Source organism: Lysobacter sp. (genome assembly GCA_013141175.1).
Classification (GTDB): domain Bacteria; phylum Pseudomonadota; class Gammaproteobacteria; order Xanthomonadales; family Xanthomonadaceae; genus Lysobacter_I.
On the sequence record JABFRN010000001.1, the window covers coordinates 3731282 to 3846624 of the forward strand.

Below are 115343 nucleotides of genomic sequence, written 5' to 3' on the forward strand. Positions count from 1 at the left end.
TCGGCTATGCCGAAGTCGAAGTGCTGGGCGACGACAGGCTGCTGGGGGCGCTGACCGATCACCTCGGCCGCGCAGGGCTCGACGTGTGGATGAGTCACGGTGATCGGGTGACGAAAATTCCCGATGGTTTCAGCGTCACCGGCCGCACCGACAGCGTGCCGATCATCGCGATGGCCGACGAAGCGCGGCGCTGGTACGGCGTGCAGTTCCATCCCGAAGTCACCCACACCAAGCAGGGCGAGACGCTGCTGCGTCGTTTCGTGCTGGACATCTGCGGCTGTCAGGCGCTATGGACGGCGGCGAACATCATCGACGACCAGATCGCGCGCGTGCGCGCGCAGGTCGGCAGCGACGAAGTGATCCTCGGCCTGTCCGGCGGCGTCGATTCCTCAGTGGTCGCGGCGCTGCTACATCGCGCGATCGGCGAACAGCTGACCTGCGTCTTCGTCGATACCGGCCTGCTGCGCTGGAAGGAAGGCGACCAGGTGATGGCGATGTTCGCAGAGCACATGGGTGTGAAGGTCGTGCGCGTGAATGCCGCCGACCGTTATTTCAATGCGCTGGTTGGCGTGGCCGACCCGGAAGCCAAGCGCAAGATCATCGGCGGTCTGTTCATCGAGATCTTCGACGAGGAATCGAACCGACTGGCCAATGCGAAGTGGCTGGCGCAGGGCACGATCTATCCCGACGTGATCGAGTCCGCCGGCAGCAGGACCGGCAAGGCGCATGTGATCAAGAGCCATCACAATGTCGGCGGCCTGCCCGAGCACATGAAGCTCGGCCTGGTCGAACCGCTGCGTGAACTGTTCAAGGACGAAGTGCGCCGCCTCGGCGTCGAACTCGGCCTGCCGCGCGAGATGGTCTATCGCCATCCGTTCCCGGGCCCGGGTCTGGGCGTGCGCATCCTCGGCGAAGTGAAGCGCGAATACGCCGAACTGCTGGCGCAGGCCGACGCGATTTTCATCGAGGAACTGCGCAAGGCCGACTGGTACGACAGGACCTCGCAGGCGTTCGCGGTGTTCCTGCCGGTGAAGTCGGTGGGCGTGGTCGGCGATGCCCGTGCCTACGAATGGGTGATCGCGCTGCGCGCGGTCGAAACCATCGATTTCATGACCGCGCACTGGGCGCATCTGCCCTACGATTTTCTCGACACCGTCTCGCGCCGGATCGTCAACGAGCTGAAGGGCATCTCGCGGGTGGTCTACGATATTTCCGGGAAGCCGCCAGCGACGATCGAGTGGGAGTGATCGGGTGCGCATCCGGGTTCGATATCAAAGCATCGCTTCGGCAGTATTCCCTTTGTTGACGGCTGCGCGTTTCGACTGGATTTCCTTGAATTCCGTTCGAAAATGACAACGCGAGCATTCCATGAAAAAGATCATCCATGGCCTTCTACATGTCGCAGGATTGAACCGTATCCCGGTCCGGACACCGTCCCGCGCCGGATCGTCAACGAGCTGAATGTCGGGAAGCGAGTCAACAACACCCCGGGCGCAGGCGCTTCCGCCCGAATGTCGCAAGCCTCGCCTCGCCATCCGGCGGGGCGAGGCTTGCCGACAGATGGAATACACAATGATCTTCCCGATACCGGGTTTCGTTTACGCAATCTCCGGGGCCCGGCGCGCGATGCAACCGTCGATCGGCGTCAGGCGGGAGTCGAGTGAAGATGGGGAAACTCCAGCATGCGCTGACTCGCCGCAAGAACCCCTGTCGCAGCAGCTACTTGGGCGGCTCGGCAACCATCGCGTGGGCGTGATGGGCTTCCAGTCGAGCGTTCGTCCGGTTAGGATCGACGCAACGGCGAACGGGGTGGTGGAAGGATTTCGTCATGAAGAAGATGGTCGTGATCGCGTTCGTATTCCTGGGAATGATCCTGGGTCTACAGATGCTGCGGTCGAAAATGTCGAAAATCGACGAAGCTCTCGTCTACGAGTATTACCAGGACAACATCAATGCCACGCGGCGTTTCGATGCCAGGAAACTGTGCGCGATGTACGACCTGAAGTATCGTATGGTCGATGTCAGTCGTGGGCCACGCGGCGAGGAACGGATCGAGATGGGACGGCAGGAAGCCTGCAAAGCCGTCGACGAGTCGATGACGATGATGAAGAAGCTCGTGGAAAAAACCCGGGTGGAGCCGGAATTCAAGTACACGATCGAATCGGTTTCGATTTCCCCCGATCGCAGGCAGGCGACTGTCAAGCTGCGCGCCTCCATGCGGATCGGCAAAAAACTGTCGATCACCTCGAGCGGAACAGAGACGCTGGTGAGACGTTTGGGCGATATGCGCAGTCTCACCAGTGAAACCAGAAGCAAGGTTTCCATGCGCTGAAGCATGCGTTCAGCGCGTGCGTTCCGGCTTGCCGAGCCGCCGGTACAGCGTGCTGCGGTTGACGCCAAGCAATCGTGCTGCACGGGCGACGTTGCCGTCGCAGGCGGCGAGCGTTCCGCGCATCGCGGTTTCTTCCAGGGCATCGAGTTGCGCGAAGCCTCCGGCGGGTGGCGATGATGCCATCGCCTCGGATCTTGGCGTCTGCAAATAGCCGGGCAGGGCATCGATACCGATTTTCGCGCCATCGTCGTGCAGCGCAACGAGCGTGCGCAGGCACGCGACGAGCTGGCGCCAGTTGCCGGGCCAGGCGTACGCGGCAAGAGCGCGCTGAGCTTCGCTGGTCAACGAGCGGTGCTGCGCGATCCCGGACCACAGCGCATCGACGATCATCGCGCGATCCGCGGCATTGCGTAGAGGCGCAAGCCGTTCGATGTGGTGCGCGACGCGATAGTAGAGATCGGCGCGGAAGCGACGTTCGGCGATGGCGGTTTCAAGATCGCAGTGGGTCGCGCAGATCAGGGCGAAATCGAGTTTCACCGGTTTTCCGCCGCCCAGCGGCGACAGTTCGCGTTCCTGCAGCACACGCAGCAGGCGGGGTTGCAGCGCGAGCGGCATATCGCCGATTTCGTCGAGGAACAGCACGCCGCCATTGGCCTGGCGCAGCAGTCCCGGATTCCCCTGGCGGCGCGCGCCGGTGAAGGCGCCTTCCTCGTAACCGAAGAGTTCGGCTTCGATCAGGCCTTCCGGAAGCGCGGCGCAGTTCACCGCAACGAACGGCTGCCCGTGCCGCGCGCAGCGGCGGTGCAGTTCGCGGGCGAAGACCTCCTTGCCGGTGCCGGTTTCGCCAACGACCAGTACCGGCAATTCGGCATCGAGTACGCGGCAGGCGCGATCCAGCGCTGCGGTGATGGTGGCATCGAAGAGCGGTGCATCGATGGTGCGCATCGACGGCCGGGCAGTGCCGTGGGCATGAGCGCTGCGTGCCGGTGCGGGGGGTATGCCGATGCGTCGCGCCGTGTCGCTTGCGTCGATACGCCCGAACAGCGCACGCCCGAAGCGATCGCGCAGCACCCCATCGCGACGCAGCAGCGAAAGCGCATCGTCGAACAATCCGTCGTAGGTGGCATGGCCGAGATCGTCGCGCTGCAGGTCGAGCAGCGCCAGGCCGGCCTGATTCGCGGCGACGAGTTTGCCCGCGCGGAAGGCGAGCAGGCCTTCGCGCGCAGAGCCGAGCAGGGTGGGATCGCGATGCAGGCGGAGCAGTTCGCAGTCGTCGATGCCGTCGTCGAAATAGCGGTGCTCGATATTCGCGACCGCCATCCGTACCAGTCCCAGCGCGTGCAGATGCTGGGCGCGGGAGTCGCCGGTGATGTCGAGCACGCCGACGAGCTGGCCGTACGGGTCGTGGATGGGTGTCGCGTTGCAGGTGAGGATGCCGTGGGTGGCGCGGTAGTGCTCGCTGCCGCGCACTTCCACTGCGCGGCGTTCGACGATCGCGGTGCCGATGGCGTTGGTGCCGACCTGCGCCTCGTTCCAGCAGGTGCCCGGCATCAGTGCGACGCGTCCTGCCTTGTCGAGGAACTGCGGATGCCCGGCGGCGTCGAGCACCCATCCCGTGTCGTCGGTCAGCACCACGATGCTGCGGCTGGCATCGGCGTCGCTGGACAGGCTGTCGAGTTCCGCGCGGGCGAGTCGCCACAGCCGCTCGTTGCGTTCGCGCATCTCGCGCAGGCGCGCGTCGGGAATCGGTTCGATCGATGGCGAACCTTCGGCGGGCAAGCCCAAGCGACGGCAGCGCTGCCACGACTGCAGGATGGTCTTAGGCACTTCCGATGGCGCGACATTGCCGCGCTCGAAGAACGCGCGCCGCGCTTGCGAGAAATCCGTGCTGCTTTGAATCCGGGACATCGTGCCTCCATGTCGCAAAATGCGACAGCCGTTGCGACGGCCGTAGCAATAAACACCACAAACCGCGACGCGGCGCAATCGGGGAATGTTGTGCATTGCAACATCGATTGTCGCAAGTGCTCGTCAATGCTGGAATCCGTCCATGCTGCAATGCGTCAACCGTGAATTGGCACCGGACTTGCAGTTGGTAAGGACACAGTCCACACGGAGTCCGCCATGAACGCTCTCGCAAAACCGAACAGTCACGACCACACCGCGATCTTCAAACCGCAGTACGACAACTACATCGGCGGCAAGTGGGTGGCGCCGCACAGCGGCGAATACTTCGACAACATCACCCCGATCACCGGCAAGGTCTTCACCCGCATCGCACGCTCGAACAAGGACGACATCGAAGCCGCGCTCGACGCCGCGCACGCCGCCAAGGACGCCTGGGGCAAGACCACCACCACCGAACGCGCGAACATCCTCAACCGGATCGCAGACCGCATCGAACAGAATCTCGACGTGCTGGCCCACGCCGAAACCTGGGACAACGGCAAGCCGATCCGCGAGACGATGAATGCCGACGTGCCGCTGATGGCCGATCACTTCCGCTATTTCGCCGGCGCGGTCCGCGCGCAGGAAGGCAGCCTCAGCGAGATCGATCACGACACCATCGCCTATCACTTCCACGAACCGCTGGGCGTGGTCGGCCAGATCATCCCGTGGAACTTCCCGATGCTGATGGCGGCGTGGAAGCTCGCGCCGGCATTGGCTGCGGGCAACTGCGTGGTGCTCAAGCCGGCCGAACAGACGCCGGCCAGCATTCTGGTGCTGATGGAAATCATCGGCGACCTGCTGCCGCCGGGCGTGCTCAACGTCGTCAACGGTTTCGGTCTGGAAGCCGGCAAGCCGCTGGCATCGAGCCCGCGCATCGCCAAGATCGCGTTCACCGGCGAAACCACCACCGGCCGCCTGATCATGCAGTACGCCAGCCAGAACCTGATTCCGGTGACGCTGGAACTCGGCGGCAAGTCGCCGAACATCTTCTTCGCCGATGTGATGGCCGAAGACGACGATTTCCTCGACAAGGCGGTGGAAGGCTTCGTGCTGTTCGCGTTCAACCAGGGCGAAGTCTGCACCTGTCCGTCGCGCGCGCTGATCCACGAATCGATCTACGAAAAGTTCATGGAGCGGGTGATCGTGCGGATTGCCGCGATCAAGCAGGGCGATCCGCTCGACCCGAGCACCATGGTCGGCGCGCAGGCATCCAGCGAACAGTTGGAGAAGATCCTCAGCTATATCGATATCGGCAGGCAGGAAGGCGCCGAAGTGCTGATCGGCGGCGAGCGCAACGTGCTCGGCGGCGACCTTGCCGGCGGCTATTACGTGAAGCCGACGGTGTTCAAGGGCCACAACAGGATGCGCGTCTTCCAGGAGGAAATCTTCGGGCCGGTGGTGTCGGTCACCACGTTCAAGACCGAAGAGGAAGCGCTGCAGATCGCCAACGACACGCTGTACGGCCTGGGTGCGGGCATCTGGAGCCGCGATGCCAGCCGCCTGTATCGCGTCGGCCGCGCCATCCAGGCCGGCCGCGTTTGGACGAACTGCTATCACGCGTATCCGGCGCACGCCGCGTTCGGCGGATACAAGCAATCCGGTATCGGCCGCGAGAACCACAAGATGATGCTGGACCACTATCAGCAGACCAAGAACCTGCTGGTGAGCTATTCGCCGAAGGCGCTGGGCTTCTTCTGATCCGATGTCGCCGCCGGGCCTCGTGCCCGGCGGCGTTGGAGACACGACATGCCCGATCCGCCGCTGCAGGTGATGGCGACGTTGAGTGCGCTGCAATTGATCGACAAGCTGCGCGCGCGCCACGGCGCGCTGATGTTCCACCAGTCCGGGGGCTGCTGCGACGGTTCGTCGCCGATGTGCTTCCCGGAGGGCGAATTCATCGTCGGCGACAACGATGTCTGCCTGGGCGAAATCGGCGGTGCGTCGTTCTACATCAGCCGGCCGCAGTTCGAGTATTGGAAACACACGCAGCTGATCATCGATGTCGTCGAAGGGCGCGGCGGCATGTTTTCCCTGGAAAACGGCGAGGGTGTGCGCTTCCTGGTGCGCTCGAGGCTGTTCGCGGACGACGAATTCGCGGCGTTGGAGGCGGCAGGTCGGGTCTGACGGTTTTTCAACGGCCTGTCAGGCCTCCACGGTAGCGATGAGGTCCAGATCCGCTGGATCGGCGGCGCGCTGCGCCCAGAAGCCCGATTCCGGCCACCGCTGTTCCATGCGGTAGAACGCGACCAGCCGTTCGCGATAGACGCGATGGATATCGAGGAGATGATCCGCGTAGCGCGAAAGCGCATCCGCATCGCCTTTCCCGCATTCGATGATCGCCTGCGCGGCACGCAGACCGGTGTACAGCGCGTTGGAGATGCCTTTCGATGACAACGGGTCGAAGGCGAGCGCGGCATCGCCCACGGCGAGCCAGCGTTGCCCGTCTTCAGGCACGCCTACGGGCCGATCGAGATGATGGCTCGACGCGTCCGCGCCTTGCGGGGGCGACGACGGTCTGTAGCCATGCTCTTCGCACAGCGCGCGCATGCGCGGAGCGGCCTGCAGCACGCTCCACAACCCTTCGCGCGTGAGCACGGTGCGGCGGTCGGCGAGATCCGTATTGCAGAGGAAAGAAACCAGGCGCTCGCGCGAGGGCAACAGCACGCTGTACCACCAGCCGTGCTCGACGGCTTCGATCCAGGTACGGCCATCCCGATCGGTATCCATGTCGCTGCGCAGGCGCATGTGGAAGGCGAGCAGCCGGTCGTATTCGATCCGTTCGGCGCCGAGCTGGCGCGCAAGCGTGGCCGGTCGCCCGGTGGCGTCGATCAGCCATCGGCATTCGATGGCGTCCTCCGTACCCCGCGTGCGCAGCTGAAGGTGGTAGCGCCCCTCGTTCGAAGCCGATGCGATCAGCGACAGTTTCGCATCGCGCACGATCTCCGCGCCCGATGCGCGTGCGTGGTCGAGCAGTGCCGCGTCGAAGCGCAAGCGGTCCAGCTGCAGGCCATGACCGTGCAGTTGGAACATGAAGTCGTTGGCGCGCGGTGCGTCGTCGCCCCAGAACGCGAGCGTGCCATGGCTGGCGCGGTGGCCGTCGGCGAGCACGCGTTCGAGCGCGCCGAGATCGCGCAACAGATGGCGTGCCGATGGCGGCAGACCTTCGCCGACCTTGTACTTGCCGTTCTGCAGCCCCCGCGCACTGCCGGCATCGGCCAGCAGTACGCGAAGTCCGGCGCGTGCGAGCACGGTCGCTGCGGCGGCCCCGGCCGGGCCGCCGCCTGCGATCGCGACATCGTAGACACTTGCGCCCACGTGTCAGTCGTCGCGTCTGTGGTGATGACGGACCGGCAACGGTGCCTGCTGCGCATCCTCCCGACTCTCGAAGTTGGCCGCCTGCGGCAGCGGTCGCGACTTGGGATGCGCCTTGAGATTCGCTTCGCCAGTCAACGCGGCTTTCAGCATCGGCTTGGCCTGCGCGGCTGCGCTCATGCTTGATGCATCCGCCGGATCCACATCGGGGCCGTACGACGCCGCCATCATCGTTTCGGGAAAAGCGGCATCGCCTTCCACGCCCGGACGCACTTCGACCAGGCCCATCGAGCCGTAGATCCGCACCATCTGTTCCATCTGCCCGGCGGTCGTGCCGTGCAGCGGCTTGTTCCAACTGGTGCGGTTGGCGAACGCTTCGAGGCGTCGTGCCATCGGCTGCGTGGGATCGATGACGATCGCGTAATCGTCGGCGGTCAGCACATGGTTCGGCACGCGTGCCGGCCAGAACGTCGGTGCGAACGGATCGTAGGCGGTGTCGTAACCGGCACGGCAGAACGCGGTATCGGCCTGCCATGGCAGGCCCATCCAACGGTTGATATCGCCCGGGGATTGGGCATGCAATGGGCCTTTCGACGAAAGCACCGTCGCCTGGTCCAGGGTTTTGCCGTACTTCGGCGCTTTCACGCCCTCCGGCCGCACGCGAATGCGGAACGGCTTGTGGTACAGCGTCAGATGCCGCATCGGCCAGGTCATTTCGCAGCCGGGATGGAAGGCATCGGCGAGGCAGAATTCCAGTGCGGCGCGATCGAGCATCGCCGGCTGCTGCGCCAGCGGCACTTTGTCGATGCTGGCCGGCGGTGCTTTGGCCGGATCCCAATCCGACTGGAAGTCGCCGCTCATCCAGCGCTGCAGGATGTCGTACTGGGTCTGGCTGACGCTCGCGTTCTGGCGCGGGCTGTCGCCGGCCGGCACTTCCATGGCATCGCCGTAGACCCATGGCCAGGGCAGTTGATTGCCGTCGGGCGGATTCGGCGGACGGAAACTGTTGAAGACCTGACGCCGCAGCTCGGCGTTGGGATCGTATTGTCCGGTGGGCACATGCGCCGACAACTGCGCGATGAACGCCGCGTTCTCGAAATCGTAGCGGCCGTTGTGGCCGAACAGTGTGGCGAAGCCCTGATTGACCCACTGCAGCCCCGAGAGTCGCTGCAGGATCGGATAGACATCGTCGGCGAACGAGATCTCCGCAGGCGCCTGCATCCAGCCGGCCTGCACGTACAGGTCGTAGAGCAGGTCGTACATGGTCCGCTCGGATTTCACCTGCGGCGCGTAGTTCGGCGGTGCGGTGACCACCCACGCCGATTCCACCGGAATGACGCGGCCTTCGATGTTCACCGTGGCCGAGACCGGCCCGTCGCAGGTGTCGTCGTACCAGTCGTCGGCATTGATGAAACCGTTGGGATCCTTGTCGTTGAAGATCGTCGCACCCGATGGCGAAGCGGAGACGCCGTGGCCACCGAGGAACAGCAGTCGCCCGCTGGCATCGGTCTGCAGTTCGCCGATCTTCACCGGCACACCGGTGAACGCGCCCGTGCACATCACCGGCGCGGTGTTCTTGCCGGCGATGGTGCGGGGGCCGGAATCGATCACCAGGGTGTCGCGCGCAGCGACTTTCGCGTTGCGCAAGGGCACGACGGCCGCAGCGGCTTCCGAGATATCCATCGCGATCTGCCACTGGTACCAGGCGGCCTTGCGATTGGCGACGTGGACCGACCAGAGGATGTCGGCCGAATCGGCGGTGAGCTCGCGGACGATCTCGCCGCCTGCGTTGTAGCCGTAGATGCGGAACTGCGCGGCTTCGCGTTTGAGCGCGCCGCTGGCGTCGCGATAGAAACCGACCGGCTGCGGCGCGGGATCGGCGACCTGCGGGCCGACGTAGTACGCGTCGACGCTGTTGCCGACCCGCGCGATGCCGATCGCCGGATGGATCGCGGCGCGGACGATGCGGGTGTCCTTCGCGCCCGGATAATCCACGCCGGGCGCGTATTGCGACGGGCGCGGCACGACCGGTTCCGCCTGCGGCACGCCGTTGACGTTGCGGCGGTTCGCCGCGGAGGCGCGATACACGACCTTGCGTGCGTCGGCGATGCTGCCCGCAGGCTTGTGGGCGGGCAGGGCGTGCCACGGGTTGTAGGCGAGATTCTCGCCGTAGGTGGACTGGCCGCGCGTGCCGGCGTCCTGCTGCGGCAGGATCAGCGTCGCGACATGGATCGGCGGGCTGTCCGTTTCGCTCCAGCGCACGGTGGCGGCATCGAGCGGCATGTCCTCATCGTTGGTCTGGAACTGGACCAGGAATCGGAACCGCGCTTCGCCGCGCTGGATGCGCGCATGCAGATCGGCGCGCAGGTAGAACGGATCGCTGTAATCGGGCCCGCCATCCGCAGGCGGCACCGGATCGACCGGTTCGAGCTTGTATTTGACATGGCGGCCTTCGCCGAAGTGCGATGGCAGGACGCTCCAGTAATCGCTGACCAGCACCGACGGCACCTGCTTGGCCATGTCGTCGAGGATCTGCTGGGTCTTGGGGTGCTGACGCAGATAGTCGTCGCCCTTGCCGTGCAGCGACTGGCAGGTGAACTCGCACATGTCCCTGGCGGTATCGACAAAGAACACGTCGTGGTTCTGCAGGATGAAATCGTGGGTCGTGGCGTCCTGGTCAGGCTCGAGCAGTTTTTCGCCATCGACGCCGAACAGCTTGATGCCGATCCCCATCGTGCCCTTGATGTCGGGCCGGCCCGGCTGCACGTCGCTGGAGAAACGTACCCACATCGGATACTCCGGCGCCTGCGCGAACACGCCGACGCGCAGCGCTTCTGGCAGATCCGGCTCGATCACGAAACGTCCGTGCGCCACGCCGTGCAGGCGCAGGAACACCGGCCGTGTTGCGGGGTCGCGGCCCGCAGCCATGCCCACGCCCTGGAAATAATCGACGAACAGTTGTTTCAGGCCGGCGATCGGATCGCTGTCGCAGCAGCACGGGCTGGGCGGCAGGGTCGGCGGTAGTGTGATCGGTGTCGCCTTGCAATCGCTTGCAGCGTTGGACGCGGATGGATCTGTGGTGTTCGACATGGTTTAACTTCCCCTGTTGGACGCTCGTGGAGCGTGAATCCTTCGATGGATCGTGATCGGCTGCCAGCTGGCAGATGACACAGGTCAGCACAGCGATCATCATTGGCTTGTCATTACGCAGAATGCGGCGAATCCCGGCCGGGCATGTCATCGATCGACGAAAATACAGTACAGACCGAGACGCCGATCGCATGGCGCGACAGCGATACCGCGTGGATGCGGCATGCGCTCGCGCTCGCGGCGCGCGCGGAGTTCGAGGACGACGAGATCCCGGTCGGTGCAGTGCTGGTCGATGCCGATGGTCATGTCCTCGGCGAAGGCTGGAACCGCAACATCGGCGACCACGACCCGACCGCGCACGCCGAAATCGTGGCAATGCGGGCCGCAGGCCAGGCAGTGGGCAACCACCGGCTGATCGGCTGCACGCTCTACGTCACGCTGGAGCCCTGCGCGATGTGCGCGATGGCGATGATCCACGCCCGCGTCGCGCGGGTGGTCTATGCGGCGAGCGATCCGAAGACCGGCGCCGCTGGCAGCGTGTTCGACCTGTTGGGCGACCCGCGACACAATCATCGCGTCGAAATGCAGGGTGGCTTGCTCGCCGCAGACGCCAGCGCGATGCTCACCAATTACTTCCGCCGCAAACGCGGCAAGCCGCTCTTGTAGGGTGCGCCCCGGCCTGAGGTATCCCCACTTTTTTCCCAAGAAAATCAAACGGATCGATTGATCGGCAGTGACCGTTCTTTTACCCGTCGTCTCTTCTACCCGTCGTTCCCGCGAATGCGGGAACCCGGTGTCTTTGCGCTGCGCAGAAGCTTGAAAGTCACTGGATCCCCGCGTTCGCGGGGATGGCGACGCTTTTTTTGAAACCCTCGATAATAGTGGGGTTACCTCAGGCTTTTGACGTGCTGTTTTCCATCAGCGATGGCGGCATGCGCGCCCCTGCATCAGGTGCGCCAAGGCGGCACGCGGTGCAAAGCGCCTGCTGCGCTGGGCATACAGGATGAAACATGCCGATCAGGTGCGTTTCCGGGCAAGCTCCTGATCCAGCTCCTCGTCGAAGCTCTTCACCGACAGGCTCACTTCGCGCCCCATCGCCAGGCTGGCCACCAGCAGGCAGAGCATGCCGATCACCGCCAGCACCGTGGGCACCGCGCCAAGCCTGAAGCCCAGCAGGGCGTCGGCCGCCAATCCCAGACTGGTGCCGACAAAGCATCCCAGCGCGGCGTAGAGCATCCAGCAGGCGCGCAGCACCAATGCGGCACGGGCGCGATGCCGCGCGATCTGCGTATCGCGTTCGCTTCGATCGGGCGCATCCTGTTCCCAGGCCACGATCAGGCTGCGCAGACGGTCGACGACACGCGCCAACCGCGCATTCGCCGACACCAGCAGCGAACCGGTGGCGGCCATCAACAGGGCCGGCGCCAGCATTGCGCCGAGTATCGCGTGGTGATCGAGGACGGGCGTAAGCGCCATGCGCATGGGCCAACAGGGAAGGCTGCGATATCATGCGGGTTCCCGATGTGCGATGCGAGCGATATGGCTTCCAACCCGATGATCGATGCCGACGACCAGTTCCGCAGGATCGAAGCCATGCGCTTCGATGGCCGCCTGATCTGGATCGATCTCGAAATGACCGGGCTCGACACCGACCACGATTCGGTGATCGAGATCGCCACCATCGTCACCGACGCCAATCTCAACGTGTTGGCCGAAGGCCCGCAGTTCGCGATCACCCACGATCTGGCCACGCTGGAGGCCATGGACGACTGGAACCGCAACCAGCATCGCCGGTCCGGGCTCTGGCAGCGGGTGCTGGAGCAGGGCGTGACCATGCGCGAGGCGGAACTGCAGACGATCCGCTTCCTGCAGGACTGGATCGGGCCGAAATCGTCGCCGATGTGCGGCAACTCGATCTGCCAGGACCGCCGCTTCCTGCATCGCTGCATGCCCGAGCTGGAACGCTACTTCCACTACCGCAACCTCGACGTCAGCACCTTGAAGGAGCTCGCCAAGCGCTGGGCGCCGCAGGTCATGGCGGGTATCCACAAGGAATCCGCGCACACCGCGCTCAGCGATGTGCGCGATTCGATCACCGAACTGCGCTATTACCGCACGCGGTTCGGAGAATTCACGGGTTGAACCACGAGGAGACGAGGATGAAAGCGATCACGGCCACCCTGCTGCTGTCGGTGTCTTTCGTCGTCTGTGCCGCGCAGCCCGAACCCGCCACCGCGCCGAAAGTTGCGGAAACCGCCGCGCCCGCGCTGCCGCCGGGCATGAAGCAGTACTGGTTCGTGATGCTGAAGAAAGGCGCGAAGCGCGATCACCCAGCGGAAGAAGCCCGGGCCCTGCAGGCCGGGCACATGGCGAACATCCAGACCTACGCCGACAAAGGCCTGCTGCAGATCGCCGGCCCTTTCATGGATGACGGCGACTGGCGCGGCATCTTCATTCTCGACGTGCCGGATCGCACGGGTGCCGAAGCCATGTGCAACGACGATCCGGCGGTGAAAGCAGGGCGGCTCGTGTGCGAAATCCATCCCTGGTTGTCACAGAAGGGCGCGGCGCTCAAGTAGGGTGGGCCCTGGCCCACCGATGCGAACTTTCCGGCCAGGAATGCAATGATCGGCATGCTGCCTCGATCGTTGTTCGAGGCATACGATACATCGCAATGGTGGGCCAGGGCCCACACTACGTCGCTGTCCGATCATGGACGCAATGATCGGCATGTTGCTTCGATCGCTTTTCGAGACATGTCACGCATTGTGATGGCGGGCCAGCCGCCCCTATGACTCCGATGATGGCGCACCTTCGGCAATAGCCACTTCGCGCATGGTGCTCAGCCATCGCTGCGAAGTTTCGCAAAGTGGAAATGCTTCGATCTGGTCGAGGAAAACCAGCGCATGTTTCCATGTGATGGCGAACTCTCTTCCGCACAGACGATCAAGAACGGTCGGCGCGAGATAACCGCATTCCTCCGGAAGGCCAGTAGCATGTGATGTCAAGTCGATCGGAAAGAAGAGCCAATATTCGCAGCCGTCTGCTCCACGGAAATCGGCGGCCAGCGAGCCGCCATCCCGGATCATTTCGACACTCAAGACATGCGAGATGGCGGGGATCATCCGCGCTTCCGCCAAGAAGTATCAACCCGCTTTCGACTTCGCCAACCGCAACCACGTATCGACCACGGTGTCCGGGTTCAGCGACACCGATTCGATGCCTTCCTGCATCAGCCATTCGGCGAGATCGGGGTGGTCGCTGGGGCCCTGGCCGCAGATGCCGATGTACTTGCCTTTGCGCTTCGCGGCCTGGATCGCCATCGACAGCATCTTCTTGACCGCCGGGTCGCGTTCGTCGAACAGATTGGCGACGATCGCCGAATCGCGGTCCAGGCCCAGCGTCAGCTGGGTCATGTCGTTGGAGCCGATCGAGAAACCGTCGAAGATATCGAGGAATTCGTCGGCCAGCAGCGCGTTCGACGGCACTTCGCACATCATGATGATCTTCAGTCCAGCCTTGCCTTGTTCCAGGCCGTTCTCTTTCAGCACTTCGATCACCTTGCGGCCTTCGCCGAGCGTGCGCACGAACGGAATCATCACCCAGCAGTTGTCGAGGCCCATGGTCTCGCGGACCTTGCGTACCGCCCGGCATTCCAGCGCGAACGCATCGCGGAACGACGGATCGACGTAGCGACTGGCGCCGCGGAAACCGATCATCGGGTTCTCTTCGTGCGGCTCGTAGCGCGCGCCGCCGATGAGGTTGGCGTATTCGTTCGATTTGAAATCGGAGAGACGCACGATCACCGGGTTCGGCGCGACCGATGCGGTGATGGTGGCGATGCCCTCGGCGAGACGGTCGACGTAGAAATCGACCGGACTGGCGTAACCCGCCATCTTCGCGTCGATCTTGCGTTTGACCTCGGCATCCTGATTCGCGTAATCGAGCAGCGCCTTGGGATGCACGCCGATATGGCTTGCGATGATCATTTCCAGACGCGCGAGGCCGATGCCGGCATTCGGCAACATCGCGAAATCGAAGGCGCGCTCCGGGTTCGCCACGTTCATCATGATCTTCAGCGGCGCTGGCGGCATATTGTCCAGATCGGTGACGATGCGCTCGAACGGCAGCAGGCCTGCGTAAATGAAGCCGGTGTCGCCTTCTGCGCAGCTCACCGTCACTTCATGGCCATCGACGATGGTGTCCAGCGCATTGCCGGTGCCGACCACGGCGGGAACGCCGAGCTCGCGCGCGATGATCGCGGCGTGGCAGGTGCGGCCACCGCGATTGGTGACGATGGCCGAGGCGCGCTTCATCACCGGCTCCCAGTCGGGATCGGTCATGTCGGCGATCAGCACATCGCCGGGCTGCACGCGGTTCATGTCCGCGAGCGAGCGCACCACGCGGGCGACGCCGCTGCCGATCTTGTGACCGATCGCACGGCCTTCGCAGACCACGTCGCCGCGACGGCCGAGGCTGTAGCGTTCGATCTGGGTGGCGTGCGCGCGCGACTTCACGGTTTCCGGGCGCGCCTGCACGACGAAGAGCTTGCCGGTGATGCCGTCCTTCGCCCACTCGATATCCATCGGCCGGCCGTAGTGTTCCTCGATGGTCAGCGCCTGCCGCGACAGTTCCTGCACGTCTTCGTCGGTGATCGAGAACGCATTGCGCAGTTCGGTCGGCGTGTCTTCGTTGCGCACGCGCTCGCCGGGCTTGTCGGAATAGACCATGCGGATCTGTTTGGCGCCCATCGAACGGCGCAGGATCGCCGGCTTGCCCGCGCGCAGGGTCGGCTTGTAGACATAGAATTCGTCGGGATTCACCGCGCCCTGGACCACGTTCTCGCCCAGGCCGTAGCTTGCGGTGACGAACACCACGTCGCGGAAACCGGATTCGGTGTCGAGGGTGAACAGCACGCCGGACGAACCGACATCCGAGCGCACCATCAGCTGCACGCCGGCCGAGAGGAATACATCCTCGTGCTTGAAGCCGTGATGCACCCGGTAGGCGATCGCCCGGTCGTTGTAGAGGCTGGCGAACACTTCCTTGACCTTTCGCACCACATCGTCGGCGCCGGTCACGTTGAGGAAGGTTTCCTGCTGGCCGGCGAACGAGGCGTCGGGCAGGTCTTCAGCGGTGGCCGAAGAGCGCACGGCGACCGCGATTTCCGAGCCGCCGTTGTCGGTGCAGAGCTGCGCGTAGGCGCTGCGGATATCGGAGTCGAGCTGCAGCTGCAGCGGCGCATCGATCACCCATCCACGGATTTCGGCGCCGGCGGCGTTCAGTGCGTGCACGTCTTCGACATCCAACGTCGCCAGACGGTCGAAGATCCGCTGATGCAGCGTGTTGTGGGCGATGAAGTCCTTGAACGCCTCGGCGGTGGTGGCGAAGCCGCCCGGTACCGACACCCCCAGCCCGGCCAAGTGGCAGATCATCTCGCCGAGGGAAGAATTCTTGCCGCCGACGCGGGCAAGGTCGGACAGCCGCAGCGCGTGCAGCCAGAGGATGTTGTCGTTCAAGGCGTGAAGTCTCCGAAGAGGACGCGGCGTGGGGCCGGGAAAGCGGATATTTTAAGCCATCGCCGGACATTGCCGGGCCTGTGTTGTGACCGCAATCGTAGTCGCGGGGCTCGAGCTGCAACGTTCACAGTCAAAAAATGCTTTGTAAATCAATCGATTGATCGGAAAACACCGCGCATGTCATCCATTCGTCCAGTGTTCTATGTTTCAGACGGCACCGGCATCACCGCCGAGACCATCGGCCACAGCCTGCTGACCCAGTTCACGGGTACGGACTTCCGCACGGACCGGTTGCCGTTCGTGGACACCGCGGAAAAGGCGGTGGAAGCAGCGGCCCGTATCCGCGCCGCCGGAGAGGCTGTCGGTGGCCGGCCGATCGTCATCAATTCCTGCGTCGACGCCAGTCTCAGCGCGGTGTTGGCGGAGAGCGGGGCGCTGATGCTGGACGTGTTCGCGCCGTTCATCGCGCCGCTGGAGCGCGAACTGGGCCAGCAGCGCCAGTCGCGGGTGGGGCAGGCGCATGGCATGGTCGATTTCGAGACCTACCACCGCCGCATCAACGCGATGAACTTCGCGCTGACCCACGACGACGGCATCGCCACCAATTACGACGAGGCGGATGTGATCCTGGTTGCGGTCTCGCGCGCCGGCAAGACCCCGACCTGCATCTATCTGGCGATGCATCACGGCGTGAAGGCTGCGAATTACCCGCTGACCGACGAGGACCTGGAGCACGATCGCCTGCCGCCGCGACTGCGTCAGCACCGCGCCAAACTGTTCGGGCTGACCATCGATCCGGTGCGGCTGCAGCAGATCCGCCAGGAACGTCGCGCCAATTCGCGTTACGCCCAGTTGGAAACCTGCAAGCGCGAAGTCGCGGCGGCGGAGGCGATGCTGCGCGCCGAACGCATCGCCACGCTCAGCACCACGCACACCTCGATCGAAGAGATCGCGAGCAAAGTGATGTCGACCCTGGGGATCCAACGCGAGATGTATTGAATGCGGCCGGTCGGAAATGCATGCGCCACCGGCACCAGTCGCGTACGGATTCAGCAACAATTATCAGCACATGCGAGCCTGCGACGCTCGCACTACCCGATGCTGACCGCCGTGGAGCAGTCGGCCTCGCGCATATGCTGATGCCGGCGCGCCGGATCCGTGCAGTTGATCGCAGTGAAGCGCGGTCCCAGTGCCCGGAAAACGGCTCAGCGCGTCGATGGCCGTTCCCATGTCGTGGGCAGGGGTGTTGCCCTTCAGGCTCGAAAGCCGCCACCGGAAGAACCACGGGGTGGTCGGAGATCGCGCGAAATGGCGGAGGATGCGCATCGGGCGATGTGTCCCGATTGGTGTCCTGTACCCAAAGTCATGCTCTGAAAAAGGAAAACCCCTGACGGGTCAGGGGTTTGCGTGATCTGGCGGAGAGAGGGGGATTCGAACCCCCGAAGCGCGGTTTAGACGCTTACACACTTTCCAGGCGTGCTCCTTCAACCACTCGGACACCTCTCCGTTTCCACCCCGATTCCGGCGTCCAGCCGTGTTCAGGACCGCCGATTCTATCCGGCCTGCGGTCCTTGGACAAGGAAGCCCTCGGCTTGCGTCGGCCGAACCGTCGCGCGTGGCAGAATGTACCGATGTCCTATCTCGTCCTCGCCCGCAAGTGGCGCCCCAAGCGTTTCGCCGAACTGGTCGGGCAGGAGCATGTCGTCCGTGCGCTCACCAATGCGCTCGACACTGGCCGTGTGCACCATGCTTTCCTGTTCACCGGCACACGCGGGGTGGGCAAGACCACGATCGCCCGGATCTTCGCGAAATCGCTGAACTGCGAGCGCGGCACGTCGGCGGAGCCCTGCGGCGAGTGCAATTCCTGCCGCGATATCGACGCCGGGCGGTTCATCGACCTGCTCGAGATCGACGCCGCGAGCAACACCGGCGTGGACGATGTGCGCGAGGTGATCGACAACGCCCAGTACATGCCATCGCGCGGCCGGGTGAAGGTCTATCTGATCGACGAAGTGCACATGCTCTCGAAATCGGCCTTCAATGCGCTGTTGAAGACGCTGGAAGAGCCGCCGGGGCACGTCAAATTCCTGCTCGCGACCACCGACCCGCAGAAACTGCCGGTCACCGTGCTGTCGCGCTGCCTGCAATTCAATCTGAAACGGCTGGAAGAGCCCCAGATCCAAGGGCAGATCGCGAAGATTCTCGAAGCGGAAGGCATCCCGGCCGAGGCCGGCGCGATCCGCCAGTTGTCCAAGGCCGCCGACGGCAGCCTGCGCGATGGTCTGTCGCTGCTCGATCAGGCCATCGCTTACACCGGCGCAAGCAACGGCGGCTCCGCGCTCACCGATGCCGGCGTTGCGACCATGCTCGGAACGGTCGACCGCATGCGCGTCGGTGCAGTGCTGAACGCGCTTGCGGATGGCGACGGCGAGAATCTCCTGGCGGAGATCGCTGCGTTGGCCGATTTTTCGCCGGACTGGGCCGGGGTGATCGATGCCATCGCCGAGGCCTTGCACCGGGTGCAGGTGCGGCAACTGGTGCCTTCGGCTGAAATCGAGGCCGATGGCGTCGACATCGACGCACTCGCTGCCAAGTTGCGGCCGGAAGTCGTGCAGTTGTGGTACCAGATGGCGCTGCACGGTCGCCGTGACCTGGGGCTGGCGCCCAGTCCGCGTGGTGGATTCGAGATGACCGCACTGCGGATGCTGGCGTTCCGTCCCGCCGAAGCGGGTGCGGCGACAGTCGGCGCACCGGCAACGACAATTGCCCGCGGCCCCGAAGCGGCACGTGCGGCGCTGGATGCGTCCGCGCAACGTCCACAGACCACTGCCCCTGCGGCGCCGGCCCGGGCGCCGCTGCCAGCGACTTTCGATCCACCGCCGATACGATCCTCACCGGTTGCCGTTGAGCCTTCAGTTCCGGCGATGCCTGTTGCGGCGCCAATGATCGAGATCGACAACGACCGTTGGCTCGACCTGCTTGCCAACAGCGGCCTGCGCGGACCTGCGCGCGAACTCGCTGCCCATGCCGCGTTCTCCGGTTATGCGGATGGCGTGCTGCGGCTGTCGCTGTCGGCCGACGACGATCATCTGCGCAGCCCGTCTCTGGTCAAGGCGCTGACCGATACGATCAGCGCGCAACTCGGCGGCATGGTGCAGCTGAAATTCGACAACGCCAAACCGGCCAACGCCGAAACCCTGCATCAGCGCGTCGAACGTCAGCGCGACGCCAAGCAGACCGTCGCCGAAGAACAATTCATGGCCCATCCCGACGTGCAGCGGTTGATGAGCCAACAGGGTGCGAAACTCGTGCCCGATTCCATCCGTCCATTCGAAGACTGAACCCGAGAGATCGCACCCATGCGTGGAAATATCGCCCAATTGATGCAACAGGCGCAGAAGATGCAGGAAAACATGCAGCGCGCCCAGGAAGAACTCGCCAAGCTCGAAGTCACCGGCAGCGCCGGCGGCGGCATGGTCAGCGTGACGCTGACCGGCCGCATGGAATGCCGCAGCGTGAAGATCGATCCCAGCGTGTTGTCCGATGCGGAAATGACCGAAGATCTGGTGGTCGCGGCGATCAACGACGCAGTGAACAAGGTCAATGCCGAATCGCAGGCCAAAATGTCCGGCGCGACGGCGGGCATGCCGATCCCGCCGGGGATGAAGATTCCGGGGATGTTCTGATTTGATGCCCGTCATTCCCGTGAACGCGGGAACCCAGCGTCTTTTGCCTGATCTTTTGAAAATCCCGATTGAAAGTCACTGGGTTCCCGCGTTCGCGGGAATGACGACGCGAAGATGACCGTATCCCTCCTCGAACAGCTGATCGACGCCTTCCGCATCCTGCCCGGGGTCGGCCAGAAAACCGCGCAGCGGATGGCCTATCACGTGCTGGAGCGCGATCGCGACGGCGGTCAGCGGCTTTCCGAAGCATTGGCTGCGGCGGTCGACCGCATCGGCCACTGCGCCCGCTGCCGCGATTTCAGCGAAGCCGAACTCTGCGCGACCTGCGCCAACGCTTCGCGCGATGCGCATCTGCTGTGCGCGGTGGAATCGCCGGCGGACAGACTTGTCATCGAACAGGCCACCGGTTATCGCGGTCTGTATTTCGTCCTGCAGGGCCGGCTCAGTCCGCTGGACGGTATCGGCCCGCGTGAGCTCGGTCTCGAAAAGCTTGCCGCGCGCTTTGCGGAAGGCGAGGTGCAGGAACTGGTGATCGCGACCAACCCGACGGTCGAAGGCGAAGCCACCGCGCATTACCTCGCGCAGCTCGCGCGCCAGCACAACGTCAAACCGACCCGGCTCGCGCACGGCGTTCCGCTGGGCGGTGAACTCGAATACGTCGATCGCGGCACCCTGTCGCATGCCTTCGGTACCCGCAGCGAAATGCCGGTGTGATCCAGATGCGCCTTTGTGGGAGCGACGGAAGTCGCGATGGCTCGCTGCAAGTCTTGACCAGCCATGCGGCTGTTGAAAGCCCGTAGCCTATCGCGACTTCCGTTCGCGACTTCCGTCGCCCCTGCAAAAGCGGATACCGTGCATACAATTCTTCAGGATTCAGGAGGCTCGCCATGTCGGACACCATCTTCCACAAGATCATCGACCGCCGGATCCCGGCGGATATCGTCTATGAAGACGAGCATCTCATCGCTTTCCGCGACATCGCGCCGCAGGCGCCGGTGCACGTGCTGTTCGTGCCCAAGGTGACCATTCCCACGCTCAACGATGTGCAGCCCGAACAGGCCGGGATCGTCGGCCGCCTCGCCATCGCCGCTGCGAATTACGCCAAAGCGCAGGGATTCGCCGAAGACGGCTACCGCATCGTGATGAACTGCAACGACCACGGCGGACAGACGGTGTTCCAGATCCATCTGCATCTGCTGGCGGGGGCGCCGTTGGGCAGGTTCGGATAAATTTGGAGCAGGCCGGATGAGTCGTCACCTCCGCGCGAGCCTTGCCGAGCAGACGCTTCGCATCGTCGAGGATCGTGGTTATGCCAATGCGTCTGGAATCCGGGTCGACCTTGGCGAGGCGATCGCGAATTGCCTCGATGCCACGCGCCTGCATGCCGCTGAAGACATTGCACGATTCCGTGAAGAACAACGGACGCAGAGCGGTGCCGGCCCGGATGCGGTCATGGATGTCGTCAATGAGACCACGCTGGCCGGTCTTGCTGCATTGTTGAAGGAGGATGACTCCCCGGTTGCAGTGCTGAATTTTGCTTCGGCGAAGCACCCTGGTGGCGGCTTTCTGGGCGGCAGTCAGGCCCAGGAAGAATCGCTGGCGCGGAGTTCTGCCCTTTATGCCTCACTGCTACGTGCGGAAGCGTTTTATCAGCGACATCGTGCGTCTTCGTCCTTGCTGTATTCGGATGCGATGATACTTTCGCCGGATTGCCCGGTGTTCCGCGACGATGCAGGTGCGCTTCTCGATGCACCCCGCATCGCAGGATTCATCACCAGCGCGGCGCCCAATGCCGGCGCCATCGCGATCAATCGCCCCGACGAGCTGCCGCTGATCGAAGAGACATTCATCGGCCGCGCGGAAGGCGTGCTCGCGCTTGCCGCCGCGCATGGTTATCGCCGCCTGGTGCTGGGTGCGTGGGGCTGCGGCGTCTTCCGCAACGATCCCATGATGGTCGCCCAAGTGTTTGCCCGGCATCTCAAGCGAGGCGCCTGGATGGAACGCTTCGATCGGGTGCGGTTCTCGGTGCTTGATACAGGGAAAGACGTCCGGACATTCGCGGCATTCGAGAATGCGTTGTCGCTGTGAAATCCGGATTGGAAAAACGCCCACGTATTGTTCCCGGAGAGGGCAAAACCTACCACTTCAGATCGCCCTGGACCACCGTGCACACCCGCCCCCCGGACCACACATCGCCAGCGTCGTCGACGGTGAGTTCGATGATCGCATCATGGCCGACTTCGCGACCCTGGCTGATGCGATAGAAGCCGCTGTCGCCGGGCAATGCGTTCTGCGACGCCAGCCATGCGGCGAGGGTGGCGTTGGCGGCGCCGGAAGCGGCGTCCTCGAACTGCGCGGGTGCGCCGACCCAGGCGCGGACGGCGAGGTAATAGACCGGGTCGTCGCTGCGCGCGTAGGCGCACAGGCCCATGCTTTCGGTCGATTGCGCGAGCGTCGAGATCGCCTCCCACGGGGGCGTTGCCGTGCGCAGCGCGGTTTCGCTCTCCAGTTCGGCCAGCCACCAGCGTCGGCCCCCGTCCATCAGCGCGGGCGGCAATACGCCCAGCGGAAGATCGCGCAGCACATCACGCAGGCGCGGGTCGTCCGCGTTGGCGATCTCGCGCACGCTGGCGCGTGGCGTGCGTACGGCGATGGTGCGTTTCGGGCCTTCGCCGGTCACGCGCAGCGGCAGTTTGCCGGCGATGCCGTCCTGCACGAGCAGGCCGTCGCGCGGTGCCGCGAGCCCGGCTTCGAGCACCGCATGCGCGGTGCCGACGCTGGGATGACCGGCGAAGGGAACCTCACGACGCGGGCTGAACATGCGGATGCGGTAACTGCTGTCTTCGTCGATCGCCGGAAGCACGAACGTGGTTTCCGGCAGCCGCGTCCATTTGGCGATGGCCTGCATCTGCGCGTCGGTCAGCCCCTCCGCGTCCAGCACGACCGCCAGCGGATTGCCGGCGCCGGGGCGGTCGGCGAAAACATCGACTTGGGCATAGCGTCGGGCATTCATCGGCGGGGCGGTCCTGCGGGGTCGGGTGCGCAGAGTAGCAGCGGGTGTGCTGCGGAATTGCGTCGCGGTCGCATCACCAGGCGACTTCACCACGGATCACCGGCTGCACTTCGCCGCCGATCCACATTTCGTTTTCGGCATCGATGCGCACCGTCACCCGTCCATCGCGCCCGAGTTCGCGACCCTGGCTGCCGATGTAGATGCCGTCCCGGCCCGGGAGTCGGCCGGCGGCAGCGAGCCGCGCGCCGATCGAGGCCTGTGCGCTGCCGGTGACCGGGTCCTCGGGAATGTTGTCGGCCGGGCAGAACGCGCGGACCACGAGATGATGGCCGTCGCGTTCGTCAGGCGCGTGCACCGTCAGTCCGGTCGCGCCGGTGGCTTCGGTCAAGGTGGCAATCGCGGCGAGGTCGGGCTGCAGTCCGCGCACGGCGTCGGCGTCGGCCAGCTCGATCAGCCACCATCGCGGCCCGTTGTCCCATAGGGCGCGCTCAAGCGCGCCGACGCGCATGTTTCGAGTCGCTGCATCCAACAGGGCCGGTGCGAGTTCGGCACCGCCGACCCGTCGCGCGCGTGGCGCGCGGACGCTCGGAATCCATCCGTCGATCCCGTATCCGATCTCCACCGGCAGCAGGCCCGCTGCGCATTCCTGCATCAGTCGCGTCTTCCCGCGCATCACCAGGCCGGTGTCGATCGCAGCCCATGCGGCGCCGACGCTGGGATGGCCGGCGAACGGCAGTTCCTGGCGCGGCGTAAAGATGCGTACGCGGTAATCCGCAGCGGCGACGGTCGGCGACAGCAGGAAGATGGTTTCGGAAAGGTGGGTCCAGGCTGCGAAGGCCTGCATCTGCGAAGGATCGAAGCGATCGCCCTCGATCACCACACCCAATGGGTTGCCTGTGCCCGGGCGGGTGGCGAAGACATCCAATTGCAGATAGCGCAGCGGCATCATGCAGGTGGTTCCGGTGGCATAGAATGCGAAGTTCCGGCGCATGCCGGTACCCCCAGTCTACCGAACCCCTCACTGCCGATGCCCGAGACGCACTCCGCCGATCCCCGCCGCGCCGGCCCCTGGATCGTGCTCAAATTCGGCGGCACCTCGGTGTCGCGCCGCCACCGCTGGGACACCATCGGCCGATTGGCGCAACAGCGGGCCGATGAGAATGATGCGCACGCGGTTGCGTCCCGTGTCCTGGTGGTGGTGTCGGCGCTGTCGGGCGTCACCAACGAACTTCAAGCCATCGCCGATGGTCGCGGGATCCACGAGCGGATCGATGCGCTGGTCGAACGTCATCGTGCGTTCTGCGGCGAACTCGATCTTGATGCCGACCTTGCGCTCGGCGAGCGGCTGTCGGTCCTGCGGGCGCTCGGCAGCGATGCGCGCGCAGCATCGCGCAGCCTGGACTGGCAGGCGGACGTCCTGGCGCAGGGCGAGTTGCTGTCGTCGACGCTCGGTGCGGCGTATCTGCGCGCGCAGGGCCTCGATTTCGGCTGGTGCGACGCACGCGACTGGCTGTCGGCGGTGTCGTTGCCGAATGCCAGTGCGTGGGCGCAGCGGCTGTCGGTCAATTGCAGATATCGCGACGATGCCGGCACAGGCGACGACTTCGCGCAGCGCTTCGCGTCGCAGTCGACGCGGATGCTGATTTCGCAGGGTTTCATCGCTCGACATGCCGATGGCGGCACCGCGATTCTCGGCCGTGGCGGCTCCGACACGTCGGCTGCGTATTTCGGTGCCCTGCTCAAAGCGCAGCGGGTCGAGATCTGGACCGATGTGCCCGGCATGTTCAGCGCGAACCCGCGCGAAGTGCCCGACGCGCGGCTGCTGACCCGCCTCGATTATGCGGAAGCGCAGGAAATCGCGACCACCGGCGCGAAAGTGCTGCATCCGCGCTCCATCGCGCCGTGCCGCGACACCGGCGTCGCGATGGCGATCCTCGACACCGAACGCCCGGGACTGCCGGGCACGCGCATCGACGGCAATGCAGCCACGGTGCCGGGCGTGAAGGCGATCAGCCGCCGCAACGGCATCGTGCTGGTGTCGATGGAAAGCATGGGCATGTGGCAGCAGGTCGGTTTCCTCGCCGACGTGTTCGAGCGCTTCAAGCGTCATGGGCTGTCGATCGATCTGATCGGCTCGTCCGAAACCAATGTCACCGTGTCGCTCGACCCCAGCGAAAACCTGGTCAGCAGCGATGTGCTGGCCAAGCTGTCCGCGGATCTTGCCGAAGTCTGCCGGGTGAAGGTCATCGCGCCGTGCGCCGCGATCACCCTGGTCGGCCGCGGCATGCGCTCGCTGCTGCACAAGCTGTCGGATGTGTGGGCGACCTTCGGCCGCGAGCGCGTGCATCTGATTTCGCAGTCGTCGAACGATCTGAATCTGACCTTCGTCATCGACGAAGCCGATGCCGACGGCCTGTTGAACGAACTGCACGGCGAATTGATCCGCGGCGGCGCGATGCCGGTGCAGGATGCCTCGGTGTTCGGCCCGAGCTGGACCGAGATCGCGCATGGCAAAGCGCAGCGCGATGCGCCGTGGTGGCAGCACCGCGCCGCCGATCTGATCGTGCGCGCGCAGGCTGGAACGCCGCGCTATGTCCATCACCTTCCGACCGTACGCGAACGCGCGCGGATGCTGCGGGAGACGACTGCGATCGATCGGCGTTTCTATGCGCTGAAAGCCAATGCGCACCCGGAGATCCTTCGCGCGCTCGAGCAGGAAGGATCAGGTTTCGAATGCGTGTCGCTTGGCGAGGTCGAACATGTCTTCGCGATCTTGCCGGGCATCGACCCGCACCGCGTACTGTTCACGCCGAGTTTCGCGCCGCGCGCCGAATACGATGCCGCGTTCGCGCGCGGGGTCAACGTCACTGTCGACAGCGTCGAAGCGCTGCAGCATTGGCCCGGGACCTTCCGTGGCCGCGCGCTGTGGCTGCGGTTGGATCTGGGGCGTGGCGACGGTCATCACGCGAAAGTCCGCACCGGCGGCGCCGAGGCCAAATTCGGCCTGCCGCTGGGCAAGGTCGATGCCTTCGTGGCCGAAGCGCGCAAGCTCGATGCGACGATCGTGGCGCTGCACGCGCATCTCGGCAGCGGCATCGACAATCCGGGCCACTGGCGCGATGTCTACGCCGATCTCGCCGGCCTCGCCGAGCAGATCGGTACGGTCGATACGCTCGACATCGGCGGCGGGCTGCCGGTGCCGTACACGCCGGATGCGCGGCCGTTCGATGTTGCCGCGTGGCGCGCGGGGTTGGATGAGATCAAGTCTGCGTTCCCGGGCTTTCGTCTCGCGGTCGAGCCGGGGCGCTATCTCGTCGCCGAAGCCGGCGTGCTGCTGCTGCATGCAACGCAGGTGATCGAAAAGGACGGCGTACGTCGTATCGGTCTGGACGGTGGCATGAATGCTTTGATCCGCCCGGCGATGTACGACGCCTACCACGGCATCCATAATCTTTCGCGTCTCGACGATGTCGAAGCCGTTGCGTTCGATGTGGTCGGGCCGATCTGCGAAAGCAGCGATGTCTTCGGCCGCGCGCGCACATTGCCCAAAGCCACGGCGGAGGGCGATGTCGTGCTGATCGCCGACGCGGGTGCCTATGGCATGGCGATGGCCAACACCTACAACCTGCGGGCGCTGCCTGCAGAGGAAATCCTGGATGTTTGATGTTCCGGCTTGCGCATGGCAATTCCAGCGCGACGCGATCCGCGTCTTCCATTTCGTCCGCTGTGCCATGGATACGCAGACCGGTGTCGCGCAGTTGGTCTACGCCTTCGATGATGGCCCGGAGCTGATCGAAACCATCACTGTGCCCGGCGCGCCGTTCCATCTCGACGGCCTGCGCGCCGCCGCAGCGGAACAAGCGCTGCGCCTGCTGCACCTGATCGCCGGCATCAGCTATTACAAAGCGGCAGTACCACCGACGATCGCCGTCGACAGCTACAGCATCGATGCCGATACCGCCACGCTGCTGGAAACGATCTATCTCAATGGCCTCGGCGAATTCGCGTATCGCAATGGCCTGGATCTGCACGGGAAGATCCGGTTTCCTGTGGGGGGGGCTTCAGGCCCGACGGGCACCGACCCGCCGGTATCGGTGTTCGGGGCTGAAGCCCTTCCCACAAGTGCGGATTCGCTCGGCTTGCGCGAACACGCGTTGGTCGCGATCGGCGGCGGCAAGGATTCGCTGGTGAGCATCGAGGCCCTGCGCGGCATCGGCGTGGAACAGACCGTGACCTGGATCGGTGGTTCGCAGTTGATCAAGGCCTGCGCAGAGCGCACCGGGCTGCCGACCTTGAATCTCGGTCGTCAGCTTGCGCCGGAGTTGTTCGAGTACAACCGCCAAGGCGCGTGGAACGGGCATATCCCGGTGACTGCCGTGAATTCGGCGATCCTGGTGTTCGCGGCGGTGTTGCTGGATGCCGACCAGGTGGTGTTCTCGAACGAGCGCTCGGCCAGTTACGGCAGCATGATCGAAGGAACAGGCGAGGTGAATCACCAGTGGTCGAAAGGCTGGGCGTTCGAGCAGGCGTTCGGCGACCACGTGCAGCGCCATGTCGCAGCCGACCTGAAGTATTACTCGCTGTTGCGCCCGCTCAGCGAACTGGCGGTGGCGCGGCAGTTCGCGAAGACCGATCGTTACGACGCGCATTTCTCCAGTTGCAATCGCAACTTCCATATCCTCGGCGAGCGTCCTGTCAACCGCTGGTGCGGCGTCTGCCCGAAATGCCATTTCGTGTTCCTGGCGCTGGCGCCGTTCATGTCGAAACCGCGCCTGGTCGGTATTTTCGGCCGCAATCTGCTCGACGATGTCTCGCAGATCGGCGGTTACGATGCGTTGCTGGAATACCAGGACCACAAGCCGTTCGAGTGCGTGGGCGAGGGCAGGGAATCGCGCGCGGCCATGGCGACGCTCAGCGAGCGTCCGGAATGGCGCGAGGACGAGATCGTCGAGCGTTTCGCCCGTGAAATCCGCCCGCAGCTTTCGCCGGTCGAACAGCAGGTCGCACCGATGCTGGTCATCGACGACGAGCATCGCGTGCCGTCCGTCATCTGGGAACGCCTGCGTGCGCAATTCGCCGCTTAGCATTTCGCGACTCGACGGTTTGCGGGTCGCGCTCTGGGGCTGGGGCCGCGAGGGCCGTGCCGCATATCGCGCGCTGCGGCGCCGTTCGCCGGCGCTGCCGCTGACATTGTTCTGCGGTGCCGATGAAATCGAAGAAGCGCACGCACTCGAAGACGAGTTGCTGACGATCGACACCGATGCCGGCATCGAGCATCTGTCCCGGTTCGATGTGGTGGTGAAATCTCCCGGCATCAGTCCGTACAGGCCCGAAGCGCTCGGCGCCGCGCAGCGCGGCACGCGCTTCATCGGCGGCACCGCGTTGTGGTTCGCCGAAAATCCCGGGGCACGCACGATCTGCGTCACCGGCACCAAGGGCAAGAGCACCACCACCGCGCTGCTCGCGCATCTGTTGCGTGCCGGCGGGCATCGCACTGCGCTGTGCGGCAATATCGGGATGCCGCTGCTGGAGCTGCTCGATGTCGAGCCATCGGCGGAATTCTGGGCGATCGAACTGTCGAGCTACCAGACCCGCGATGTCGCGGCGTCCGGCGTGTCGCCGGAGATCGCGGTGGCGACCAATGTGTTCCCGGAGCATCTCGATTGGCACGGCAGCGAAGCGCGTTACGTCGAGGACAAGCTGGCGCTGTTCATCGAGGCGAAGCCGCGCATCGCGATCCTCAACGCGGGCGATCGCGCGCTGGCTGCGCTGGACTTGCCCGACAGCGAAGTGCGCTTTTTCGGTGGCGCCGGCGGCTGGCATCTGCGTGGCGACGTGGTCTGTCGCGGCGAAGAGGCGGTCTTCGACACCAGTGGCCTGCCGCTGCCCGGACGCCACAATCGCGGCAATCTGTGCGCGGTATTCGCGGCCATCGAAGCGTTGGGGCTCGACGCCGCCGCGCTGGCGCCGCATGCCGCCAGTTTCCAGCCACTGCCGCACCGGCTGCAGGCGCTGGGCATGCGGAACGGCATCCTCTACGTCAACGATTCGATCAGCACCACGCCGCATGCCAGTCTTGCCGCGCTGGACTGTTTCCGCGCGCAGCGGGTCGCCTTGATCGTGGGCGGGCATGATCGCGGAATCGATTGGGCCGATTTCGCCGAAGCCATGCATGCGCAAGCGCCTGCGGCCATCGTGACTGTCGGTCAGAACGGTCCGAAGATCCATGGGTTGTTGGCGCCGGTCGCGGCGGCGGCGGGCTTCGCGCTCGCTGAAGCCGGCGATCTGGGCGAGGCCACCGCCCGGGCGCGCGACCTGCTCGGCGGCGAAGGCGTGATCCTGCTTTCGCCCGGTGCGCCCAGCTTCGGCGCCTACCGCGACTACACCGAGCGCGGGCGGCATTTCGCGACCCTTGCGGGGTTCGATCCGGAGACGATCGCTGCCATCCCGGGGCTCGGGATCGATTGAGCCTTCGGACCGGGCGGCGCCATCCGGCCGACGCCCGTGGCGGCAATCGTCGTGGTTTCCGGGTAGTCTGGACCGCTACCCCCAGAACACCCAAGGAGTACGGTCATGCGTTCGATGCGATGGGCAGGTTTGTTCGCCCTGTTGTCTTTTTCCCTGATGGCCTCCCCGGCGTTTGCTGCGATGCAGGCCAAACCAGTCGAGTGGAAGCAGGGCAAGCAGCGTTTCAGCGGTTTTCTCGTCTACAACGATGCCACCACGACCAAACGCCCGGGTCTGATGATGGTGCCCGATTGGAAAGGCGTGACCCCGGCGGCGGTCGAGAACGCCAAACAGATCGCCAATGCCGGCTACGTCGTGCTGGTCGCGGATGTCTACGGCAAAGGCATACGCCCGAAGGACGACAAGGCTGCGCGTGCGCAGGTGACGAAACTCTACGAGAACCTTCCGGGCCTGCGCGCGCGCGCCGCCGCAGCGCTCGAAGCACTGCGCGGACAGGCCAAGAACGCACCGATCGACATCGCCCGCATCGGCGCGATCGGATTCTGCTTCGGCGGCAAGACCGTGCTCGAGCTCGCGCGCGGCGGTGCCGATGTGGCGGGGGTCGTGAGCTTCCACGGCGGCCTCGACACGACGATGCCCGCGCCATCCGGCGGACTCAAGGCCAGCGTGCTGGTGCTCAACGGCGCGGACGACACCAATGTGCCGGCCGAGCAGATCCAGGGTTTCCAGGGCGAAATGAAGAATGCGGGCGCGGACTGGCAGTTCGTGAACTTCAGCGGCGCGGTGCATTGCTTCGCGCTGGAAAGCGCCAACAGCCCGCCGAACTGCGTCTACAACGCGCTTGCGGCCAAACGCGCGTATACGATGATGAACCAGTTCTTCTACGAGCGTTTCGGCGGCTGAGTCGCGGTTTCCGCCGCGGCGATCGCTCCGGCGATCGCCGCGCGCGCCTGCGGGCTGTTGCGCCAGCAGGTGGTGCCGAGCATCGCCGCGATCCGCTTCACGATGCCATCCACATCGGTCTTCGCCAGCGTTTGCAGCGAATCGAATCCGATCTGTTCGAGGCGGCCGATCACGGTCGGCCCGACGCCCTTCACGGTCAGCAGCAGTGCGCGTTCGTCGGCGGAAAAGCCCACCGCGTCAGTGATCGCGACGGACGGCGTAGCGCGCCAGCCCGCGCAAGGCGGCAATGGCGTCGTTCTCGTCCAGTCCGTCCAATGCCGCCTCGGCCGCCGCCGCGTACGTTTCCGCACGACGACGGCTGTATTCCAATCCTCCGGTGGCTTCGATCGCCGCCAAGACTTCCGGCATCGCATCGACATCGCCGTTTTCGACGATGGCGCGCAGGCGGTCGCGCATGCCCGGACCGGAATGCTGGATCGCATGGATCAGCGGCAGGGTCGCCTTGCCTTCGGCCAGATCGTCGCCCAGGTGCTTGCCGAGTGCGGTTTCGTCGGCGCTGTAATCCAGGACGTCGTCGGCGATCTGGAAAGCGTATCCCAGCGCCATGCCGTAATCGTGGAGGCGCTGCTGCACGGTGTCGTCGCTGCCGGCGAGATAAGCGCCGAGCCGGGTCGCGGCGGCGAACAGCACGGCGGTCTTGCGTTCGATCACCTTGAGATACGCCGGTTCGTCGGTGTCCGGGTTGCGGATGTGCAGCAACTGCAGGACTTCGCCCTCGGCGATGGCGTTGGTGGTGTCGGCAAGGACCTTCATCACCGGCAGCCGCTCCAGTTCGACCATCAACTGGAAGCTTCGCGAGTAGAGGAAATCGCCGACCAGCACGCTGGCGGCGTTGCCGAACAGGGCATTGGCGGTCTTGCGGCCACGGCGCAGGTCGGATTCGTCGACCACATCGTCGTGGAGCAGGGTAGCGGTATGGATGAATTCGACCACCGCCGCCAGTTGGTGGGCGTCCGCCCCGCCGTGGCCGAGGCCCCGGGCGGCGAGCAGCAGCAGCATCGGGCGCAGGCGCTTGCCGCCGGCGGCGATGATGTGCTCGGCGACCTGATTGACGAGGGCCACGTCCGATCCCAGGCGCCGGCGGATCAGCGCGTCGACTGCAGCCATGTCCGGGGCGGCGAGGGCCTGGATAGCGGGCAGATCGAGCGAAACGGGCGCCGAGGTCGCTTCCATGGGGGATCCAGACAGGTGAGGCGCACATTATAAGAGGCCCAGCCTTGCGGGTTCAGGCATTTCTTACCCGCTCATGCGGAGAACCCCGATACCCGGGTGGTGGCCGGCTATAATCCAATGCTCATCGCCAATACCGGCGACTCAGCAGGAAACTGTTCATGGCACGCGGCGTCAACAAGGTGATCCTGGTCGGCAACCTCGGCAACGATCCCGACACCAAATACACCCAGGGCGGCATGGCCGTCACCAAAATCAGCCTGGCGACCACTTCGGTCCGCAAGGACAAAGAGGGCAACACCCAGGAGCGCACCGAGTGGCACCGGGTGACCTTCTTCGGCAAGCTCGGCGAGATCGCTGGCGAATACCTGCGCAAGGGTAGCCAGGTCTACGTCGAAGGCTCGATCCGCTACGACAAATACACCGGCCAGGACGGCGTCGAGAAATACACCACCGATATCATCGCCGACGAAATGCAGATGATGGGTGGTCGCAGCGAAGGCGGTGGCAGTGGTGGTGCCGAACGCCCGGCGCGCGCGCCGCGCGAGAGCGGTGGTGGTGGCGGCTACGGCGGCGGCCAGCGCAGCGGTGGCGGCGGTCAACGCCAGCAACCGGCGGCGAGCAGTCCTCCGCCGATGGACGATTTCTCGGACGACGATATTCCGTTCTGATCCGCGATCCGCGATCCGCGGGCGGCTGGAAGGATTGTCGAAAGGCCCGTTTCCGCGGGCCTTTCTTTTTTCATCCGCCTGCATCGCATCGGCTCGGATCGCATTCGAACGCTCACCTCGACCCCATTCGTGCACGCGGGCCGTTCAGTCGTCATCATCCTCAGGGGACATGCCATGCAACGAAGCTTCGCGAGCACCGCATTTTTCACGTTCGTCGCTGGACTGCTGCTCAGCCAGACGATCACCCCGCCAGCGCAGGCGCAGCGCGCCGCCGACCGCAACGCGACAACGGCCATCACCGCGCCGCCGTTGATTTCCGCGCCCGGCGCGGAAATCCCGGTCGCTCTGCGCTCGGCCACGGTGCAGGTCGAAACCGACGGCGGACTGGCACGCACCACGCTGCTGCTGACGCTCTACAACCCCAACGACCGGCTACTGGAAGGCACGCTGGAATTCCCGCTGCAGCCGGGCCAGCAGGTCAGTGCGTTCGCGCTGGACATCGGCGGCGAACTGCGCGATGCGGTGCCGGTACCGAAGCAGAAGGCGCAGCAGGTGTTCGAGAGCATCGAGCGCCGCAACGTCGATCCGGGACTGCTCGAGCAGACGGCCGGCAATCATTTCCGGCTGCGGGTGTATCCGATTCCCGCGCGCGGCACGCGCCAGGTGCGCCTGGCGATCGATGAGGCGCTGCGTCGCGAGGGCGATGCATGGCGGCTCGATGTACCGGTGCAATTGCTCGCCGATGCCGACCATCTGTCGCTCGCGATCCGCGTCCGCGGCCTGAGCGTGTCGCCCGTGCAGCGCGGCACGTTCGATGCGCTGCGCTTCGAGCGCGTCAAGGGTGGCTATGCCGCCCGCTACGAGCTCCTGCGCGAGCGGCTGCCCGCGTCGCCCGGGACGTACCGTCTGCCGCCGCTGGGTTTCCGCCTGCCTGCGGTCGCATCCGCGCAGACCTATGTGCAAGCTTTCGATGGCGACCGCTTCGCGCTGGTCGATCTGCCGTTGGCGGTCACGCACGGCCGCCCGAGGACGCTGCCGTCTTCGGTGGGTTTGCTGTGGGATGCGTCGGGATCGGCGCGCAAGCGCGACCGGCAGAGCGAATTCGCTCTGCTCGATCGCTATTTCAAGGCGATGGGCGATGGCAGCGTGACGCTGCGTCTGCTCCGCGACGTGGGTGAAGACGGCGGTCGCTTCCAGATCCGTGACGGCGACTGGAGCGGATTGCGAAAAGCGCTCGAAACCGCCGTCTACGACGGCGCCAGCGACCTCGCCGATTGGACGCCCGAGGCTGGCATCGGCGAATACCTGCTGGTCAGCGATGGCCTGCGCAACTACGGCGACGATGCCTTTCCGGTGCTGCGCGAAGGACAGGTGTTGTATGCATTGAGTTCCGTCGGCGCGAACGCCGATGCCACGCGGTTGTCGGCGCTGGCCGAAGCGCGCGGTGGACGGCTGGTGCAGTGGCAGGGCCGCGAAGGTCTCGACACCGCCGCCAACGCGCTGCTGAGCGAAGGCAGCCGTATCGTCGGACTGGAAGGCGACGGCATCGAGGACCTGCAGCCGCAGGCCTGGGCTGCCGATGGTGGGCTGCTGCGTATCGCAGGGCGACTCACCGAACGGACCGCGACCGTCCGCGTGCGGCTGCGCGAAGGCGGCAGACTGCGGACCGTTGAAGTTCCGGTGGCCGCGGATGCGCCCGAGAGCAATCAGGTGGCGACGCTCTGGGCCAGTTGGCGGGTCGCCGCGCACATGGCCGAGCCGGAGCGCCATCGCGCTGCGATCACGCGTCTGGGCCAGCGCTTCGGTCTGGTGACGCCAGGCACATCGCTGTTGGTGCTGGAAGCCGCCGCCGATTACGTGCGCTACGACATTCCGGCGCCCGCCGCATTGCGCGCCGAAGTCGATGCGCTGCGCCGCTCGCAGGTTGCCGAGAAAGCGCAATCGCGCAGCCAGCGGCTGGAAGAAGTCGCGTCGCGCTTTGCCGAACGCCAGAGCTGGTTCGCGCGCAAATTTCCGAAAGGCAGTCCATCGAAACCCGAAGCCAGGAAGGATGAGGTCGCTGTCACCGGCGCCCGCCTTGAGCGCAGTGCGGACAGCGACGACCAACGTGCCCGGCGTAGCGAAGGTGAAGCCTTCGCCGGCGCTCCGCCGCCTCCACCGCCGCCGGCGCCGATGCCGTCGCAGGCACCGGCCGAAATGGATGCCATCGTTGCCGCGGACGCCGAAGCACCGGCCGGGGCGGTCGCGAATCGGGCGGTGGCGCCGCTAGCGAAAGACAAGGCTGGATCCGAAGGCCAGGGCGTCTCCATCCAGTTGCAGGCCTGGGCGCCGGATTCGCCTTACGCCCGTCGTCTGCGCGACGCCAAGGCCGAAGATCTTTACAACGTCTATCTCGACGAGCGCGACAGCCATGCGTCGAGCACCGCGTTCTATCTCGATGTCGCCGATCTCCTGCTGCGCAAGGGCCGCCGTGCCGAAGCCCTGCGGGTGCTGTCGAATCTGGCCGAACTCGATCTCGAAAACCGCCACGTGCTGCGCGTGCTCGGCTATCGCCTGATGCAGGCCAAGGACCACGCCCGGGCGGTCGAAGTCTTCCGCGACGTGCTGCGCCTCGCCGACGAAGAACCGCAGAGCCATCGCGACCTCGGGCTTGCGCTGGCGGCGGCAGGACAGCGTCAGGAAGGCATCGAGCGCCTGTATGAAGTCGCCGCGCGGCCGTGGGATGGGCGCTTCTCTGAAGTCGAACTTGTCGCGCTGAACGAACTGAACGCGGTCATCGCCACCAGTTCGCAGCCGCTCGACACCGCCTTCATCGACCGTCGCCTGCTGAGCAACATGCCGCTCGACCTGCGCGTCGTGCTGGGCTGGGACAGCGACAACAGCGACATGGACCTGTGGGTGACCGATCCCAACGGCGAACGTTGTTACTACGGCAATCGCAACACTTACCAGGGTGGCCTGCTCAGCGACGATTTCACCGGCGGCTACGGTCCCGAGGAATTCGTGCTGCGCGATGCCAAGCCCGGCAAGTACAAGGTCGAAGCCAATTTCTTCGGCGACCGCCAGCAGATCGTGACCGGTGCGACCACGCTGAGCATGCAGTTCAGCACCGGCTGGGGCACCCGCCGACAGCAGGATCAGAGTGTCACCCTGCGCCTGAGCGGGCAGAGCGAGACGGTGTTCGTCGGCGAGTTCGAGGTGAAGTAACCGTCCGATGGCTTCGGAACATCATCGCCCGGCGCGCCCGGGCGATGATGGACGCGTCGGGCCTTCATTCATTCCATCGTCGTCGCAGCGGAATGCAGCGCTGCAAGGTCTGCTCCGGGCAGGTGGACTCGCCTTCAGCCCGAACAGCGGCCGTATCCAGCGCACGCGACGCACGATCTCGAACCCGAGGAAGCACAGTGCGAACGTGGCCATGACCAGCAGCGGACCTTCGATGCCAGGGCGCAGGCCCAGCGGCTGCGCGTTGTGGGCAAGTACCACGATGATCGTCTGGTGCAGGATGTAGACCGGGAACACCGCTTCGCGCAGATAGCGCAGGGCCGCCGAGTCGTTGAAGGCGATGCCCCGCACGAAACCGAAGATCGCCGCGATCGCAGTCCACTGCAGCAGTGCCCAGACCACGCGCTGCATCATCCGAAGCGCTTCCGGCGGGGGTGTGCGCTCGTCGCTGTAGCCGCTGGCGTAGAAGTACCAGACGATCAACGCATAGCCGGCCATGGCGGCGACCAGCGACCGCCAGCGCATCCGCTGCAAGGCGTCCCAGAATCCGTCGCGACTGGCGACCAGCATGCCGAGCAGGAACAGCGGCAGGTATTGGGCATGGTTGTACCAGTCGTCGACCAGCGCATGGGTCGATTCGAAGCGCGCGACCAGCGCGAGCCGTGCGATCGCAAGCAGCAGGGCCGGCCACAGCAGCGCGCCGACGCCGGACAAGCGGCGTTCCAGCCAACCACCGACGCGCGCCATCGCATCGGGCGCGAACCTCAGCAGCGCCCAGCCGATCATCGTGTAGACCCAGAGGTAGGCGACGAACCACAGATGGTTCCAGGTCGGCACATCCAGGCACTCGCCATCGCGGCAGAAGTCCGGGTCGTTCTGCAGGTACCGCACCCAGAAGGCGGCATGGCCGTCGTGATAGCCGCCGGGCAGCTTCTCGACCACCTCGTAATAAGACTGCGGTGCCACCACCACCAGCATCCCGAAGATCAGCGGCAGGAGCAGGCGCCGGCTGCGCTGTCGAACGAAACCGGCCGGCCGTTTTCCGAACAGGAATGCAGTGGCCGCGCCCGAGACCAGAAACAGCAGCGACAGCCGCCAGGGCGAGGTCAGAAGCATCAGCGGTTCGATGGTCTCGCTTGCGTACGGGCTCTTCACATGCCAATCCCAGGACACGTAGTACATGCCGGTGTGGTAGAGCACCAGCAGGAAGAAGGCGGCTATCCGCACCCAGTCCAGGTCGTATCGGCGCTGCATCGGTGGTCTCCGATCGGAAAGCATCCACTCTCGGCGACTGCATGCCCGGGAACGATGCGAAGTGCCGGATTGCAGGCATCGGGGGATGAATCGCGGGGTGGAGGGACGAACACGAAGCGGCATGCATGCCGGGATGCCTAGAATGCGCGGATGCCGATCTCCCCCGATTCCAGTTCCGATACCGATGTCGATGCGCGCGCCGATCGAAGCGCCGCCGCAGGTTTGTCGCGCCAGCGGCCTTGGCGGCGATTGCTCGAGATCGGGTTCTGGTGCCTGATCCTCTCGATCAACGGCATCGGCAACAGCATCACCACTGTCATCGACCTGCGCCGCGAGGGTTCTGACACGCAGGACTGGGAACCTTTCGTCTGGGAAGGCAGCAGTGCGCTGGTCTGGTTGCTGGTGCTGGTGCCGATGATCGTCCGCTTCAGCCGCCGGTTTCCGATCCATTGGGACACTTGGCGTCAGTATCTGCCGTGGCATGTCACGGCCAGCTTGGTCGCATCGCTGATCCACGTGGCCGGCATGGTCGCTCTACGCGAGCTGGCCTATGCCATGGAAGGGGTCGACTACGATTTCGGCGTCTGGTCGACAGAATGGCTCTACGAATACCTGAAGGATGTGCGCAGCTATGCGGTGATCGTCGCGGTGATCGAGCTTTACCGCTTCCTTGAACGCCGGGTGCAGGGCGAGGCCAGCCTGCTCGATCGCCCGGATGAGGGCGATCCGGTCGAGCCGGTGGACCGTCCGGAACGGTTTCTTGTCCGCAAGCTCGGCCGCGAATTCCTGATCGCCGCGAACGACATCGAATGGCTGCAGGCCGCCGGCAACTACGTCAACCTCCGGGTCCGGGGGCACGACTATCCGTTGCGCAGCACGGTCGCGGGTATCGAGTCGCGGCTCGATCCGACGCGCTTCGCGCGGATCCACCGCAGTTACGTCGTCAATCTGGCGCAGATCGCCTCGATCGAACCCCTTGACGACGGCGACGCACGCATCCACCTCAAGGACGCCATCGTCCTGCCGTGCAGCCGGCGCTATCGCGAGCCGCTGCGGGCACGTGCGAGTGCAACGGCATGAACGCCTGCAAGGCGCGCAATCCGGTTGGTCCTGCTAGAATCTTCGGTCTTTGTTGCGACTGCACAATCACACCATGATCGAACTCAATCCGATCCGCCAGCGCATCGCCGACCTCCGTGGCCGGCTCGATTCGCTCAGGGGGTATCTTTGACTACGACGCCAAGGTCGAGCGTCTGGAAGAAGTCAATCGCGAGCTTGAAAACCCCGACATCTGGAACGATTCCGAGCGTGCCCAGGCATTTGGTCGCGAGCGCTCGCTGCTCGACAAGACCGTCAACGGCATCCGCGACCTGAAAGACGGTCTGGCCGGCGCCGAGGAACTGCTCGATCTGGTCGAAATGGAAGAGGATGACGACACCGCGCTGGCGGTCCAGGCCGATGTCGAGCGCTACGCGCGTGGCGTCGACCAGCTCGAGTTCCAACGGATGTTCTCCGGCAAGATGGACTCGGCGAATGCCTATGTCGACATCCAGGCAGGCGCTGGCGGCACCGAGGCGCAGGACTGGGCGGAAATGCTGCTGCGCATGTATCTGCGCTGGTGCGAAGCCCGCGGCTGGAAGGCCGAACTGATGGAAGCCAGCGCCGGCGACGTCGCTGGCATCAAATCGGCGACCTTCAAGGTCGAGGGCGATTACGCCTACGGCTGGCTGAAGACCGAGATCGGTGTCCACCGCCTCGTGCGCAAGTCGCCGTTCGATTCCGACAACCGCCGCCATACCTCGTTCACCTCGGTGTTCGTGTCGCCGGAAGTCGAGGACGACATCGATATCGACATCAATCCGGCCGACCTCAGGACCGACGTCTATCGCTCGTCGGGCGCGGGCGGTCAGCACGTCAACAAGACCGAGTCGGCGGTGCGCATCACGCATATCCCGACCAACACCGTGGTGGCCTGCCAGAACGGCCGCAGCCAGCATCAGAACCGCGACACCGCGATGAAGATGCTGAAGGCGAAGTTGTACGAGTTGGAAATCCAGAAGCGCAACGTCGAACGCGATGCGCTGGAAGCCACCAAATCCGACATCGGCTGGGGCAGTCAGATCCGCAATTACGTACTGGATCAATCGCGGATCAAGGATCTGCGCACCGGCATCGAGCGCACCGATACCCAGAAAGTGCTGGACGGCGATCTCGACGAATTCATCGAAGCCAGCCTGAAATCCGGCCTTGAAGCGGGTTCGAAACGTTCCGACGCCGTTTAAGTCCATGGTTCGCGGCTTCTGCCGCGGATCCATTGCCTCCCCATCGAAGATACCGCCATGACCGAAGAACAGACGTTGCCGCAGGACGAGAATGCATTGATCGCGGAACGTCGCGGCAAACTCGCGGCACTGCGCGGGCAGGGCGTGGCATTCCCGAACGATTGCGTCCGAAAGCACTATGCGCGCGATCTGCAGGACGAGTACGAAGATTCCGACCGTTGGACCAGCGAAGCGCTGGACGCCACCGGTCGCCGTATCTGCGTCGCTGGCCGGTTGATGGCCAAACGGGTGATGGGCAAGGCCGCGTTCGCGCAGATCCAGGACATGACCGGTGGCCTGCAGTTGTTCCTGCAGTCGAACACGCTGGGCGAGACATACGATGCGTTCAAGGGCTGGGACGTCGGCGATATCGTCGGCGCCGAAGGCAGTTTGATGCGCACCAGGACCGGCGAGCTGTCGATCAAGGTCGACGCGCTGCGCCTGCTCACCAAATCGCTGCGCCCGTTGCCCGACAAATGGCACGGTCTGAGCGATGTCGAACAGCGCTATCGCCAGCGTTACGTCGATCTGATCGTCAATCCCGAGTCTCGCGAAGTGTTCCTGAAACGTTCGCGGATCGTGTCGGCGATCCGGGGCTGGCTCGATGCACGGCGCTTCCTTGAGGTGGAAACGCCGATGATGCATTACATCGCCGGCGGCGCCACCGCGCGACCGTTCACCACCCATCACAATGCGTTGGATCTGGACCTTTATCTGCGCGTCGCGCCTGAGCTTTACCTCAAGCGGCTGGTCGTCGGCGGCCTGGAGCGGGTCTACGAGATCAATCGCAATTTCCGCAACGAGGGCGTCAGCACCCGCCACAACCCGGAATTCACCATGCTCGAGCTGTACGAGGCCTACGCCACGTACCACGAGGTGATGGATCTCACCGAAACCATGATCCGCGACGTCGCCCGCGACACCATCGGTGTCGACGAGGTCGAGTGGGACGGCAACACGATCGACCTCGCACCCGCTTTCCGGCGCTGGAAGCTGGAAGAAGCGGTGCGGGAGCGCAATCCGGAGATTTCCGTCGCCGATTGCCGCGACCGCGAAGCGTTGGCGGCCCACTGCGCGCGGCTGAAGGTCCACGTCAAGCCGGGTTACGGTTGGGGCAAGCTGCTGCTGGAAATCTTCGAGAAGACGGTCGAAGCCGATCTGATCCAGCCGACGTTCATCACCCATTACCCGGTCGAAGTCTCGCCGCTGGCGCGCGAATCCGACACCGAGCCCGGTATCACCGACCGTTTCGAACTGTTCATCGGCAGCAAGGAGATCGCCAACGGTTTCTCCGAACTCAACGATCCCGAAGACCAGGCCGAGCGGTTCCGCGCCCAGGTCGAAGCGAAAGAAGGTGGCGACGACGAAGCCATGCACTACGACGCCGACTACATCCGTGCGCTTGAGGTCGGCCTGCCGCCGACCGGTGGCCTTGGCGTGGGTATCGATCGTCTGGTCATGCTGCTGACCGGGTCGACTTCGATCCGCGACGTACTGTTGTTCCCCTACATGCGTCCAGAACAGCCGTGAGATCGGGCGGGTCGTGGGGATTTCAAGCCTTCGATCGATCCGTCGGATTGAAAATCACCCGCTGAACAGCAGCGCCCCATCGGGCTATCATCGCAATGCCCCCGTTCTTGCGCATGGCATAGAATGGGGCGCATCACGCGACATGCGAGACACGGCACGGAATTTGCTTTAAATTCCGGACATCGACCAAACTCCGATCCATCACGCAGGCAAGGACGCACGGTATTCGCATGTGGGGCAACTCCGTGAAAATCGTCATCGTTGATGACCAGACTTCCGCACGCACGATGCTGCGGCATATTCTCGAGGACATCAGTCCGGAACTCGAAGTGTTCGACTTCGGGGATTCCGAGGAGGCGTTGCGCTGGTCCGAGAGCAATCGCCCCGACCTGCTGCTGCTCGACTACCGGATGCCGGTCATCGACGGATTGGAGTTCGCGCGCCGCTTCCGTCGCGCGCTGACCAACCGCGATGTGCCCATCGTCCTCGTGACCGTGGTCGGCGACGAGCCGATCCGTCAGGCCGCACTCGATGCCGGTGTGATCGACTTCCTGGTGAAACCGGTCCGTCCCCGCGAGCTCCGCGCACGCTGTCGCAACCTGCTGCAACTCCGCCAGCAGTCCGAATCGATCAAGCAGCGCGCGCTGTCGCTGGAGCAACGCCTGCTCTCCAGCATGCATGAAGTGGAAGAACGCGAACGCGAGACCCTGTCGCGCTTGGCGCGTGCGATCGAATACCGCGACATCGGCACCAGCGCCTATCTCGAGCGTATGGCCCACGTCGCCGGATTGATCGCCGAAGGCCTGGGCATGTCGGAAGACGAGGTGCGGTTGATCGAGCTGGCCGCACCGCTGCACGATATCGGCAAGATCGCGATCCCGGACGAAGTGCTCTTGAAGCCGGGTCCCTTGGACGAGCAACAGCTCGCGATCATGCGCCGGCACCCGCAGATCGGCCATGAGCTGCTCACCGGCAGCCAGAATCGTTTCATCCAGGCCGGGGCGACCATCGCGCTGCGCCACCACGAGCGTTACGACGGCAGCGGTTACCCCGATGGCCTCAGCGGCGCGCAGATCCCGATCGAGGCCCGCGTCGTCGCCGTGGCCGATGTGTTCGATGCGCTGATATCGCCGCGGCCCTACAAAGCGCCATGGAGTTTCGACAACGCGCTCGACTTCCTGCTGGAACAGAGCGGCAAGCTGTTCGATCCGCAGTGCGTGCAGGCGCTGGTCCAGAACAAGCCGCGGCTCCAGGACATCTGCGAGCGCTATTCCACCAGTTCGCAACGACCGGGCATGGAATGACGGCACTGCGCGCCGCTGTCGAGTGGATGCGCGCCCGACTGTTCAATCGGCCGGACAGCGAGCACAAACAGGTGCTCGTGCGGATCGCGATCACCGCGCTGTTCTCGGCTTATCTGGGCTGGCATGTGGGTGCCGAAGCCGCCAGTTCGCAGTTGTTCGTCGTCTGGTTGATACTGCTGGGCGAATGCCTCGTCTCGGTTGCGCTGTTGGCAGGCATTCTCTACAGCCCGGGAATATCCCACGTCCGGCGTTGGATAGGCATGCTCGCCGATTACACCGCAATCGGTGCGGTGATGGCGCTTCAGGGCGAGACCGCATCGCCGCTGTACGGCGTCTATCTCTGGGTCACCATCGGCAACGGTCTGCGCTACGGCAGCCGCTATCTCTATTTCGCCACCGGGTTGGCGTCGCTGTCGTTTCTGGCGATGATGAGTACGACCCCGTATTGGCAGAACAATCCTTACCTGTCGTGGGGTCTGCTTGCGGGCGCCGCAGCCGTGCCGCTGTATTTCGCTTCGCTGTTGAAAGCGTTGACCCGGGCGATCGAGGACGCCCGCAGGGCGAATGAGGCCAAGAGCCGGTTTCTGGCGAACATGAGCCACGAATTGCGGACTCCGCTCAACGGCATTCTCGCCATGGCCGAGTTGTTGTCCGCCAGCAAGCTGCAGAAAGACCAGCGCGAATCCGCCGACATGATCCAGACTTCGGCGCAGACTCTGCTTCTGCTGATCGACGAGGTGTTGGATATCTCCGCGATCGAAGCCGGCAAGATCCGTCGCCAGGATCAGGATTTCGATCTCACCGAACTCCTGTCCCGCGTCTATCGCATGTTGCACCCGCAAGCGCAGTCCAAGGGACTCAGCCTGCATGTCGATACGGATATCCGGGTACCCGGCTCGCTCTACGGCGATGTCACCCACCTGACGCAGATATTGCTCAATCTGCTTCAGAACGCCGTCAAATTCACTCAGCAGGGCAGCGTCACACTGCAGGTCCGGGAGCTGTCGCGCGATAACGAACGCATCCGCTTGCGCATTTCCGTGCGCGATACCGGCATAGGCATTCCGGAAGAAGCGCGGATACGGATCTTCAAGCCTTTCGAGCAGGTCGACAGTGGCCGCGACAGGAGGTACGGCGGCAGCGGTCTTGGCACCACCATCGCGAAGAGCTTGACCGAGCTGATGGGCGGCACGATCGGTGTCGAACCCAACCCGGGTGGCGGCACGCACTTCTGGGTCGAATTGCCGTTCAAATTCTGCTTGGCGCAACCTCAGCTTGCCGCCGCGAAGCTGGAGGAAGAGGCGGAGAACGTACCTCTTTCCGATATCGCTGCCGTGATGTCGGCGGGCGGCAAGCTGGGCGAGAGTTCAGCCAATGTCATCAACTTCGAAGACCCATTCCTGCGCCATCGCCTGCGGGTACGGAACCTTCTGGTCGTTGTCGCGGACGATCAACCCGCGAACCGCATCGTCCTGCAGCGACTGCTGGAAAAAGCCGGGCATCGGACGATTTTCGCCGAGAACGGCGAAGAAGTGCTCGACATCCTTGCGCAGGATCAACCCGATCTGGTGATCATCGATCTGCATATGCCCGGGCTCAGCGGCGTGGATGTCATCCGCCAGGCCAGGGTGATGCAGGCAGGGCAGCCCGCCCGTACGCCCATCATCGTGCTATCCGCCGATGCCACGGTGGAAGCGATGAAGGAAGCCCAGCGCGCAGGGGCTTACCTCTACATGACCAAGCCTATTTCCGTGCCGAAACTGCTCGATACGTTGTCGAATATCGCCTCGGAGGTTCTCATGCAGACGGCATCCGATGCGGCCGGGCGCGATGCGACGGCAAAAGCCGAGGCCGCCACCTCGAAATCGGCGGTGGACAGCACGGCGTCGGTCCTGGAGGAACTTGCGGGGATGGGGCTCGGTGAGCAATTCCTCCGTGAATTCGTCGAGCAATGCCTGCGCGATATCAGTCGCTGCATGAGTCAACTGCAGTCGGCATCGGCGAATGCCGATTACGACGGTATGCGCGAGTCGGCGCATGCGCTGCGCGGCGTCGCGGAAAACATCGGCGCCATTCGTCTGGTGGAACGTTGCCGTTTGGTGATGCGGATCGATAGCGTTCAATTGGCGAAACAAGCTGCGCATTTGACCCGCGATCTCGACGCGCTGGTCGAACAGACTGCACGCGAAATCCACGCTCAATTGCCGCAGTTGCTCAATCCCGGCTTGGGCCGCCTAGATCCCAAGCCTGGACCGGATCCGCTTTGACGGATATTGGCGATCACGCGGTCGCGGCGCCCGGTTCGCCATGACGACGGTACTGCGCGCGCACCAGACGTTCCATCGTACGCAGCGCTTTGTCGCCCAACTGCAGGGCGGTGTCCACCCACACTTCGGTGATGGCCATCATTTCTTCCATCGTGACCGGCTGCGACATGGCGCGGACGCGATGCATCGCGGCACGCGCATGCGGAATCCTGCGATTGTTCCGGATGATGTCGTCGACCGCCTGCACGCCCTGGCCGCGCGGGACCAGTACATCGACCAGGCCCATCTTGTGCAGTTCGTCGCTGCTGTAGATGTTGCCTTCGAGCATGATCTTTTCGGCTTGATGCGGAGCGATGCGCTTGCAAAGGAACGAGTACGCGCCCATGCCGGGAAACAGGTCGAAGAGTACTTCCGGCAGGCCCATGCCGACGCCTTCCTCGGCCACGATCGTATGGCAACTCAATGCGGCTTCGAAGCCGCCGCCGAGTGCGTCGCCCTGGACGAGCGCGATGCTGTGCGCGCCGATTCCAAGGCCATTATGGAAAGCATGCACGCCGCGCACGCACTGGCGCGCGTATCCGAGCAGGGCATTGCGATCCTTGTTGCGAATGGCGCGGCAGAATAGTTCGAGATCGCCGCCGAGATTGAAGACGTCGGAATCCGAAGACAATACGACATGGGGCAGGTGATGCGTGCCGCGCGATTGTTCCATGCGCATGCGGTCCGCAAGCGTCTGCTGGAAGTGCAGGATGTCGTCGATCAGTTCCGGTTTGAAGCATGCGCGGCCCGGATTCGATGCGAGGTCCGCGTGCATGTGGCACCAGTACACTTCGCGTTCGGGATCGTCGTGAGTGCGGAGGGTGTTGTAGCGCGGAACAATATGCAGTTTTTCGACTTTGTTCATGGAAATTCCCCAAGGATATAGGCGGCGCACCGGCCGGGCGGCCCGATGCGATCGGTGTAGGTACAGGAAAGGCCCGGATGGCGCCTGTATGCGCCGAAAAATCGGAAAGTTCAAGTTTCGCCAGCCCGCAAATAAAGACAGGTCGACCCGAGGATCGACCTGTTCTGAGTGGAACTGCGAACTGTGTCGCTTTATGCCGCCGGGGGAGGGTCCCGCAGTTCGCGGCGCAGGATCTTGCCGACGTTCGTCTTCGGCAGCTCGGTGCGGAACTCCACGAATTTCGGCTGTTTGTAGCCGGTGAGGTTTTCGCGTGCGTGCGCCTTCACCTGCTCGGCGGTGAGGTTCGGGTCTTTCTTGACGATCACCACCTTGACCGCTTCGCCGGATTTGTCGTCCGGGACACCGACGGCGGCGACTTCCAGCACGCCGGGCATCATCGCGATCACATCCTCCACTTCGTTCGGATAGACGTTGAAACCGGACACCAGGATCATGTCCTTCTTCCGGTCGACGATGTAGAAGAAACCGTTTTCATCCACCCGGGCGATATCGCCGGTATGCAGCCAGCCATCGCTGTCGATGCTGTGCGCGGTCTCTTCCGGACGCTGCCAATAGCCCTTCATGACCTGCGGGCCCTTGATGCAGAGCTCGCCGATCTCGCCTTGCGGCAGGATGCGATTCTCCTCGTCCTTGAGGCAGGCGTCGGTGGAGGAAATCGGCAGGCCGATGGCGCCGTTGTATTCGGGCAGGTCCAGGGGATTCATGCACGCGGCCGGCGAGGTTTCGGTCAGGCCATAGGCTTCGACCAGCGTACAACCGGTGGCTTTCTTCCAGCGTTCGGCGACGGCCCGCTGGACCGCCATGCCACCGCCGAGGGTGAGACGCAGATGGGAGAAGTCGATCTGGTCGAAGCCGGGCGTGTTCAACAAGCCGTTGAAGAGGGTATTCACGCCGGTGATCGCGGTGAACGGAATCGCGCTGAGTTCCTTCACGAAGCCCGGCATGTCGCGCGGATTGGTGATCAGGTGGTTCCGTCCGCCGAGTTTCATGAAGACCAGGCAGTTCGCCGTGAGCGCGAAGATGTGGTAGAGCGGCAGGGCGGTGATGATGATTTCCGAGCCTTCCCGCGTATTGGCGCTGATCCACGCATGCGATTGCAGCATGTTGGACACCAGGTTGCGGTGGGTCAGCATGGCACCCTTCGCGACGCCGGTGGTGCCGCCTGTGTACTGCAGGAAAGCGATGTCCTGCGGCGTGATGTCGACGGTCGGCAACGTGTGCATCTGCCCGAGCGTCAACGTGTTCTTGAAACGCACGGCTCCCGGAATGTCGTACTCCGGAATCATCTTTTTCACGTATTTCAAGGCGAAATTGACGATCGCGCCCTTCGGGAACGGCAACAGATCGCCGAGCCCCGTGGTGATGACCTGCTTGACCGAGGTTTCCGGAACCACGTCCTGGACGGTCTTGGCGAAATTGTCGAACACCAGGATCGCGCTGGCGCCGGAGTCGACCAGCTGATGCTTGAGCTCGCGCGCGGTGTACATCGGGTTGGTGTTGACCACCGTCAGGCCCGCGCGCAGCACACCGAAGATCGCGATCGGATACTGCAGGCAGTTCGGCATCATGATCGCGACGCGATCGCCTTTCTTGAGCTTCAGTTCGCCGAGCAGATACGCCGCGAACTGTTTGCTGTACTTGTCGACTTCGGCATAGGTGATGGACCGGCCCATGTTCGAGAACGCTGGACGATCGCGATATTTCTCCAGCGACGACTGGAGCACGGATACGATCGAGGGATACTCGTCCGGATCGATCTGTTGAGGTACTCCTGCGGGATAACTCGCAAGCCACGGACGTTCAAGATTCATTAGGCCCCTCCACCTGTTGTTCGACCGCTGGATTGCGGTTCTGGATATCTGCCCGGATTGGAGCATAGGCTCTAGAGGGCCGCAAGACGCTGCCGTATGTTTCCGGCGTCCCGGCCGCTCGCCCGGTCGAAGGGCGGCGACCGGGCGGTGCCCCTGTCAGCCGGTTATTTTCGATGCGAGTTGCCGCAGCACGTAATGCAGGATGCCGCCGTGCCTGAAGTATTCGACCTCCTTCGGGGTGAGCAGCAAGACCCGTGCGACGAAACGCCGCTCGCCGCCGTCGGCCCTGCGGGCGACTACGGTTGCGATCTTGCCCGCGCCGTCGGCCAGACCGGTGATATCGATGATCTCGGAACCGTCGAGGCCCAGGGTCTGCGCATTCTGGCCGTCCTCGAATTGCAGCGGCAGGACGCCCATGCCGACCAGATTCGAGCGGTGGATACGCTCGAAACTCTCGGCGATCACCGCCTTTACCCCGAGCAGGTTCGTGCCCTTGGCCGCCCAGTCGCGGCTGGAGCCGGTGCCGTATTCCTTGCCGGCCATCACCACCAGCGGCACGCCATCGGCCTTGTATCGCATCGCGGCGTCGTAGATCGCCAGCGGTTCGCCCGAAGGGAAGTGGAGGGTGTTGCCGCCTTCCTCACCGCCCAGCATCAGGTTCTTGATGCGGATATTGGCGAAGGTGCCGCGCACCATCACATCGTCGTTGCCGCGGCGCGAGCCGTAGCTGTTGAAGTCGGCGGGCGCCACGCCGCGCGTCTGCAGGAACTTGCCGGCGGGTGAGTTGGCCTTGATATTGCCGGCCGGTGAAATGTGGTCGGTGGTGATCGAATCGCCGAACAGGCCCAGGACCCTGGCGCCATGGAGATCGTCGATCGTTCCCACCCGCATCGACATCCCTTCGAAATAGGGTGGATGCTTGATGTAGGTGGAAGCCTCGTCCCAACGGTAGGACTCGCCTTCCGGGGATTCGATGCGGTTCCAGCGGCTGTCGCCCTTGAACACGTCGGCGTAGCTCTTGGCGAACATCTCCGGGCCGACCGTGGCGGCGATCATGTCGCCGATTTCCTTGTTGCTGGGCCAGATGTCGCGCAGATACACCGGCAGACCATCGTTGCCGGTGCCCAGCGGCTGCGTGGTCAGGTCGATATCGACCGTGCCGGCCAGCGCGTAGGCCACCACCAGGGGCGGCGAGGCGAGGTAATTCATCTTCACTTCGGGATGGACGCGGCCCTCGAAATTGCGGTTGCCCGACAGCACCGATGCGACGACCAGATCGCCGTCGGCGATGCCCTTCGACACCTCGTCCGGCAACGGGCCGGAATTGCCGATGCAAGTGGTGCAGCCGTAGCCGACCACGTAGAAGCCCAGTGCTTCGAGATCGTCGAGCACCCCGGCTTTCCTGAGGTAATCGGTGACGACCAGCGACCCCGGGCCGAGGGAAGTCTTCACCCATGGCGCGGATTTCAGTCCCCTGGCGACTGCGTTGCGTGCGAGCAGACCGGCGCCGAGCATCACTGCGGGGTTGGATGTGTTGGTGCAGGAGGTGATGGCGGCGATCACCACCGAGCCGTCCGCCAGTTCGCAGTCGGTGTCGTGGAGACGGATCTTCGCCTTGGGTTTCGCGGCCAGATGTTCGGCTTGCGGCTGCGCGGCGCCTTCGGCGTCCATGCGCGTGGTTTCCTCTCGCCGGGGCTTGCGCGTGGCGGTCAGGCCCAGCAGGTTCGCATGGTAGTCGGCCTGCACGGCTTCCAGCAGCACGCGATCCTGCGGTCGTTTCGGACCGGCCATCGACGGCTTCACGGCGCCGAGGTCGAGCGCGAGCGTGGCGGAGTAGGTGGCCTGCGGTGTGGTCGGGTCGTGCCACAGGCCCTGCGCCTTCGCATACGCCTCGACCAGCGCGATATGCGCTTCGCCGCGTCCGGACAGGCGCAGATAGGTGATCGATTCGGCGTCGATCGGGAAAATGCCGCAGGTCGCGCCGTATTCCGGCGCCATGTTGGCGATGGTGGCGCGGTCGGCCAACGGCAGGTGCCGCAGGCCTTCGCCGAAGAACTCGACGAATTTCCCGACCACCCCGTGCCTGCGCAGCATCTGGGTGACGGTCAGCACCAGATCGGTCGCGGTCGCCCCTTCCGGCAGTTTGCCGGTCAGCTGGAAACCGACCACCTGCGGAATCAGCATCGACGACGGCTGGCCCAGCATGGCCGCTTCGGCCTCGATGCCGCCGACGCCCCAGCCCAGCACGCCGATGCCGTTGATCATGGTGGTGTGCGAGTCGGTGCCGAACACGGTGTCCGGAAAAGCATAGGCTTCGCCATGGATCTCGCGTTCCATCACCACGCGGGCGAGATGTTCGAGATTCACCTGATGCACGATGCCGGTGTTCGGCGGCACCACCTTGAAGTTGTCGAACGCTTTCTGGCCCCAGCGCAGGAAGCTGTATCGCTCCTGGTTGCGCGAAAACTCGATCTGGCCGTTGAGGTCCAGCGCCTCGAGCTTGCCGAAGACGTCGACCTGCACCGAATGGTCGATCACCAGTTCCGATGGAATCAGCGGATTGATCTGCTTCGGGTCGCCGCCGAGGGCGGCCACCGCGTCGCGCATCGCCGCCAGGTCGACCACGCAGGGCACGCCGGTGAAGTCCTGCAGCACGACGCGGGCCGGCATGAAGGCGATTTCGGTGTCCGGTTCTTCGCTGGCGTCCCAGCGTGCGACCGCCTCGATATGCTCGGGCAGGACGCTCACGCCGTCCTCGTGCCGGAGCAGGTTCTCCAGCAGGATCTTCATCGAATAGGGCAAGCGGGCGAGGGGGCCGAAACGTGATTCGAGCCGGGGCAGACTGAAATAGGTCAGGGAACGACCGTTGATCGTCAGCTGGCTGCGGGTGCCGAAGGCGTCGCGCATGGCAGTGCTCCACGGTGGGGGATGCAACGATTATCCGCCCGGCGCACAACCAAAAGAGTGGTATCGCGCCCCGGATTGCGAGTTGCACGGCACGGTTCCGGGGACGTGCGTTCCGCCCGTTCCGGCATGGAGTATGCGCAGAAAAGTATGTATCATCTGCGCATACCAAGAATAGGAGCCGCCGATGGAAGCGACCGTCGCCGAACGTGGCCAGATCACCCTTCCCAAAGCCGTCCGCGATGCATTGGGTTTGACCAAAGGCAGCGTGCTGAAGGTCGAGCTGGAAGGCAGCCGGATCGTGTTGCGCAAGTCGGTGGACGACGCCATTTCCCGGGCGCGCGGCCGGTTCAAGCTCGATGGATTCGTCTCCACCGACGAAGCCATGCAGGCCGTTCGCGGGCATGCCATCGACGACGATGGCGAGCCAGAACCGCAGCCATGATCGCCATCGATTCCTCCGTCCTCATCGACCTCCTGGCCGACGGCCCGCACGCCGACGCCGCCGAAGCCTGCCTGCGCCAGTGTCTGAGCGCGGGTCCGGTGGTGGTCTGCGATGTGGCGCTGGCCGAGGTCTGCGGCTCGTTGCGCGATGGCGCCGAGGCGCTGGCGGTGCTGGAGGACATGAGTATCCGTTTCAGCCCATTGGAAGCCAAATCGGCCCTGCGCGCCGGCGAAATGCAGCGTCGCTACCGGCAGCGGAACGCCGGAGACGCGCGCGCCGCCCCCGATTTCCTGATCGGCGCCCATGCCCTACTTCAGTGCAATGGACTGATCACCCGAGACGACCGATTCTTCCGTGATTACTTCAAAGGCCTAAAGCTGATCGTGCCCTCAGCCTGATGCCGCCACCCGACACCGCCACACGTCCATCCAGGAGTTTCCCCATGCTCGCCGCCTACCGCCAACATGCCGCCGAACGCGCCGCGCTCGGCATCCCGCCGCTGCCGCTGACCGCGCAGCAGACCGCCGAGGTCATCGAACTGTTGAAGGCGCCCCCGGTCGGCGAGGAAAGCGTTCTGGTCGGGTTGATCAGCCAGCGCGTTCCGGCCGGCGTCGACGATGCGGCGAAGGTCAAGGCGTCGTACCTGGCCGCCGTCGCCTTCGGCAAGGAACCCTGCCCGTTGATCAGCCGCGAACGCGCGACCGAATTGCTCGGCACGATGCTCGGCGGCTACAACATCCATCCGCTGGTGGAACTGCTCGATGATGCGGTCGTCGGCACCATCGCCGCCGAAGCGCTGAAGCACACGCTGCTGATGTTCGACGCTTTCCACGACGTGGAAGAGAAGGCGAAGGCCGGCAACGCCAACGCCAGGTCCGTGCTGCAGAGCTGGGCCGACGCCGAATGGTTCACCAGCAAGCCGGAAGTGCCGCAGAGCATGACCGTCACCGTGTTCAAGGTGCCGGGCGAAACCAATACCGACGACCTGTCGCCCGCACCCGACGCCACCACGCGCCCGGACATCCCGATGCACGCGTTGGCGATGCTGAAGAACACCCGCGAAGGCGCGCCGTTCAAACCCGAGGAAGACGGCAAGCGCGGCCCGATCCAGCAGATCCTCGACCTCAAGAACAAAGGCCATCTCGTCGCCTATGTCGGCGATGTGGTCGGTACCGGCTCCAGCCGCAAGTCCGCGACCAACTCTGTGCTGTGGTGGACCGGCGAGGACATTCCGTTCATTCCGAACAAGCGTTTCGGCGGCGTCTGCCTCGGTTCCAAGATCGCGCCGATCTTCTACAACACGATGGAGGACGCCGGCGCGCTGCCGATCGAACTCGACGTGTCGCAGATGCACCAGGGCGACGTGGTCGAGCTGCGCCCGTACGACGGCAAGGCACTGAAGAACGGCGAGGTCATCGCCGAATTCCAGGTCAAGTCCGACGTGCTGTTCGACGAAGTCCGCGCCGGTGGCCGTATCCCGCTGATCGTCGGTCGTGGCCTGACCGCGAAGGCGCGCGAATCGCTGGGCCTGCCCGTGTCGACCCTGTTCCGCCTGCCGCAGCAGCCCGCCGACACCGGCAAGGGCTTCTCGCTGGCGCAGAAGATGGTCGGTCGCGCCTGCGGCCTGCCTGTCGTGGACGGCAAGCAGCCGGGCATCCGTCCGGGTGCCTACTGCGAACCGCGCATGACCTCGGTCGGTTCGCAGGACACCACTGGCCCGATGACCCGCGACGAGCTGAAGGATCTGGCCTGCCTCGGCTTCTCCGCCGATCTGGTGATGCAGTCGTTCTGCCACACCGCTGCATACCCGAAGCCGGTCGATGTGAAGACCCACCACACGCTTCCCGAATTCATCTCCAATCGCGGCGGCATTTCGCTGCGACCGGGCGATGGCGTGATCCACAGCTGGCTCAACCGCATGCTGCTGCCCGACACCGTCGGCACCGGCGGCGACTCGCATACGCGTTTCCCGGTCGGTATCTCGTTCCCGGCGGGCTCGGGCCTGGTCGCGTTCGCGGCGGCGACCGGGGTGATGCCGCTGGATATGCCCGAGTCGGTGCTGGTCCGTTTCAAGGGCAAGCTGCAGCCGGGCGTGACCCTGCGCGATCTGGTCAATGCGATTCCGCTCTATGCGATCAAGGCCGGCCTGCTCACTGTCGCCAAGCAGGGCAAGCAGAACATCTTCTCCGGCCGCATCCTCGAAATCGAAGGCCTGCCGGATCTCAAGGTCGAACAGGCGTTCGAGCTGTCCGATGCCTCCGCCGAGCGCTCCGCCGCCGGCTGCACCGTGTATCTCGACAAAGAGCCGATCATCGAGTACATCAACAGCAACATCACGCTGCTGAAGTGGATGATCGCCGAAGGCTACGCCGACGCGCGTTCGCTGGCCCGCCGCATCCAGAAGATGGAAGCGTGGCTTGCCGACCCGCAGTTGCTGCAAGGCGATGCGGATGCCGAATACGCCGCTGTCATCGAGATAGATCTGGCCGACGTGCACGAGCCGATCCTGGCCTGCCCGAACGATCCGGACGATGTGAAGACGCTGTCGGAAGTGGCCGGCGCCAAGATCGACGAAGTGTTCATCGGCTCATGCATGACCAACATCGGTCACTTCCGCGCCGCCGCCAAACTGCTCGAAGGCAAGCGCGATATCCCGACCCGGCTGTGGGTGGCGCCGCCAACCAAGATGGACGCCTCCGAACTGACGAAGGAAGGCCACTACGGCACCTTCGGCACGGCGGGCGCGCGCATGGAAATGCCCGGCTGTTCGCTGTGCATGGGCAATCAGGCGCAGGTCCGCGAGGGCGCGACGGTGTTCTCGACCAGCACCCGCAACTTCCCGAACCGCCTGGGCAAGAACTCGAACGTGTATCTGGGCTCGGCGGAACTCGCCGCGATCTGCTCGCGCCTCGGCCGCATCCCGACCAAGGCCGAATACATGGCCGACATGGGCGTGCTCGACGCGCAGGGTGCGGAGATCTACCGCTACATGAACTTCGACAAGATCGCCGATTACAAGGATGTGGCGGATACGGTCGGTGCCTGAAACCCGGTCGGAACGTTCGACCGCAGAAAAACGAAGCCCGGCGAAAGCCGGGCTTTTTCGCTGTGTGGCGCAGGATTTTCCGAATCAATCCAGCTCCTCTTCGATCGCCGCCATCATCGCCCGCTTGCGCAGCACGAAATCCCACATCGTGCCGCCCATCTGCCGCCACAGCACCGCCGAGCGCAACGCGGCGAGGAGCAGGGCGCGGATCTCGGCGACCACGTCCGCCTGCTGCAGATAGTGCGGGTTGCCCTGGACGATGACCTTCGGGCGCAGATGGCTGACGGTGTCGGCATAAAGTTGGCCGAGCTTCGAGATCACGTCCGGATGGATGCTGCCCTGGCGCTCGGCGATGCTTTCGAGCGTGCGGATGCCATCGAGCACCTGCCGGGCCACCGCGTCGTCGGCGACGAAGCGTCGTTCGATCTGCAGGACCGACATGCCGAGTTTCGGCAACGCCTGGTCGCCGCTGCGGTCGGTGAAGTAATCGCGCAACAGCAGCAGACCGCCACGCAGGGATCGTGCATTGCCGTACACCGCATCGGCCGACGCGGCGTCGATACGGAACACGCTGTCGAGCGCATTGCGTTCGCCTTCGCCATCGGCGTGACCGGTGTCGGCGATCTGCCGCACCAGCTTCAGCGCCTGCAGCATGCCGGCAAGGGCGAGGACTCGGGAGCGTACATCCATGGTCATGTTCGGTCAGCTTTTCGTAGGAGCGGCTTCAGCCGCGATGAGCTGCAGGCGTGGCGTCTGCGGTGATGTCGGATCGGCGATGTGTTGTTCCAGTGGCGCATCGGTGGCTGCGATGACCGCGCCGCCGAGGCAGACCTCCCCCTTGTACAGCACCAGGGACTGCCCGGGCGTGACTGCGCGCTGCGGGCATGCGAACACGACAGCCAATGTGCCGTCGGCCCGCAGCTCGACCTCGCAGGCTTCGTCGTGCTGACGATAGCGGGTCTGCGCCGTGCAGGTGAAGCGTGCAGCGGGCGGCACGCCGGAAATCCAGTGAGCGGGCTCGGTCCACAGCCGGCTCGACATGAGATAGGGCGAGTCGGTGCCCTGATCGACGATCAGGGTGTTGTCGCGCACGCGCTTGCCGACCACGAACCACGGTGCTGCGGCGAAACCGCGCACGCCGCCGATCTGCAGGCCTTCGCGCTGGCCGAGCGTGAAATAGAACACGCCCGGATGCTCGCCGACCTGGCGGCCGTCGGGCGTCACCATCGGCCCTTGCTTCGCGGGCAGGTATTGCGAGAGGAATTCGCGGAAGTCGCGTTCGCCGATGAAACAGATGCCGGTCGAGTCTTTTTTCGCAGCGGTCGGCAGGCCGGCCTCGGCCGCCATCCGGCGCACATCGGTCTTGATCAGATCGCCCAACGGGAAAAGCGTGGCCATCAATTGCGCCCGGCCGAGCTGGTGCAGGAAATAGCTCTGGTCCTTGCTGCGGTCGGCGGCGCGCAAGAGCTGCCATCCGCCCTCGTGTTCGCGCACCCGGGCATAGTGGCCGGTGGCGATGAATTCGGCGCCGAGTTCGCGCGCGGCGTCGAGGAAATGCTTGAACTTGATCTCGCGGTTGCACAGCACGTCCGGATTCGGCGTGCGCCCGGCGGCGTATTCGGCGAGGAAATGCTCGAACACGCCCGACCAGTATTCGCTGGAGAAATCGCGGAAATGGATCGGCAGCCCCAACCGGCCGCAGACCGCCACGGCGTCGCGACGGTCGTCCTCGGCGCGACAATCGCCGCTGCCGTCGTCGGCCCAGTTGCGCATGAACAGGCCCGCGACCGATAGCGACGGGTCGGCGACGGCCTGGTTTCGCAACAACAGCGCCGCCACGGAGGAGTCGACGCCGCCGGACATGCCAACGATGATCCTGGGCGGGGTCTTTTTGGGCGAGCCGAGGGTCGCACTCACGACGTGCGGCTCACAGGTGCTGCAGCACCGTCAACGGCGACCGGCGACCGGCGAGGTGATCCGCGACGACCTGCCAGACCAGCGGACTGCGGTGATGTTCGCGCGCCGCCAGCAGTTCGTCCGGCGTGAGCCAAAGCGCTTGGACGATGCCTTCGTCGAGCGGTCGCGTCGGGTCGTGGCGTTCCGGTTCGGCAGCGAAGGCGAAGCGCAGGTAATGACGCCCGGTCTCGGGGGCTTTCCATTGATACGCGCCCAGAAACGCGGTCAGGCGCACGTCCCAACCGGTTTCTTCCCGGGTCTCGCGCAGGGCGGCCTCCAGCAGGCTCTCGTCGGGTTCAAGGTGGCCGGCAGGCTGATTGATGACCAGCCTGCCGCCGACCCGTTCCTCGACGCACAGCAGGCGACCGTCCGCGACCACGACCGTGGCCACGGTGACGTCCGGTTGCCAGAAGCGACCTTCGCGATAGGTCATGCGCCAGGATCCGTCGCCATGCGGGCAACGATCACAGGTCGTCCCGGTCGCCGCTGAACTTGATTTCCATATCGTCTGCGGTCTCCGCGGCGATATCCATCGCCGACTCCATCTGGGCGGCGTCCATGCTGTCCGGAAGCTTGATCACGAAATACAGCACGTCGCCGCTCAGTTCCCAGCCACCGAGCTTGTTCTTGCGGCTTTCGCCCAACAGTTCGAGTGCCTTGGCACCGTTGACGCCGTCTTTCTCGACCCGCGCCGCCGGCGAGAAGATCTCGCGGATGCTGAAGCCGCCAACGCTCTCGGTGTTGCCGCTGACGAACACCAGTTGGGTGCGTTTTTCCTTGGAATAGTTGTAGGTGACCTTGAAATCGCCGTCGTTGTCGACGGTGTACTTGACGCCGCGGGCATCCAGCCGGGATTTGACCGAGCCATCCTCGGCCTGTACAGCCGGCGCGAACGCACTGGCGAGGAACAAGGAGCCGACGAGCGCGGCGCGAACGGATGACGACATGGGCGATTCCCCTTGGACTGAACGGTCGGAATAACCGTTGCGGTCCGGCATTGTGTTCCGGCGGACCGGCCCTCGTCCACGGTACGAAAGGGGCCGTGCGGGTATGGCCGCTTCCAGGCGGTCGCCACCGATCGTCGCCACCGATCGTCGCCACGGATACCGAGCCGGCCCGCTATGTGTGCGCGTCTTGCCGAGCCGTCCGGTGACCTTCAGCGCGCGACTGGCCTGCTCTAGCGTGAGCACGGGGATTTCTGGACCGTCCTGGGGAGACGGCCCCATCACGAACAGGAGCTCTGCCATGAGAACGATCGCCAACCGCGGCATGTTGTTGACCTGTGGACTTGCACTTGCAATGGGCGTACCCCTCGATGCCCGCGCCGCCGCAACCGCGAATTTCCAGGGGGCATGCGCGTGGAACGTCGCCCATACCCAGTACGCCTGCAACTTCGACGCCAGTCGGCCCGTCTCCAGCCCGTCGAGCTGCACCGGATCGTTCATCTGGAAGTACCAGTGGGACTTCGATGACGGCTCGACGCTGTTGACCGGCAACCCGCTGGCGACCCATACCTTCCTGGACGGCCCGGAACGGGTCGTGACACTGAAGGTCATCTGCTGGAGCGGCGAGCTTGCGACCCGCTCGCGCCATGTCTGCAATCGGGTCGGTACGCCCGGCTGCATCAAAATCGATGGCCAATGGTATTGAGAACACACCGCTCCCGCCCCGGCACGATGCCGGGGCGGGAGCGAACACAGGGCGGCGTGCGCGATCGCGCATCGGCTTCAAAGCATCACTGCCCCTGAACGGCCCCGTATAATTCCCGGATGGCCAACCAGCACGAGCATGAGCACGATCACGGCGTCGCCGTCGAGACCAGCAAACCCGAGCTGGCGCGTCCGCCGTTGTATTCGGTCATGATCCTGAATGACGATTACACGCCGATGGATTTCGTGGTCGAGGTGCTGATGCGTTTCTTCAGCATGAACCTCGAAAAGGCCACGCAGGTCATGCTGCATGTGCACACCCGCGGCCGTGGCGTCTGCGGTGTTTTCACCCGCGAGATCGCGGAGTCCAAGGTGGCGCAGGTGAACGAATACGCGCGCCTCAATCAGCATCCCTTGCTGTGCACCATGGAAAAAGCCTGAGTCCACCCCCAACTCCTCGCCCGTGGGCTGGTATCGTTGACACGCATGGCGCGGAACTTGCATCTGTCCATGTGTTGAGCGCATCTTCATGCGGCATGGATCGCACGACCGAAGCATCCGCAGGCCGTCAGTAAGCGCTTCGGTACGACGCAGTGTTCCAGCTCCTCGGTATTCCGCATTGGGATGGCGCAACCCATCCTGAAACTTCCGGGGCCTGTTGTGACCTACCAAGGCACAGTTGGCCCCGACCGGCAGAACTTCTCGGAGGGTAGTGCGACCATGTTCAGTAAAGATCTCGAATACGCCATCGGTCAGTGCTACAAGCATGCCCGTGAGGCGCGACACGAGTACATGACCGTCGAGCACCTGCTCCTGGCGTTGCTCGACAACCCCTCCGCCGAAACCGTGCTCAAAGCCTGCAACGCCGATTTCATGCGGCTGCGCGGCGATCTGGAGCAGGCCATCGCCACCTCGGTCGCCATGTTGGCCGAGGACGATGTCCGCGATACCCAGGCGACATTGGGCTTCCAACGCGTCCTCCAGCGCGCGGTCTACCACGTGCAATCCTCCGGCAAGAGCGAAGTCACCGGCGCCAACGTGCTGGTCGCGATCTTCGGCGAGAAAGACTCGTACGCCGTCTACTACCTCAACCAGCAGGGCATCGCCCGGTTGGATGTCGTCAATTTCCTGTCGCACGGGATCGCCAAGACCGGTGAAGGCACCGAGTCGAGCAGTCAGGACGCGATCGAGCCCAGCAGCGACACCGAAGCGGGGGAGGGCAAGAACGATCCCCTGGCCGAGTTCACCATCAACCTCAACGCGTTGGCCCGCGAGGGCAAGATCGATCCGCTCATCGGCCGCGCCGAGGAAGTCGAACGCACGATCCAGGTGCTGTGCCGCCGACGCAAGAACAACCCGCTTTACGTCGGCGAAGCCGGCGTGGGCAAGACCGCACTCGCCGAGGGACTCGCACGCCGGATCGTCGACGACGAGGTGCCTGAAGTCCTGTCCGGCGCCACGATTTTCTCGCTGGACCTCGGTGCGCTGGTCGCCGGCACCAAGTATCGCGGCGATTTCGAGAAGCGCCTGAAATCGGTGCTCGCGGCGTTGAAGAAGATCCCGCAGGCGGTGCTGTTCATCGACGAAATCCACACCATCATCGGTGCGGGATCGGCCAGCGGCGGCACCATGGATGCCAGCAATCTGATCAAGCCGGCGCTGGCCTCCGGCGAGCTGCGCTGCATCGGCTCGACCACGTTCCAGGAATATCGGGGCATCTTCGAGAAGGATCGCGCGCTTGCGCGTCGCTTCCAGAAGATCGACGTGGTCGAACCGACCATCGGCGAAGCGGTCGAGATCCTGCGCGGGTTGCGCTCGAAGTACGAGGCGCACCACAACGTCAGCTATGCCGACGACGCCATCCAGGCGGCGGTCGACCTGTCGGTCAAGCACATCCACGACCGGCTGCTGCCGGACAAGGCGATCGACGTGATCGACGAAGCCGGTGCGCGCCAGCAGTTGCTGGCGCCGGAACTGCGCAAGAGCCGGATCGACGTCGAGGAAGTCGAGATCATCATCGCCAAGATGGCGCGGATCCCGGCCAAGCAGGTCAGCGCTTCCGACAAGGACGTGCTGCAGCATCTCGAACGCAATCTGAAGATGGTGATCTTCGGCCAGGATCCTGCGATCGAAACCCTCACCTCCGCGATCAAGCTCGCGCGCTCGGGGCTGGGCAATCCCGACAAACCGATCGGCAGCTTCCTGTTCGCGGGTCCGACCGGCGTGGGCAAGACCGAGGTGACCCGCCAACTCGCGCTGCAGCTGGGCATCGAGCTGGTCCGCTTCGACATGAGCGAATACATGGAGCCGCATTCGGTGAGTCGCCTGATCGGCGCCCCCCCTGGCTATGTCGGCTTCGACCAGGGCGGCCTGTTGACCGAGAAGATGGTGAAGACACCGCACTGCGTGCTGCTGCTCGACGAAGTCGAGAAGGCGCATCCGGACATTTTCAACATCCTGCTGCAGGTCATGGACCGCGGCGTACTGACCGACACCAACGGCCGCGAGGCCAATTTCCGCAACGTGATCGTGGTGATGACCACCAATGCCGGCGCTGCCCACGCGGCCCGTCGTTCCATCGGTTTCACCAAGCAGGACCACAGCACCGACGCGATGGAGATCATCCGCCGGAGTTTCAGCCCCGAGTTCCGCAACCGGCTCGATGCGGTGGTGCAGTTCCAGGCCCTGGGCTTCGATCACATCCTGCGCGTGGTCGACAAGTTCCTGATCGAGTTGGAAGCGCTGCTGCACGAGAAGAACGTGTCGCTGTCGGCGACGCCGGCCGCGCGCGACTGGTTGGCCGAGCATGGCTTCGACCCGCTGATGGGGGCCCGCCCGATGTCGCGGGTCATCCAGGACAAGGTCAAGCGCCCGCTCGCGGACGAGCTGCTGTTCGGCAAATTGATGGGCGGCGGACGGGTCGCGATCGATGTCCGGGACGACGAACTGGTCGTCGAGGCGCAGGCCGAGCTGGAAAAGCTCTTGCCTGCGACCGTCGTCTAAGGCCGCTGCAGGCTCTGAAAGCGACAAGGCGGCCATTGGCCGCCTTGTTTTTCAATGCATTGCACGAATTACTTCATGCGGTAGGTGATTCGTCCCTTGGTCAGGTCGTATGGGGTCATTTCGACCTTGACCTTGTCGCCGGTGAGAATGCGGATGTAGTTCTTGCGCATGCGCCCGGAGATGTGGGCGATGATCTCGTGGCCGTTCTCGAGCTTCACCCGGAACATCGTGTTCGGGAGGGTCTCGGAGACCGTACCTTCAAATTCAATGACGTCGTCTTTCGCCATGCGCCTTGGGCTGCCGTTGAGGTCGGGCACAAAGGCCCAACGAAGCCGCACATTCTGCCACGCAACGGCACCAATCGCAAAGAAAGCGTTAGCCGTACGCCAGATCGCATAGCGGCAGCGTGCCGAACGCGGCTGTCCAGGGACCGATTCGACCGGATTCGGCGATCCGTGCAGCGACTTCGGCCAGAAAACGATCGCGGGGCCATGTTTCGGCGCCGCTGCGCAGCAGATGCGGGTTTTCGACCTGGGCATCGATCAGGCCCCATTCCCAATCGTGCAACTGCCCGGCAAGAACGGCGAGCGCCGCCTTCGAGCCGCCGGACGCCAGGCTGACCATGCTTTCGCCGAAGAACATGCGGCCGACGGCGACCCCATAGACACCGCCGACCAGACCGCCATCGCCATCGAATACCTCGACGCTGTGCGCATGCCCGAGTCGATGCAGGGCGAGATAGGCCTCGCGCATCTCATCCGTAATCCATGTGCCGTTCTGCCCCGGCCGGGGCATGGATGCGCAGGCATCGATGATGTCGGCGAACGCGGTATCGGCCCGTGCGACCCAGCCGCTGTTCCGCAACTGCCTGCGAAAGCGGCGCGAAAGATGGACGCCATCGGTACGGAACACGGTGCGTGGATCCGGCGACCACCACAGGATCGGCTGATCGTTGGAATACCAGGGGAAGATGCCATGGCGGTAAGCGTTGAGCAGACGCTCCGGGTGGAGGTCGCCACCTGCAGCCAGCAAACCATCGGGATCGCGCAGCGCGGCCTGAACCGGCGGAAAGAGCGAAGACGGATCGGAGGACAGCCACGGAAGACGCAAGCTCATCGCGAGTCTTCCGGAGCCGCTCGGAACGGGGAGTGAGTCGAGAGCTGCGCGGCATAGCGCCGCACTTCGACCGCTTCTTCTTCGCACCAGCGCGCCAGCGGCGCGGCGAAACCGGGATCGGCTATCCAGTGCCGGCTGCGCACGAACGCTGGCAGAAAGCCGCGATCGATCTTGTGCTCGCCCTGCGCGCCGGGCTCGAACCGGGTCAGGCCTTCGCGCAGGCAGTAATCGATCCCTTGGTAGTAGCAGGTTTCGAAATGCAGGCCGGGCAGGGTGCGCACCGCACCCCAGTAGCGGCCATACAGGGTGTCGCCGCCGCGCAGGCACAACGCGCCGGCGATGGTGTCGCCTTCGTGATCGGCGAGGATCAAGACCAGTTGCCGCGGCATCGTCCGCGCCAGATGACGCAGGAACGCGAGCGTCAGTGCAGGCGAGTTGCCGTAATCGGCGAAGGTCCGCAGATAGAACCCGTGCATCGCCGCCAGATCCGCCTCGCTGGCTTCATCGCCGTGGACGATGCGGAAGGTCGCGCCGCTGCGCGAGGCCTTGGCGCGCTCCTGGCGGATGTTCTTGCGATGTTTGTGATCCATCGCGCCGAGGAAATCGTCGAAACACCGCCACCCGGCGGCGTTGCGCCAGTGGTATTGCACATCGATGCGCTGCAGCCAGTCGGCGCTGTCGTCACAGGCCGCATCATCACGTTCGTCGGGAAAGTTGATATGCGCGGAGGAACAGCCTGTCTGACGGGTCATTTCGATGATCGCCGCGAGCAGCTGTCCACGCGCACCGGGGTCGCGCGCGAGCAGCCGAGGCCCGGTCACCGGCGAATAGGGCACCGCGCACAGCCACTTCGGATAGTAGTCGCGCCCGTAGTGCGCATACGCGCGCGCCCAGGCGTGGTCGAACACGAATTCGCCGTGCGAGTTCGCTTTCAGATATCCGGGGGCCGCTGCGATCAGCGTGTCGTTGTCCCAGAGCATGAGGTGACGCGGCGTCCAGCCCCAGTCCTCGCGCAGGCAGCCGTGCTGCTCAAGTCCGGAGAGAAATGCGTGACTCACGAACGGATGGCAATCCGCGTGCAGCGCATCCCATGCCGCGGCAGGCAGCGCGCCGAGCGAGGACAGCAGGCGAACGATCATTCCCGCGGCGGCAAACGATAGACATCCGGATCGTGCATCTGCATATGCCGCTCCGGCTGCGACAGTGTCGTGAAGCCGAGCTTTGCATAGAGCGGCTGCATGTCGCGGGTGACGAGATGCCAGCGGCGCAGTCTCTGCAGGCGCGGGTCGGCCATCAGCGCTTCGACGATGGCGCGACCATAGCCGCGGCCACGGTACTGTGGCAGCACGAAGACATCGGCGAGGTAGGCGAACGTCGCCTGATCGGTGATCGCGCGTGCGAAAGCGACCTGGTGGTCATCGAGATGGCCACTGAAGCAGATCGAGTGCCGCAACGCGCGTTCCAGCGTCTCGCGCGGGATGCCGGCGGCCCAGTAGGACTCGCCGGACAGGAAACCATGGACCAGCGCGAGATCGAGATCGTCGAAATCCGCACTGATCCGCAGCATGGCCGCTCAGCCTTCCTTGTCCAGGAAGCGCTCGGCGTCGAGTGCGGCCATGCAGCCGAAACCGGCCGAAGTGATCGCCTGGCGATAGACCTGGTCGGCGACATCGCCGGCGGCGAACACGCCCGGGACCGAAGTCTGGGTGGCGTTGCCGTCGAGGCCGGTCTGGATGGTCAGGTAACCGTTCTTCATCGCCAGCTGGCCTTCGAACAGCGTGGTGTTCGGGGTGTGGCCGATGGCGACGAAGAACCCGTTGACCGCGATATCGCGGGTGCTGCCGTCCAGCATCGACTTCACGCGCATGCCGGTGACGCCGGCATCGTCGCCCAGCACCTCGTCGACGGTGTGATGCCAGACGGTTTCGATCTTGCCGGCCTGTACCTTCGCGAACAGTTTGTCCTGCATGATCTTCTCGGCGCGCAGGGTGTCGCGGCGATGCACGAGATAAACCTTGCGGGCGATGTTCGACAGATACAGCGCTTCTTCGACTGCGGTATTGCCGCCGCCGATCACGGCCACGTCCTGATTCTTGTAGAAGAAGCCGTCGCAGGTGGCGCAGGCGGACACGCCGCGGCCCTTGAACGCTTCCTCGGATGGGATGCCCAGATACTTGGCTGTGGCGCCAGTGGCGATGATCACCGCGTCGCAGGTGTATTCGCCGCTGTCGCCCTTGAGACGGAACGGGCGCTGCGACAGGTCGGCGGTATGGATGTGGTCGAAGATCACTTCGGTATCGAAACGCTCGGCGTGCGCCTGCATCCGCGTCATCAGATCCGGGCCCATCAGGCCGTGGGCATCGCCCGGCCAGTTGTCGACTTCGGTGGTGGTCATCAGTTGCCCGCCCATCTGCAGCCCGGTGATCACCACCGGCTTGAGATTGGCGCGCGCGGCGTAAACGGCGGCGGTCCAGCCAGCGGGGCCGGAGCCGAGGATGACCAGCTGGGTATGCTTGGAAGTGCTCATGGGGTCTCGGGATCGGAAGAAAGAACGGCCCGGAACCGGTCCGGGCGAGCTGTCTGACATTGTAGACAACGCGGGTCGAATCAAGGCGTGCGGCCGGCACGGTCGATGCCGTGCGCGGAACGCTGTATCGCTATCGGGTGTGGTTCGCTTACCAGTCGTCGTGGCCGGGCAGCAGCCCGCGCAGTTCGGCGTCGGTGAGATTGCGCCACTGGCCGGGCTTCAGATGCCCGAGCTTGATGTTGCCGATCCGCACCCGCAGCAATTGCTTCACCCGCAGGCCGAAGTGCGCCGCCATCAGGCGGATCTGCCGGTTCAGGCCCTGCACCAGCACGATCCGGAACCCGCTGTGCCCGAGTTTGCCGGTCTTGCAGGGCAGGGTGGTCTCGCCGTGGATCGGCACGCCACGGCTCATTCCGCGCAGGAACTCGTCGGTGACCTGACGGTTCACCACCACCAGATATTCCTTCTCCAGCTTGTTTTCGGCGCGCAGGATCGCATTGACGATATCGCCGTTGCTGGTCAGCAGGATCAACCCCTCCGAATCCTTGTCGAGCCGGCCGATCGGGAAGATCCGCTGCTGGTGATCGACGAGATCGACGATGTTGTCCTGCACGTCCGCTTCGGTGGTGCTGGTCACGCCCACCGGCTTGTTCAACGCGATGTAGACGTGCCGGCGCTGACCCTTGGCGGCGGTCCGCGTTTTCAGCGCCTGGCCGTCGATCTGGACGGCATCGCCTTCGCCGACCTCGGACCCGACCCGGCCGCGCTGTCCGTTGACGGTGACCCGGCCTTCGCCGATCAGGCGATCGGCTTCCCGGCGCGAGCAGTAGCCGGTGTCGCTGATGTGTTTGTTGAGGCGCATAAGTGGCAATGAAGGAATAAGCCGTGCATCGTAGCCTGTAGGCCACCGGAAATACCGCCCGTAGTCCCGCCGAATCATCTCGTGCAGCATCGAAGATGCCTGTAAGATCAGCCCCCTAGACGCACTTTCTCAGGTATCCGGACACGGTGGCACGCGAGCTTTCCGACCGCAGCAGCAAACCCCGTCGCGCCGCCGTGGGCGAGACTCCCAAAGCGAGTCCGTTCCGGCAGCGTCTGGTGCGCGATATCGCGCTGATCATGATCGCGCCGTTCCTGCTGTACCTGCTGGTCTGTCTCTTCACCTTCTCGCCCGCCGATCCGGGCTGGTCGCATTCCGGCAGCGTGACTGCGCCGCTGCAGAACGCGGGCGGTCGGGTCGGCGCGTGGCTGGCCGATGTGCTGCTGTACCTGTGCGGCTATGTCGCTTTCCTGCTGCCGCTGATTCTCGGGGCGATCGCCTGGATCGCGCTGTTCGGGATGGACAGCGACGGCGATGGCGATGCGGATCTGGGGCCGGCGCTGCGACTGGTCGGAATCGTGGGTTTTCTGGTCGCGGCCACCGGCCTGCTGTACGTGAAGATCGGTGCGGCCCCGGATTTTTCGGCGGGGGCGGGCGGCATCCTTGGTCGTCTGGTCGGCGATTCGCTGTTCCGCGGCTTCGGCCCGGTCGGGGTGAATCTGTTCCTGATCGCGCTGCTGCTGATTTCGATCACCCTGGCCACCGGCCTGTCGTGGTTGGCGGTGATGGACCGCATCGGCGCACTGGCGTTGAAGATTCCACCCCTGTTCCGCAAGGGCACGCAGCAGGCGACCGAGTGGCAGCAGGCGCGGGCCATGCGCGAAGAGCGCGAGGAAGTGCGCAAGGTCGATACCGAGAAGCGCGCCAAGCGCGAGCCGGTGAAGATCGAGCCGCCGCCCGCGCCGGTTGTCGAAAAGAGCGAACGCGCCAAGCGCGAGCAGCAGATTCCGCTGTTCCACGTCGCCGATGGTTCCGGCATCCCGCCGCTGTCGCTGCTGGACGACCCCAAGCCGCAGCCCAAGGGCTACGACGAGGACACGCTGGAAACGATCTCGCGCCAGATCGAATTCAAGCTCAAGGATTTCCGCATCGAGGCGCAGGTGGTCGGTGCGTATCCCGGGCCGGTGATCACCCGCTTCGAGATCGAACCGGCGCCGGGCGTGAAGGTCAGCCAGATCAGCTCGCTCGACAAGGACATCGCCCGCGGGCTCAGCGTGAAATCGGTGCGCGTGGTCGACGTGATTCCGGGCAAGTCGGTGATCGGCCTGGAAACGCCGAACACCAAGCGCGAGATGATCTATCTCAGCGAACTGCTGCGCTCGAAGGAATACGACAAGTCCGCGAGTCCGCTGACCCTGGCGCTGGGCAAGGACATCGCCGGGCGGCCGACGGTCGCCGACCTCGCGCGCATGCCGCATCTGCTGGTCGCCGGCACCACCGGCTCGGGCAAATCCGTGGCGGTCAACGCAATGGTGCTGTCGCTGCTGTACAAAGCCAGCGCGAAAGAGCTGCGGATGCTGATGATCGACCCGAAGATGCTCGAGCTCAGCGTCTACCAGGGCATTCCGCATCTGCTGGCGCCGGTCGTCACCGACATGAAGGAAGCCGCGAACGGGTTGCGCTGGTGCGTGGCCGAGATGGAGCGTCGCTACAAGTTGATGAGTGCGGTCGGCGTGCGCAATCTCGCCGGTTTCAACAAGAAGGTGAAGGACGCGCAGGACGCCGGCCAGCCGATGCTGGACCCGCTGTTCCGCCCGAATCCCGAGCTGCAGGAAGCGCCGCCCACGCTGGAGCCGATGCCCTTCATCGTCATCTTCATCGACGAATTCGCCGACATGATGATGATCGTCGGCAAGAAGGTCGAAGAACTCATCGCCCGGCTGGCGCAGAAGGCGCGCGCCGCCGGCATCCATCTCATTCTGGCGACACAGCGGCCGTCGGTGGATGTCATCACCGGCCTGATCAAGGCGAACATCCCGACCCGCATCGCGTTCCAGGTATCGAGCAAGATCGACTCGCGCACGATCCTCGACCAGTCCGGCGCGGAAACGCTGCTGGGTCACGGCGACATGCTCTATCTGCCGCCCGGCACCGCATTGCCCGAGCGCGTCCACGGTGCCTTCGTCAGCGACGAGGAAGTCCATCGCGTGGTCGAACACCTCAGGCAGACCGGCGGTGCGCCCGATTACGTCGAAGGCGTGCTCGAGGAAATCCAGACGATGGGCGATGGCGTGGTCGTCGGCCCCACCGGCCTGCCGGAAACCGGCGGTGGCGGCGGAGACGAAAGCGATCCGCTGTACGACGAAGCGGTGAAGATCGTCACCGAAAGCCGTCGTGCGTCGATCTCGGGCGTGCAGCGCAGACTGAAGATCGGCTACAACCGCGCCGCGCGGCTGGTCGAAGCAATGGAGGCGGCGGGCGTGGTGTCGCCGCCTGAACACAACGGCGACCGTACGGTGATCGCGCCGCCGCCGCCGAGGTGAGTCGGCGTCTGTCGTGCGCACAGCACTTTCGGTTTTTTCGATCGCGATTCGACAACGCTGGTGCCGCCGCGCTTACCTGTCGATGCAAAGCCGACCGCGTCGCCGAAGCGACGCGGCGGGCCCATGACGCTACAACGGATCAGGCGCTCAGGCTGCGCAGTCGTCCCTCGGCACGGTGTCCGAATAGGGTGTGCGCACGCCCCATTCCAGGTAGCGCAGGCCTTCGCAGGTCACGACATCCCTGCCGACGTACTGGGTGCGGGCGGCGTCAGTGAAGTAATAGATCACTGCAGGTTGGGCCGGCGGTGGCGATGGTGGCTTGGCGACGACCGCGCCTGCGATCGCGCCGATCGCGCATAGTGCAAGGCAAGCCATGCGGTGGATGTTTTTCATGTGGTCTCCTCCATTGTGATGCAGCCGATTCGACTGCAAGCGCAATGTGATCGATGCGATCGATCCTGCAATGTGCCTGATCGCATCGTGACTGAAGACCGGATGCACGTCGCCACCCTGTCGTCCGGACTATCGATCGCATTGCATCGCGCTTGATTGCCGCAGGAACGTGGCCTGATCCTGAACCGATCTCACCGGTGAATCCGCAGGTGCAAGCGTCGAAAAGACGGCCTGTTAAACTGCGCCCACTTCGCATCCGGGACATTATTGTGATCCGAGTCTTTCGACGTCTGGCGATGCCCATCCTGGTATCGGCGCTGCTGTTCGGAGTGAATGCCCATGCCGGCGGACGCGAATCCCTCGACACCTTCACCAAAGGCCTGAAAGGCCTCGATGGCCAATTCAGCCAGCAGGTGTTCGACAGCAAGGGCAAACGCAAGGAATCCTCATCCGGCCGGGTCGCGCTGTCCGCGCCACGCTTGTTCCGCTGGGAATACCTCAAACCCTATCCGCAGCTGATCGTTGCCGATGGCAAGAAGGTCTGGGTGTACGACCCCGATCTGAAGCAGGCCAGCGTGCGTCCGCAAGGTGCGGAGGAGCAGAACAGTCCGCTTGCCGCGCTGATCGATCCGCAGCGGCTCGATCGTGATTTCAACGTCAAGGATGCCGGTCCCAAGGACGGTCTCGAATGGCTCGAACTCACGCCGAAGCAGGACGAAAACGCAGGCTTCCAGAATGCGCGGCTGGGCTTCGACAAGAACGGACTCGCGCGCATGCAGATCCTCGACGCGCTGGGCCAGCGCACCGACATCCGCTTCACCGGGTGGAAACGCAATCCCGCGTTCAGCGCCAAGACCTTCCGTTTCACGCCGCCGAAAGGCGCGGATGTGGTGGGCGCCCAGTGATGGCGGATGTTGCCGGTCCGCGTCCGGCCGCTTTCCACGTTTGTCGCGGCATGACGACTCCACGGCTCTGCGCATGGCCCTTCGCTGTGGCCCTGTGCCTCGCGACCGCGACTGCACTGGCGACAGGCCCCAAGCCGGCGACGCCGATCCCGCAATCCTCGAAAGATGCGCTTGCGCACGAACGTGAGACCCTCGACGGCGTGGTCGCGGCCTCGCTGGTAGGCGCACTGTCCGAACAGCTCGGCGACCGGCCGGTGAAGATCAAGCTGAAACATGTCGATGTGCAGGTCACCAGCCTGCGCGACCGGCTGGTCAGCGGGCAGGGCGAACTGCAGATCGACACGGCGCAGGATTGGATCGGCTTCCGTTTCAGCACGCTCTACGATGCGATTTTCGAAAGCGCCGGCTATCCCGAACTCAGCATCGGCACCGTCGGCCCCGGTGGACGTACGTTGCCGAACGACTCGAAACTCGTGCGCGAACTCGACGATCGCGTGGTCGGCATGCTCGGCAAGGAATTCGGCTACCAGCAGGTACGGCTGCAGTTGGATCGGATCGACACCATCGAAGCAGGTACGCGATATCTGCGCATCGATGCCGACGGAATCGCCGACTTCGGCATGGACGGCACCGCGCCCGCGCGGGTCGAGGCGCTTTACGATCGCGAACAGGATGCATGGTTGCGGGTGAGCTACACGCTTGATGGCACGCCACCTCCGGCGTCGCCGGCCAGTCTTCGATAGATCAACCGGCGAGACGGCCGGGGCTGTCGAACAGCCCCGGCCGCACTGCATGTTGCTGCGATAACCGTTGGCTCAGAAGTAGCCGCAAGTATCGGTATATCGGCCGCCGTTGGCGTCGACGCCGCCATTGGTGTCCCAGCTCAGGCTCACGCCTGAGCCCGATCCGCTGCGGGTCACTTGGGCGGATGCCGAGCCGGCAAAGCGGTGGGCGCATTTGGTTTCGGCCACCCAGCGCCCGGTGCGCCCGGTGGTGCCGCTGTTGAGGTCCCAGTCGCAGGAAACGTTATACCCCAGGCTTCCTGATCCGCTCGAACTGTTGCTGTAGCCATATGGCGCCGGATTGCAGCTGGAGTTGCAGCGGATACCCGCTTGCTGCCCGCCGAGGTTCTTGGTGACCAGGGTCACGCCGAATACGTTCTTGTAACGCTGCGTCCACGCTGCCCAAGTCAGAGATTTGCCGATGGCGTTGGTATTGCTTGCCAGCGCGCAGACCGCCTGCGTGCTGACGTCGCCGGCCGCCCGCGGGCGTTCCTCGTACTGGATCAACGGTTTGTAGCCGACGGCTTTGGCGAGCCTCTGGTTGTTCACGATCGAATCGAGGAACCCGATGCTGGGGTCGAACACCACGCAATGACCCTGCGATTCCCAGCACATTTCGATCGCCTGATGCTTGCGTGCGACGCCTTTGATCGATGTGCTGACCGCCAGCAGGCGATAAGTACCCAGATCGACCGGCAAGCCGACCGCATCGAAGCCTTCGACGCCAGCGTCGAGTTCATGGCGATCGATCACGGCCAGGTTGTCATTGAATCGCGCGTTGCGCAGCGCCAACGGCGTTTCGTCCGCTTCCAACTGATAGCGCGGCGCACCGACGATCTGTTCGAACGACCTGCCTTCCAGTTGTTTGAGACGTCCGGAATCGAGGATCCTGATCTCGAATGCGGCCTGCTGGCCCGAGGCCTGCGCGTAGTCCGCATACAGGGTTTCGGCATAACCAGGAACCGGTTTGGGTTGCACGGCCTGCAGGGATACGGCACCGACAGCGGCGACTGCAGCAACAGCGAGACTCGATATCAATACATTTGCCTTCATGGCGTTCATCCTTTGAAGTTGAGGGTTTTTCGATCCAGGAACCCGACGCCCCTCCTGGGCGACGAGCCCTCGCCGGTCCTCTTCACTGACGACCGGTGGGGCGGTGGCAAGGCATCCTATCTCTGCCGTGCGAGGTGCCGTTGCCAGCGTCCGGGCTCCACCTGCCAAGCACCATGAACCGCTGTGGCGACCCTTGAACGTGACAGCGTTCGCAAATGACGATGCCCGGCCGCCTCATTCGGGCTGTCCGCCGTCGATCGATGGCGGATCCGTCCCGATGCCGCACACGACGCAAGTTTTCTTGGCCGGCACGCGATCCGGCTTGGTATCTTGTACGGTCATCCGGCTTCGCCAAAAGGTGTTTTCTTGGGTGTGCGTACGCCTCCCCGCAACGATGCGCCCGATCTGCTCAGCGTGGATCGCGACGCCCTGCGCCCGCTCGCCGAGCGCATGCGCCCGCACGCGCTGGATGACATGGTCGGCCAGCGCCGGCTGCTGGCGCCCGGCACGGCGTTGCGGAAGTCGATCGAAACCGGCCATGTGCATTCGATGATCCTGTGGGGGCCACCCGGCTGCGGCAAGACCACGCTTGCGCTGCTGCTGGCCCAATACGCGGATGCCGAATTCAAGGCGATCTCGGCCGTGCTCGCCGGGCTGCCCGAGGTGCGGCTGGTCCTGGCCGAAGCCGCGCATCGTTTCGCCGATGGCCGGCGCACGGTGCTCTTCGTCGACGAGGTGCATCGGTTCAACAAAACGCAGCAGGATGCGTTCCTGCCGCATATCGAGCGCGGCACGATCCTGTTCGTCGGCGCCACCACCGAAAATCCTTCGTTCGAGCTGAATTCGGCGCTGCTGTCGCGTTGCCGCGTGCACGTGATGGAAGCGGTGTCGGCCGACGACATCGCGGTCGCGCTGCAGCGTGCGCTCGACGATGAAGAACACGGGTTGGGCGGTCGTGGCCTGCGCATCGCGACGGAACAATTGCAATTGATCGCGACGGCTGCCGATGGCGATGTGCGTCGTGGCCTGACCCTGCTGGAAATCGCCGCCGAGCTTGCCGGTGAGAGCGGGGCAGGCGATGACGACGACCGTGCAGGGACGATCACCGACGCGATCCTCGAACAGGTGCTGGCCGACCGCACCCGGCGTTTCGACAAGGGCGGCGAGCAGTTCTACGACCAGATTTCGGCGCTGCACAAGTCCGTGCGCAGCTCGAATCCCGATGCGGCGCTGTACTGGCTGGCGCGGATGCTCGACGGCGGCTGCGATCCGGTGTATCTCGCCCGACGGATGACCCGGATGGCGGTGGAGGACATCGGCCTGGCCGATCCGCGCGCGCTGCAGATGGCGATTGATGCCTGGGATACGTTCGAGCGCTTGGGCAGTCCCGAGGGCGATCTCGCGCTGGCGCAATTGGCGATCTATCTCGCCAGCACCGCAAAGTCCAACGCCGCGTACAAGGCGTTCGGCGCGGCCAAGCGCGATGTCGTCGAGTACGGCACCCAGGACGTGCCGCTGCATCTGCGCAATGCACCGACCAGATTGATGAAGCAGATCGGCTACGGCAAGAATTATCGCTACGACCACGATGCCGATGGCGGCGTGGCGCTGGAGCAGACCGGTTTTCCCGATGCGATGGGCGAACGGGTCTACTACGATCCGGTCGAGCGCGGGCTGGAAATCAAACTCAAGGACAAACTCGATCGTTTGCGCGCCGAACGCAGCAAGGCACGGCGGGCGAAGCCGGAACCGGACGGGGCTTCCGAGTGATTGCCGTTCCTGTGGTTTTCCGCAACCCGTCGACTCGGAGTATCGGCTGATGGTCACGCAGTGGTGGCAGCAACTGCTGCTGGTCGCGATGGGCGGCGCGCTCGGTGCGGTCGGGCGTTTCTGGCTGGGCGGCGTGTTGTTGCGACAGATGGGCAGCGGCTTTCCGTGGGGCACGCTCACGGTCAATCTCGTCGGTTCGTTCGCGGCCGGCTTCATCGCGATCTGGCTCGAAGGCCGCGGACCGGCAGCGCTGTACTGGCGTGCGTTCCTGATCGTCGGCGTGCTCGGCGCGTTGACCACGTATTCGGCGCTGATGCTGGAATGCCTGCTGTACGCCAAGTCGCAGCGCAGCGGGCTGATGTTCGGCTACCTCGCGATCACGCTCGTGGCTGGACTTGCGTTGGTCTGGCTGGGTGCCCGGGTGGCTTCGGGGTTGAAAATTTCCTGACGCCTGCCTGATGGGCGTATGCGGAGTTTTCCGACAGCGCTTGTCGGAAATGACCGGCAGACCGTCCGCGGCATGGTCCTTACTGTGGAGTCCTCGCCACGACACGGCTTTCGCCGAGGACATCGCCCATGCCACTTCGTCTTTTTCTTCGACTGCCGACGCTCGCGTTGATCGCAGCCTGTCTACTGCCCGCAGCACAGGCCAGCGCGCAGGAGATCCATGCCTGCATCGATGCCAAGGGCAGGAAGAGTTATCAGAACATGCCCTGCGCCCCCGAGCAGCGCACTGCGTCGATACGCCATTACGAGGCCAAGTCGGAAGATCCGGCGATCGCGTCGCGCACTGCCGCGATCCAGAAGGAAATGGATCGTCGCAATCATTCCAGCGGCAAGGCGACGATCGTTCGTACCGGCGGCACGCGTCGAGCCACAGGCCCGACGCCGTGCCAGGCCGCCAAGGCGAAGCGCAAGGCAATGCTCGATCGCGTCGGTTTGAAGCGCAATTTCGAACTGCTCAGCCAGCTCGATTCCGAGGTATGGGAGGTCTGCAAGGGCTTCTGAAAGCCTGCTTGCACGCCGCGTCGATTACCTGCAGTGGCGCATCGCGTGGACGAATGGTTGGGTCGCGCTTCGCCCCTCATCCGGCGCTTCGCGCCACCTTCTCCCCGCGATGCGGGGAGAAGGAAAACTGCGGGCGTTGCTCCTGATGTTCTATCGCTGTGAGCATCGCGGGCTGTGAGCATCACGCGCAGCAAACATCACGGAAACCTTGGGTCGATCGCTTCCTGTTCGATCCGGATCGGTATCTGCTGCAGTGTGGACGCGATCTGCGGCCATCCCGCCTTGTCGGCCCAGTAGGCCATTTTCTTCAGGCACGCGGCCGATGGCGTTTCCGCATCCAGCGCATCGATGTCGAAGTCCAGCGGCGACATCAGCCAGGGCGACAGGCTTCTGCCTTCGGCGTTCGCGACCATCGCAAGCTGCGCGGCGATCCTGAAACCGCCTTCGTCGATATCGCCCCAGTGGTAGAGCCTGCATTCCGCAGGCAAGGATCCGAGCAGGCGCGCGAAGAATGCCCGCCACGCCGGCGAGGGCATGCCGCCGGTGTAGATCAGCAGGGCATCGCCAACGGGTAATGCGGCATCGGGCAGTGCGCGCGCGGCGTCGTGGAAGCTGGTGAGATTCTCGATGGTCAACACGTAGCGCGCCTGTGTTTCGATGGTGCGCACGGCATCGACCGGCAGGCCGAGATATGGGCGGCACAGCGCGATGGTCGCTTGCGGCAGGATCGCCAATCCCTGTCCTGCGACCAGCACCGGCTGCGGTTCGCGACGCAGGCCGAGCGCCGACCATATCTGCGTGTTCTCCAGGCCTGATGCGGTCAATTCGCCGGTCAGCAGCAGGTCGAGCCACGGCGACAGCGCTTCCAGACGCTTGCTGTCGCGGAAGATGCGGACGCTCTCGCGCCGGAGCAGACGCTCCTCGGTGTCGTCGCCGCGACAGGCCAACACCGCCTTCGCGGCATCGGCGATGTCGCGAGCAGCTTCGGGACCATGACCACGGACCTGACGGCCGCGTGTCCAGGCATCCAACACCTCATGCATGATCGGAAATGCCGTGGCGCAGTCGGCAAGCTGCACGGTGGCTTCCGCCACCTGTGCACTGAGCAGACCGATACCCAGATGCGCACCGAGAGATTCGAGACTGGCAAGCTGCAGTCGCAGCAGGCGCGGATGTTCGCCGAAGCGCTCGCGATCGGCGGCGATCGCACCGGCGCGTACCGCAAGCCCGATCTCCGCGTCGAAGGTTTCGATCTCGCCCAAGGTCCGCAGTCCGGTGTATTCGGGACATTTGGCCGATGTCATCGGCAGCGACACCGCTTCGGACTTTCCCTGCGATCGCGCCCGTTCGCCGCTGCGCAGCAAGCGCATCAACGCCTGCTGCGCGGGACTCACGCGGTGCGCTCCGCTTCGATCCGAGCATTCTCGATACGCGCGATCTCCGCTTCAAGCAATTCCGGATGCAGCGCGAACTGGTCGCTGTGCAGCAGCGCGCGGCCTGCGTCGGTCACGCGGATGCGTTCCACCTGCAGCAGCGGGCCATCGCGGAACAGTTCGATATAGCTGTCGAGCACGCCGGTGAGCGTGCCCTGTGCGGTGTCGGGCGCGGCCAGGATCAGCTGCAGGCCGAGCGAGCGCAGGTATTGCGTGGTGGCGCGCGCGTTCTGGGCGTCGATCTTGTCGCCGAATTCGTCGAGCATGATCAGGCCGAGCCCGCCCTGCTGGCCGTCGCGCTTGCCGTAGGCCGCCGCGAGCGCTGCGCCTGCGATCACGTACATCGGCGCGCGGTGTTCGCCGCCGGACCCCGACCGCATGCGCTCGCTCAGCGTGCCGATGACGCGTCCGTCCTGCTGGATATTGACCTCGAACGCGAAGAACCGGCGGTAATCGTCGAGCGGCGAGGGCGCATTGCCGCGACCGCCGATCTTTTCCTCGATGATGTCGCGGAACGCCTCCGGCACTTCGCCAGCGCTGCCGAACAGCGTGTCGGTCTCGCCGACATCCGACACTCGTTCGATGAAGCGGTACAGGTCCTTGAACTCGGGCGCGATCTCGTAGTGGAACCTGTAGCGCTCGTTGTTCGAGAAAGCCGGACTGCTCATCAGCGTCCGGTTGAGGATCTGGATCTGATGCTTCAGGCGGGTGAAGTTGTCGTACAGCGCCGACGCCACGTTCGAGCGGAAGGTTTCGACCGCCGTGGCGTAGGCCTCGTCGGCCATGGCCTGATGCTGGACCAGTTCGGTGCCCTTGAGGTAGGCGATCTCGCCGCGCAGCAGCGCATCGGCCTTGCGCCAGTCCTGCGGTTCGACATCCAGCGCGATGCCGTGGTCCTTGGCGTACTGGGCCAGGCCGGACCAGGCTTCGGGCAGTACGGCGTTGAGGGCCTTTTCGGCATCATCGGCGCGGTGCAGGCAACGGGCGATGCGATCGCCCAGCTCGGGATACTTCGCATCGAGTTCGTCGCGATGCTGCTCGACCAGATTCGGATCGACATCGGGATGCCGGAACGCATCCACCGCCGCGCGCGCGATGCGTTCGCTCTCGGCATTGAGCTGATCCAGCAGGACCTGCGCTGCGGTCGCCTTGCCCCGGATGACGGCTTCTTCGCCGACGAGCTTTTCGACCAGCGCTTCCAGCGCATCGCGGCGCTGCATGCAGGCTTGCGCGTGTTCGCTCAGCTGGATCAGATCCGGATCGGTTTGCGCGGCGCGGCTGTCGCACAGCGCGCGGTAGCGTGCGGCGGCTTCGCGGTGTTTCAGCAGCAGGGCGTGGATCGCATTCGCCGCATGCTCCGGGCTGCCGATGCGCGTCCATTCGGCGACACGCGCATCCAGCGTCTGCCATGCCGCTTCGAGCCGGCGGATGTCCTGATCGGCGCGCTCGATCTCGTCGCGCAGCAGCTTGAGTCGTTCGCGGTTGTCGGAGGCGCCGATCTTCAACTCGCTGGCGGCGGGCAGGCGCAGCCGCTCGACTCCGCCGCCTTTCACCACCAGACCGTCGCGGCTCATGCCCTGTTTCGCGCGGACGACTTCGGCCTCGGTTTCGATGCAGCGAAGTTCGCCGAGCTGGCGGCGCAGATAGGCGAGGGCGTCGTCGTCGCCGCGCAGCAATGCGGAGACGTGTCCGTCGCCGATGCGCATATCGGCGCGCGATTGACGCGCCTGACTGGTCAGCGCGATCTTCACCCCGTACACGGCGCGTCCGCCATGCAGTGCGCGATACAGTCTCACCGCGCGCTCTTCGTGTTCGGCAGGTATCAGCAGCGCTTCGACATGGCTGCGCAGATAGGCTTCGATCGCGCCCTGCCAGGCTGGATCTCTCACTTGCACGAGATCGCAGACCGGACGGCAGGGAATGCCTTCCTCTTCGAAATAGCTCATCAGCCGGATCACGTCCGGACGCAGCTCGGCCTTGCCGGCATTGAGTCGCTTCTGGTTCTGCCGGGCGTTGTCCGCGCGTCGGCGCGCGGCATCGAGTTCGCTGCGCAGTTCGTGCGCGCGGGTGGCGACCATCGCCATGGTCGGTGCCGCCAGCGTCATCGCGGACAGCAGTTCCGCATGCAGCGCATCCGGCGGCAGATCGATGTCGGCGTCGGCCGGCAGTTCCGAGATCTGTCGGAACAGCACGCCCCAAGGCGCTGCCGCCCTTGCCAGCGTGGCGACGTCCAAGCCCGGGAGTTCCAACTTCGACACCACCGCCAGCTGGTCGCGGACGAAGCCGGTACTGCGCATCAGTTCGCGCTTGAGCAGGGTCAGTTCGTCGCGGTCGCGGCCGGCGATCTGATCGAATGACGCCTGTTCGCTGTAGCCGCGCGTGCCTTGCAATCGTCTCTGTGCATCTTCCGCCTGCTGTCGTGCGGTGGCGCGGTCGCTGCGTGCCTGCTCCAGCGCGCGCGCGGTGCGCTGATGCGCATCGCGGACCTGCGCCAGCGCGTCTTCTGCAGCATCGACCTGTTCGCTGTGTGCGTCGCGGCGGTATTCGGCGCCGAGCGTGCGGTACGAAGCCGAGCGCGTCGCCTGAGCGGCGACTTTGCGATACAGCGCTTCGACGATCTCCGCGGCATCGATGCGACGCGCGACCTGTTCGATTTTTTCCTTGATCAGCCGGAAACCTTCGAGCAGCGCGCGGAATTTGCCGATGTCGGTCGGGCGTTCTTCGGCGACCAGTGTGCGCACGAACAGGTCGACATCGTTCACGCGCTGCAGATTCAGCGCGTTCTGGAACGCCTTGCGATACGCGGCCGGGTCGATATGCACATTGCTCGCCGGACGCAACTGCAGCAGCAGGTCGCGCAGGAAACGGTCGCTGGTGGCATGCAGTTCGACCTTGGTGCCGGCCGATTTGCAGCGCGCAGCGATCGCGGTGCGGAACTGGGTCCAGGTCAGCGGCAGCTGCTGGTCTTTGACCGTTTCCAGATGGTCGTCGAGGGTCAGCGCGACGCGCGGCAGCAGATACATGCCGTGCACGCGATGATCGGGTTCGTCGGCCGATGCGCCGAGCGCGACGCCAGCGCTCAGGATTTCGCCGCTGGCCGTATCCTCGAACACCAGACTGATATAGGTCGTCGCGGTCTCGCGCACGCGGCCGTCATCGCCGGCGCGGTACACGCCGAGGCAATAGTCGCGGATGCTGCGGGCGCGATGACTGCCGCCGGCCTGGGCGTTGAAGCGGATCTGGTTGCGGTCCGCCCCCAGCATCACGATCTGCAGCGCATCGAGCAGGGCGCTCTTGCCGGCGCCGTTGGGAGCGATGATCGCGGTGGTGGCGTCCAGTTCCAGCGTTTCGGCCTGGAACAGGAAGAACTGGACCAGATGGGCGCGCTTAAGCTGATACATCGTCGCTGTCCCTGTCCCTGTCGGTGTCGGTGTCGGTCGCGGCGTTGTTCATGACGCCACTTCTTTCTTCATTGCCGCCGTCATCAGTACGGCTGTCGTCATCGCCATCGTCGCGGTTGTGCTGATCGAGCCGCTGCAGCCACTGTGCGCCGACGATCTCGACGATGGCGGGCCGCACCACGATCCGGAACGGCTGCGGGTCGTCGGGTTCGCAGTCGATGGTCCTGCACACCGACCAGCGCCGCAGCATCCGCAGCGTTTCGCGCAGCGGACCCAGCTCGGGCATCGGCCGGCCGGTCATCGCCTGATAGGCCTCCTGCAGTTCGGGCAGTTCCACGATCACTTCGCCCTGATCCTCGATCTGGCCCTGGCGCATGGCAGCGTCGTAGCGATGGCGCAGCACCAGGATCAGCAGGGTCTGCTCCAGCGACACCGCCGTGCCTTCGCCGTGCGTCGGCAGCGCGACCACATAGCGGTAGTGCGCATTGCGTTCGAGGCGGATGCCCAACGGTTCCAGCGCGGCGGCGAAGTCGTTGAAGTAGGTTTCCACCAGGTGGTAATGGTTCCTCGACATGCGGTCGCTGCTGTACAGCACTTGCTCGGTAACCAACCGGTACGCGGCCCGCTCGAAATCCTGCGGGATGTAAAGGTCGCCGGAAAGCTGGCTCAAGTGTGCCCAGGAACGTTTCATGCCGCTGTATTTTCCTTGTTCTTGCGATCGCCGCCGCGGCGCAGGACGAAATGCGGCGCGTGCAGATAGGGGTTGTCGCTGTCGGGCGCAACCGCAGCGACTTCGTCCACGAGTTCGACCCGGAAGCCGCGCAACAGGCGGTGCAGCGGATCGTCGCGGTGCAGCCCGCCCTTGCGGCGGCTGCGCAGGGCGAGGGTGAGCAGGGTCTGATACGCGCGGAAATCCTCGATCGTCGAAATCCGCAGCGCGTCCGAATCGAGCGTCGCGCCGACGGCATCCCAATGCCGGTCGAGATAGCGCGCCAGATCTTCCGGCAGCACCAGCCGCACCCGCTTCATCCGCCGCAGCAGATTCAATCGCGCCAGTTGTTCCGGCGTGGGTTCGGCCTGCGCGTTGGCGGTGCGCGGGATCGGGCGAGGGCGCTGTTTCGGCGGACGCAGGCGCTGTTCGTCCATCAGCCCGCCCGGTGCCACCGGCAACCGCAGCGCGTCTTCCGGTGCGCTCAGCACACCGCGACAGGCCCGGCGCAGCAGGGTGTCGAGCTGGTCCGGCGCGCGCAGGCGGTAATCGAGAAAGGCGAGGGCACGACGGTTCGCTTGGCGGATGTCGTCGTCCAGTCGGCCGAGGTATTCGTCGATCCGGTCGATTTCGTACAGCCTGCGCAGGCTGCGGTTCAAGCGATGTTCGGCCAGCGCGGAGTCGCCGCCCGGCGCGCGCGCGGCGTACCACGTCAGCAACTGCGCGCGCAGCGGGCCGTATTCGATCTCGCGCACCATCGTCAGGATCGAGGTGCGCCGCGCCAGCGGATGGTCGGCGTTGTGCAGTTCGGCGTAATCGCCGACGAACAGTTCACCGACGTAGCGCTCGAACAATCGCCGCGCGAACTGCGCGGTGCTTTCGGCCTTGCTGAGCTCGGGCATCAGGTCGCGGACCTGCACGCTGATCGCCGCGACGTGCGAGAGCAGCTGACGCGACTGGTCGGCCGCCTCGTCCAGCGTGTCGCCCATCGCCTTGCCGGCGATCACCTGGTTCAACTGCAGCTCGATCGCCCGGACCTTGGCGCCGAGGAAGGTCGGGCCGCGTTCGGCGAATTCGATCAGCAGGGTCAGCAGTCGCGAGACGGTGTGGGTCATCGACACCATCTCGCGCGCGCCGATGCGCTCCTGACGCAGCCAGCCGGCCTGGCGGAAACGTTCGTAGACCAGATGGGCGCGGATCGCCAGCGGCGTGTCCGGCGCTTCGCCGTCTTCGTCCCAGGGGTCGTCGGTGAGCAGATAGCGCTCGAAGGCCGCAGTGATCTCGCGGCGCTGGAAACCGATGCTGGGCGGCATCGGCGCATCCGGGCCGAAACATTCGTCGAACAGACGACAGAGCAGCCGCCAGTAGTGCATCCGGTTGGGCGAGGCCAATGGGCCGAACAGTCCCTGCGGCAGCATCGAGAACAATGCGGTTCCCGCGGTCGATGCGCCTGGATTGCCGCTCGGGTGGCCACTCAAGATCGCAATACTCCCGGAAAGTGGGCCGAAGCTTCGGCAGGCGTCGCATTATCCCAAAAACACGGGCCGAACCCGCGCATCGAACGGAAATCCGGATCGCCGGGGTAGCATGCGGGCCATGGACCTCATCGAACACCGCCCACGCGACATGGAAGCCCACGACCGGGAAGCCCTCGATCGCGCATTCGCGCTGCTCGAATCCCCGTCCGTGGTCGCGAAATTGACGCATATCGTCGGCAAGCCGCTGGAGTCGGCGCTCGACAAGCTGCCCCAGGGGGCGAGCAGGCGCGTCCATTCGGCGGTGCGGGCGGCGCTGACCCGGTCGGTGCGCGTGGCGTTGGGCTCTCTGCGCGACGCTCCCAGCGCTTCGGCATCGACGCGCACGCATACGCTGATGTCGGCGGCCAGCGGCGCGGCGGGCGGTTTCTTCGGGTTCGCAGGCCTGATGGTCGAACTGCCGGTGACCACCACCATCATGATGCGTTCTATCGCCGACATCGCCCGCAGCGAGGGGTTTTCGCCGCAGGACCCGACGGTCGCCGAGGATTGCCTGGCGGTGTTCGCGCTGGGCGGGCCGCGCCGCGACGACGACGCATCGGAAACCGGTTACTACGCCGCGCGCACGATGCTGCAGGAAGTGTTGAAGCAGACGGCTGCACATCTGACGAAGGATGCCGTAGTACGTGCAGGCCAGCACGGCGCGTCGAGTGCGGCGGCAGGCAGAGCGGGCGCGTGGCTGGCCAAGTTCATCGAAGCGGTGGCGGCGCGCTTCGGTGTGGTGATCACCCACAAGCTCGCGGTGCAGTTGATGCCGGTGATCGGTGCGGCCGGCGGCGCGGCGGTGAACACGCTTTTCATCCAGCACTACCAGGACATGGCGCGCGGGCATTTCATCATCCGACGGCTCGAAGATGCCTATGGCCCCGAAGCGGTGCGCGACGCGTACATCGGGTTGAAGCATCGCTTGCAAGCGCCGGCGTGATTCGCGCCGGGCGATGGGGACACAACCGCCGCGCTACAACTGCAGCCGGCTTTCGAAACATCGGGCCGATCCATCCAGCGGATCGGTGAACGCCAACGAGCGCGCCAGCAGCTTGAGCGGGCACTCCGGATCGTCCGGCATCTGATCCGCCAGCTGCGGATACAGCGGATCGTTCCGGATCGGCGCACCGAGTGCGGCCATATGCACGCGGAGCTGGTGCTTTCTTCCGGTGACCGGTTCCAACGCGTAGCGCCATGTCTCGAGCCCGCGTTCGAGCACATCGATCCGGGTGAAGGCGTTCGGCTCGCCATCGATTTCCTGCGTGCGGAAGAAGGGCTCGCCACGCACCAGCCGGCTGCGGCGTTCGAGCGGCCATGTCGCCATCGGCAGCGGCGGGGCGAGCGCCTCGTAGCGCTTGTGGATCGCACGCTCGCGGAACAGCGACTGGTAGCGCGAGCGCGTCGCCGGGTTGTTGGAGAACATCACCACGCCCGCAGTCAGCCGGTCGAGCCGATGCAAGGGGACGATGTCGTTGTCGCCGAAGCGTTTCAGCAGACGCGCCAACAGCGTTTCGTTCACGTAGATTCCACCGGGCGTCACCGGCAGGAAATGCGGCTTGTCGACGACGATCAGATGGTTGTCGACATGAAGAATGGTTTCCCGCACCGCCAGGTGCGGCTCGACCTCGACTTCGCGGAAATAGCGGATTTCCGCGCCGACGCGGAATGGGCTGGATCCGGTCAGCGGCGCGCTGTCGGCATCGAGTACGCGACCGCGCGCGAAACGCGAGCGCCAGGTGTCGCGATCGATCGCCGGAAAGCGCGCGCAAAGCGCGTCGAGTACGGTCGCCCACGGGCCTGGCGGCAGCTGCAGGCGGCTCGGCGTACCGGCCGCTGATGACGCGACAGGCTGTGGAGCAGGCATCTGCCGGTCTTATCGGGACTGACCGGCCTTCACCGGGGGCCGCTCCGGAAACAGCCGGTTTACAGGCGCGGGGGAGGGACGCAACAGCTTCGTCAAACGGCGCTCGCGCGGATTCGGGCGGCCGGTGCTCCGGAAGACGATGTCGTCCAACTTCCAGGTGCTGCCTTCGAGCACCCACTCGTAGCGATCCCGCCAGCGGACAGGGTTTCCCTGTATGTTCGCGACGAATTCGACATCGACGGCAGCGCGGTTCTTGCCCAGCATGTTGGTGAGCCGGATATCGTAACTGTCGAATGCGTGGCCCTCGCCGGAATTGAAACCGAGCTCGGCGATACCGGCTGCGGCACCTGCTCCGACGGTACGTGTCCCGACGACGCCGGCTGCGACACCGCTTCCGGCGGCGCCGGGCTTCTCGTCCGGCTGTCCCGCAGCCAGCGCGTCCTGTTCGATGCGCGCGGCACGCAACGTAGCGCCGAGTCCCTTGCTGAAGACGGCGCGCATCTTGTCGATCCGCTTGACCTCCATCAGTGCGACGTCATGGCCGTAATCATCGAGGAATGTGCGGGTCAGGGTACCTGGTGTTTGCTGCAGTTTTTTTCCGCCGGCATGAGCCAGTGGAATCGCCGCGAGAAGCAGGAGGATGGCAAGCAGAGTGCGCATGGTCATTTCATTGTCGGCATGATGAATTCGGCCGGCTTCGATTCCGCGTGCAGGGCGCTGTCCGGCCAGCGCGCGGTGATCGTCTTCAACCGGGTGTAGAAACGCACGCCGTCGGGGCCGTGCACGTGGAGAGGTCCGAAGATCGAGCGCTTCCAGCCGCCGAAGCTGTGGAAGGCCATCGGCACCGGGATCGGCACGTTCACGCCGACCATCCCGGCCTGCACGCGATGCGCGAAGTCGCGCGCGGCGCCGCCGTCGCGGGTGAAGATCGCGGTGCCGTTGCCGTATTCGTGCGCGTTGACCAGCGCGAGGGCGGTATCGAAGTCGGGCACGCGCATCACGCACAGCACCGGCCCGAAGATTTCCTCCCGGTAGATGCGCATGTCGGCGGTGACGCGATCGAACAGGCAGCCACCGAGGAAGAATCCGTCGCTGTGTCCATCGACAGAATGGCCGCGACCATCGACGACCAGCGACGCGCCCTCGGCGACGCCCGCATCGACATGGCGCACGACCTTGTCGCGATGCGCGCCGGTCACCAGCGGACCCATTTCGGGATCGAGACAGCCGGGGCCGATCTTCAACGCCGCCACTTTCGGCGCGAGTGCTTCGACCAGCGCATCGGCGGTGGCGTCGCCCACGCAGACCGCGACCGAGATCGCCATGCAGCGCTCGCCGGCCGAACCGTAGCCGGCACCGAGCAACGCCGAGACTGCGCCATCGAGATCCGCATCGGGCAGCACGACCATATGATTCTTGGCGCCGCCCAGCGCCTGCACGCGTTTGCCGTTGGCGCTGCCGCGCGCGTAGATGTACTCGGCGATGGGCGTGGAACCGACGAAGCTGATCGCCTGCACGCGCGGTTCGTCCAGCAGCGCATCCACTGCGACCTTGTCGCCGTGGACGACGTTGAACACGCCATCGGGCAGTCCTGCCTGTTTCAGCAGATCGGCCATGTACAGCGAGGCCGACGGATCGCGCTCCGACGGCTTCAACACGAAGGTATTGCCGCAGGCGATGGCGACCGGGAACATCCACAGCGGCACCATCGCCGGAAAATTGAACGGGGTGATGCCGGCGACCACGCCCAGCGGCGCGTATTCGCTCCACGAATCCACGTCGCGGCCGACATTCATCGAATGCTCGCCCTTGAGCAGATGCGGAATACCGCAGGCGAATTCGACCACTTCGAGGCCGCGGGTCACTTCGCCTTTGGCATCGGACAGCACCTTGCCGTGTTCGGAAGTGATGATCGCGGCCAGATCGCCCGCGTGGCGCTCCAGCAACGCCTTGAACTTGAACATCACCCGCGCGCGATTGAGCGGCGTGGTCGCCGCCCAGTCGGGAAAGGCGGCAGCAGCGGCGTCGACCGCAGTGCGCACGTCGTCGACGGACGCCAGCGGCACGCGCTTGGTCACTGCGCCGGTCGCGGGATCGAACACGTCGGCGAAACGCTGCGCGACAACGACGCCGGGGTCGATCTTCCGACCGGCGATGAAGTGGGGAATGCGGATCATGAGGCGGGATGACCGGTTGCGATGTCAGGAAAGCCAGAGGATCGCGCCGTCGCCGCGTTCGGCCGCGCTCTTGTAGAACGCGACCAGCTCGCGATAGTTCTCGACCAGATAGTCGAGCGCATCGTCGCCGTCCCGCACCCAGATCATCTCCGGGTAGATCTTCGCCTTCTCCATCGCCTGGGGATCGAAGCGCGACTTGAAGACGATGTCGTCGGGCAGCCAGGCAGCGATGCTGTGCACCTGTTCCGGTTCGAGGAAACGCGCCGGACCGTAGCCGATTTCCTCGCCGATCTCCTCACCGCCCAGCACCGCCCAACTCAACGGTTCCGCGCCTTCGTCGATCTTGCCGGTGAGCAGGTAGTGGATGCCGTGCCAGGCCTTGTCGACATCGACGTAGTTCGGTGGATCGCTGTCGCCATCGTCCGGATGCAGATAGCCCTCGATCAGGTACGGATCGCTTTTCAGCTTGGACAGCGTCACGCGATCGACGGCTGCGAAACATCCGACCATGCCCATGGCGCTCTCCTGCGGGTGGAATCCGTTGCGTTGGACCGGTTACGCCAGCGCTTTCGCCGCCGGCACGTATTCGTAGCCCAGATCGTCGGCGACCGCCTTGTAGGTGATCTTGCCGGCATGGACGTTGAGGCCGTTCAGCAGGTGCTCGTCGTCCAGCAGCGCCTTCTTCGCGCCCTTGTTCGCCAGTTGCACCGCGAAGGGCAGGGTGGCGTTGGTGAGCGCGAACGTGGAGGTGCGGGCGACGCCGCCGGGCATGTTCGCGACGCAGTAATGGATGATGTCGTCCACTTCGTAGGTCGGGTTCTGGTGGGTCGTGGCCTTCGAGGTTTCGAAGCAGCCGCCCTGGTCGATCGCCACGTCCACGAGCACCGAGCCGGGACGCATCAGTTTCAGCTGATCGCGCGAGACCAGCTTCGGCGCCGCTGCGCCGGGAATCAGCACCGCACCGATCACCAGATCGGTGTCGGGCAGGCGCTCTTCGATGGCGTCGTGCGTGGAGTAGATGGTGGTCATCTGATGACCGTAGAGCTCATCGAGATATTTCAGGCGGTCCAGCGAACGGTCGAGGATGGTGACGTGCGCATTCAGGCCCATCGCCATGCGCGCGGCATTGATGCCGACCACGCCGCCGCCGATCACCAGCACTTCCGCCGGTTTCACGCCCGGCACGCCGCCGAGCAGCACGCCCGAGCCGCCCTGGGCTTTTTCCAGCGCATGCGCACCGGCCTGGATCGACATGCGCCCGGCCACTTCGCTCATCGGCGCCAGCAGCGGCAGGCCGCCCTTGCGATCGGTCACGGTTTCGTAGGCGATCGCGGTGCAGCCCGATTTGACCAGCCCGGCGGTCTGGTCGGGGTCGGGCGCGAGATGCAGATAGGTGTACAGCAACTGGCCTTCGCGCAGCATCGCCACTTCGACCGGCTGCGGCTCCTTCACCTTGATGATCATTTCGGCGCGGCGGAAGATTTCTTCCGCGGTATCGACGATTTCCGCACCGGCCTTCTGGTACATCTCGTTGGTCAGGCCGATGGATTTGCCGCCGTCCCGCTGGATCATGACCTTGTGGCCATGCACGACGAGCTCGCGCGCGCCGGCCGGGGTCAGACCGATCCTGTACTCGTGGTTTTTGATTTCCTTGGGGACGCCGATCAGCATGGCTCGATTCCGTCGATAGAGTGGTTGGCGCGCATTAGGCCGTCTGGCCGATCACATGCGCAAGGGTCTGGAAGATGCGGTCGATGTGGGCGCGTTCGAGGATCAGCGGCGGCGACAGGGCGATCACGTCGCCGGTCACGCGGATCAGCAGGTTTTCCTCGTGGAAACACCGGGTGAAGACGTCGTAGGCGCGGGCTCCCGGCGCACCCGGGCGGGGGGCGAGTTCGATCGCGCCGATCAGGCCGATATTGCGGATATCGACCACGTTCGGCTGGCTGCGCAGCGCGTGGATGGCATCCGCCCAACAGGTTTCCAGCTCGATCGCCTTCTCGAACAGGTTTTCTTCGGCGTAGGTGTCCAGGGTCGCCAGCGCGGCGGCGCAGGCCAGCGGATGGCCGGAATAGGTGTAGCCGTGGAACAGCTCGATCATGTTCTCCGGGCCGTGCATGAAGGCCTCGTGGATCCTGTCGGCGATCAGCACCGCGCCCATCGGCACGCAGCCGTTGGTCAGGCCCTTGGCGGTGGTGATCATGTCGGGCTGCACATCGAAGCGCTGCGCGGCGAAGGCTTTGCCGACGCGGCCGAAACCGGTGATGACTTCGTCGAAGATCAACAGGATCCCGTGCTTGTCGCAGATCTCGCGGATGCGTTTCAGGTAACCCTTCGGCGGCAGCACCACGCCGGCCGAACCGGCGACCGGTTCGATGATGACCGCCGCGATGGTGCTGGCGTCGTGCAGGGCGACCAGCCGTTCCAGGTCTTCCGCCAACTCGAGGCCGTGCTCGGGCACCCCCCGGCTGAAGGCGTTGCGTTCGATATCGAGGGTATGGCGCAGGTGGTCCACGCCGGGCAGCAGGCTGCCGAAGAACTTGCGGTTGTTGGGCAGGCCGCCGACCGAAATGCCGCCGAAGCCGACGCCGTGATAGCCCTTTTCGCGACCGATCAGGCGCGTCCGCTGGCCTTCGCCACGGGCGCGGTGATAGGCGAGGGCGATTTTCAGCGCGGTATCGACCGACTCCGAACCGGAGTTGGTGAAGAACACGTGGTTGAGGCGATCCGGTGCGATTTCCACCAGACGCTCGGCGAGCATGAACGGCAGCGGATGCGCCATCTGGAACGTCGGCGCGAAATCGAGCGTGGCGATCTGCTGCTGCACGGCTTCGACGATGCGCGGGCGGGCGTGCCCGGCATTGCAGCACCACAGCCCACCGGTACCGTCGAGGATCTCGCGGCCGTCCACGGACCGGTAGAACATGCCCGACGCGCTGGCCATCAGGCGCGGATGGGCCTTGAACTGGCGATTGGCCGAAAACGGCATCCAGAATGCGTCCATGGCGTCCGGCTGCCGGGTGGCCTGGCGGGTGTAATGATCGCCGAAGCCGGTGGCGGGTACAGGGCGGGTGTCGTCGCGCATGAAGGGATTCCAATGCTGGTGGTTCGGCCGGCAGGACACCGGCAAGATCATGATGGGAAGCTTAGCGCGTTGAAAAAACTTTACAACCGATGCTGAAATCGACAAAAAATGCTGCAAGGCCGCAAGCGTGTAAAGTATCCCGCATCAATAAAGTCGACGGATTTTGAATGGATATCGGCGCGCGCCTGCAACTCATTCGCAAGACCAAAGGCCTGAGTCAGCGCGAGCTGGCCAAGCGGGTCGGGGTCACCAACAGCACCATTTCCCTGATCGAACAGAACAAGGTCAGCCCCTCGGTCAGCTCGTTGAAGAAGGTGCTGGACGGCATTCCGATCTCGCTGGCCGATTTCTTCACCATGGATCTCGATGCCGGCCCGGTCGACAGCCCATTCTACGAATGCGGCGAACAGCCCGATGTCGGCAACAACGATATCCACTACTACCTGATCGGCCAGCGTCGGCCGCAGCGGCAGATGTGCATCCTCCGCGAAATCATGCCACCGGGCACCGACACCGGCGAGAGCATGCTGGCGCACGAAGGCGAGGAGGGCGGTGTGATCGTCCAGGGCCAGGTCGAAGTGACGGTGGGCGACCGGGTCCGGGTCCTGGGCCCGGGCGAGGCCTATTACTTCGAGAGCCGTATTCCGCACCGCTTCCGCAACATCGGCGACGGGGACGCGATCCTCGTCAGCGCCAATACGCCGGCCACGTTCTGAACTTCAGGAGTCTTCCCCATGACCGCTCCCCATACCCGAGACAGCTGGCAGACCCTCGCCGACAGCCTCCGGATCCGGACCCAGGCCTTCATCGACGGCCGCTACGTGGACGCCGCCAGCGGCAAGACCTTCGACTGCCTCAGTCCGATCGACGGTCGCGTGCTGGGCAAGGTCGCGGAAGGCGAGGGCGAGGATATCGAACGCGCGGTCGCTGCCGCCCGGCGCAGTTTCGAGGCCGGCCTCTGGGCGAATGCCCGGCCCACGTATCGAAAGAAGATTCTCATCAAGTTCGCGCAACTCATTGAACAATATGGCGATGAACTCGCCTTGCTGGAAGCGCTGGACATGGGCAAGCCGGTAACCGACGCCCGCGCCGTCGACGTGGCGGCGACCATCCGCTGCATGGCCTGGACCGGCGAGGCGCTGGACAAGGTCTACGGCGAGGTCGCTTCGACCGGCGAGGACGAACTGGGCCTGATCACCCGCGAACCGCTGGGTGTGGTCGGTGCGATCGTGCCGTGGAATTTCCCGATGCTGATGGCGATCTGGAAGATCGCGCCCGCGCTGGCGATGGGCAACTCGGTGGTGTTGAAGCCGTCGGAGAAGTCGCCGTTGACCGCGATCCGGTTGGCGGAGATCGCGATGGAGGCGGGTATCCCGGCCGGCGTACTGAACGTGGTGCCGGGATACGGCAAGGGCGCGGGCGAACCGCTGGCCCTGCATATGGATGTCGATGGGCTGGTGTTCACCGGATCGACGGCGGTGGGCAAGCACCTGCTGCAGTGCGCCGGACGCTCCAACATGAAACGCGCGTACATGGAATGCGGCGGCAAGAGTCCGAACATCGTCTTTGCCGACGCCCTGGACCTGGCACAGGCTGCCAAGGCCGCCGCCAGCGCCATCTTCTACAACCAGGGCGAGGTCTGCACCGCCGCGTCGCGCCTGCTGGTCGAGCGCTCGATCAAGGACGACTTCGTCGCTGCCGTGGTCGAGGCCGGCAAAGCCATGCACCCGCGGCATCCGCTGGAGCCGGGCGCACCGATGGGCGCGATGGTCGACGAAGGCCAGACCGCGCGCGTGCTGGATTACATCGCGAAAGGCCAGGCCGATGGTGGCCGGCTGCTGCTGGGCGGCAAGCGCGCCGACGTGGTCGCTGGCGGTTGCTACATCGAGCCGACGGTCTTCGACGCCGTCGAACACGATCACACCATCGCCCGCGAGGAGATCTTCGGCCCGGTGCTGTCGGTGATCGCCTTCGACGACGAGGCCCACGCACTGCGGATGGCCAACGACAGCGAGTACGGTCTGGCCGCCGGGGTCTGGACCCGCGACATCGGCCGCGCCCACCGTGTCGCCCGCAAACTGCGCGCGGGCAGCGTCTGGGTCAATTACTGGGACGGCGGCGACATGACCGCGCCGTTCGGCGGCTACAAGCAGTCAGGCAACGGACGCGACAAGTCCCTGCACGCCTTCGAGAAATACACCGAAGTCAAAGCCACTTGGATCAATCTGGCGACTTGAAGGGAGCAGGGCGCTCCGGTATGACCCGAAGCGCCCTGCTGGTCGAGCATCCATGCCCGGCTTGCACGCTCGATTTGGATGTACGGCTCAGCAGGCATCCACGGTCAGATTCGTATCCGGATCGAGATGGCTGAAAGGCGCCGATCCGGTGGAACGGCCGTGCACGGTGTGCCCGCCTTCGGTCACGAACCAGTACGCGCGGGCGTTGTCCAGATTGCCCATGATGATCAGATTGCCCGGCGTGGTGACGTAATCGCCGATGGTCAAACCGGCGCCATCGGTGATCGGATCGTCGCTGCCCGCAGCCGCCTTGCCGATCATGCCGCCGATCAGCGCACCGATCAGCGCGGCCACGGCCACCACCACGGCGGCGATGATCAGCACGACCAGCAAGCACAGCAGATAGAACGGCCCGGATGCCGAGCAGCCGATCGCCGCGCCGATCGCCACCGCAGCGATGATGCCGCCGATCCCGGCGATGGCGGCCCCTGCGATCGCGCCGCCGCCTGCGGCGCAGACTTCGGAGCTGTGGAAGATCGCGCTGATGATCGGGGATCGCTCGGTGTCGTCGTTGCACACCACGGTCGCCCCGCCGTTGGCGGCGAGATCCCAGTAATCGCATTTGACGACCACATCGATACGCGGATGACTGGCCGCGAACGGAAACACCCATTCGCTCCAGTCGTCGAACGATGGAAATACGTCTTCGATCACGCCGGCCGAACACGTATCCAGCCCCCTGGGCGCTTCGACGCAGTTCTTGTAGAAGAACACGATGATGACGATCATCACGGTGACATAGGCGGCCACCGCGCCGAGCCATACCGCAACCGGTGCGGTGATCCCGATCAGACTGAAACTCTGGGTGAGAAACGCGATCGTTTCGGCGAATTTGGTGATGACCGTGACGACGCCCGAACCCAGCGAGATCAAGAGCAGGATCAGGCCCCAGAGGTCCGAAAAGGTGGTTGCGGTCGAAGCACTGCCAACGCCGCAGGCTGGTTTTGTATTGGCCATGGCTCAGCCCTCCTTCGTGCGTTGCGTGGGTTTGCGGCAGTAGCGGCAGAGCAGTCGGCCGACGAGCAGGCCCACCAGCATGCCGATCAGGAAGAACAACAGCGGTTGCCCACTCAGGTTGCACAGATAGACAGTGAGCGTGCTGGTCAACAGCGCATTGATCAGCAGCGGACCCGCGACCGTCGACGCCGCATAGCGCAACGGCCCGCAGAGCAGGGCGAACAGCGCGCCCCAGCAGAACAGCGCCAGCACCAGCGCGATGTACAGCCACAAGGGGTAAGCGACCGGAGTGAACGCTTTGCCCATCAACCAGACGACGCAGAACATGAAACCCGTCAAAGCGCCGATCAGCATGCCGTTGAGTTCGCATGGACCGAGACGCTGCGAGAAGGGGCGCGTGATGGCGATCATGCCGCGGATGAGTGCGTTCATGAGTCGACCCTCACCAGGAACGTGACGCCACCCAGGAGCCTGCCGCCGCTGTCGTAACCGACCACGGTGGCTTCCTTGAGGATGAAATCGCCGGCCGGCGGCACGATCGAGGCGGGCACGTGGGTGGTCAGCGTGGCGGTGATCTGTTCGCCCGGCGCGAACACGCGGCTGGTCGGCGTGACCGCGCCGCCGATATCGTTGCCCAACACCACCAACGTGATCGTTTCCGTGGAAGCCGACGCGTTGACGACCGCGAATTGCTTGCTGGGCGTCTTGCCGACCTGCGACGTACGCACGCCGTGGATGGCCTGATAGCCCAGATTGTTGTCGGCGACCTTGTCGTGCGGATGGCTGATCCGGACCTCGATCGAGACATCGTTGCCCAGCGCCCGCACCGCGTCGTTGATCGGGAAGGCCAGATCCTTTGCATCGGGTGCATAGCCGAGGCTGATCAACTGGTCGCCCAATGAGCTGTAGGCCGTGCCGATTCCATATTGCGCCCAGCGCACCTGGACCAGGGTGTTGACCGCGCTGGCTTCATTGGATTCGTTGTGCACCCGGACCACGATGCTGTCCATGAACCGCCAGTCGTCCCACCAGTTGGTCTGGATGTCCGGACTTTCCCAACTGGTGCTCAACCCCTGGGAGAGCCGTTGGCGCTGGCTGTAGATCGCCGGGTCCGGCCGTTTCGGCGGCTGATCGGTGCTGATGCATTTGCAGTGCGGGCGTTTCGGCTTCGGCCGCCATTCGCACGTGTTGTCGTTTCGGCCGACAGTGGCTGCAGCCGCCAAATTGCGCTCCGACATGGCATTCTCCTGAGTCGTAGGCTTGAAACGTGATCGTTTTCACGTTTCTGATGATTCCAACGCTCGTTGTTCGACCAAGCGGACACGGGGGCGCACACGGAGGACGTTGCCAGGACACTGAGGGGTATGCGTCTTTTACATAATATGCATTATGCGAAATAATAAGGATCGCTCCCGCTGGTGACAGGCCCGCGGCAACGTCGTGCTCAGCTTGCCCCTACGGCACCGGAAACGCAGATGGCCGGTTGAACCCGGCGCTTGCCCGCGCTGGATACAACCGGCCATCGATGTTTGTACGCGATGACAGCAACCGCCGACCTGATGCCGGTCATTCAACTCCGAGATCGACGGGGGCGTCGATGAAGTCCAGTCCAGCGCCCACCTGGTTCACCTCCGCTCACCGCGTCCGCATCAACCGCTCTTGGCCGCGACTGCGCGCAGTTCGGCGATCACCAGATCGCGTAGTTCGGCGGATGTGGGCTGCGCTTGCTCCGGTGCTTTCGCCTTCGGCGCCGCGCCTGGAATCGGCGCAAGCGGCGCGGCGACGTGGACGTCCCCGCCATCGGCCTCTTCTTCGATCTTTTCGACGAAGAAACCGTTGTCCACCAGTGCTTCGAGCGAGCGCTTGAACGCATCGACGACGGCTCGATAATCGCTGTCGACATGCGAGAGATTGAGGAAATTGTTGCCGGAGGTCGAGGTCTCGACGCCGTTGTCGCGGAGCAGCAGGATCAGCAACTCGCGGACGATGCCGTAGGGATCCTCATGGAAGGCGATCCGGAACCACGAGCTGAACGTCTCGAGGGAAAGCGGCAGGTTGCGCGCCAGGAAGTAGGCGTTGAGCTCGTCGCACAGGTCTTTCGTCCTGCGGTTGAGCACCCCGATCTCGCAATCGCAGGTGTCGTAATCGCATGCCTTCGTCGGCGGGCAGATCTTCTCCATTTCCTTGCAGACGGCCACTGCCGCAGACACTTTGAGCGAGTTCTGGGTATGCGTTCCCGCCATCACCGCGCGCTTGAGGCTCGGCATCGAATTGTCGTCGAAACCATAGACGCCGCCATCGACATAATCCAGGTACTTCGCCTGGCCGGCGATGATGCCCGTGGGCATGCCGCCGCCCGGTACCTTGCCGTAGGTGCTCATGTCGGGCACGACCTTGTAGAAGGACTGCGCGCCGCGACGGTTGGCGCGGAAGCCGGTCACCATTTCGTCGAAGATGAACACGATGTTCCGTTCCAGCGTGATCCTGCGCAGTTCGCGCACGAACTCGACGGGACGCCGTTCCGGGAATCTCGACTGGATGGGTTCGATCAGGACGCATGCGATCTCGCTCGCATGCTCCTCGATGAACGCAAGGCTGTCGGCGGCGCCGTAATCCACCATGTAGATCTGGTCGGCGTACTCCTGGAGGAGCCCGGGACCCGCCGACACCGCATGATGATCGCCACCGTGCATGGCGAACACGGTGTCGGAAAGGCCGTGGTAGGAGCCGTCGAAGATGACGATCTTTTTCTTGCCCGTGGCCGCGCGCGCGATGCGCGTGGCCCACATGACCGCTTCGGTGCCCGTCTGCGCGTAGACCATGCGTTCGTACCCGGTCAATTCGCAGAACCGCCTTGCGGACTCGAACAGGTCCTCGCTGTAGGCGACGAGCGGATAGCCCTGGTCCAGTCGCTTGCGCAGCGCGTCCTTCATGAACTCCGGCTGGTGCCCGAAGAAATTGACGCCGTTATCGCCGGTGATGTCGACGTAGCGGTTGCCGTCGACATCGAACAGATACGCACCTTCGGCGCGAGCGTAGGTGAGCTGGTACTGCATGGACTTCAGCGGGCGCTTCAACCCGGCGACCTTGCGCTGGTCGACGAAATGCTTCTGTTGCTCCAGCGCGTTGCGCTTGGATGTCGGGGTCCGCGTCGCGTAACGCGCCGACAGCTCGGTGATGAAGCGCTTCTGCACATCGTCGAGATGGGCTTCATGGATCGGCTTCAGGGCCCGGGGCGCCGCCCCGCCCTTCCTGCCGCCCTGCCCCTGCGTTGCGGCGCCATCGGTCACGGTGAGCGAGCGCAGGCTTTGCACCAGGCGGTTCCGGTCCTCGTCCGAGAATCCGCCATAGAGTTTCATCGCATCCTCCTTGCCGATCCTGCGGGCGAGGATGTCCTGCATCACTTTTTCCACTGTCGATTCCATGATTTTTTCCTTCCGGTCTCTCTTCTGGACGCCGCGTATCGGTCAGCGGACTTCTTGGATGAAGGGCAGATTGGCGTTGACGTACTTGTCCTTCAGCAGGAACTTCCGCAGATCGCCGCTGAAGAACTTGTAGTTCTCGTCCACGGAGACCATGTTGAGCAGGAAGTACGGAAACATGCCGCCCATTTCGGTGTCCTGGATCAGTTCGACTTCAACCTTTCCGTTCGCCAGCGGCGTGAACTGCCAGCGGTTGTGCATGCGCTCGATCCGCACCGCATCCGGGTTGTTGGGCAGGGTCGCCGGCGCGGCGAGCACGTCGAGCACCACGGTCTTCGTCACCGGATCCTGCGATACGACCGTGGTGAGCAGCAACTCGCGGTCGTCGAAGGGAAACGGGAAATCGAGGCGCCACATGTCCAGGTCGTAACCCTTGACCGGGTCGAACTCCTTCAGGCGCGTGAAATCGACGCATTCGGGGAACCAGTCCTTGCAGGTCTGCAGGTTGTCGTCGACGATGTGCATGGCCGTCAGTTGGCTCAGCTTGTAGTCTCCCACCATCACGGCCTTCACCTTGATGGTGCGATCGCCCGGTGCCTTGAAGGTATAGGACTTCACGCCATTTTCTTCCTTGACCAGTTCCCACTGGTTCGAGCCGGACATCTTCCATGTCCAGTCCGCGATCAGGCACAGGCCGACGAAAACGACGAACCCGGTCCGCAGTTTCCGCCAGATGCCGCGGCTGCGCTTGACCGGTTGCGCCGTGACGGCATCCGCTGCGGTTGGGGTCGAATCGTTCGTGGCCATGCGTGTCGCTCCTGAAAGGTGAAGATCAAAGGGTGTTGCTGTCGCCCGTGGCTGCCGTCGCGCCGCGCATCGGCCGTGCGCGGAATCACGTCCGCGCGGCCGTGCGGAGCCTCGCGGTCAGCCGGCCAGTGCGACGGGTTCGGTGGATTGCGCGCGCACCGTTTCGGTGGTCGCGGACGCCTGCAGCAGGTGCTTCGCCAGGTATTTCGCCAGGCACACCAGGGTCAGCGTCGGGGCGACCCGCGATTCGGCCGGGATCAGCGAACCGTCGCACACGTGCAGGTTGCGGATCCGGGTCTGCAGGCCGGCGTCGACGTCCCGGGTGAGGCTGAGCGTGCCGAACGCACCGCCGGTCATCATCGGGGTGGTGAACATCGACGTCACGCCGGCCCGGGTCATGATGCCCTTGGCCGCCGCGAGTCCGCTCTGCAGGCATTCGAGCGAGTGCGCGTCGATGTCCTTGAAATAGCGGCCTTCCGCCGACAGTCCGCCGCCGACGGTGTCGTGCGCCTTGACCATGATCGCGACGTGCTGTCCGTAGGCGCGCATGCGCCAGGGGCGGAACGACTGGACCATGCCCATGTTGAAGTAGAAGCGGTGCACGTTGGCGTCGAGCAGGCGGGTGCCGTCCTCGAGCGTTGCGCCCATCGTGCCCGCGAAGCAGTTCGTGCCGCGCAGGCCGGGCACGCTGCCGATCACCGCGAGGCTGGGATCGATGAAATAGCCGCCGGACACCGCCTCCTCGAAGCCGCTCTTGCGCAGGATGACCGGGGTCGCGAGCGATCCGGCGCTCACGATGATCTTGTGCGCGAAGAAGCGCGCGATGCGCGAACGGAACGGTGCGGTCGTGATCCTGCATTCGACGCCCACTGCGGTCCCGTTCTCGATCAGGATGCGCTCGACGACAGCCTCGCACTGCAGTTCGGCGCCGTTGCGCAGCGCGTCTTCAACGAAAGCGACGGCCTTCCATTTCGAGCCGTAATCGTACGCGCCGTCGGACTTGCCGTGGTCGATCAGCATCCGGTTCTTGGTCCACGCGTGGCCCTCCGCGAGCGCGGCATCGCGCAGGCGCAAGGTCTGCGGGCTCAGCATCTCGTCCGGCGTTTCCGCCAGCGGCAGCTCGCGCTGCGCCTCGACATAAGCGTCGTCGAGGTCGATGCCCGCCGCGCGGAACGTTTCCAGCGGCGGATCGTCGGCCACCGCCAGATACATCGCAGTGGAGCCGCCAGCGGCGAACACCCGTGGATCCTTGAGCTTGTGCGCGACTTTCACCTCATTGAGGATCGAGGCGATTCCCCACACCGTCTCCTTGAGCGGGCGATGCTCGCCACGCTCGAGCATGAGCACGCGCTGGCCCTTGGCGCTCAGTTCGCGAGCGAGCGTCGCACCGGCCGAGCCGGTGCCGATGATGAGACAGTCGTAGACGTTGCCGTCGACAGGCGGGTTCATGGGATTGCGATCCAGTGCTGTGATGTGTGGAAAACGCGGAACCGTCCAAGCGCACGCGCCTGGACGGCGCGACCGTCACTTCCTGATGTAGCCGCGATACTTGGCCATCATCCGTTCGCGATAAGCGAAGTCGGTCAGCGAGCGCTGGCTGAGGAACTCGTCGTCGATGTCGACGTTGAGCTTCGTTCCACGCTCGTCCCACATGGTGATGCGCTTGCTGAAGAGATTGTTCATCGACCCCTTCGTCACGATCCAGGTCCCGTCGATGCGCTCGACGTTCAACGCGGTCCGTTGCTTGTAGTGCCTGCCCGAGCGGTCGTACAGGTCTTCCTTCAGCAGGATCGAGCGTTCCTTGTCCACCCAGACGACGATCTTGCTGTAGTACGAGCGGGTGCGGCGATACGCGGTCGGCGTCAACTCGATCATCCACGCCTGGCGGCCACGGACGGTCTCCTGGCCGAGCAGGCGGTACGTGTAGTCCTTGATCCGCCTGACGTCGGCGTCCTCGGTCGACAGTTCGGAACCGAACAGCGCGCCGCTCTCGTTGCTGTCGCTGACCGACACGATGCGCTTGACCTTGGCCAGCGCGGGCAGGTAGATCCAGAAGTCCGAATCCTTCTCGTCCTCGGCGTAGCTGTAGGAGAGCGTGGACGTCCCCTTTTCGTTCACCGGTTCGATGATCACGTCGAACGCCTTGTTGCTGCGGTCGGGAAGGCCCTTGACGTCATAGCCCCGATGCACGCTCTCGACCTTGATCACGCGCGGCTTTTCCCGGCACGACAATTTCCCGTCCGTGATGTTGTAACGGCAGGTCGTGAACTGCATCACCCGGATCGAAGACATGTAGCTGTGGTTCGCCGCTTGGTCCGCCTTGACGATGATCTGGCGCGCGTCCTGGGCGATCGCGGGGGATGCGATCGCCAGCAGCGCGGTAGCGAACAGGATCCTTGCGTGTTTCATCGTGCACTCTCCTCGACGGCCGCAGGCACGGCCTTGGCTTTGCTCTTGAAGGCCAACAGCAGCGCGGGCAGCAGGAACAGGTCGTTCAGCAGGCCCATGAAGATGGCCAGTGCGCCGAACTTGCCCATGTTGGACGTGCCCGCCGAATCGGCCAGGGACATGATGCCGAAGCCCAGGCCCAGGATCAGCGAGGTGAAGACCACGCTCTGGCCGGATTCGGACATGGTCCGCCGGAGCGCGGCATTGACGTCGCCATCCTTGCCCAGCTGGCGCTGGTACTGCGAGATGAAGTGCACGGTGTCGTCGATCGAGATGCCGATGATGATCGGCGCGAGCATCATCGTGTAGAAATCCAGCGTGATCCCGCTCAGGCCCAGCAGGCCGAGAGTCAGCGTGGCCGGGATGAGATTCGGGATGAGCGCGATCAGGCCCACCTTCACCGACCCGAACACCAGCAGCAGGATGATGCTGACCGCCGCGATCGCGATACCGAAGGTGATCGCCTGGTTCTGGGTCAGATACTGCGATGCCTGCATCGCCAGCGCGAACACGCCGGTGATCTCGACTTCGGCCTTCGGATACTTGGTCTTCAGCTTGACCATCATCTGGTCGATGTCCGCGCGCATCTGCTGGAGCACGCTGTAGTACTCGTAGGAACCGTAGCTGTGCAGGGCGACCCTGATGTTCGCGTTGCGGTAGTTGTCGTCCACCAGGCGCTGGCGTTCGCTCGGGTCGGCGCTGTTGAACAGGTACAGGGTCTGCGACAGCACTTCGCGCGTGTCGGGGATCAGGTAGTGGTCCTTGCCGCCGCCGTTGAGCTTCTGGTTCGCGTCCTTGGTCACGTCGGCCAGTGAGTTGGTCATGACCACGTACTTCTTGTACTTGGACTCGAAGGTCTTCTGCAGCTCCTCCATCGCCTTCAGCACTTCCGGATCCTGCAGCGCGAAGTCCTCCTTGAAGTCGAGGTACACCACCATGCTGTAGGCGCCCATCATGTGCTTGTCGGCCACTTCGACGCTCTGGACGAAGGTCGAATCCGCCGGGTACTGGTCGAGGATCTGGGTGTCGACCTTGACCTGGGTCGCGCCGTAGATGCAGAAGGCGAACAACAGCATGAACGGCACGATGAAGGCGGCCGGCCGCTTCTCGACCATCGGCACGACCTTCTCGAGCTGGCGCTTGAGGACCGGCATCATGTCCAGCCGGCGCTTGCGCGCGGCCTTCTCGGGCTTGATCGTCTTCGGTACGGTCGGCCAGATGTCGACGAGGATCGGCAGCAGGTAGATCGAGAGCAGCAGCGCGAACAGGATGCCCAGCGTGGACATGATCGCGAAGTTCTGGATCGGCACGACCGGCGTGATGTTCAGCGCCATGGTGCCGACCATGTTGGTGAAGCCGGTCAGCAGCAGGGCCACGCCGGTATAGCGATAGGTCTTGCGCAGCGCGTCCTGGTGGTCGATGCCCTCTTCCTTGCGCATGTAGGTGTAGCCGGTGAGCATGTGCACGGCATCGGCGATGCCCACCGTGAGGATCAGCAGCAGGGTCAGGATCAGGAAGCCGGTGACGGTCAGGCCGGCGATGCCGGCGATGCCGAGCGTGAACACCGTGCTCAGGATCACGATCAGGATCGACCAGACCACCGCGGACGCGGAACGGAACAGGAACCACAGCAGCACGATGATGATCAGCAGCGCGGCCATGTAGAGGTTGCCCATCTCCTCGGCCATTTTCAGGTCGTGCTCGGCCGCAGCGGTGTTGCCGACCGCGTAGTAATCCAGGTGCTTGGTGTACTCCGGCTTGTAGATGATCTTCTTCACTTCCTCGTACAGCGCGTAGTACTCGGTCATGTCGGTCGGCTTGAATTCGACCGGTTTGTCTTCGACGACCACTGCGGCCGGATCATCGATGGAAATATCCACGTCCTCGGACACGCCGCCGGCTTCCACCGGAATGGCGCCGAAGTTGGTCTCGACGTTGATGCCGCCGTACTTGTGGTCGCGCGAGAAGTACTGCAGCGGGAACTGCTTCTGCGAATCGGCGAGGGCCCTGATCGCGGCCAGGGCTTCCGGCGAGGACGGCACCTTGCTGCCGACCAGCGGACGCGAGGACAGCACGTCGCCTTCCGCCGTGAGCACCGGCGCGGTCACCAAGGTGTTGACCTTGACGATGTGCTCGAGCGCGGACTGCTCGCCGGGCTTCAGCTTGGACTTGAAGTTGATCAGCTCCTGCTGGATCCCGCTCACCGCTTCGAGCGAGGCCTGCGAGAAGACGTCGCCATCCTTCGGCTTGTAGATGATGTACAGCCCGTCCTCGCTGCCGAACTCGGCGTGGAACTTGTTGAACGCGATGAGGGTCGGGTCGTCCTTGGCGAACCAGCCTTCGATGGTCATGTCCATCTTCAGCCTGGACAGGCCGAACACGCTCAGCGCCAGGAACCCGAGGAACGCGGTCAACACCAACCATCGCCTGCGGCGCAGCAGGTCGGGGATGTTCCCGAAGTGCTGTGCGAGTCGATCTACGATTTTCTGTCGCACTGACATGGATTACGCTCCTGTTGAAGAAGAAGTTTGTGATTCCGGGTTCGCGTCGCCCGAGAAGATGCCGGCGATGCGGGCGCTGGCGTCCTTGCCGACGATGGATAGATGGTCGGTATCGATGCCGATGCATGCAGCGGTCTTGGTCAGGTACCGGTTCCATCCGAGATCGACGGGATCGTCGCCGCCTCCCGCGGTCGCTCTCACGACCACGGTCCGGATCGGTTTCCTGATCTTCGTCGGCTTGTAGCGCCGGCAGGCCTCGTCGTTGGCGAGCGCGAAGGTGTAGGTCGCGACGAACTGCTCCCTGGATATCCCGAAGCCGTTGTCCTGCATCAGTGCGTAAAGATGATCGGCGCGTTCGGCTTCCGGAACCCTGGCGAATGCATCCATGTCGAGGCCGCGCTCCCCGCCCAATGCCGGAATCAGATCGGCGAAGACATGGGCGATATCGTCGGTGGTATCGCGGCCCTTCAACGTGGGGCAGCGCTGGTCGATCAGGACCAGGTGGCCGATCCGGACATTCTTCTCGGTCAGCTTCCGCGCCATCTCGAAGGCGACGACCGCGCCGTTCGAGTAGCCCAGCAGATCGACCGTCCCCGTGTTCCGCATCGCGGACATCGCCTCGATGTATGCGTCGGCCATCTCGCCGACGGTGCGCAGGGGTTCGCGTCTTCCGTCGAGTCCGACCGCCTCGAACGCGAACATCGGCCGTACGCCGGCCAGGCTCTGGCTGAGCGTCCGCAGCGAGAACACGCTGCCGTCGGCGCCCGGCACCGCGAAGATCGGCGTCCCCGTTGCCTGCGTCTGCATCGGCACGATCAGGCTGCCGGAGGCCGCTTCACGGCTGAGGAACCAGGTCTCGATCTCGTCGTTCTTCTTCGCCGCGGCTTTCGGCTTCGGCGCGTCGACCGCGCTGGCGGCGCCATCCGCGCGCAGTACGCGGATGCGTTCGACCTTCGCGGAATGGGCGCTGGCGAGATGGTCGGCGAGCGAGCGGATGTCCTTGAACTTGAATACGACGCTCGGTGCGATGTTCTCGGAGAGCAGATCGATCAATCGCTGGATCAAGCCCGCCATGCCGATGGAATCGAAACCCAGCGAAAGGAAATCGAGATCGGCGTCGACGTCGCCGGGCGCACGGCCCAGCAGGCGCGCGGTCTCCAGGGTCATGAACAGGATGAGCTTGTCCTCGCCGTCGAGCGTGGTGTCCTCCTCGCCGCCGGCGGCGTCCGTGCCGACGACAAAGCGCCACTCTCCAGCGGCGGGCGCGGGTTCTTCGCGTGGCGCAGGCGCCGACGCCTTCGCGGGCGGCGGCGGCGTCGCACCGATCGGAGGCGCATCCGCGGCGTCGCCGAAATCCAGCCAGTAGCGCTGTTTCGCGAACGGATACTGCGGCACGTCGATCAGGCGCGGTGGCCTTTGCGCCTGGCGCCGACGCGCGGGCACGATCGCGTTCCAATAGCTGTCCCATGGCATGTCGATGCCGCTGGTCCACAGCAGCGCGATTTCCTTGAGCTGGCCGGCGCGGAGGTTTTCCAGGAGCTTGCTCTCACCGATTTGCGACTGGATCACATCGAAGATGCGCCCGTTCCCGTCGGGCTTGACGCTGCCCACGAACACCGGGCCATTGCCTTCGGACGGCCTGCCCTCGGCGAGCAGCTTCCTGGCCCGCGACAGCGCCTCGTTCAGTTCCTTCACGCTGGATGCCACCAGTGCGACCCGATGCTCCATCGGCTCCATGGCCAATTGCGTGGTGTATGCCAGATCCTCCAGATCGGCCGCTTCGATGCCGGCACGCACGCGGTCGGCGTAGGCGTGCAGATAGTCCAGCAGCGAATCGCGCGTGCGCGCGGAGAACACGAACAACTGCGCGCCCTGCCCCGCTGGTAGCGCTTCGTGCGGCTGGCGATATTCCTCGAACACCAGGTGCACGTTCACGCCGCTGTCGGAGAACGAGTTCACGCAGGCGCGGATCGGTTCGTCGTGGCGACGCAGTTCCTCGAACGGCAGCGCACGGTCGGCGATATACAGCGGATGCGAGCTGGATTCGATGTCGATGAAGGCGCTGAGCTTGTGTTTGGTGATGGTGGCCGGGAAGCGCCCGTGGTGCAGGGAAAGCGCGACCTTGATCGCGCTGGCCACGCCACTGGCCGGCTCGACATGGCCGATATTGCCCTTGATGCTTCCGAGCGCGCAGTACTTGCCGTCGGCGGCGGCATGCTGGAACGCATTCCGGATGCCCTCGAACTCGAACGAATCGCCCCATTTCGTGGCGTATCCATCGACTTCGATATAGCGCACCGAATTCGGCGCAATCGAATGCTTCTCGTAGCATTCGGCGATCACCTGGGTGATCGCCTCGTGCTTGATTTCCGAGGTGAAGGCGGCACGACCGCGATTGCTCTGGTAGGTGGCGGCAACCTTGGCGAAGACGCGGTTGTTGTCGCGCTCCGCGTCGTCCAGGCGCCTGAGCACCAGCAGGCCCAAGCCTTCGCCGCGGGTGAACCCATTCGCTTCGTCGTCGAAAACCGCGCAGCGGCCGTCCGGCGAAAGCAGGCCGTAGCGGGCGATCGCCGCATAGTCGTCGGCAAACAGATTGAGCGAAACGCCACCGCAGATCGCGATATCGCATTCGCCCTGCGCCAGCGCGACGCAGGCGCGATGGATGGCCAGGCCGGAGGACGCGCAACTGGCGTTCACCACTTCGCTCGGGCCCTTGAAATCGAACAGGAACGAGATGCGATTGGCGAGATAGTAAATCGGGCTGGACGAACTGAACGCAGGCGCTGCGGGAATGCGATGCAGGTTCCTGCGCATGTGGTGCTCGTATTCCGAGTACTCGTAGCCCAGGAACAGCCCGGTGCGAGAACCGCGAAGCTTGTCGGCGCGAAGGCCCGCGTGCTGCAGCGCATGGTAGACCGACTGCATCATCAGTCGCTCCTGCGGGTCGCACATGCGGGCTTCGTCCTCGCTCAGGCCGAAGAAGCCGGCGTCGAACAGATCGACCTCTTCGACGCGCGCGCCCCAGCGCTGCGCGGCGAGCGCTTCCGCACTCTGCGCGCCGCCCCAGCGGTCGCCGTCCAGCGGTTTGATCGAACTGCGTTGTTCGGACAGATTGCGCCACAGCGCATCGGGCGTGGTGGCATCGGCGAAGGCGCATGCCATGCCGATCACCGCGATGTCCGGCGCGCCGGCCTGCACCCGCGATGCGCCGACCCGCCCGGGATCCTCGGCGTCGTCCCCGGCCAACCCGTAATAATGGGAGAGCGCATCGGCATGGTGCTCCAGCAGATGGTCGACCAGCGCATCCTCCGACGCGAAGCGTTCGCCATGCAGGTCCACGCCGTACTCGTCGCGGACGAATCGGAGCAGGCGCGCGACGACATCGTCTTCGTCACGCGCCCGCACCGGGCGGCGGCGTGCGGCAACGGCGACCGCGCCACGGGCCGGCGCAGATGCCGGCCTGGGCGTTGGCGCCGCCACCGGTGACGGCGTCTTCGCGGCGGGCGCGACGACTGCCGCGCTGGAGGACTCTCCGATCGCGGCGGCCAACTCGCGGATGGAATTCACGGCGGTCAATTGCGCGGGCGTGATCGAAATCTTCAGCCGCTTGCTCAGGTTGGTCATCAACTCGATCGCGATGATCGAGTCCATGCCGAAAGAATCGAAGTCCGCGTCGACATCGAGGCGCTCGACGGGAATTTTCAGCGTGGAAGCCACCGTTTCGACGATGGTATCCAGCAGGGTGGGTTCCGCGACGGCGCTCATTTCGCACTCCATGTTCTTGTGTCGATGTCGGGTCGGCGGGCGGCAGCGCCCGCAGGCGTCGGTTGCAGCCGCGCGCTGCGGCTGTCGAAGGCACGGATTGCAATCCGGGTGTCGACTTCCTTCGACGGAGTCTTGCTCGAAACATCTTCAAAAGAGATGCGCATGACGCGATCCATACGGCTGTCCTTAAAATTGGTACTGATATCTGATCACGAACTGTTTCTGGTCCCGATACGGCCATGTGCCGCTGCGTTCGTCGCGTTCGTCCGGATAGAAGAATTCGAAGTATACCGTCGAGTTATCGTCGATCAGATAGGAGCTCAGGAATTTGTGCTGGAAGCTGGTGTAGGGCCTGGTGTAGATGGTCAGCCAGCTCAGGGTCAGGTCGTTGTTGAAGAACTGGTTGCTCAGCGAACCGACGAGCGAATACTCGTCCTGCTCGCGCCCGAGGATCGTGCCGCGCCAATCGAGCAGGCGGCTCCAGACCACCTCTGCGCTGTAGGTCAACGGGCGACCGCCTGGCGAGTAATCGAAGCCCAGGCTCGAGTCCAGCTGATCGCTTTCGACGATCGAGAATTCGCCGGCGACGGCGGACTGCGCGAAAAAGGCACGCGGCTTCTTCAGCGCGATTTCGGCCCTGTACAGCAGATTGTCCCTGGCGATGTTCGCGGTCAGGCCATACATCTGGAACCGCTGCTTGCGGATGAGATAGTCGTTGTCGATGAGCGACGCCGCCATCAGGCTGAAGTCGCTCTTGCCGAAGGTGCGTTTCCAGCGCAGGCCGTACTCGAAATCGCCGGGATCGCTCCAGCGTTGCCGTGGCTTCGGGGTGAGGAAGGCACCGGGTATGTCGTATTCGGTTCCGGCCTTCGGGTACTCGTTGTAGGCCGGGCGGGGAACGAAGAAAGCGGTCCATTCGCCGACAGAACTGAACTGGTCGACGGTCAGCATCGGTTGTCCGATACGGGATTCTTCCAGCGAGACGAAAAAGAATTCGGACGTATTCCGTGGGCTGACCTCATCGGTGATCGCGCCGCCTTCGGAGACGCCCCAGGGCAGGATCTGATAGCCGAGGCGGACGCTGGTTTCGCCGAAGCTGCTCTGCAGGAAGGCTTCGCGGGTGATCGTGTCGAACAGGACGCTCTTGTCTTCCGCCTTGGCGCGATGATCGTTGCCCCAATGCATGTTGAGCTTGGTATCCAGGCGCACGAAATACTTGTCGGCGAACAGCTTGGAGTACTCCACCCGCACCGACGAGCGGTTGTTCACCACGCGCACGGGATCTTCGAATTTGTAGGAAACCTCGTGCTTCAGGCTGACGCGCATCGATGCCAGGAGTTCGGCGAACCTGCTGTTCCGGACATCGTCGGAAGGCATGTCGATGCCGCCCTCGATGGGCGATGCATCGGTGCCCTGCTCTGCCGGCTGTGACTCGTCGTAGGTGAGCGTATCCGGCAAGAGATCCTGCGTCTCCGTGTCGCCTCCTGTCGTGTCCTGCACGATGACAGGATCCCCGGTGACGGCTGGCGTATCGGTCTTCGCCTCGATGTCGCCGACGGTTGCGTCACCGATGTCCGCATCGTCGATGACAGCGTCGCCGATGACCGCCGGCGCTTTGGACGCGTCTACGGCATCGCCGCCGATCGCTGGCGCTCCCGGCTCCTGGGCGTGCGCGGAAAATGCGACACCCAGCATGAGCGCCGACGACAGCACGGTCTTCAACGGCCATGCGGATCGCGGCGGGCAATGGAGACGCGGCGGATGCGGGAATCGCGCCTGCGGGAAAATCGTCGTCATTCAATAGATCTCGTCGAGCATGTCTCGGAACTCGAAACTTGCGGATCGTTGTGACGCCTCGTTGGTCGTAAAGGTTCCCGTCGATTCGTAGATGGACCCCAGCAGGCCTTCGAATTCCTCATTGCGCATACGCTGGATATCGGCGTATGCGGGGCAGTCGAATCTCAGGCCCTTGATCCTGATCATCACGCGGCCATCGGGGTCGATGATGTCGACATCCATGGCGAGTCGTTCGTCCTTCCCGCCTGCCCCGCGCGCCATCCGCACCCAGATGCTGCCCTTCCGGCCGGCTCCCGGGAAAAACTGCACGCGATCCAGTGAGACGATCGTCGCGGCAGAGGACGTCGTGAATGCATCCGTCATCAGGCTGAGGCACGACAGATGCGCGAGCGACAGCAGCGACGCGGAATCCAGTTCGTCGCGGACCGTCGAATCCGCATCGCCCGCACGCGCCGGCAGCTGGAATTCAAGCAACTGCTGGCTGTCGCCGAGATGGCAGGCCTCGATACCCCGGGGCAAGCGCTCGCGGGTCCATCCGCTGCGCGCCAATGCGTCGTGGAAAGCGGTGCTGTCGCGGCCCTCATCGCGGAACTGCTTCTTCAACTGGAACAGGTCGATGCGGTTGGGCTCCTCGCCCGTGTCGTAGCTCGCTGTTCCCTCGCACACCAGCAGCTCGGATGCCTGCGCATCCATCCCGGCGCCGGCGCTGAGAATCTCGAAATCAACGGCTTTGCCGGCCAATGGGTAGACATTGACCTTGATCCTGCCGCCCTCCGACAGAGGGACGTCCTGCTCCCAGTTCAATGACCGCAGTTCCATCCGCGTCGGGCCGGATTCGCGGGCCAGCGATTCCTGTATCGCCAAGCGCGCCATCTCGACCGACAGCAGCTCCGGCAAACCCGCCGGCGAAGGCACGAAGGCGTCGCGCATCGGTTTTTCGAGACCGCTGAGATCGGAAACGAAGGACTGCTGGCCGAATACCGAGACGTTGCGATGCAGCAGCGCATGCACCGTCGCCTGCGTGCCCGCTGCAGCGTTCTGCTTCTGCGCGCTGGTGTTGAACCAGTAGCGCTCGCGCGCGAAGGCGTATGTCGGCAGCGAGCAGCGCCGCACGTCCTGCCCGGCATGCATGGATTTCCAGTCGGGCTCCTGGCCTTTCAGCCAGACGTCGAGCAGCGACGACAGATCGCGGTCGCGCAGCCACTGCTTCATCGTTCCGGCGTCGGTGGTGCCGATATCGGCCTTGCGGCGGACGCTGGCCAGCTTCACGTTCGCGCCTGCGGCATCGCCGCCGACGTAAGCGCGCAGGCGATCGATCAGTTCGTCCTTGCTGTCGACGATCAGGCCCATGCGCTCGGGCATCACATCGCGCCCGATCTGCAGCGTGTAGGCGACGTCCGCGAGGTTGATCCGCTCTTCCTTGTCGAGATGGGCGAGCAGGCGTTCGGCGTTGGCGCGCAGGCGATCCTCATGCTTGGCCGAGACCAGGATGAGATACGGGCCCTTCGGGCTCTGGCGCAGCGTAGCGTCCGTGTCCGGATACTCTTCGAGCACGATGTGCACATTCGCGCCGCCGAAGCCGAAGGAGCTGATGCCCGCCCGGCGGGGATACGGCGTGCCGTTGTCGTCGAGGATCACGTCCCACGGCTTGGTCTTTTCGACCGGATAGAACGGCGTGTTGTCGAGATTGATGTACGGGTTCAATTTCTCGAAGTGCAGCAGCGCCGGAATCTGCTTGTGCTTGATCGACAGCAGCACCTTGAGAATGCCGGCGATGCCCGCCGCGGTTTCGAGATGGCCGATATTGGTCTTCGCGGAGGTCAGGCCGATATGCGGCTTGGTCGGTACCGGCAACTGATGCTTGCGATAGAGGTCCGAGAACGCCTTTTTCATCGCCTGGAACTCGATCGGATCGCCGAGGCTCGTGCCGGTGCCATGGCACTCCAGGAAACCGACGCTGCGCGGGTCGATCTCGGCCTTTTCGTAGGCTTCGACGAGCAGATCGGCCTGCGCATTCGGATTCGGAGCGGTCAGCATCGTCGCCTTGCCGCCGTGATTCTCGGCCGTCGACTTGATCAATGCGTAGATGTGATCGCCATCGGCCATCGCCTTGTCGAGCGGCTTGATGAAGATCGCGCCCGAACCTTCGCCGCGCACGTAGCCGTTCGCGCGGGAATCGAAGGTTTTGCATTTGCCGTCGCTCGCCAGCATGCCTGCCGCGCCGAACGAGATGTGCCCGGCCGCCGTGAGCATCACCTGCACGCCGCCGACGATGGCCATTTCGCAGCTGCCGGTGTGGATCGATTCGATCGCGCGGTGCAGCGCCACCAGCGAACTCGAGCACGCAGTGTCCAACGGCGCGCTGGGTCCGTGCAGGTCCAGCAGGAATGAAATGCGGTTGACCAGGATCGCGTGCGAGGTGCCCGATGCCGAATAACCGTCGAGATCGGCCTGCTTCATCGCCATCAGGTCGATGTAGTCGCGCGTGGCGGCGCCGACGAACAGACCGGTTTTCGTGCCCGCGAGATCCGACACCTTGTGGCCGGAATCCTCGACGGCACCCCAGACGGTTTCCAGGAAGATGCGCTGCTGCGGGTCCATCATTTCCGCTTCGCGCGGCGAAATGCCCCAGAACAGCGGGTCGAACTTGTCGACCTCGCGCATGAAACCGCCCCACTTCGACAGCGTCTTGTTCTTCTCCACCATCGGGTCGCCGTAACACTCTTCCCAATCCCAGCGGTCCGCCGGCACCAGGGTGACCATGTTGTTTTCGGCGTTCCTCAACTTTTCCCAGAACTCATCGACGTTGTCCGCCTGCGGCATCACGCCGCTCATGCCGACGATCGCGATGGGCCGTTCGATGAAGCGACGCCCCGGGGAGAAACTGCCTCCGCTCCTGGCGACCGGCGCACCCGCCGTCTCGGGAGCGTCGTCGGGGCTCCACTTCTTCTTGAAGGCAAGCGGCGCTTCGAGCGCGATCGGCGCAGCGCCGGACGCTGGCGCCGCGGACGGGCCGGCGGTGGCGGAAGCCGCCGACTGCCCATGCACGCGTTCGATCTCGTCGCGATGCTCGCGAGCGAGGTACTTGGCGATTTCGCGGATGTTCGGATACTCGAAGAACAGCACCGGCGTGATGTCGAGGCCGTACTTTTCGTTCACCACGTTGCTGAAGGACGTCAGCCCGATCGAGTCGAAACCGAGATCCAGCAGGATGGTGTCCAGGTCGACATCGTCGGCATCCAGTTTCAGGAAATCCATGACGATGAGCGACAGCGCGTTCTGCGCCACCAGCGCCAGATCGTCGCCTTCCACCGCAGCGGTCGCGGCCACGGCCGTCGACGTGGACGTGGCCGCGGCCGGCGTCGCATCGACAGGCTTTTCGACATCGACTGCGCCAATGCCCCATGCGCGCTCGACCTTCTCCTTGACGCCCTGCACCACGGCCAGATGCGGCAGGTCGCCGTGCAATCCAAGCATCAGCGCCTGGATTCCGACCTCGCGTTCGAGCGGCTTGATACCGAGATTGCGCTCGAAGAACAGCGCGGTCTGCTCGTCGAGACGCATGCCGCCTTCGGCCCAGATCGACCAGTTCACGCTGAGCGCCTTGCCTTGCCTCAGGCCGCGATCCGCATACGCGTTGCGATGGGCGGCGAACGCATCCATGAAGTGGTTCGCGAACGAATAATCGCTCTGCCCGGCATTGCCGGCGAGTGCCGCCAGCGACGAGAACATCGCGAAGAAATCCAGCGGTTCGTTTCGCGTCGCTTCGTCCAGCAACAGCGTGCCGAGGATCTTCGGCGCGAACACCGCCTGCATTTCATCCCGCGTCTTGTTGCGGATATAGGAATCGCGCAGCACGCCGGCGCTGTGGATGATGCCGTTCAGGGCGCCATAGCGCTGCTTGCAGGTCAGCACGAGGTTGTCGATATCTTCGCGCTTGGCGACATCGGCCTGCACGTAGAGCACCTCGGCGCCCGCTTGCCGCAGCGCCTCCAGCGCCGCTTCGGTATCGCTCTTCAGCGCGCTGCGCCCGGTCAGGATCAGGCGCGCCTGGAACTGCTTCGCCAGATACTCGGCGAAGATCAGACCCAGGCCACCCGCGCCACCGGTGATGAGGTAGGCGCCGCGATGCTTGATCGGCACGTCGGCGACCGCGGCCGGCGGCGCGGGACAGGATTCGATCCTCCGCAGGTAACGCCGACCGTCGTGGTAACGGACGCCAAGCGCCTTGGTTTCGTGCATGAACTCGTTCGCGAGCGCCGCAACGACACCGGCATCGAAAGCCGGTTCAGGCTGCAGGAACTCGATGATCTTGCACGACAGTTTCGGGCTCTCGGCACGCAATATCGTCGCGAAGCCCTGGATCGCGTCGTTGTGCGGCTGCGATTCGTCGGGAGTGCTGAAATACAGGTAATTGAGGCGCACATCGTTTTCGGCCTTCTGGCCGACGATCGCCTGGCACAAATGTAGGAACGCATAGACGCCACGGTCCAGCGCTTGCACGGTCAGGTCGACGACAGGTTCGCCTCGATCGGCGATGACCGGCAGCGCGGACCATGCGAAACACACCTGCAGCGGCGTCTGGCAGGTGCCCTGGAGCGAGGTCAGCAGCCGGACGAAATCCTCGCGTTCCCCGGCATTGACGCTGTAGCTACGATCGCCCAGTTGCTTGAAGCCATCGCCCGGGAAGACCGATACCAGCACCGTCTTGTCGTCGCCGCGCGCCGTCAATTGCGCGCTGTACGCGTCGCTGCTGGCCGCATCGGGTGCGAACAGTACGACGGTCTGCGGCGCGCTTCCCGCAGCGGTGGCGGTCAGCGTGGACACATGCCAATACGTACCGAAGTACAGCGTCGAGAATACGTCGGTGCTTTCGGCGGCCGGTGCTTTCGCGGGCCCGCTCTGTCCGGGCTTCTCGTGCACATCCAGCAGCGGTACGCCGACCGAATCGCGCACCTTGACCAGCACCTTGCCGTGCTCGTCGACGATCAGCACATTCATCTTCGACAGATTCGAAGACGTCTTCTTCTCTTCCTTCGCCTCGGTGATGTAGCTGTAACAGACCGGCGTCAGCGGATGGAGGATTTCGACCTCGCCCAGCGAATACGGCACGAACATCTCGCCGCCGGCATCCGCCAGACGCGCGCCCATGGCGGCCTGGAACGAAGAGTCGACCAGCGAAGGATGCAGTACGAACTCTTCGAAACGCATGCCCGACAGCGTCGGGATCTTCAGCGCGCCGAGCACTTCGAAGCCGACGTTCGGATTGCGATAGACCTCCTGCAGCGCCTGGAAGGTGGGTCCGAGATCCAATCCCAACGTCTTGAACGACGGGTACGCACGCTCGCCATCGAGCACTTTGTCGCAGCGCCCGCGTATCGCTTCGATATCGATGTATTCGTCTTCCGCCAGGCCGTCCTGTGCACTGGCGTAGTGCAGTTTGCCCTGGCAATACAGCTGCTTGCGGCTGCCTTCCCGTTCGCTGAACACTTCGAAGAACACGGCGTCGCCGGCCGGCTTCAATTCAATGAAGACTTCATTGGGGACGGCGTTCTGCACCGTCAGCGGGCTGACCCAGATGATGTTCTTGATCTTCTGTACTTTGCGCCCTGCCGCGATCTCGCCGGCCTTGCGCGCGAAATCGAGATAGGCGACGCCAGGAAGCGTCGGAATATCCGAGACCAGATGGTCGTAGATGAAGAATTCCTGGTCGGTGAACAGCTTGCGGAACAGCTGGCGCTCGAAGGTCGATTCGTTGCTGTCGATGAGCGGATGCAGCGCATGGCCTGCCGTACGTCCCGCGAGCGCGGACGTGAGTTCACCCATGTCGGCGGATTCGAGCCAATGGCGCTTGTCGGCGAAGGGATAGGTCGGCAGCGAAATGCGCCGCGCACCGGCGGTCGCCTGCATGCCGTGCCAATCCGAGACCAGGCCATCGATCCACAGCTGGGCCAGCTTCAGCGGGTCGCGGGACTGCGCGAGCAAGTCGATGAAGGCTTCCTTCTCCTTGCGGCTCAGCATCTTGGTGATGCCGTCGGCATTCCTCATGTGCCCGGAGACGATGTGGTCGTCGCGCGTATTGCCCAGGAAGTTCTGCAGCTTGTTGAGCAGTTGATCCATGCTGTCGGCGAGGATCGCGACCCTGTGATCGAACGATTTCCGGCCGACCTGCAGGGTGAATGCGATGTCGTCGAAATGCGGCGCGGACTCGCTGTCGCGATGCTTCTCGATGAAGGACTTGAGTCGGACCGCCACCTGTCGCAGTTGCTCTTCGTTGCGCGCTGAAAGCGGGAATATGCGCAGGCCGCCCTGCACCGGTCTTGCCGCGACCGTGGCCGCCGCATCGTCGCGGGCTTCGAGGATGACGTGCGCATTCGAGCCACCGGCACCGAACGAGCTGATCCCGGCGCGCAACGGTTGCCGGACGCCATCGACCTGTTTCGGCTGCCACGGTTCGACCGACTGCTGCACGACGAAAGGCGAATGCGCGAAATCGATGAACTCGTTGATCTGCTGCGAATGCAGCGAAGGCACCAGCTGCCTGTGCCGCATCTGCAGCAGCACCTTGCACACGCCCGCGATGCCGGCCGCGGCTTCCAGATGGCCGATATTGGTCTTGATCGAACCGATCGCACAGCTTTGCAGCGCGACGCTGTCCCGCTCGAACGCCTGGTTCAGACCGGCGATTTCGATCGGATCGCCGAGCTCGGTGCCAGTGCCGTGCGCTTCGATATAACCGATGCTGCGGGCATCGATCCCGGCCTTGTTCAGCGCCGAAGTGACCACATCGCACTGCGCTTTCGAATTGGGCACCGCATAACCGCTGTTGCGACCGCCATGGCTGATCGCCGTGCTTTTGACCACCGCATAGATGTTGTCGTTGTCGCGCTGCGCGTGCGACAACGGCTTCAGCAGCAGCGCACCGACGCCCTCGCCCGGCACATAACCGCTGGCGCCACGGCCGAATGCGCGGCAGAAACCGTCGTCCGACAGCAGGCCACCGGCGACGGTGATTTCCTGCTTGCATTGATGGACATCCAGATTCACGCCACCGACGATGGCCGCCGCGCATTCGCCGAGCTGGATCGAATCGCAGGCAAGATGGATCGCGGTCAGGCTGGCCGAACACGCCGTATCCACCGCGATACTCGGGCCGGTGAAGTTCATGGAATACGAAACGCGGTTCGCGATGCTCCACATGAACGAGTTGGCGATCACCTTGTTGCCGGCGAGCCGCTCTTCCGCGCCCACCATCTGGTACATCGTCCAGACCGCACCGACGAACACACCGATGTGCCGTGCGCCCTGATCCTCGCTCTGGAACGCTTCCGGATAGTAGCCGGCATCCTCCAGCGCTTCCCACGTGACTTCCAGGAACAGGCGTTCCTGCGGATCGATCGTTTCGGCTTCGCGCGGGGAAATATTGAAGAACAGCGAATCGAAGCGGTCGATCTCGTCGATGAAACCGCCGCGATACCGCCCGAGCACATCGCGCTGCCGGCGGCGCTGATAGCGCGAATCCGGGATCTCGCTGATGCAGTCCCTGCCCTGCAGCAGGTTTTCCCACAATTCTTCGGTGTTCCTGGCCTTCGGGAAGCGCGCGGCCATGCCGACGATCGCGATCTCCGTGCCTCTGTCCAGGTCCCGATTCGCGCCGCTGCGCGCGAGGCCACCGCCGCCGTTCGCAACGGTGTTCACGGCTGCCGCTTTCGCTTCGCGAGGCGGTTCGCGGTCGGCGCTCGCGCGCGTGGCCGCCGTCGGCTGCGCCGATGCGGACGGGAAGAGATAACGATCGAGCCTGAACTTCGCGCCGAGATCGCCGATGCGGTCGTTGGCGCTGTCGATGGGGCAAAGATCGGGGATATCGACCCTGTTCGCGAAGGCTTCGATGAGCGAACCGCGCAATGCCTCGACATCCTCGCTCCTGAGCCCGACCGGGATCGCGAGGCGCACCAGCTGATTGAGGCTGGAATTCTGCTGCATGCCCACGCTGTGCGCGCCGGCACGGATGCCCGTCGCGAGATACAGCCAGGCAACGAAGGATGCGACCGGCGAGGCGAGCCCCTGGAACTCCGGCAGCTGTTTGACATCGATCAGCAGGCAATGGCCTCGCGCTGGACGCACGACCGGCACATTCCCCTCGATGAGCGATTGCCGCAGCGACTGCACCGCATCTACACGGCGACGCACCTGGGTTTCGATGAATTTCCGGTTCTGCAGCGAAAGCGCGACGCATTTCTTGTCGATCACGTCCAGCGCCTTGCCCTCGCGCTGCTGCAACGCCTGCAGTCTTTCATGCAGCGCCGGATCGTTGGTCGCGATCATGCCGCCCTTGTTGACGCAGAAATCCTTGGCCAGGCTGGTCACGACCGCATCGGCCTGGGACAGCAATTCCGTGGCGACCTGCCACAACGTGGCATCACGCCATTCCGGGTCGTTGTCGATGATCAGCAGCGCATTCTCGAGTACGCGGGTGCCATCGAGCACCAGCGGAATGCGATGCTGCTGCAGCAACGCCTTCACCTGCTTCAGGTGCGGCAGCGACACGGCACCGCCTCCGGCGGCATTGTCGGTCAGTTCGATGCAGACATAGGCGATCTCCGCCGCGTGCCTGTCGACTTCCGCCTGCAGCGCGGACATGTCCAGATTGCCTTTGTACGGCTCGTCCGAGTGCAGATCGAAGACCGCAGCGGTCGGCATTTCCTGCGGCGCGAAGCCCTTGTCGATCTGATGGAAAATCGTGCTGGGGAACAGCAGGTTCTGCGGCACCCGTCCCTTCTTCTCCCATGCCTGGCAGAAGATGTCTTCCGCCGCGCGACCGGACTGGGTCAGCGTGAAATGCTCGAACGGGAAGACCTGGCGCAGGCTGGCATTGACATCGATGGGGCGCTGCAACTGCGCGAACAGACTCGACATCTGCTTGTCGATGGCCGGCATGCGCAGCTGCGCCCACGAGTCCGTCTTAAGGTCGAAAACGACATCGTCCGTGGCGAGATTCTGCGGATTGAACCCGGCCTCCAGCAATGCTTGGGAGCGTGCATTGCCTTCGATGAGTGCAGCCGTGGACGCTCGGGCGGGCGTTGTCGTCGCAGCGTGCTGCGCAACAGCCGGTCCAGCCGATGCCGTTCCTGCGCTCGAATCATCCATCGGCGCATCATCGACCTGGGACGCCGACGGATCGGCGATCATCATGATGATGTCGATGACATTGTCCGCCTTGCCCGCATCCGCGGCGCGGCACAGGAAGATGTTCTTGTTCTCCGGACGGAACTTGTTCTTGAACTGCAGATTGCCGGCATCGTTGAAAATGTTCTGCTGGCGCAATTCGTCGAGGATCTTCTCGACTTCGGGATCGGCGGTCGGCGAATCGCCGAGCTTGACCCCATACGTACCGCCGAGGCTGAAGAGACCGCAGCCTTCGGCGATCAGCGTTTCGATGATGTTGACGATGGCGAATTCCAGGCCGCCGAGCGGCATGTCCGCCCCGTAGAATTCCAGATCCATCAGATAGCCGCTGCCACCGGCCGCCACCGGCGATATCAGAATCACGTTCTGCATCGCATCGTCGACATACGTCAGGAATATCCGGTGTTCGCGATCGAGCGTGCCGGCGAGGATCTCGGCTTTGACGATATGGATCAGCGGATTCACCATGGTGCGCGAGCCGCACCATTGATCGATGATCGCCGCGATGTTTTCCGCTTTCCGTGGGTCGCTGCCGCAGATGTATTCCTCGGTGCGGCAGGCGCCGGCCTTGGAGAATTTCGAGACCTGGTAGCGCAGCCGCCGCATCGCCTGTCCTTCAAGCGTGAAGGACGGCAGATCGACGACGCGCTGCATCACGCCGAAGGGCGTCGCCGTGAACGTCTTGTCGCCGATCGCAGGCAAGGGCTGTTCCGCGAACAGGTTGAATTGCAGGTCGTTCCGGGCGCAGTAACGGAAAAGCTGTCCGGCGAGCGGCAGGAAGTCGTCCTCCGGCCCGGTGTAACCGTAGGCGAGCAGGATGCCCTTGCCCTTGCCGCAGTTGAAAAAGCCGCGCTTCTCGTCGCCGAAAAACAGCAACGGCGCGATCATCAGGGTGCCGCGCGATACCGACGACTCGTTCTTGTACTGGTGGAAGATCTCCTCGCGGCGCTGGCGAAGCGCCGGGTATCTGTCCAGATGCCTGTGCGCGACCAGCGCCGGAGTCGCTTCGGGCGGCGCGATCGTCGGCACGGCCTGCGGCTGCGGAACCGCTGCGACCGCGGCCGGAATACCGGACGGCTCGGCTCTCGCGCCCTGCGACGCGGGCGCGCCCGCAGGATCGCCCCCGAACTTCTGCATCAACACATCCAGGTGCTTCTTGACGAAATACTGCGCGAGATCGCGGACATTGAAGTTCTCGAACAGC

Annotated in this window: 86 protein-coding genes and 1 tRNA gene (2 of these 87 running past the window's edge); 38 read left to right on the top strand and 49 right to left on the bottom strand. The window is 64.4% G+C overall.

The features are described 5' to 3' along the window. Both guaA and HOP03_16455 read left to right on the top strand, forming a co-directional pair. Positions 1–1247, top strand: the 3' portion of a protein-coding gene (gene guaA, locus HOP03_16450; protein NOT89748.1) for a glutamine-hydrolyzing GMP synthase. Its footprint begins 346 nt before the window's first position; 1247 of the gene's 1593 nt are visible here — the last part of the coding sequence; its start codon lies off the left edge, out of view; it ends in the stop codon at positions 1245–1247. 581 nt (positions 1248–1828) lie between these two features. Continuing rightward, positions 1829–2332, top strand: a complete 504-nt coding sequence (locus HOP03_16455) for a hypothetical protein (protein NOT89749.1) — start codon at positions 1829–1831, stop codon at positions 2330–2332. 9 nt (positions 2333–2341) lie between these two features. Here HOP03_16455 and HOP03_16460 read toward each other — a convergent pair whose 3' ends face one another. After that, the gene (locus HOP03_16460; protein NOT89750.1) at positions 2342–4240 is read right to left on the bottom strand and encodes a sigma-54-dependent Fis family transcriptional regulator; all 1899 of its coding nucleotides are present in this window, start codon (positions 4238–4240) and stop codon (positions 2342–2344) included. 216 nt (positions 4241–4456) lie between these two features. On the opposite strand from HOP03_16460, the gene HOP03_16465 reads away from it, so the two are divergent. After that, positions 4457–5980, top strand: a complete 1524-nt coding sequence (locus HOP03_16465; GenBank protein NOT89751.1) for an aldehyde dehydrogenase family protein — start codon at positions 4457–4459, stop codon at positions 5978–5980. Between the two features lie 48 nt (positions 5981–6028). Beyond that, positions 6029–6406, top strand: coding sequence for a DUF779 domain-containing protein (locus tag HOP03_16470; protein NOT89752.1), 378 nt, complete (start codon positions 6029–6031; stop codon positions 6404–6406). Positions 6407–6424: 18 nt separating this feature from the next. Here the strand turns inward: HOP03_16470 and HOP03_16475 are convergent, their stop codons facing one another. Both HOP03_16475 and HOP03_16480 read right to left on the bottom strand, forming a co-directional pair. Continuing rightward, the gene (locus tag HOP03_16475) at positions 6425–7597 is read right to left on the bottom strand and encodes an oxidoreductase (GenBank protein NOT89753.1); all 1173 of its coding nucleotides are present in this window, start codon (positions 7595–7597) and stop codon (positions 6425–6427) included. A 3-nt stretch (positions 7598–7600) separates the two neighbouring features. Next, positions 7601–10522 (bottom strand): catalase, encoded by a 2922-nt coding sequence (locus HOP03_16480; protein NOT89754.1) that lies wholly within the window; start codon positions 10520–10522, stop codon positions 7601–7603. A 306-nt stretch (positions 10523–10828) separates the two neighbouring features. Here HOP03_16480 and tadA point away from each other — a divergent pair, with 306 nt between their 5' ends. Beyond that, on the top strand, positions 10829–11350 hold the full coding sequence (tadA, locus tag HOP03_16485) for a tRNA adenosine(34) deaminase TadA (GenBank protein ID NOT89755.1): 522 nt from the start codon (positions 10829–10831) through the stop codon (positions 11348–11350). A 351-nt stretch (positions 11351–11701) separates the two neighbouring features. Here tadA and HOP03_16490 read toward each other — a convergent pair whose 3' ends face one another. After that, the gene (locus HOP03_16490; GenBank protein NOT89756.1) at positions 11702–12160 is read right to left on the bottom strand and encodes a DUF2721 domain-containing protein; all 459 of its coding nucleotides are present in this window, start codon (positions 12158–12160) and stop codon (positions 11702–11704) included. 117 nt (positions 12161–12277) lie between these two features. On the opposite strand from HOP03_16490, the gene orn reads away from it, so the two are divergent. Beyond that, on the top strand, positions 12278–12826 hold the full coding sequence (gene orn, locus HOP03_16495) for an oligoribonuclease (GenBank protein NOT89757.1): 549 nt from the start codon (positions 12278–12280) through the stop codon (positions 12824–12826). A gap of 17 nt (positions 12827–12843) precedes the next feature. Continuing rightward, the gene (locus tag HOP03_16500) at positions 12844–13263 is read left to right on the top strand and encodes a hypothetical protein (GenBank protein NOT89758.1); all 420 of its coding nucleotides are present in this window, start codon (positions 12844–12846) and stop codon (positions 13261–13263) included. A 210-nt stretch (positions 13264–13473) separates the two neighbouring features. Here HOP03_16500 and HOP03_16505 read toward each other — a convergent pair whose 3' ends face one another. Both HOP03_16505 and ppsA read right to left on the bottom strand, forming a co-directional pair. Then, positions 13474–13809 (bottom strand): hypothetical protein, encoded by a 336-nt coding sequence (locus HOP03_16505; GenBank protein NOT89759.1) that lies wholly within the window; start codon positions 13807–13809, stop codon positions 13474–13476. A gap of 21 nt (positions 13810–13830) precedes the next feature. Further along, complete coding sequence (ppsA, locus tag HOP03_16510) at positions 13831–16203, bottom strand: phosphoenolpyruvate synthase (protein ID NOT89760.1); 2373 nt, start codon at positions 16201–16203, stop codon at positions 13831–13833. Positions 16204–16380: 177 nt separating this feature from the next. Here ppsA and HOP03_16515 point away from each other — a divergent pair, with 177 nt between their 5' ends. After that, positions 16381–17202 carry a kinase/pyrophosphorylase gene (locus HOP03_16515; protein NOT89761.1) on the top strand — a complete coding sequence of 274 codons (822 nt, stop codon included), beginning with the start codon at positions 16381–16383 and terminating at the stop codon, positions 17200–17202. A gap of 414 nt (positions 17203–17616) precedes the next feature. Here HOP03_16515 and HOP03_16520 read toward each other — a convergent pair. After that, positions 17617–17709, bottom strand: a tRNA-Ser gene (locus HOP03_16520). A gap of 125 nt (positions 17710–17834) precedes the next feature. Between HOP03_16520 and dnaX the strand changes: the two genes are divergently transcribed. From dnaX to HOP03_16545, 5 genes are all read left to right on the top strand, one after another. Further along, positions 17835–19544, top strand: a complete 1710-nt coding sequence (gene dnaX / locus HOP03_16525) for a DNA polymerase III subunit gamma/tau (protein NOT89762.1) — start codon at positions 17835–17837, stop codon at positions 19542–19544. Positions 19545–19562: 18 nt separating this feature from the next. Continuing rightward, complete coding sequence (locus tag HOP03_16530; protein NOT89763.1) at positions 19563–19889, top strand: YbaB/EbfC family nucleoid-associated protein; 327 nt, start codon at positions 19563–19565, stop codon at positions 19887–19889. A gap of 114 nt (positions 19890–20003) precedes the next feature. Further along, the gene (gene recR, locus HOP03_16535) at positions 20004–20603 is read left to right on the top strand and encodes a recombination protein RecR (protein NOT89764.1); all 600 of its coding nucleotides are present in this window, start codon (positions 20004–20006) and stop codon (positions 20601–20603) included. Positions 20604–20776: 173 nt separating this feature from the next. Then, a complete protein-coding gene (locus HOP03_16540; GenBank protein NOT89765.1) occupies positions 20777–21118 on the top strand; it encodes a histidine triad nucleotide-binding protein in 342 nt (113 codons plus the stop codon). 16 nt (positions 21119–21134) lie between these two features. Then, positions 21135–21977, top strand: coding sequence for a TIGR02452 family protein (locus tag HOP03_16545; protein NOT89766.1), 843 nt, complete (start codon positions 21135–21137; stop codon positions 21975–21977). Between the two features lie 49 nt (positions 21978–22026). On the opposite strand, the gene HOP03_16550 is transcribed toward HOP03_16545, so the two are convergent. Together HOP03_16550 and HOP03_16555 are read right to left on the bottom strand one after the other, a co-directional pair. Then, positions 22027–22902, bottom strand: coding sequence for a PhzF family phenazine biosynthesis protein (locus HOP03_16550; GenBank protein ID NOT89767.1), 876 nt, complete (start codon positions 22900–22902; stop codon positions 22027–22029). Between the two features lie 73 nt (positions 22903–22975). Further along, positions 22976–23851, bottom strand: coding sequence for a PhzF family phenazine biosynthesis protein (locus tag HOP03_16555; protein NOT89768.1), 876 nt, complete (start codon positions 23849–23851; stop codon positions 22976–22978). 78 nt (positions 23852–23929) lie between these two features. Here HOP03_16555 and HOP03_16560 point away from each other — a divergent pair, with 78 nt between their 5' ends. The 3 genes from HOP03_16560 to HOP03_16570 all read left to right on the top strand — a co-directional run bounded on the left by HOP03_16560 (position 23930) and on the right by HOP03_16570 (position 30273). Further along, complete coding sequence (locus HOP03_16560) at positions 23930–26566, top strand: bifunctional aspartate kinase/diaminopimelate decarboxylase (GenBank protein NOT89769.1); 2637 nt, start codon at positions 23930–23932, stop codon at positions 26564–26566. Positions 26567–27732: 1166 nt separating this feature from the next. Then, on the top strand, positions 27733–29370 hold the full coding sequence (locus HOP03_16565; protein ID NOT89770.1) for a UDP-N-acetylmuramoyl-L-alanine--D-glutamate ligase: 1638 nt from the start codon (positions 27733–27735) through the stop codon (positions 29368–29370). A gap of 105 nt (positions 29371–29475) precedes the next feature. Then, positions 29476–30273: a dienelactone hydrolase family protein gene (locus tag HOP03_16570; GenBank protein NOT89771.1), complete on the top strand. Its 798-nt coding sequence runs from the start codon at positions 29476–29478 to the stop codon at positions 30271–30273. Here the strand turns inward: HOP03_16570 and HOP03_16575 are convergent. Together HOP03_16575 and HOP03_16580 are read right to left on the bottom strand one after the other, a co-directional pair. After that, the gene (locus HOP03_16575) at positions 30252–30518 is read right to left on the bottom strand and encodes a helix-hairpin-helix domain-containing protein (protein NOT89772.1); all 267 of its coding nucleotides are present in this window, start codon (positions 30516–30518) and stop codon (positions 30252–30254) included. The genes HOP03_16570 and HOP03_16575 overlap by 22 nt on opposite strands. Further along, on the bottom strand, positions 30511–31506 hold the full coding sequence (locus HOP03_16580) for an octaprenyl-diphosphate synthase (GenBank protein ID NOT89773.1): 996 nt from the start codon (positions 31504–31506) through the stop codon (positions 30511–30513). The genes HOP03_16575 and HOP03_16580 overlap by 8 nt, the downstream gene beginning before the upstream one ends. 158 nt (positions 31507–31664) lie before the next feature. Between HOP03_16580 and ssb the strand changes: the two genes are divergently transcribed. Next, the gene (gene ssb, locus HOP03_16585; GenBank protein NOT89774.1) at positions 31665–32174 is read left to right on the top strand and encodes a single-stranded DNA-binding protein; all 510 of its coding nucleotides are present in this window, start codon (positions 31665–31667) and stop codon (positions 32172–32174) included. A gap of 174 nt (positions 32175–32348) precedes the next feature. Continuing rightward, on the top strand, positions 32349–35381 hold the full coding sequence (locus HOP03_16590) for a DUF2135 domain-containing protein (protein ID NOT89775.1): 3033 nt from the start codon (positions 32349–32351) through the stop codon (positions 35379–35381). A 21-nt stretch (positions 35382–35402) separates the two neighbouring features. Here HOP03_16590 and HOP03_16595 read toward each other — a convergent pair whose 3' ends face one another. Further along, positions 35403–36677 carry an acyltransferase gene (locus HOP03_16595; GenBank protein ID NOT89776.1) on the bottom strand — a complete coding sequence of 425 codons (1275 nt, stop codon included), beginning with the start codon at positions 36675–36677 and terminating at the stop codon, positions 35403–35405. 126 nt (positions 36678–36803) lie between these two features. Between HOP03_16595 and HOP03_16600 the strand changes: the two genes are divergently transcribed. The 5 genes from HOP03_16600 to HOP03_16620 all read left to right on the top strand — a co-directional run bounded on the left by HOP03_16600 (position 36804) and on the right by HOP03_16620 (position 44075). Continuing rightward, a complete protein-coding gene (locus tag HOP03_16600) occupies positions 36804–37733 on the top strand; it encodes a LytTR family transcriptional regulator (GenBank protein NOT89777.1) in 930 nt (309 codons plus the stop codon). 73 nt (positions 37734–37806) lie between these two features. Then, positions 37807–38935 (top strand): peptide chain release factor 2 gene (gene prfB, locus HOP03_16605; protein ID NOT89778.1). Its coding sequence is split into 2 segments (ribosomal slippage): positions 37807–37881 and positions 37883–38935, totalling 1128 coding nucleotides; the frame shifts between segments, so codons are not numbered across the junction. Positions 38936–38992: 57 nt separating this feature from the next. Then, positions 38993–40504, top strand: coding sequence for a lysine--tRNA ligase (gene lysS, locus HOP03_16610; protein NOT89779.1), 1512 nt, complete (start codon positions 38993–38995; stop codon positions 40502–40504). Between the two features lie 230 nt (positions 40505–40734). After that, on the top strand, positions 40735–41808 hold the full coding sequence (locus tag HOP03_16615) for a two-component system response regulator (protein ID NOT89780.1): 1074 nt from the start codon (positions 40735–40737) through the stop codon (positions 41806–41808). A 5-nt stretch (positions 41809–41813) separates the two neighbouring features. Next, positions 41814–44075 (top strand): response regulator, encoded by a 2262-nt coding sequence (locus tag HOP03_16620; GenBank protein ID NOT89781.1) that lies wholly within the window; start codon positions 41814–41816, stop codon positions 44073–44075. 13 nt (positions 44076–44088) lie between these two features. Here the strand turns inward: HOP03_16620 and HOP03_16625 are convergent, their stop codons facing one another. The 3 genes from HOP03_16625 to acnA form a co-directional block, all read right to left on the bottom strand. Then, a complete protein-coding gene (locus tag HOP03_16625) occupies positions 44089–44979 on the bottom strand; it encodes a crotonase/enoyl-CoA hydratase family protein (GenBank protein ID NOT89782.1) in 891 nt (296 codons plus the stop codon). A gap of 191 nt (positions 44980–45170) precedes the next feature. Beyond that, positions 45171–46850 (bottom strand): long-chain fatty acid--CoA ligase, encoded by a 1680-nt coding sequence (locus HOP03_16630; GenBank protein NOT89783.1) that lies wholly within the window; start codon positions 46848–46850, stop codon positions 45171–45173. Between the two features lie 156 nt (positions 46851–47006). Beyond that, complete coding sequence (gene acnA / locus HOP03_16635) at positions 47007–49757, bottom strand: aconitate hydratase AcnA (GenBank protein ID NOT89784.1); 2751 nt, start codon at positions 49755–49757, stop codon at positions 47007–47009. A gap of 184 nt (positions 49758–49941) precedes the next feature. On the opposite strand from acnA, the gene HOP03_16640 reads away from it, so the two are divergent. From HOP03_16640 to HOP03_16650, 3 genes are read left to right on the top strand one after another with little or no spacing between them, the layout of a single operon-like run. After that, entirely contained in the window at positions 49942–50199 is a 258-nt protein-coding gene (locus HOP03_16640; protein NOT89785.1) for an AbrB/MazE/SpoVT family DNA-binding domain-containing protein, read from the top strand. After that, positions 50196–50597 carry a type II toxin-antitoxin system VapC family toxin gene (locus tag HOP03_16645; GenBank protein NOT89786.1) on the top strand — a complete coding sequence of 134 codons (402 nt, stop codon included), beginning with the start codon at positions 50196–50198 and terminating at the stop codon, positions 50595–50597. The genes HOP03_16640 and HOP03_16645 overlap by 4 nt, the downstream gene beginning before the upstream one ends. Before the next feature lie 44 nt (positions 50598–50641). Then, entirely contained in the window at positions 50642–53245 is a 2604-nt protein-coding gene (locus HOP03_16650) for a bifunctional aconitate hydratase 2/2-methylisocitrate dehydratase (protein ID NOT89787.1), read from the top strand. A gap of 84 nt (positions 53246–53329) precedes the next feature. Here the strand turns inward: HOP03_16650 and HOP03_16655 are convergent, their stop codons facing one another. The 4 genes from HOP03_16655 to HOP03_16670 form a co-directional block, all read right to left on the bottom strand. After that, the gene (locus tag HOP03_16655) at positions 53330–53941 is read right to left on the bottom strand and encodes a DUF489 family protein (GenBank protein NOT89788.1); all 612 of its coding nucleotides are present in this window, start codon (positions 53939–53941) and stop codon (positions 53330–53332) included. Positions 53942–53947: 6 nt separating this feature from the next. After that, entirely contained in the window at positions 53948–55108 is a 1161-nt protein-coding gene (gene mnmA / locus HOP03_16660; protein NOT89789.1) for a tRNA 2-thiouridine(34) synthase MnmA, read from the bottom strand. Between the two features lie 64 nt (positions 55109–55172). After that, positions 55173–55634, bottom strand: coding sequence for an NUDIX hydrolase (locus HOP03_16665; GenBank protein NOT89790.1), 462 nt, complete (start codon positions 55632–55634; stop codon positions 55173–55175). A 31-nt stretch (positions 55635–55665) separates the two neighbouring features. Further along, the gene (locus tag HOP03_16670; protein NOT89791.1) at positions 55666–56448 is read right to left on the bottom strand and encodes a hypothetical protein; all 783 of its coding nucleotides are present in this window, start codon (positions 56446–56448) and stop codon (positions 55666–55668) included. Here HOP03_16670 and HOP03_16675 point away from each other — a divergent pair. The 3 genes from HOP03_16675 (at position 56447) to clpA (ending at position 59853) form a co-directional block, all read left to right on the top strand. Further along, on the top strand, positions 56447–56851 hold the full coding sequence (locus HOP03_16675) for a hypothetical protein (protein ID NOT89792.1): 405 nt from the start codon (positions 56447–56449) through the stop codon (positions 56849–56851). The genes HOP03_16670 and HOP03_16675 overlap by 2 nt on opposite strands. Positions 56852–56970: 119 nt before the next feature. Further along, positions 56971–57291: an ATP-dependent Clp protease adapter ClpS gene (gene clpS, locus HOP03_16680; GenBank protein ID NOT89793.1), complete on the top strand. Its 321-nt coding sequence runs from the start codon at positions 56971–56973 to the stop codon at positions 57289–57291. A 279-nt stretch (positions 57292–57570) separates the two neighbouring features. Further along, positions 57571–59853 (top strand): ATP-dependent Clp protease ATP-binding subunit ClpA, encoded by a 2283-nt coding sequence (gene clpA / locus HOP03_16685; GenBank protein NOT89794.1) that lies wholly within the window; start codon positions 57571–57573, stop codon positions 59851–59853. Positions 59854–59921: 68 nt separating this feature from the next. On the opposite strand, the gene infA is transcribed toward clpA, so the two are convergent. The 6 genes from infA to HOP03_16715 form a co-directional block, all read right to left on the bottom strand. Further along, entirely contained in the window at positions 59922–60140 is a 219-nt protein-coding gene (gene infA / locus HOP03_16690) for a translation initiation factor IF-1 (GenBank protein ID NOT89795.1), read from the bottom strand. 88 nt (positions 60141–60228) lie between these two features. Further along, positions 60229–60969: a leucyl/phenylalanyl-tRNA--protein transferase gene (locus HOP03_16695; GenBank protein ID NOT89796.1), complete on the bottom strand. Its 741-nt coding sequence runs from the start codon at positions 60967–60969 to the stop codon at positions 60229–60231. Beyond that, positions 60966–62108, bottom strand: a complete 1143-nt coding sequence (locus tag HOP03_16700) for an N-acetyltransferase (GenBank protein ID NOT89797.1) — start codon at positions 62106–62108, stop codon at positions 60966–60968. The genes HOP03_16695 and HOP03_16700 overlap by 4 nt, the downstream gene beginning before the upstream one ends. After that, a complete protein-coding gene (locus tag HOP03_16705) occupies positions 62105–62536 on the bottom strand; it encodes a GNAT family N-acetyltransferase (GenBank protein ID NOT89798.1) in 432 nt (143 codons plus the stop codon). Before HOP03_16705 ends, HOP03_16700 begins: the two co-directional genes overlap by 4 nt. A gap of 6 nt (positions 62537–62542) precedes the next feature. After that, entirely contained in the window at positions 62543–63496 is a 954-nt protein-coding gene (gene trxB, locus HOP03_16710; GenBank protein ID NOT89799.1) for a thioredoxin-disulfide reductase, read from the bottom strand. Between the two features lie 148 nt (positions 63497–63644). Then, a complete protein-coding gene (locus HOP03_16715) occupies positions 63645–64358 on the bottom strand; it encodes a pseudouridine synthase (GenBank protein ID NOT89800.1) in 714 nt (237 codons plus the stop codon). Positions 64359–64504: 146 nt separating this feature from the next. Here HOP03_16715 and HOP03_16720 point away from each other — a divergent pair, with 146 nt between their 5' ends. Beyond that, entirely contained in the window at positions 64505–66859 is a 2355-nt protein-coding gene (locus tag HOP03_16720) for a cell division protein FtsK (GenBank protein ID NOT89801.1), read from the top strand. Between the two features lie 147 nt (positions 66860–67006). Here HOP03_16720 and HOP03_16725 read toward each other — a convergent pair whose 3' ends face one another. Further along, positions 67007–67252 carry a hypothetical protein gene (locus tag HOP03_16725; GenBank protein ID NOT89802.1) on the bottom strand — a complete coding sequence of 82 codons (246 nt, stop codon included), beginning with the start codon at positions 67250–67252 and terminating at the stop codon, positions 67007–67009. Positions 67253–67548: 296 nt separating this feature from the next. On the opposite strand from HOP03_16725, the gene lolA reads away from it, so the two are divergent. After that, positions 67549–68157 (top strand): outer membrane lipoprotein chaperone LolA, encoded by a 609-nt coding sequence (gene lolA, locus HOP03_16730; GenBank protein ID NOT89803.1) that lies wholly within the window; start codon positions 67549–67551, stop codon positions 68155–68157. Positions 68158–68207: 50 nt separating this feature from the next. Further along, positions 68208–68900 (top strand): hypothetical protein, encoded by a 693-nt coding sequence (locus tag HOP03_16735; GenBank protein NOT89804.1) that lies wholly within the window; start codon positions 68208–68210, stop codon positions 68898–68900. A gap of 72 nt (positions 68901–68972) precedes the next feature. On the opposite strand, the gene HOP03_16740 is transcribed toward HOP03_16735, so the two are convergent. Next, a complete protein-coding gene (locus tag HOP03_16740; protein NOT89805.1) occupies positions 68973–69992 on the bottom strand; it encodes a hypothetical protein in 1020 nt (339 codons plus the stop codon). 450 nt (positions 69993–70442) lie between these two features. Here HOP03_16740 and HOP03_16745 point away from each other — a divergent pair, with 450 nt between their 5' ends. From HOP03_16745 to HOP03_16755, 3 genes are all read left to right on the top strand, one after another. Further along, entirely contained in the window at positions 70443–71762 is a 1320-nt protein-coding gene (locus HOP03_16745) for a replication-associated recombination protein A (protein ID NOT89806.1), read from the top strand. 49 nt (positions 71763–71811) lie between these two features. Then, a complete protein-coding gene (gene crcB / locus HOP03_16750) occupies positions 71812–72210 on the top strand; it encodes a fluoride efflux transporter CrcB (GenBank protein NOT89807.1) in 399 nt (132 codons plus the stop codon). Positions 72211–72338: 128 nt separating this feature from the next. Beyond that, positions 72339–72770, top strand: coding sequence for a DUF4124 domain-containing protein (locus tag HOP03_16755; GenBank protein NOT89808.1), 432 nt, complete (start codon positions 72339–72341; stop codon positions 72768–72770). A 197-nt stretch (positions 72771–72967) separates the two neighbouring features. On the opposite strand, the gene HOP03_16760 is transcribed toward HOP03_16755, so the two are convergent. The 4 genes from HOP03_16760 to HOP03_16775 are packed head-to-tail and all read right to left on the bottom strand — an operon-like array spanning position 72968 to position 79731. Next, positions 72968–74164 carry a DUF2399 domain-containing protein gene (locus tag HOP03_16760; protein NOT89809.1) on the bottom strand — a complete coding sequence of 399 codons (1197 nt, stop codon included), beginning with the start codon at positions 74162–74164 and terminating at the stop codon, positions 72968–72970. Beyond that, positions 74161–77604, bottom strand: coding sequence for an AAA family ATPase (locus tag HOP03_16765; GenBank protein NOT89810.1), 3444 nt, complete (start codon positions 77602–77604; stop codon positions 74161–74163). The genes HOP03_16760 and HOP03_16765 overlap by 4 nt, the downstream gene beginning before the upstream one ends. Then, positions 77591–78295, bottom strand: a complete 705-nt coding sequence (locus tag HOP03_16770) for a DUF4194 domain-containing protein (GenBank protein NOT89811.1) — start codon at positions 78293–78295, stop codon at positions 77591–77593. The genes HOP03_16765 and HOP03_16770 overlap by 14 nt, the downstream gene beginning before the upstream one ends. After that, positions 78292–79731, bottom strand: coding sequence for a hypothetical protein (locus HOP03_16775; GenBank protein ID NOT89812.1), 1440 nt, complete (start codon positions 79729–79731; stop codon positions 78292–78294). The genes HOP03_16770 and HOP03_16775 overlap by 4 nt, the downstream gene beginning before the upstream one ends. A 178-nt stretch (positions 79732–79909) precedes the next feature. Between HOP03_16775 and HOP03_16780 the strand changes: the two genes are divergently transcribed. Next, the gene (locus HOP03_16780) at positions 79910–80773 is read left to right on the top strand and encodes an EcsC family protein (GenBank protein NOT89813.1); all 864 of its coding nucleotides are present in this window, start codon (positions 79910–79912) and stop codon (positions 80771–80773) included. A 33-nt stretch (positions 80774–80806) separates the two neighbouring features. On the opposite strand, the gene HOP03_16785 is transcribed toward HOP03_16780, so the two are convergent. From HOP03_16785 to HOP03_16810, 6 genes are read right to left on the bottom strand one after another with little or no spacing between them, the layout of a single operon-like run. Next, positions 80807–81697 (bottom strand): pseudouridine synthase, encoded by an 891-nt coding sequence (locus HOP03_16785; protein NOT89814.1) that lies wholly within the window; start codon positions 81695–81697, stop codon positions 80807–80809. A gap of 9 nt (positions 81698–81706) precedes the next feature. Then, positions 81707–82363: a hypothetical protein gene (locus HOP03_16790; protein NOT89815.1), complete on the bottom strand. Its 657-nt coding sequence runs from the start codon at positions 82361–82363 to the stop codon at positions 81707–81709. Further along, entirely contained in the window at positions 82360–83874 is a 1515-nt protein-coding gene (locus tag HOP03_16795; protein ID NOT89816.1) for a CoA-acylating methylmalonate-semialdehyde dehydrogenase, read from the bottom strand. Before HOP03_16795 ends, HOP03_16790 begins: the two co-directional genes overlap by 4 nt. Positions 83875–83898: 24 nt before the next feature. Continuing rightward, positions 83899–84390, bottom strand: a complete 492-nt coding sequence (locus HOP03_16800; protein ID NOT89817.1) for a YfbM family protein — start codon at positions 84388–84390, stop codon at positions 83899–83901. A 39-nt stretch (positions 84391–84429) separates the two neighbouring features. Then, positions 84430–85545 (bottom strand): alanine dehydrogenase, encoded by a 1116-nt coding sequence (gene ald, locus HOP03_16805; protein ID NOT89818.1) that lies wholly within the window; start codon positions 85543–85545, stop codon positions 84430–84432. 34 nt (positions 85546–85579) lie between these two features. Beyond that, positions 85580–86959, bottom strand: a complete 1380-nt coding sequence (locus tag HOP03_16810; protein ID NOT89819.1) for an aspartate aminotransferase family protein — start codon at positions 86957–86959, stop codon at positions 85580–85582. Between the two features lie 167 nt (positions 86960–87126). On the opposite strand from HOP03_16810, the gene HOP03_16815 reads away from it, so the two are divergent. Both HOP03_16815 and HOP03_16820 read left to right on the top strand, forming a co-directional pair. Continuing rightward, the gene (locus HOP03_16815) at positions 87127–87675 is read left to right on the top strand and encodes a cupin domain-containing protein (GenBank protein ID NOT89820.1); all 549 of its coding nucleotides are present in this window, start codon (positions 87127–87129) and stop codon (positions 87673–87675) included. A gap of 18 nt (positions 87676–87693) precedes the next feature. After that, positions 87694–89196 (top strand): aldehyde dehydrogenase, encoded by a 1503-nt coding sequence (locus HOP03_16820; protein NOT89821.1) that lies wholly within the window; start codon positions 87694–87696, stop codon positions 89194–89196. Positions 89197–89283: 87 nt separating this feature from the next. On the opposite strand, the gene HOP03_16825 is transcribed toward HOP03_16820, so the two are convergent. From HOP03_16825 to HOP03_16880, 12 genes are all read right to left on the bottom strand, one after another. Continuing rightward, positions 89284–90213, bottom strand: a complete 930-nt coding sequence (locus tag HOP03_16825) for a hypothetical protein (protein ID NOT89822.1) — start codon at positions 90211–90213, stop codon at positions 89284–89286. A 3-nt stretch (positions 90214–90216) separates the two neighbouring features. Beyond that, on the bottom strand, positions 90217–90645 hold the full coding sequence (locus HOP03_16830; GenBank protein NOT89823.1) for a hypothetical protein: 429 nt from the start codon (positions 90643–90645) through the stop codon (positions 90217–90219). Then, positions 90642–91451, bottom strand: coding sequence for a hypothetical protein (locus HOP03_16835; protein NOT89824.1), 810 nt, complete (start codon positions 91449–91451; stop codon positions 90642–90644). Before HOP03_16835 ends, HOP03_16830 begins: the two co-directional genes overlap by 4 nt. A gap of 411 nt (positions 91452–91862) precedes the next feature. Then, positions 91863–93638 (bottom strand): aminotransferase class III-fold pyridoxal phosphate-dependent enzyme, encoded by a 1776-nt coding sequence (locus tag HOP03_16840; protein NOT89825.1) that lies wholly within the window; start codon positions 93636–93638, stop codon positions 91863–91865. Positions 93639–93680: 42 nt separating this feature from the next. Further along, positions 93681–94442, bottom strand: coding sequence for a hypothetical protein (locus HOP03_16845; protein NOT89826.1), 762 nt, complete (start codon positions 94440–94442; stop codon positions 93681–93683). 117 nt (positions 94443–94559) lie between these two features. After that, positions 94560–95891 carry a GMC family oxidoreductase gene (locus tag HOP03_16850; GenBank protein ID NOT89827.1) on the bottom strand — a complete coding sequence of 444 codons (1332 nt, stop codon included), beginning with the start codon at positions 95889–95891 and terminating at the stop codon, positions 94560–94562. A gap of 75 nt (positions 95892–95966) precedes the next feature. Next, entirely contained in the window at positions 95967–96851 is an 885-nt protein-coding gene (locus tag HOP03_16855; GenBank protein NOT89828.1) for an outer membrane lipoprotein-sorting protein, read from the bottom strand. Further along, positions 96848–99391: an MMPL family transporter gene (locus tag HOP03_16860; protein ID NOT89829.1), complete on the bottom strand. Its 2544-nt coding sequence runs from the start codon at positions 99389–99391 to the stop codon at positions 96848–96850. The genes HOP03_16855 and HOP03_16860 overlap by 4 nt, the downstream gene beginning before the upstream one ends. Before the next feature lie 3 nt (positions 99392–99394). After that, positions 99395–103156 carry a hypothetical protein gene (locus HOP03_16865; protein ID NOT89830.1) on the bottom strand — a complete coding sequence of 1254 codons (3762 nt, stop codon included), beginning with the start codon at positions 103154–103156 and terminating at the stop codon, positions 99395–99397. Further along, the gene (locus HOP03_16870; protein ID NOT89831.1) at positions 103153–103332 is read right to left on the bottom strand and encodes a hypothetical protein; all 180 of its coding nucleotides are present in this window, start codon (positions 103330–103332) and stop codon (positions 103153–103155) included. The genes HOP03_16865 and HOP03_16870 overlap by 4 nt, the downstream gene beginning before the upstream one ends. Positions 103333–103342: 10 nt before the next feature. Further along, complete coding sequence (locus HOP03_16875; protein ID NOT89832.1) at positions 103343–104953, bottom strand: hypothetical protein; 1611 nt, start codon at positions 104951–104953, stop codon at positions 103343–103345. Continuing rightward, positions 104954–115343, bottom strand: the 3' portion of a protein-coding gene (locus tag HOP03_16880) for an SDR family NAD(P)-dependent oxidoreductase (GenBank protein NOT89833.1). Its footprint extends 185 nt past the window's final position; the window shows 10390 of its 10575 coding nt (coding positions 186–10575); its start codon lies beyond the right edge, outside the window; the stop codon is at positions 104954–104956. It abuts the gene before it with no gap.

Coding starts and splice junctions, on each gene's coding strand:
- HOP03_16595 (NOT89776.1), bottom strand. CDS start 36,677: ATGCTTTCCGATCGGAGACCACCGATGCAGCGCCGATACGACCTGGAC.
- tadA (NOT89755.1), top strand. CDS start 10,829: ATGTCATCGATCGACGAAAATACAGTACAGACCGAGACGCCGATCGCA.
- HOP03_16780 (NOT89813.1), top strand. CDS start 79,910: ATGGACCTCATCGAACACCGCCCACGCGACATGGAAGCCCACGACCGG.
- HOP03_16645 (NOT89786.1), top strand. CDS start 50,196: ATGATCGCCATCGATTCCTCCGTCCTCATCGACCTCCTGGCCGACGGC.
- HOP03_16455 (NOT89749.1), top strand. CDS start 1,829: ATGAAGAAGATGGTCGTGATCGCGTTCGTATTCCTGGGAATGATCCTG.
- HOP03_16640 (NOT89785.1), top strand. CDS start 49,942: ATGGAAGCGACCGTCGCCGAACGTGGCCAGATCACCCTTCCCAAAGCC.
- HOP03_16715 (NOT89800.1), bottom strand. CDS start 64,358: ATGCGCCTCAACAAACACATCAGCGACACCGGCTACTGCTCGCGCCGG.
- recR (NOT89764.1), top strand. CDS start 20,004: ATGACCGTATCCCTCCTCGAACAGCTGATCGACGCCTTCCGCATCCTG.
- HOP03_16770 (NOT89811.1), bottom strand. CDS start 78,295: ATGAAACGTTCCTGGGCACACTTGAGCCAGCTTTCCGGCGACCTTTAC.
- HOP03_16555 (NOT89768.1), bottom strand. CDS start 23,851: ATGATGCCGCTGCGCTATCTGCAATTGGATGTCTTCGCCACCCGCCCG.
- HOP03_16815 (NOT89820.1), top strand. CDS start 87,127: ATGGATATCGGCGCGCGCCTGCAACTCATTCGCAAGACCAAAGGCCTG.
- HOP03_16500 (NOT89758.1), top strand. CDS start 12,844: ATGAAAGCGATCACGGCCACCCTGCTGCTGTCGGTGTCTTTCGTCGTC.
- clpS (NOT89793.1), top strand. CDS start 56,971: ATGGCCAACCAGCACGAGCATGAGCACGATCACGGCGTCGCCGTCGAG.
- HOP03_16655 (NOT89788.1), bottom strand. CDS start 53,941: ATGACCATGGATGTACGCTCCCGAGTCCTCGCCCTTGCCGGCATGCTG.
- HOP03_16545 (NOT89766.1), top strand. CDS start 21,135: ATGAGTCGTCACCTCCGCGCGAGCCTTGCCGAGCAGACGCTTCGCATC.
- HOP03_16865 (NOT89830.1), bottom strand. CDS start 103,156: ATGAGCGCCGTCGCGGAACCCACCCTGCTGGATACCATCGTCGAAACG.
- HOP03_16855 (NOT89828.1), bottom strand. CDS start 96,851: ATGAAACACGCAAGGATCCTGTTCGCTACCGCGCTGCTGGCGATCGCA.
- HOP03_16725 (NOT89802.1), bottom strand. CDS start 67,252: ATGAAAAACATCCACCGCATGGCTTGCCTTGCACTATGCGCGATCGGC.
- HOP03_16550 (NOT89767.1), bottom strand. CDS start 22,902: ATGAATGCCCGACGCTATGCCCAAGTCGATGTTTTCGCCGACCGCCCC.
- HOP03_16565 (NOT89770.1), top strand. CDS start 27,733: ATGCGTTGCTGGAATACCAGGACCACAAGCCGTTCGAGTGCGTGGGCG.
- HOP03_16505 (NOT89759.1), bottom strand. CDS start 13,809: ATGATCCCCGCCATCTCGCATGTCTTGAGTGTCGAAATGATCCGGGAT.
- HOP03_16600 (NOT89777.1), top strand. CDS start 36,804: ATGCCGATCTCCCCCGATTCCAGTTCCGATACCGATGTCGATGCGCGC.
- HOP03_16830 (NOT89823.1), bottom strand. CDS start 90,645: ATGAACGCACTCATCCGCGGCATGATCGCCATCACGCGCCCCTTCTCG.
- HOP03_16695 (NOT89796.1), bottom strand. CDS start 60,969: ATGAGCTTGCGTCTTCCGTGGCTGTCCTCCGATCCGTCTTCGCTCTTT.
- dnaX (NOT89762.1), top strand. CDS start 17,835: ATGTCCTATCTCGTCCTCGCCCGCAAGTGGCGCCCCAAGCGTTTCGCC.
- HOP03_16870 (NOT89831.1), bottom strand. CDS start 103,332: ATGGATCGCGTCATGCGCATCTCTTTTGAAGATGTTTCGAGCAAGACT.
- HOP03_16700 (NOT89797.1), bottom strand. CDS start 62,108: ATGATCGTTCGCCTGCTGTCCTCGCTCGGCGCGCTGCCTGCCGCGGCA.
- HOP03_16845 (NOT89826.1), bottom strand. CDS start 94,442: ATGGCCACGAACGATTCGACCCCAACCGCAGCGGATGCCGTCACGGCG.
- HOP03_16675 (NOT89792.1), top strand. CDS start 56,447: ATGAGAACGATCGCCAACCGCGGCATGTTGTTGACCTGTGGACTTGCA.
- HOP03_16840 (NOT89825.1), bottom strand. CDS start 93,638: ATGGAATCGACAGTGGAAAAAGTGATGCAGGACATCCTCGCCCGCAGG.
- HOP03_16580 (NOT89773.1), bottom strand. CDS start 31,506: ATGGAAGCGACCTCGGCGCCCGTTTCGCTCGATCTGCCCGCTATCCAG.
- HOP03_16825 (NOT89822.1), bottom strand. CDS start 90,213: ATGGCCAATACAAAACCAGCCTGCGGCGTTGGCAGTGCTTCGACCGCA.
- mnmA (NOT89789.1), bottom strand. CDS start 55,108: ATGTCCGGCGGCGTCGACTCCTCCGTGGCGGCGCTGTTGTTGCGAAAC.
- clpA (NOT89794.1), top strand. CDS start 57,571: ATGTTCAGTAAAGATCTCGAATACGCCATCGGTCAGTGCTACAAGCAT.
- HOP03_16630 (NOT89783.1), bottom strand. CDS start 46,850: ATGAATCTTGAACGTCCGTGGCTTGCGAGTTATCCCGCAGGAGTACCT.
- HOP03_16795 (NOT89816.1), bottom strand. CDS start 83,874: ATGATCCGCATTCCCCACTTCATCGCCGGTCGGAAGATCGACCCCGGC.
- HOP03_16470 (NOT89752.1), top strand. CDS start 6,029: ATGCCCGATCCGCCGCTGCAGGTGATGGCGACGTTGAGTGCGCTGCAA.
- HOP03_16835 (NOT89824.1), bottom strand. CDS start 91,451: ATGTCGGAGCGCAATTTGGCGGCTGCAGCCACTGTCGGCCGAAACGAC.
- HOP03_16560 (NOT89769.1), top strand. CDS start 23,930: ATGCCCGAGACGCACTCCGCCGATCCCCGCCGCGCCGGCCCCTGGATC.
- trxB (NOT89799.1), bottom strand. CDS start 63,496: ATGAGCACTTCCAAGCATACCCAGCTGGTCATCCTCGGCTCCGGCCCC.
- HOP03_16650 (NOT89787.1), top strand. CDS start 50,642: ATGCTCGCCGCCTACCGCCAACATGCCGCCGAACGCGCCGCGCTCGGC.
- HOP03_16590 (NOT89775.1), top strand. CDS start 32,349: ATGCAACGAAGCTTCGCGAGCACCGCATTTTTCACGTTCGTCGCTGGA.
- HOP03_16765 (NOT89810.1), bottom strand. CDS start 77,604: ATGTATCAGCTTAAGCGCGCCCATCTGGTCCAGTTCTTCCTGTTCCAG.
- HOP03_16875 (NOT89832.1), bottom strand. CDS start 104,953: ATGACGACGATTTTCCCGCAGGCGCGATTCCCGCATCCGCCGCGTCTC.
- orn (NOT89757.1), top strand. CDS start 12,278: ATGCGCTTCGATGGCCGCCTGATCTGGATCGATCTCGAAATGACCGGG.
- acnA (NOT89784.1), bottom strand. CDS start 49,757: ATGCGCGACGCCTTCGGCACCCGCAGCCAGCTGACGATCAACGGTCGT.
- HOP03_16705 (NOT89798.1), bottom strand. CDS start 62,536: ATGCTGCGGATCAGTGCGGATTTCGACGATCTCGATCTCGCGCTGGTC.
- HOP03_16740 (NOT89805.1), bottom strand. CDS start 69,992: ATGAAGGCAAATGTATTGATATCGAGTCTCGCTGTTGCTGCAGTCGCC.
- HOP03_16490 (NOT89756.1), bottom strand. CDS start 12,160: ATGGCGCTTACGCCCGTCCTCGATCACCACGCGATACTCGGCGCAATG.
- HOP03_16515 (NOT89761.1), top strand. CDS start 16,381: ATGTCATCCATTCGTCCAGTGTTCTATGTTTCAGACGGCACCGGCATC.
- HOP03_16755 (NOT89808.1), top strand. CDS start 72,339: ATGCCACTTCGTCTTTTTCTTCGACTGCCGACGCTCGCGTTGATCGCA.
- infA (NOT89795.1), bottom strand. CDS start 60,140: ATGGCGAAAGACGACGTCATTGAATTTGAAGGTACGGTCTCCGAGACC.
- ald (NOT89818.1), bottom strand. CDS start 85,545: ATGCTGATCGGCGTCCCCAAGGAAATCAAAAACCACGAGTACAGGATC.
- HOP03_16480 (NOT89754.1), bottom strand. CDS start 10,522: ATGGCTGCGGGCCGCGACCCCGCAACACGGCCGGTGTTCCTGCGCCTG.
- HOP03_16465 (NOT89751.1), top strand. CDS start 4,457: ATGAACGCTCTCGCAAAACCGAACAGTCACGACCACACCGCGATCTTC.
- lolA (NOT89803.1), top strand. CDS start 67,549: ATGCCCATCCTGGTATCGGCGCTGCTGTTCGGAGTGAATGCCCATGCC.
- HOP03_16460 (NOT89750.1), bottom strand. CDS start 4,240: ATGTCCCGGATTCAAAGCAGCACGGATTTCTCGCAAGCGCGGCGCGCG.
- HOP03_16775 (NOT89812.1), bottom strand. CDS start 79,731: ATGCTGCCGCAGGGACTGTTCGGCCCATTGGCCTCGCCCAACCGGATG.
- HOP03_16665 (NOT89790.1), bottom strand. CDS start 55,634: ATGACCTATCGCGAAGGTCGCTTCTGGCAACCGGACGTCACCGTGGCC.
- HOP03_16745 (NOT89806.1), top strand. CDS start 70,443: ATGCGCCCGCACGCGCTGGATGACATGGTCGGCCAGCGCCGGCTGCTG.
- crcB (NOT89807.1), top strand. CDS start 71,812: ATGGTCACGCAGTGGTGGCAGCAACTGCTGCTGGTCGCGATGGGCGGC.
- HOP03_16530 (NOT89763.1), top strand. CDS start 19,563: ATGCGTGGAAATATCGCCCAATTGATGCAACAGGCGCAGAAGATGCAG.
- HOP03_16615 (NOT89780.1), top strand. CDS start 40,735: ATGTGGGGCAACTCCGTGAAAATCGTCATCGTTGATGACCAGACTTCC.
- HOP03_16850 (NOT89827.1), bottom strand. CDS start 95,891: ATGAACCCGCCTGTCGACGGCAACGTCTACGACTGTCTCATCATCGGC.
- HOP03_16810 (NOT89819.1), bottom strand. CDS start 86,959: ATGCGCGACGACACCCGCCCTGTACCCGCCACCGGCTTCGGCGATCAT.
- HOP03_16860 (NOT89829.1), bottom strand. CDS start 99,391: ATGTCAGTGCGACAGAAAATCGTAGATCGACTCGCACAGCACTTCGGG.
- HOP03_16800 (NOT89817.1), bottom strand. CDS start 84,390: ATGGGCATGGTCGGATGTTTCGCAGCCGTCGATCGCGTGACGCTGTCC.
- HOP03_16735 (NOT89804.1), top strand. CDS start 68,208: ATGACGACTCCACGGCTCTGCGCATGGCCCTTCGCTGTGGCCCTGTGC.
- lysS (NOT89779.1), top strand. CDS start 38,993: ATGACCGAAGAACAGACGTTGCCGCAGGACGAGAATGCATTGATCGCG.
- HOP03_16790 (NOT89815.1), bottom strand. CDS start 82,363: ATGACCATGCGCACTCTGCTTGCCATCCTCCTGCTTCTCGCGGCGATT.
- HOP03_16820 (NOT89821.1), top strand. CDS start 87,694: ATGACCGCTCCCCATACCCGAGACAGCTGGCAGACCCTCGCCGACAGC.
- HOP03_16670 (NOT89791.1), bottom strand. CDS start 56,448: ATGGCAGAGCTCCTGTTCGTGATGGGGCCGTCTCCCCAGGACGGTCCA.
- HOP03_16540 (NOT89765.1), top strand. CDS start 20,777: ATGTCGGACACCATCTTCCACAAGATCATCGACCGCCGGATCCCGGCG.
- HOP03_16570 (NOT89771.1), top strand. CDS start 29,476: ATGCGTTCGATGCGATGGGCAGGTTTGTTCGCCCTGTTGTCTTTTTCC.
- ssb (NOT89774.1), top strand. CDS start 31,665: ATGGCACGCGGCGTCAACAAGGTGATCCTGGTCGGCAACCTCGGCAAC.
- HOP03_16785 (NOT89814.1), bottom strand. CDS start 81,697: ATGCCTGCTCCACAGCCTGTCGCGTCATCAGCGGCCGGTACGCCGAGC.
- HOP03_16625 (NOT89782.1), bottom strand. CDS start 44,979: ATGAACAAAGTCGAAAAACTGCATATTGTTCCGCGCTACAACACCCTC.